This is a genomic window from Sulfitobacter sp. IGS-18 (assembly GCF_059628195.1).
Window position 1 is genome coordinate 114,745 of record NZ_JCAQIH010000003.1, and the last position, 115,084, is coordinate 229,828.

A 115,084-nucleotide genomic window follows, 5' to 3' on the forward strand; every position below is an offset into this window, starting at 1 on the left:
CGATTTCAACCGACTGAGCGGCCCCGATCTCCACTTTCTGATCCGCGCCGATGGTCCAACTGTCCCCGGCGCCGACCGTATGATCCTGACCGGCACCAACGGTGACACTGCGCGAGGCACCGATGGTATTGGTCTGGACCGCGCCAACGGTCCGGGTTTCCGCCGCACCCACAGTGTCAACGCGGGCGACAGCAACGGTAATCGCCTGGTTCATGCCCACGGTCTGGGTGTGATTGGCACCTATCGTCTCGGTCGAATTGGAACCGACGCTGATGGTCTCGTTCGACCCGACGGACAGCGACCTGTCCACCCCCACCGTTTCCGTGTCGTTGTTACCGATACTGACGGTCCGGTCGACGCCGACGGTGGTGGATTTGTTGTTGTCCACCATCTCGGTCCGGTCGTGACCGACCCACTGGGTCGCGTCATTGACAACTTCTTCACTGAAATCATTGCCGATGTGTCGCGCTTCGTTGTTCTTGACCAGTTCATTATGGTCCTTCTGCGCCTGGAAATAGACCTCTTCCGACCCGGCCTTGTCCTCGAAACGCAGCTCGTTCCAACCTCCGCCGCCGGGCGAAGAATTGGATTTCCACCCCGATTGCGTGGCATTTGCGGGCAGATCATAGGGCGGCATCTGTTCGGCGTTATAGACCCGCCCGGTGATGATCGGCTGATCCGGATCGCCTTCCAGAAAATCCACGATCACTTCCTGTCCGATCCGGGGGATCTGGATGAATCCCCATCCGGACCCTGCCCAGGCTGCACTGACCCGCACGAAACAGGATGAGCTTTCGTCGTCGCCGCCCAGCCTGTCCCAGTGGAACTGCACCTTCACGCGGGCATGTTGGTCGGTATGAATCTCTTCGCCTGCGGGGCCGACCACCACTGCCGTCTGCGGCCCGCGCATGCGCGGATGCGGTGTCACGTAGGGGGGATGGAAAGGGACTGACAGCGGGAAAAGGCTGTAGTGGGCGACAAACCCGGAGGTTTCCGTGCGGCTGTCGCCCGCCGAATAATTGGCATCGACGAATTCAAAAGTCATTGCCCGCACGAAGAACTTGTCGTTCTCGGCCTCGCGCGTGGCACCGACAATCTTGAACATCGCCCCTGCCATCGGCAGCGCCTCTGTCGACACGGCGTGAACATTGTGCGCCGGCACCTGACGGGCTGTAAGCCGGATATCCGCAAGATCCTTGCCGCGTCCGTGGTCGATGTAGGTGCCGGGATAGCTGTATTGCTCCGCATCGTCGAGGGCATGTTCCTTGAGCATTTCCGACAGCGCCATCAAATCGGACGAGGGGGCCTCGAAATCATAGTCGGTCTGCGCATAGGCACCGGTCACCACCTCGTCGCTGCGCCGCATTCCGGTCAGGATACCGACATTACGGTGAATCACCGACGCATCAGGTTCATAGGTGATCTCTGAGACATCCCCGACCGGTGCCAGATCGCTGCTGGCGTCGGCAATGACCATGCAATGTTTGCCGTCTTCGAATTCGAAATAGTAGAATATCCCCTCGTGTTCGAGCAGCCGTTGCACAAAAGCCAGGTTGGATTCGCCGTATTGCACGCAGTATTCGCGTTTGGGATAGCTGCCGGTCAGGTCCAGCCTGTAATCGGTGACGCCTGCCTCCCCCAGCACGTCCTCGACGATCTCGGGCACACTTTTGTGCTGAAAGATGCGGTTGTCGAATTGCCGGCCCAGAAACCAGACCGCCGGGCGCAACACCAGGCGATAGACATAGAACCCTTCGCTGACGCTGAGATCCTGAAACGAGAATTCGTCGACCAGACCGTGAAAATACCGGTAGGCATCGGTTGTACCCGCCCGCAGGACGCTCAGGCTGACGGGTTCCCCCAGCAGATCGTTGGCAACGATATCGGGGTCGGAGCTATGACAGATCAGCTCGAACCGGAAAGGCGCGGAAATTGCATCCTCGCCGCTCATTTTCGCGAACAGCAGCGCCGGTTCGCGGTCACGGTCGGGCAGCGGAGTTTTTAGAATCGTAAAGCGATCCGAAGACATCTTGGGTCTCCTTTGGTCAGTGCGTTGAATATATGAACGAAATGAAAAGGAACCTGGCCAGTATACAGCATTTTGCACCTTGTCCGAAATAGCAAGTATCCAGGGACTTGCGCGCCTGCCTGACCGGCGGTGCCATGGCGCAGGTTGAAAGGCAAAGGGCGGGAAATGTTCAAAGCGCCGGCGGGCAGGTGAAATCGTTCAGCAAGCGGCGGGCGGATATCAGATTCACCGGTTCCGTGAACGACATGTTCAGGAAGACGCGGCCCGAGGTAGTGCGCAGATCCAGCAACACCCGCGCGCCGTCGTCGCGCAGCCGCAATCGTACCCCGTCGACCAAGCGTAGCAAGCCCCATGGTCCCGGTTGCTGTATCCGCGCCGCATCGGCAGATTCGCGAAAACTGACCTCGACACCGGCCTGCGGCGCAGGGCCTGGCCAACTTAGCGTCGCAGTTTCGCCGCGGGCACGCACCGGGGCGGCCTCTCCGCCGATGGCAAACAGGGTCTGCCCGCGTTCTGCCAGCGCGCTCAGTGTGAAATCCTGCCGCATTTCTCCCGCCTCGTTGAACAGCCCCCGGGAGATCGCCGCGGCCCGTTCGAGAAACACCGCACTTTCAAGGTTCAGCCCTGCAAACCGAGCTTCCGGCTTCCAGCGCCAGGGGCTTTCGCCGGTTTCCAGAAACGGCCGCGCCGCGCTTTGAAGGAATGTCGTGATCGCGCCCTGTGGACCGAACAGCGCCGTGACGTCCGCCAGCGCTGCATCTGCCCCGGGGCCGAACGGATATCGGCCCATCACACCGTCGCGGCACAGCGGAAATACCTCGCGCTGCCAGACCCGCGTCAGCGGATCGTCACCGCTGTCTGCCTCGGGCAGGCTGGACTGGGCCAGCACATCCTCGGCAATCTGCACCACGATCCGGGGAGCCGCACCCAGCGCCGCGATCGACCGCGCCCGGTCCTGCACCGACATCAACCGTTCAGTGCCGCGCTTGCGGTTCACGTCGATTGCTCCAAGCGCCACGTTCAGCGTCGAAAACAGCCGCGCAATCTCGGCCATGCGTCCCTGATCAAGATACTGGATCGTCGGACCGAACACCGTCGCCAGCCGCAACTGCTGGGCGTGGCTGCGCGTGCGATCCTCGCCGCCGACCTGCACCCAGACCTCGCGCAGCAACCTGCTGATCGGGTCATTGTTCTGGGCCAGCGCGCCGGACACCAGCATTGCCGTCTCGCGCTGCGCGAAAGGACGCACGCGCAGGTCGGCCAGCCATGCCTGCCAGACAGCAACGGTTTCGTTCAACAGCCGATCGGCCAGCAGGTCGGGCGACCGATTTTCCGTTGGCAGGGTCTTTCCGGTGATGACAGGTGCCATTGCACGGGCCTTCTGTACGGCCCCGCCGATCCCGAAATTGCGTGCATGATCCCATCCCTTTGCAGTGAACAGACCAGGCAGGGGGGCGGTTACCTCCACCCCGGATCGCCGCACGAAAACCACTGCCATGCCGGGCACCGCCACATCCGGATACCACGACGCCAGCGCGGCTGTTTCCGGGGCGCGCTTCAGTTCCAGCCAGGCCCGTGCAGGCTCCGTCGGTTCCGCGGCAAAGGCGCGCGCCTGATCCATCACCACCTGATCCTGCGGCACCAGATTATCGGTCGGACCCTGCAATGCAGCCACATGACGCGCCAGCCCGTCCAGACCCAGCGCGCCGCCGTGATCGGTCAGCCACCCGGCAATCCAGGCCGGATGCCAGGTGTCGTCCCCCGAAAGCACCGCCCAGGCCCGTAAGGCATCGTAAAGGTTCAATCCGTCACCTTCGGTTGCGAGCACCGTTTCGATGGCGCCTGCGATGGCGGCCGGCACCTGCGCGTTCACGGCGGCATGATAGGTGCCGGTGGCGTGGGTTTCGCTGTCCAGTACCGGCAAACGCAGCGCCCGCTTCAGCGGCGCACGCGCCGCCGCGTCGGACACACGGTCTGCCGCGGCCTTCATCGCGTCAAGCCTGCGCACCAGTTCGGGGCCTTCCTGCGGCCGGTCCAGGCCGATTTCCAATGCCTCGACGTCAAAGGCCGTGCGCAGCGCTGCATGGAACCGATACTCCAGAAAGACCGCGTATCCGGCCAAACCAAGGGCCAGCAAGGTGACGAAAACGGCCACTTTCCAGCCCCAGCCACCGGATGCGAGGGCGCGGTGACCGTGGCGGCGGACCTCGGCACGGTCGATCATCCGACCCAGAAATGCAGCAAGGTCGGCGTATTCCGCACCGTTTTTCAATGCGGTTTCCCGAAAATCCCTGATCCGCGCCATCGTCATGTCGTGGCCTTCGAACAGCTGCCGGGTTGCCAGCACGGACCAGCCCCCCAACGGCAGCCCTCTGGTCGACCGCGCCTGCCCATCCATCAGAACGGCCAGTGCCAATCGCGCCGGTTTGATGGCATGGGCGGGTATACCCGCGCCGGTCAGAGCCCTTTCGAAAGTTTTCAACTCACGCGCTGCCTCATCGACGATCACGCGCACATCGTGCCGGGCATGGCGGTCAAACATGCCGATCCAGTCCAGTACGGGCTGCGCCGCTTGGTCGAATGCGTTTTCAGTCGGGGAGGATGCCGGGCCACGCGCCATCGGTCAGAGCTTGCCTTCCGCTTGCCAGCGGCTCAGCGTTTCGACACCCACTTCAAAATGCATCGAATCTTCGCGGTTGTAGGTCGCCCCCCAGTACCAGCCTTCCTCGTTGAACAATTCCGCCAGCAGGATCAGCCCGAACTGCGTGCCTCCGTCCCCGAATCCGTCCAGCCGCCCTTCGAGCTTGACGTCAATGGCCGTGCCCCAGGAATGGTTCGACACGGAGCTGCGCGACCCCCGGATCAGCCGCGCGCACATCGCACCCGCGGTCCCGAGGGCATCATGGATCTCGGGCTCGGATGCTTTCAGCTTGGCCAGAATGCGTTCCAGCGAATCCAGTGCGGGCCTGATCATCGTCACGCGAAGCGGCCCGACCTGGCGGGTTTCCAGCAAAGACTTGAGTTTGGGCTGGGTGACGGACTGGCAATCCGTGGAATAACTGCTGCGCGGGTGCCCCAGCAATTCCAGCATCACGCGGTTGCGTGGCTGGGTGATCCCTTTGTTGAACGCGGATTTGTCCAGGGTGCCAACTTCGGTCATCTGCTCGATGCCGGGGTGGTCATCCGCCTCGTCTTCGCCGGTGATTTCGGGCGCGGTCACGACCATCAACTGGCTGTCCGCCACAGGCGCGCGCGATACCGCCATCGCCTGTTCTTCCGCCAGACGCGCCAGCTCGGTCTGTGCGTCCGACAGCTCTGACCGCAGGCTTTGCACTTCACTGTCCAGTTCCGCGATCCGCGCCTCGTTGCGCGACAGGCGGATTTCGCTGGTCGCATCGGCGGTTTTCAGCACCGCCCCCACCACCGCAAAGGCAATTGCAGCCATGACAAGCCCGATGGCGACGATGATGGGTCCGACCAGCATACCCTCGCGCATGGCCTATGGCCCCCCGGCAAAGACGGCGACGACCGATACGTTGTCGGGTGCACCCTTTTCCAGTGCTGCCGTGACCAGCGATGTGCACAGCGTCTGCGGTCCGGTCGCATGGCGCATGTGGCTGGTGATGTCCTGATCGCTCAGGCATGTCGTCAGCCCGTCACTGCAAAGCAGCAGCCGGTCCCCCTGCACCAGCGGCACCGAGATATTGTCGATTTCCAGATCCCGCTCATAGCCGACCGCGCGGGTCACCACATGGCTTTCGGGATGGTGGTAGCCCTCTGCCGGGTCCAGCAGGCCGCGGTCCACCATGTCCTGCACGACCGTGTGATCATGGGTCAGCAGCCGCAACGCCTCGCCTCGCAACAGATAGGCACGGCAGTCGCCAACCCAGGCCACCGTGCCCACGGAGTTCTGTATCATCAGCGCGACCGCAGTTGCCCCCATGCTGCCAGCGCCGCGCGCCGCCGCCCGGCAGATGCTGTCGTTCGCCTCGCGCAGGCTGGCCTGCAAGGCGGCCCCCGGCAGCGCCTGCTCGGGCACCCGGGACAATGTCTCAATCACGATGTCGGATGCGACATCGCCATTGCCATAGCCACCCATCCCGTCGGCCACAGCCCAAAGGGTGCCGCCCGGATCGGTAAGGATCGCGTCCTCGTTGCGTTCCCGCACCAGACCGGCATGGGTCATCCCCGCGCCCGAAAAAGTGGGGGGCAGGGGCATGATCCGGGGAACCCGCGTGATCGGGGCAGTCACGTCAACCTCGAAGACGCGGCGCGGCCACAGACGAAAAGCTCGATGGCGAATATCATATGTCGCCTCTGTAAGAATGTCTGAATTGAATTCAGGCTCAGGATAGCCTACCATTGCGGGCATACAAAATCTTTTTTCCCTTGAGGCCTGCCATGTCATTTTCCATCGCAAGATTACTGATGCTCGCCCTGTTCACTGCTCTCTTCGCGTCACGTGCCGCCGCGCAGGAGGATCTGAGCGTTGAGGCACTGAAGAAATTGTTCGAACACCAGCGCGAAGTTTTCAGCGAGGCGCAGTCGAACGGTCTGGGCGCGACCCGTGGTCTGAAGCTGATCACTGTCGATGACGTCACCGCGGAAGCGACAACCACAGCCAGTGCGGAAGAAGCAACCACGGTCACAGCCGAAGAGGCAACCACGGTCGCAAACGAAGGGACAACAACGGTCGCAACCGAAAGCACGACACAAACGGATAGCACCACGACCAACACAACGACGGCTGAAACAAGCCCCAGCACCGATGACACCGTCGTGACGACCGCAGCAGTAAGCGATCCCAACAAGCCGCTTGTTTTTGGCCAGCTCGACCCCGAACTTCAGGTCAACCTGCGTATCAAGTTCGGCTTTGATTCCGCTGCGCTCTCAGCCGAGGAAACGCCGAAGCTCGCAAAGATGTGCACGGTTCTCAAGGAAAGCGACCTCAATCTGATCCGCATCGTCGGGCACACTGACACCTCCGGCAGCGACGCTTATAACGAACGTCTTTCAATCCTGCGCGCCAAGGAAGTGGCTCGCCACCTGATCGAGAACTGCGGCATTGACCCCAAGCGTCTGGAAACCGTCGGATTGGGAGAGCGCTTTCCTTTCAATGCTGCTGATCCCAAGGCAGAGGAAAACCGCCGCGTGGAGTTTCAGGCGCTTAGCTAACCTGCGGAACCGGCTGCCAGAGGGCCGCACAGGGTAGTGTCGCAAAGTTTTCGCCAGCCTGGGAAAGCTCTTCCGCTGGTCGCACTTATCCAGTGAGCGCCGCAAACTCTGCGAAGCCAGTTCTTCTGTCTGGTCAGAGTGACCTTTCCCGGGCATACGCGCGACTTCGGTCCCCGCAAGGGTTGCTGCTGCTGATATCAGCGATTTGAAGGTCTGTATCGGCCCCCTCCCGTACCTTGATCAAACTCCTGGATTGGAGGCGGCTTCGTCCGCGATCTGATCGCTGATAACATCGGCAGAGGGGGTATCATCGGGTGCGAAGTGGATGCGAATCCAATCCAGAAATTTCAGCAGCGGCGAAGAAGGCGGTTCGTCCTTTGGCCAGGTCAGATAATAACTCTCACCGGTCTGGCAGCTGTGGTCAAATGGGGTGACCAGCGTTCCGGCGTTCAACTGGGTCTGTACAAAATAGCGGTTCGCGATCGCGACGCCCAGATCCATGAGCGCCCCTTCGTAAGCGAGGGAGCTGTTCTCGAACAGCAGCCGGTTTTTGGGGGTGAGGGGCGCGCCAACTGAGGCGAGCCATGCCGGCCAGTCCTTGGGGCGCGCCATGGAATGAAGCAGTTTCACCTGAGAGAGATCCTCGATCCTGTTCAGCGGATGCGCCGCGAGAAAGCTGGGCGAGCAGACGGGGATCAGTTCCATATCCGCCAGTTTCTCGGCATGCAGACCGGGCCAGTTGCCGTCGCCCCCACGAATGGCTGCGTCGAGATTGTCGGTATCGAAATCCGCCGCTTCGGGCGAGGAGGAGAGACGCACTTCGATCCGCGGGTGGGCCGCGTGAAAATCGCCGAGCCTTGGCATCAGCCAACCGCGCGAAAAGGTCACGTATGATTGAATTGCGAGGATATTGCGTTGATCCCGGCGCGAGACATGTTTCGTCGTGTCCTCGATGTCCTGAAACGCCTTCGCTATGCCCTTGAACAACAGCACACCTTCGCGGGTCAGCTCAATTCCGCGATTGAGGCGGCGGAACAGGGTGACGCCCATATAGTCTTCCAACACGCGCACCTGCCGGCTGACGGCAACCTGACTGACGTTCAGCTCTTCGGCAGCAACCGTAAGGCTGTTGTGCCGTGCGGCGGCCTCAAAGGCCTTGAGCGGATTAAGCGGCGGGAGCGTCCTGTTCGGTGTGGGTGGCATTGCGGGATCCGATGTATGGCGCGAGAAACGAGTGCAGCACACTTGTGCTGAAATGCAGACAATAAGCATACATTTTCAGCGGTGGGAGAGTGTTCAAGAACTATGGCGGGGAAGCAGAGTGCGGTCAATGTCTGGCCCCAGCGTTCATCCCCGTGGCCGGAGCTTGCGTGTTTGGCTGGAGGTTCCAGCAGCAAAATTCGGCCGAAAAGAGAGCGAGAACGCCACAGTTTAAATGCAATGTCAGTAATGTATGTCATATTGATGCAGTCAAAAATGCGGGATCGGAGCCTGTCACGCGCCGACCCGATAAAAGACGGGTCCATGACGTCGAAGGTGGAAGCCACCAAGATGTCCCTCGGGATATGCGTACATCCCTCAACGGTATCTACACCGGAAATGCCCGTACTGCGGTGCCGGTACTCGTTGAATGTTTCCGCGACGACCCGCGCGTTATGACCTGCTCGCTGTTGGCTGTGTCGGTCGTCCTCCGCTGACATGGAATGATTCGTCAGGATTGAAGCGGATTGTATGGAAATCGCTGCGCCGTCGCGCCGCTTGTCGCGGCAGGGGGGTTCGCGGGATCAAAACTGCGCTGCAGAATGCAACAGGGCGCGGTGAAAATGCTCAAAAAATCACCAAATAGATGCATTATTGTATGTATAATTGATTCATAAATGACTGCAGTATTGCGAGGTATCGGGTATCGGGAACAGGGTAGCTGCATCCAAGGAACAGGAGATACAGGATGCCCGCAGTTACAAAAGAAGCCCATAAAGACGGCGATTTCTTTGTGGATTACGAAGAAAAGGTCTTTGAGGACGTCAAGGCCGATGAAGGTGAGAAGGCGCTTGTCACCTTCCATACAGTTGCCTTCGAAGGCTCCATCGGTCTGGTCAACATTCTGCAGGCGATCCGCCTGCAACGCAAAGGATTTGAGACTTCGATCCTGCTCTACGGCCCCGGCGTGACGCTGGGCATCCAGCGCGGTTTCCCGACGCTGGGCGATGAAGCCTTCCCCGGTCATCAGAACTTTGCCGCCAACCTCACGAAGTTCATGGGCGAGGGGGGCAAGATCTATTGCTGCCGCTTCGGCCTGCAGGCGCTTTACGGCCATGGCGAACCGGCGCTGCTGCCGGGCATCGTGCCGATTGCCCCGCAGGACGTGCTCGACTGCATCCTGCTGCACCGCAAGGACAACGCTTTCATCCTCGATACCTGGACGGTGTGATCCAGCCGGGCCGCGTCGCCTGTCGGCGCGGCCTCCGACAATGCGCAGCAGGGGAGCCAGATCATGAGAACCGACACCATTCGCGCCGCCGCCGTGCAGATCGCGCCGGACCTGACAGGCCGTGCGGGCACCATTGAGCGTGTTCTGAACGCGATTGCCGAAGCGGCCGAGAAGGGGGCGGACTTTATCGTCTTTCCCGAAACCTTCGTGCCCTATTATCCCTATTTCTCCTTCGTGTTGCCGCCGGTGCAGCAGGGTGCTGCGCATCTGGAACTGTACGATCAGGCGGTTGTCGTGCCCTCGCCCGAAACGCAGGCCGTGGCCGAAGCCGCACGCAAACGCGGCGTTGTTGTCGTGTTGGGGGTGAACGAACGCGATCACGGGTCGCTTTACAACACGCAACTTATTTTTGACGCCGACGGTACGCTGGCGCTGAAACGACGCAAGATCACGCCGACCTATCACGAGCGCATGGTCTGGGGTCAGGGTGATGGCGCCGGGCTGAAGGTGGTCGAGACCAAGGTGGGCCGGGTTGGCGCGCTGGCCTGTTGGGAGCATTACAACCCGCTGGCGCGCTATGCGCTGATGACCCAGCACGAGGAAATTCACGCAGCACATTTTCCTGGCAGTCTTGTAGGGCCGATCTTTGGCGAACAGATCGAGGTCACCATGCGCCATCATGCCTTGGAGGCGGGTTGTTTCGTGGTCAATGCCACCGGCTGGCTGACCGAGGAGCAGATCCAGTCATTGCACCCCGATCCGAAACTGCAAAAGGCGATGCGCGACGGCTGCATGACCTGCATCATCTCGCCTGAGGGTCGTCATCTGGCCGAGCCGCTGACCGAGGGCGAGGGCATTCTGATTGCCGATCTGGACATGAAGCTGATCACCAAGCGCAAGCGGATGATGGACAGTGTCGGCCATTACGCGCGCCCCGAACTGCTGCATCTGGTGCATGACACCCGCCCCGCCGAAACGCGCTTGGCCTTTGGTGCAGCACCCGCGCCGCAACCTCCCGTCTATTCGGACCTCGATGAAAAGGAGCCGAGCAATGTCTGACGCCGACCTGATTAACGATCTTCAATCCCACGGCATGCGGCTGGTCGATCCGCGCGCGGGTCACGAGGCGCGGCGCGGCGGGGCAGGGCCTTCGGACCACAAAGCTGTGACCATCGGGGACACCACCGTCATGGTGCCGGTACACACTGCGCCCGCCTTTGAATCGCCCTTCCTGGTGGAGCCGCCGGACGCCAAGGGTCAGTCCCGCGTCACCCGTGACGGTGCGGAAATTGCCAGGGTCCGCTTTCCCATGCGGCCGAAGTTCTATGACCTGAAAACCGCCGATGGCGTGCCCTACAGTCACATTGCCACGCTGCACTCGCGCGACGTGCTGGCCACAACCGTGCTGCAAACCTGCATCCGCTACGAAAGCCGCAAGAAGACCTGCCAGTTCTGCGCCATCGGCCAGAGCCTCGCCGCAGGCCGCACCATCGCGCACAAGACGCCCGCGCAACTGGCCGAGGTCGCCAAGGCGGCGGTGGAGCTGGACGGGATCAAACATATGGTGCTGACCACCGGCACCCCCAAGGGCAAGGATCGCGGCGCGGCGGTCATGGTGGAAAGCGCGCGGGCGATCAAGGCGGCTGTCGATCTGCCGCTCCAAGGCCAGTGCGAGCCGCCCGACGATGACATCTGGCATCAGCGCATGAAGGATGCGGGCATTGACGCGTTGGGCATGCATCTGGAAGCCGTCACGCAGGAAGTGCGCGAGCGTATCATGCCCGGCAAGGCCACCGTGCCGCTGGAAAAATACATGTCCAGTTTCGAGGCGGCGGTGAAGGTCTTTGGCCGCGCGCAGGTCTCCACCTATATCCTTGCCGGTCTCGGTGACAGCCGCGAAGCGATCCTTGAGATGGGGCAGAAGCTCTGTGACATGGGGGTTTACCCCTTTGTGGTGCCCTTCGTGCCGATCTCGGGCACGCCGCTGGAAAGCCACCCGGCGCCGAAGCCCGAATTCATGGCGTCGATCCTGCGCCCGCTGGGCGAGATGATCGTGCGGGCAGGCATTCGCTCCGAGGACATCAAGGCGGGCTGCGGCAAATGCGGTGCCTGCTCGGCGCTCTCAACCTATGAAAAGCTGAAGGTGCCGGCATGATCGAGCTTGAACACCGCCAGTTCCAGTGCCCCGGCTACTACATTCGCGCGGCCTCGAAACCCTTTGAGGCGCGCGGGGCCGAGGCGCTGCGCCGCCGGGTCTTTGTTGAGGAACAGCGGATTTTCCAGACCCATGACCGCGACGAGATTGACCTTGTCGCCACCCATCTTGTGGCGCTCTCGACCTATGCGCATGAAGCCGATCAGGTGGTGGGCACCGTGCGCATCCACGAGGAACGCCCCGGCCTGTGGTGGGGCTCGCGGCTGGCGGTGGATAGCGACTTCCGGCAGGTCGGGCGACTGGGGACCGAACTGATCCGGCTGGCGGTCTGCACCGCGAACGCGCGCGGCTGCGATGCCTTTCTGGCGCATGTGCAGATGCAGAACGTGCCATTGTTCCGCCGGTTGAAATGGACGGTTCTGGAGGAGGTCACGCTGCATGGGGTGCCCCATGCCAGGATGTCTGCCGATCTGTCCTTCTATCCGCCCTGCGAAGACCCGGCCGCGGGCTGGTTCATGAAGCCGGGTCGCCGGGCATGACTGACACGCTGGCAGATCTGGCCGAGGCCCTGCGCGCCCATCCCGCTATCCGCTCCAAGCTGGGCATTGCCCAGGCGACGGGCATGCTGGGGCTGACCGGCGATGCGGCTGGCGCACCGGGCGACGATGCCGCGATGATCGAAACGGCAGAGGGGTTTGATCTGCTGGCGGGCGAGGGGTTCATTCCGGGTTTTGTTCAGGCCGATCCGTGGTTTGCGGGCTGGTGCGGGGTGATGGTGAACCTCTCGGACATCGCTGCCATGGGCGGGCGGGCCACGGCGCTGATTGATCAGGTCTGGGCGCCAAATGCCGAGGCTGCCGCGCCCCTGATGAAGGGGCTGCGCGATGCTGCCGAGGTTTATGGCGTGCCACTGGTCGGCGGCCATACCAATTTTGCCGCCTCTGAACTGAACCTCGCTGTGTCGGTGCTGGGCAAGGCGCAAACCCCGGTGACCAGTTTTGATGCCCGCCCCGGCGATGTGCTGCTGGCGGCGATCGACCATCGGGGCCGTTACGTGAACTTCGACAATTTCTGCGCAGCACTCGACGCGCCGCATGATAGGCTGCGGGGCGATCTGGCGTTGTTGCCCGAGCTGGCCGAAAGGGGCCTGCTCAGGGCTGGCAAGGACATCAGCCAGGGCGGCATTGCCGGCACGGCGCTGATGCTGGCCGAGAGCTCTTCGGTGGGCATGGTGCTGGATCTGGATCGGATCGTACCGCCTGCCGATGTGCCGCTGCAACGCTGGCTGCACAGTTTCCCCAGTTTCGGTTTCCTGCTCTCGGTTGCGCCCGAGGTGGCCGCCGAGGTCTGCGTCACCTTCCGCAAGCGCGGCATCTGGGCGGACCCCATCGGCGGGGTCACGGAGGGCTCGCAACTCACCCTGCAACGGGGCGGCGAGACCTCGCTGTTCTGGGATCATGCCCAAACCCCCTATCTGTCGCTTTCCCGAAAGGAGCCCGCTTTTGCCTGAGATGCATTGGACCCTGCGCTGGCCCGATGGCAGCGAGGAGCGCTGCTATTCCCCCTCCAGCGTGATCACCGAGCTGTTCACACCGGGGCAAAGCTATCCCATGCCCGAATTCCTGCAACGCGCCCGCATCGCGATGGAACGTGCCTCGAACCGGGTGAGACGCAAATACGGCTTCGCCTGCACCTCGGCGATGGCGCAACTCGACAGGATCGAGCAGCGGGTCGCCGATTTTGAGGGCCAGACAGACGCGCAAGTCACCTGCCTGTCGATCACATGAGAAGGACCGAGAACATGAAAGATACGCCTATTCCGCATATCCCCGTCGCCATCGTGGGCGGTGGTCAGGCCGGATTGTCGGTGGCCTGTCAGCTGAAGACGAAAGGCATCGAAAGCGTTGTCTTTGAACGCCACGAGAAATTCCATTCCTGGCGCGTCAACCGGTGGGACAGCTTCTGCCTGGTCACGCCGAACTGGCAGTGCCGCCTTCCCGGCTTTCACTACGACAAGGAGTTCGGTGGCAAGGATCCCGACGGTTTCATGCTGCGCGCCGAGATCACCGATTATCTCGATGCCTTTGTGGCGACCTTCGAGCCGAACATCTATGAGCATGTCAACGTCACACGCATCGCCCATCATCCGCAGGGCGGCTATGTGGTGGAGACCAGCGTCGGCACCTGGACCTGCGATCAGGTGGTGATCGCCACGGGCGGCTACGACAAACCGATCGAGCCCGCCTATGCCGAGGCGCTGGACCCGACCATCGTGCAGATGCATTCGGTCGATTACCGCAACCCGTCGCAATTGCCCGACGGCGACGTTCTGATTGTCGGCACCGGTCAATCCGGCGTGCAGATCATGGAGGATTTCGTGCGTGCGGGCAGGGGGGTGCATCTGGCCGTCGGCCCCGCGCCGCGCAGTCCGCGCAAGTACCGGGGCCGCGATGCCATCGACTGGCTGCACGATGCCGGTCACTACAAGATCACCATCGACACCCATCCCGACCCGGTCAAGGCGCTGACCCAGACCAATCACTACATGTCGGGCCGCGATGGTGGTAAGGAAATCGACCTGCGCAGATGGCATGTCGACCATGGGGTGGAGCTTTATGGGTCGCTGGCGAATATGGCGGGTCACAAGCTGGAATTCCTGCCGGATCTGACCAAGAACCTCGACGATGCCGACCGCAGCTATGTCGGCATCCGTGATCAGATCGACGGCTATATCGCCCGCAATGGCATCGACGCGCCTGAGGAGCCGCCCTTTGTCAAGGTCTGGGAGCCGTCGCGCGAGCGCACGGAACTGGATCTCAAGGAGACAGGGATCACTTCGGTGCTCTGGGCAATCGGGTTCCGCCCGGATTATGGCTGGATCGAGGTTGATGTCTTTGACGCGCGCGGCAAGCCGAAATTCAATCGCGGCGTCACGGATGTGCCGGGTTTCCACTTTATCGGGCTGGGGTGGCTGAACACCTGGGGCTCGGGTCGCTTCCTCGGGATCGAAGAGGACAGCGCCCATCTGGCTGAGCAGATCGCCCTGCAATTGCAAAGCGCTGGCACGCGGGCCGTCGCCTGATGGCGGTTGTCGCCTTTGCCACGCGGCGGGCCCCGGTCGAGGACACTGTCAGCCTGCCTCTGGGCATGGCGCAGCTGTCCCCGACGGGCCTGTCCGAGCAATGGCTCCTGCGCTTTTGCGGCGATCAGCATTGGGTGCTGATTGCCAAGGCCCTTGGCCAGCGCGAAGCGGTGTTTCAGGCGGTGGACGGGCGGCCCGTCTATGCCGCCTTCTGCGCGACGTCGCTGCGGTTCCACGCGCAGTCCCAGCCGCTGCTGGGGAAGGATGCGCAGATCCTGTCGAGCCTGTTTGCCGTGTCGGACACGCGCACGGGATCCACGCATCAGGTTATGGTCGCGGGCAAAATCATCGCCGAACTGTCGATGATATCGAGTTTTGTCAGCCATGACGCGACCCGGTCGAACACGCGGATTTTCCGCAATAGCGTCCTTGGCGACATGCACTTGCCGCCTGCCGGGGACGGGCTGATGAGGCTCGACCGACAGGCGCGCGAAACGGCGCGCAGATTTCGCAAGGTGGCCGCGATTGATGCGCCCGCGCTCTATTCCGAACGTCCGGTGCCGGCGCTGGATTTCAACGCCGTTGGCCTGCTTTATTTCCCGACCTTCTCGCGCATCGCGGAAACCGCGGCCTATGCGCGCCCGGCGCGCCCTGACCCGGTGTTGGGCCGCGATGTGGTCTATCTGGGCAATATCAACCAGGGTGACACGGTGCATGTCTCGGGTGATGGCGCGACCTCCGTGATGACGCGGGGCGATGGCAGTCTGATTGCCGCGGTACAGACACTGTCGGTATCGGTCTGAACGCAAAGAGGGCAGTTAGACCGGCACGCCAAAGGGCAGCGCCACCGGGCTCTGGCCCCGGAACGGAATAGCACCGGTCAGGGCATCGACGACCGCCTGCTGGACCGGCCGAACCGCGCTATAGGCGTTCACGAAGGCCGGGCAATCCGGCATGTGAAAGGTCAGGAAGGGCGTGCCAAGCGAGACATAGAGCGTCGGCAGATGCTGCCACATGCGCTGCATCGTCAATGGAAAGGCCCCGTGCAGCCGTTCCCATTGCGGCCCGAGATGTTCTTTGCCGGACAGCCCTTCTTCGGCAATCAGATAGAGGCCAATGTCCTGATCGGTGGTGTCGATGGGCTGGCCCGGGACAACGCGGGTGATCTCGAAGCCGAGCTGTACCAGCATGGCGGGGATTTCGAGATCGGGCAGGGGGGCAGAGGGGCTGCGACGGTCGCGCAACTCGGCCAGCAGGATGCGGCGGTGGCGTTTGGGCGACAGGGGCAGCAGGTTCTGGCTGTCCTTGACCAGCGTCACGCAGCCCTCGGCCACGTCTTTCGCCCAAGCGCGATGTTCATCACTGCCCAGCAGCGCGGCGCGGCGGCTTTCAGGCGGGACGGCGGGCCGGTCCAGATGCAGCCCCATGGAGGCCTTGAGTGCCAGGATGCGCAGCACCGCCTGGTCCAGACGGGTTTGCGACAACGCGCCGCTGTCCAGACCGTCACGCAGAAACTGCATATCCTCGTCGATGTCGCGCGGGAACAGCAGGATGTCACAGCCGCTTTCGATGCAGAGCGGGACAATATCCTTGCGCTCCCCGCAAGAGGTGAAGCCCGCCATACCGGTCGCGTCCGAGACGATGACGCCGTTATATCCCAGCTTCCCGCGCAGCAGTCCGCCAAGCAGGTTCGCATTGAGCGAGGCCGGGAGGGTGGCCCCGCTCAATGCCGCGTCACCACTGTCCCGCCGATAGGCGGGAAGGGTGACGTGACCAGCCATGACAAGGCGGACGTTCTTGGCGATCGCGGCGGCGTAGATCCTGCCGAAACTGGCGTGCCAATCGTCCATTGTCATGGTGTTGTGGGTGGTGACGTAGTGTTGATCGCGCTCGTCCAGCCCCTCGCCGGGGAAATGTTTGACGCAGGCCACAAGGCCGTTGTCCTGCATCCCGTCGAGATAGGCCGAGACCAGGGCCAGAGTTTGATCGACCTTGTCGGAAAAGCTGCGGGTGTTCACCGCGTTGGAGCGGAAATTCAGCGTCAGATCGGCGACCGGAGTCCAGCTGATGCCAAATCCGAGATAACCTGCCTCGCGCGCGGCGATTGCGCCCATCCGGCGCGCGTTTTCGGGATCACCGGTGGCCGCCACCGCCATCTGGTTCGGAAAGGCCGTGCCCGCCTTGACGCTGGCCTTTTCAGACATCTCGATATCGGCGGTCAGCAGCGGCGGCACGGCACAGGTCTGCATCAGCCGCCGGGCGGAGCGGCGCAGCTCTTCTTCGGTATAGCTTGGGAACCGATGCACCCCGCCAAGCCCCCGCGCGGCCAATGCGTCGATACTGTCATCGGACAGGTCGCGGCACATGGGCAGAATGACTTGCGCAATCTTCGCCTCTGTTCCAAGCGCGTTGAATTGCGTCTTGACCCAGTCCAGCCCCCTTGCATCGAGGTGAAAGGGCGCAGCGCAGAGCGTCGCGTCCGAAAGGGGAAGGTTGTTCGTGGTCATGGGATGTCGCGTTCTGGAGGAGAGTGTTCGTCCGCACCATCATAGCCGAACACGCGCGAGGGCGGGGAACGCATAGGTCAGAGCTGCCCCAACATTTTGGAAACCAAACGGCGTTGATTGCCGCCCGCTGGGCGCCTTCAATAAGCACTGAGACCAGATTGCACCGCTTTGATCCAGGCCGCCAAACGGTATCGCCAGGATCAGAAAAGGGATGGAGTTGACCCAGATGAAGGCGTTTCAAAATTATAGGGTGATCGATACCACGCATGTGCTGGCGGGGCCGTTTGCGGCGTTTCAACTGGCCACGCTTGGTGCAGATGTCATCAAGGTGGAGGATCCGAATGACCCCGACCAGGCCCGCTCGCAAGGACCGGACCGCGCGATGAATGGTGTCGGAATGGGCACGGCCTTTCTGGGGCAGGCGGGCAACAAATCCTCCGTTGCGATTGATCTGAAGACGCCCGAGGGCAGGGAGGCGATGCTGCGCCTGATCGACACGGCGGATGTGTTTATCGAAAACTACCGGCCCGGTGCCTTCGAGGCGCTGGGGCTTGGCTATGAGGATCTCAGGGCGCGAAATCCGGGGTTGGTCTATTGCTCGCTTTCGGCCTTTGGCGCGACCGGGCCGCGCAGCGAACTGCGCGGTTATGACAATATCATCCAGGCGTTTTCCGGATATATGGCGATGACCGGAGATGATCCGGAGAAACCGTTCAAATGCGGTGCGCCGATCATGGATTATGCCGCCGGAACCACCACGGCCTATGCCATCACGGCGGCCCTGTTGCAGCGGGCGCGCAACGGCGGCATCGGAAATTTCGTCGATGTGTCGATGCTGGATGTGGCGATGATGTTCGCCACCTCTCATGTGGCCTCGTATTTCTGGAACGGCAAGGTGCCGGCGCCGAAAGGCAACACCTATGCGTTTGCGACCATCGGCATGTATCACGCCAGCGACGCGCCGATGATGGTCTCGGCCTCGAACCTCAAACAGCAGGCCAGGCTTTGGCGCCTGCTCGGGCGCGAGGACATGGTCAAGCAGGACAACAACCAGCGGCTCGATGCGCATGATGCAGAGAGCGCCGTTTTGCAAACCGCCTTCTTGGGAAACACGGCGGCCTATTGGGAAGATCGGCTTCAGGAACACGGTATCCCCTGCGCCCGCATCCGGGATCTGGGCGAAGCGTTGAGCGATGCGCAGACTCTGGCGCGGCCGGTGCTGCACAGGTTCGGCGGGGCCGATGGAACGCCTGAGGGGATGACCACCACGCTGGCCGGTTTTCGGATGCTTGAGCATGGCCCCTCACTGGAGCGCGCACCGCAAAAGCTGGGGGCACAGACGGATATGATCCTGTCCGAAATTGGCTACAGCAGCGACGAGATTGCGCATCTGCGCACCGGTGGGGTGATTGCCGGTTGATACGTGGTCGGCAAGCAATTGCCAGAACCCGGAAAGCGCCGCTGGCTGTGTCTGGCGGTTGCGAAAATCTCTTTTTATTTCAGGCGCTAATACAAATTGTTTTGGCGCGACAAATCTCCGGTCTGTTGACTGGATCACCGCTGGAACGGACATTTGAACACATAAAAGACCCGGCAAACTAACCTGCCGGACGCCACAGATTTCGCGCTTCTGCAATGCCGCAGCACCGTGGAATCACCACAGACCACAGGGTGAGAACTATGACAAAATTCAAGACATACGCATTGGGAATGCTGACGGCTGCCGCCGCGCAGCCGGCCTTGGCCACCGATCTGGAGGTTACCCATTGGTGGACCTCCGGGGCAGAGGCGGCCGCAATTGGCGTCATCGCCGATGGTTTCCAGAAGAGCGGCAACACCTGGGTTGATGGCGCCATCGCCGGTGCGGGCGGGGTTGCCCGGCCGCTGATCACCAGCCGGATCACCGGCGGCGATCCGATGGGGGCCACGCAGTTCACCCACGGCCAGGCCATGCGCGAGCTGATCGAAGCGGGCTTCATGCGCGACGTCACCGAAGTAGCCGAGGCGCAGGGCTGGAAAGATCAGATCTTCCCACAGTCGTTGCTGGACAGCTGCACTTTCGAAGGCAAACTCTATTGCGTGCCCTCCAACATCCACTCGCAACAATGGCTGTGGCTGAACAACGCCGTGTTTACCGACAGTGGCCTGACCGTGCCGCAGAACTGGGACGAGTTCGTCGCCGCTGCGCCGACACTGCGTGAAAAGGGCATCATCCCCTTGGCGCAGGGGCAGCAGCCCTGGCAGCAACAACTGATGTTCAGCGTGCTGATGGTCTCCATCGGAGGACCCGAGCTGTTCGAAAAGGTCTATGGCGAGCTTGATGCGGAGTATGCTGCTGGTCCGGATGTCGCTAAGGTGTTCACGGCTGCGGCAGAGGCGCGCGACCTGATGACAGGGTCCAACGTACAGGCCTGGAACGAGGCGGCGCGTCTGGTGATTGACGGCCGCGCCGCCGGTCAGATCATGGGCGACTGGATCCAGGGTGAGTTTACCCAATCGGGGATGAAGGCGGGCGAGGATTTCTCCTGCCTGCCCGGGCTGGGCGTGCATGAATACATCACCGCCGCGGGCGACGCCTTTTATTTCCCGAAAGTCGATGACCCTGAGATCATCGCCGCGCAAGACATACTGGCGGGCGTGATCGTCTCCCCGGAAACGCAGGTAGACTTTACCATGGCGAAAGGCGCGCTGCCGGTGCGCCGGGACGTGGAACTGCGGGATCCGACCCCCTGCATCGAAAAGGGCATGGAGATCCTGAAGGCCGGCCACATCGTGGAGAGCATCAACACGATGGTATCGCCGGATACCGTGGGCCGGGTGACCGATCTGATGGTCGAATTCTTTGCCGACCCCGGCTTTACCCCCGAGGCCGCGCAGGCCGAGTTCGCCGAGATCATCGCCACGGCTGACTGACAGCTTGCGGCGCGGATCATCTGAGAACGATCCGCGCCGCCTTTGCCACACCCTATCAAATCGGAGGATTCCCAATGTCGCAGAGCGGCAAACCGACAGGGCTGTTCAAGAACCTGAGCGCAAAGATCGCCGCCATTCCCATGGTGCTTACCGCACTTGTGGTTTTTGTCGGATGCTCTGTCTGGACAATCGTCTATTCCTTTTCGAACTCCCGTCTCCTGCCCAGCACCAAATGGGTTGGCCTTGATCAATATGAACGTCTTTGGGGCACCCGACGGTGGCTCATTTCAATCGAGAATCTCGCGATTTACGGCATCCTGATGCTGATCCTCGCGCTGGTGCTCGGGTTTCTTCTGGCCGCGCTGATCGACCAGAAAATCCGGTTCGAGGATGGGTTTCGCACCATTTTCCTCTACCCTTACGCGCTCAGCTTCATCGTGACGGGCCTGGTCTGGCAGTGGCTTTTGAACCCGGAATTCGGGATTCAGAACGCGGTACGCAGCCTTGGGTTTGAAAGTTTTACCTTCGATCCACTCTATAACACGAACACGGTGCTTTACGGCGTGCTGATCGCCGGTCTGTGGCACACCAGCGGCCTCGTGATGTGCCTGATGCTGGCGGGTCTGCGCGGCATTGATGAGGACGTGTGGAAGGCCACCAAGATTGACGGCATCCCGGCGTGGAAAACCTATCTGCTGGTGGTGATCCCGATGATGCGTCCGGTCTTCATCACCACTTTGGTGCTGATCACCTCTGCCATCATCAAGCTCTATGATCTGGTCATCGCGCAAACCGGCGGCGGTCCTGGCCTCGCGTCCGAGGTCCCGGCCAAGTTCGTATTCGACATGATGTTTGTTTCGCAAAACCTTGCCCAGGGCTTTGCCGCGTCCAGCATGATGCTGGTGGCCGTGATCGTTGTCATCATTCCCTGGGCTTACCTTGAATTCGGAGGCAAGAAACATGGCTGATGTTACCAACAACATGCAGCGTTCAAGTCCGGCGCATGCATCCGGCCCCAAGCCCCGCCGGATCTTTTCCCGAAACAACATCGTGATCTACGGCATTCTGGTGGTTCTGGCGGTTTATTACCTCCTTCCATTCTACGTGATGCTGATGACATCGCTGAAAGGGCTGCCGGAAATCCGCATGGGCAGCATCTTTGCCCCGCCGATGGAAGTCACGTTTGAGCCCTGGCACAAGGCGTGGTCGACGGTCTGTACCGGGCTCAACTGCGACGGCCTGTCGCGCGGCTTCTGGAACTCGATCAAGATCACGGTGCCCTCCGTCTTCTTCTCGATCGCGGTGGCCTCGGTCAATGGCTACGCGCTGTCGATGTGGCGGTTCAAAGGGGCCAATGTGTTCTTCACCATCCTGATCATCGGCGCCTTCATTCCCTATCAGGTGATGATCTATCCGATCGTGATCCTGCTGCGCGAAATCGGGCTTTATGGCGATCTGGGCGGGCTGGTGCTGGTGCATACGATCTTTGGCATGCCGATCCTGACACTGCTGTTCCGCAATTATTTCTCTTCGGTGCCCGAAGAATTGTTCAAGGCCGCCCGCGTCGATGGCGCCCGGTTCTGGACGATCTACTTCAAGATCATGCTGCCGATGGCGGTGCCGATCTTCGTGGTGGCGGTGATCTTGCAGACCACGGCGATCTGGAACGACTTCCTGTTCGGGGTCATCTTCACCCGGCCCGACAACTATCCGATGACGGTTCAGCTCAACAACATCGTCAATTCGGTCACGGGGGTGAAGGAATACAACGTCAACATGGCGGCAACGCTGCTCTCCGGCGTGGTCCCGCTCACCATCTACTTTCTCTCTGGCAAGCTCTTTGTGCGCGGCATCGCAGCCGGCGCCGTGAAAGGATAACGTCATGCAGCCAAGTGTTTCTATCCAGAACCTCAAGCTCGATTTCGGCCCTGTGTCGGTCCTGCGCGATCTGAACCTCGATATCGGGCAGGGCGAGTTTCTCGTGCTGCTGGGCAGTTCGGGCTGCGGCAAGTCCACCCTGCTCAATTGCATCGCCGGATTGCTGGAGCCGACCGAAGGGTCGATCCACATCAATGGCCACAACGTCACTTGGGCGGAGCCCTCGGATCGCGGCATCGGCATGGTGTTCCAATCCTACGCGCTTTATCCCCAGATGACGGTCGAGGGGAACCTGACCTTCGGTCTGAAAAACGCGAAAATGCCCAAGGAGGAGATCAAGCGTCGGGTGGCGCGTGCCGCCGAAGTGCTCCAGATCGAACCGCTGCTCAAGCGCAAGCCGGCCGCGCTATCCGGTGGCCAGCGTCAGCGGGTTGCCATCGGCCGGGCCCTCGTGCGCGACGTCGATGTCTTCCTCTTCGACGAGCCCTTGTCGAACCTCGATGCCAAGCTGCGCGCCGATCTGCGGGTGGAAATCAAGCGTCTGCACCAGACCCTTGAAAACACCATGATCTACGTGACGCATGATCAGGTCGAGGCGATGACCCTGGCCGACCGCATCGCGATCATGAAGGGCGGCGTTGTCATGCAGCTCGATACCCCGAGCGTCATCTACAACAAGCCGGCCAATAAATACGTCGCGGATTTCATCGGCTCGCCGTCGATGAACTTCTTTGACACCAGGCTGGAAGATCCGCAGCCACCCAAGGTGACAATTGCGGGCAATGACGTGTCCTTGTCGGGGTATGAGTTCACCCGCCCCGGCCTCAGCGGTGATGTGTGGTTCGGCATCCGCCCCGAGCATATCTTGACGGGTGAGGCGGCGGATATCGCGCCGGTCCAATTCGAGGTGCGCGCCGAACTGGTCGAGCCGATGGGAGCCGAAACGCTGGTATGGTCCTCGCTTGACGGCACGCCGCTGCGCTTCCGTGTCGATGGGCAGGTGCCGGTGGCGGATGGTGATCTGATCCGCATCGGTTTTGATCCGGCGCGGGCGTCGATCTTTGACAAGGTTGAAGAACTGCGGGTGTGACCGATTGAACAGCGACCGGCGCCTGAATCCGGCGCCGGTCTTTTTATGTGTTTCGAACGCGCACGCCAAGAAACACCTCGGCCTACGTGTCAAAAGCCTCGGCGCATTCCACATTGACCGAATGGCCTCCGGGAAGGTCGGCGATGGCGATCTCGGGATGTGACCGCTCAGGCGCTTTTGGCATCGGGCTTTGGCCACGGCCGGGCAGATCGACGCGGATCAGGCGTAAATGATGCGCCAGCGCGGCATTCGGCGTCCTGATGTTTCGGTTAACGCGAAGCCCATGCACCAAAAGCAAAGGCGGCACCCCGGTGCCGGGTGCCGCCCTGTTGTCAAAGGTCAGTGATGGACCTGTGTTCAAATCACCGATTTTTCTTGCAGCCAGTTGCGCACGGTTTCCGACACTGCCTGCGGCTGCTCGAACGGCAGCAGGTGCCCGGCGCCCGCCACAACGAGTGATGTGGCATCGGGAATTTTTGCAGCGACCGCGTCGTGAACGTCTTTGGTCGACAGGTGGTCCTGATCGCCGGTGATCAGCAGCACGGGGAAGGGGAACACGCCGATGTAGGTCGTCGCATCGGGACGATGCAGCAGTGCGAGGTTCTGACGTTCGTGTACCGCCGCGCCGCAATCCACGACCATCTGACGGATCTGCGCGACCAAAGCGTCATTCTGCGCGTTCTCCTTGGACAGGACCTTGGGTGCCCAGTTTGCCGCGTAGCTGGTCATATCTGCATTGGCCGCGTCGATGCGCGTCTGACGATGGTCAAGCTCGTTCGCACCGGGGCCTTCGGCACTGGTGCTCGACAGGATCATGGCCTTGATCCGCTCGGGCGCCTGACGGCCCATTTCCATCGCGACGCGCCCCCCCATGGAATGGGCAATGACGATCAGATCGCCTTTTGTGTCGTTCAGGGCGCGGGTGGCCATTGCTTCCAGGGTCGCGTCTTTCGTGGTATCTGCGACGTGAACCGCATCCACATTCGGTTCCAGATCTTGAGCTACAGGCGCCCAAGTGCGTGCGTCTGACATGATGCCGGGAATAGTAACGAGCGTTGCCATCGGATCTTCCTAATTGCTGACTGCCATAGGTGCGGCGTTTGTCCGGATTTTATCAGACCCGACCACTTTCAAAAACCTGATCAAAGGTTAGGGCCGTTCAAACGGTAGTGTCGCAAAGTTTTCGCCAGCCTGAGAAAACTCTTCTGCAGGATGTACTTATCCAGCGAGCGCCGCAAAATGTGCGAAGCCGGACTCCTCTGGCTGATTAACTCTGATCGCCTTCCCTGAACTTTGGCTGCCCGGTTATCCTTTCGGCCATGAAAGCCAGGAATGGAAGGACCAGCGTCTTGCGACCTATGTTGAAAATTCGCTGACTGTCGGATCGTCAGCCTGGCTGGGCCTCCATCGCGGTCAATCAGGCCGGTGCGCAGCATTTTGCAACCGTGTCCGGCGCGGTCACGATCATGCCCACCACAGTTGTTGATGAACGCACCTATGCCGATTTTCAGGCGTTCGAGGCCAGCAGCTGGGTCGGGAAAGGCGCCGGTGCCTCGGCGATCTTTGGCGGTGACGGACGTCGCCTGACGGAACCGTTGGACCAGCACGCGGAAGGTTTTGTCACCGCGGAAGTCGGTACTGCACAGTTCAAGGGGATCTCAAGCAATCCCGAGGGCTGGTATTCCTGGGGTGTTCTCAACGCGGTGACCGACACTTACAAGGGCGAGCAGGTCGCGGACCCCGAGCATGGTGAAGTCCATAAAGTGAAAATCGACATCTGATCCTGCGGCTTTCGCCTGTCGGTGCGTGAGCACTCCCGCCCGTTTCCCGGTGGCCGAAAATGCAATTTTTTTGACCCAAACTGCCATGTCACTCGACCGGGTCCGCCCGCATTCTGTTTCGGGAAACGTCAGCGGAAACCGCCCGACGCAAAAACAGGTTGCCGGTAGACAAGGCCACAGCCAGCTTGCCAATCGTGGCGGCTGTGCTGCGAGAAAGGACAAAGCAATGGATCGTAATATCGATGGCATCATCGACGGGGTTGCGGATCAGGTTGTTGCCTGGCGGCGGCACATGCATGCAAACCCGGAATTGTCCTTTGAGGAATTTGAGACGTCCAGGTTCATCACCTCGATCCTTGAAGGGCTCGACGGGATCGAGGTCAGCCATCCTTCCGGCACCAGCGTCGTCGGACGGCTTCGGGGCAAGCGGCCCGGACCGGTGATCGCCATCAGGGCCGATTTCGATGCCTTGCCGATTGCGGAGGAAACCGGGCTGCCGTTTGCCTCGAAGAACGAGGGGGTCATGCATGCCTGCGGGCATGACGGGCATACTTCGATCCTGCTTGGTGCGGCGCAGGTCCTGTCCGGGATGCGTGACGATCTGCAGGGAGAGATCCGTTTCCTGTTCCAGCACGGGGAAGAAACGCCGCCGGGCGGGGCGCGGGGCATGATCGAAGGCGGTGCCATGGAGGGGGTGGACCGGGTGATCGGGCTGCACCTGTGGTCGCCCATCGAGATTGGCACGGTGATGGTGAACCCGACACGCGTGATGGCGGCCTGCGACATCTTCCGGATCGAGGTTAAGGGCAAGGGGGGCCATATTGGCGTGCCCCATGAGGCGGTGGACCCGATTGCCATCGGCGGGCAGATCCTGAGCAACCTCCAGCATCTGGTGGCGCGCGAGATTGATCCGGTGGAATCGGCGGTTGTGGGTGTCACCGGGTTCAACTCCGGCATTTCGGTGGGGGTGATCCCGCCAACCGCGGTGCTGACCGGCGGCACCAACAGCTTTTCGCCGCAGGTGCGCGACCTGATCGAGCGGCGGATCGGCGAGATTGCTGCAGGGGTTTGCGCCGCGCATGGCGCGACCGGCGATTACGAATACACCCGGATCTATGACACGGTGCTGAATGACCCCGAGACTGCGGGCGTGGTGGACGAGGTCGCGGCGCGGCTGTTTGGGCGCGATGCGGTACGCGAACTGCCCCCGATCATGCCGGGAGAGGATTTTTCGTTTTTCGGACAGCAGGCGCCGTCCTGCTTTGTGCTGCTGGGGGCGGGCAACGCCGCCAAGGGCATCACCGCGCCACATCACGACGCGAAGTTTGACGTGGACGAGGATGCGCTGGCCATGGGCACGCGGTTGTTCGTGCACACCGCCTTGGAACTGCTGGAGCGGACCGAGGTGCGGGGCTGACCTTGCCCGTGACCCGGGTTAATGGGTTGGTGGCTTCCGCCTGACCTGCGAGGGCAGGATCCCGAAGGCGGCCTTGAATTCGTTGCTGAAGCGGCCGAGGTGATGGAAACCATAGGTCATGGCGACGCGGGTCACATGGGGGGCGTCCTCGGCCGCCTGTTCGAGCGCTGCCTTGGCTGCCTTGAGCCGCATCACCTTCAGCAGGGCCATCGGCGTGGTGCCGCGATGCCGGCGAAAGCCTGCATGCAGCGTGCGCCGGGTGGTGCCGGAATGGCGGATGATATCCTCAAGCAAGATGGTTTCGTCCAGATTGTCGGACATATAGGCCTCGGCCCGGAGGATGTAGCCGGGAACGTGTTCGGCCCCGGCCTCGCAACGGCCCGCGCGCTGGTATTCGGGAGAGAGGCCCAAAACGGCAGAGGTGATGAGCTCTTTCATATGCGTGGCGACGCCGGGGCTGTGCAAGGTGCGGTCGTTGCGCATCAGCCCGCCGATGAGGGTCGCCAGGATGCCGGAGAGCAGCATGCCGTCGGTGCCGACGTCATAGGCCCGGAGCGCGAAGCTGAGGTTGTGGGCCTGCACCGGCAGGTAGCGGCTGTTGAGGTAGCGGCCAAGCCAGTCTCCGTTGATGGCCAGGGTCAGGTGGCGGCATTCGCCGCGCATCATGGCGCGATAGGGCTGGCCCGGCGGCAGGACGGTGAACTGGTTGGGGCGCAGGCAGTATCGGGTGCGGCCGGTGTTGATCAGGGTGGTTTCTGCCAGCGGGAACTTGACCGTGATGCCCGCGCCCGGCTGGTCGATGACGACGTTGGCCATTTCGGCATCGCATTGGTAATCGACGTAGTGCAGCGAAATGCCGTCGAGGTCGATGGCGTGGTGCCAGAAATCCACGGACCGGGAGCGGATGCCGGTGAGGTCGAAGGCATGCGGTGCGATGACCCGGCTCATGTGGCGATGGATGTCTGTGGCATCGGTAACAGCCAGGTCCGCGCCGCGAAGATGCCTGCGCAGGGTGACGTCCGGCTCAATCAGTTCCTGGAACTGCTGGATCATGAAGACCTCCGCCGTGGCGCGGTGCGCGGGGCAGGGACGCCTAGTTCAAAGCCATTGCTTTCAGACGCGGCCTTTATTGCCATCGTCGATCTCCTGTTGGTTGTGCGGCGCTTTTATGGGCGGTTATCTGTCGCCCGCTCCTGCATCTATGAAACACTGATATCGAACCGGCCTGGGGCCCTTTGCCTGTTGGCTGAGCAGTGCGGCCGGGGTATGTAAACTTTGGACCCAAAACATTCGTTTAGGAATTGCATTTTCGGGCTCCGGATTTACAATTTCGGCCATGACCCAGTCGAATGGGCGAATGTCCCCAGTGACGAACGCCAATCCCAAGGTGCGCGCTTTCTTTCTGTCGGTCTTCATTGAGGCGGCTGAACAAAAAGGCTTGAACACCGCCAAGTTGCTGCGCGAGGCCGGGATTTCCCCATCGACGCTGGCGTCGCCTTACAAATGGGTGCCGCTGCCCCGTTACATCGACCTGACAAATCGCGTGGGTGACGCGCTTGGCAATCAGACTCTCGGCGGAGAACTCGGCTCCGCCTTCAGCCTGACGGATCTGGGGCCTTTCTATACCTTGGTCACAACCGCGCGCACCGTGGGGATGATGCTGGAGGCCTTCATGCGGTTTCAGCGTCATTGGCAGACCGACACCAACCTGTCGATCAAACCCGCGGAAGAGCGGGCCGAGATCTGCTATAACATCGGCGATCCCGCGCTTTGGCCGCGGCATCACGATACGGAATTCACGCTTTGCGCGCTGGTCTCGGCCATGCGTCAGACGGTGAGCGCCAACTGGCGTCCGGTCGAGATCCTGCTGGAACATGACATTGCAGGGCGTGAAGCGCGGCTGGCCGAGATTTTCCGCGCGCCGGTGCGGGGTGACCAGCAGTACAATGCCATCGTCATTCCGACATCGTCGCTGGACATGCCGCTGCTGTTGAACGCGCGGCTTGATTTCGAACGGCTGCAACCGATTGTAGAGCGTCATCTGCTGGACCTGATGGGGGAAGAGGCCAGCGATCCGGTGGATGTGGTGGAACAGACGCGGCGCCTGATCACCGAAGGTTTCGGCCAGGGGACAATCCACCTGCGCGCCATTGCGGCGGCACTTGGCAAACCGGAACGCACATTGCGCCGCCAGCTTGCACAGCAGGGGCACAGCTTTCGCGACCTGTTGCAGGACCAGCGGATGCTGCGCGCGCGTCAACTGCTGGAAAGCCGGGCCAACATTCCATTGGAAACACTGGCCGAGACGCTGGGCTATGCCGATGCGGCCTCATTCGCGCGGGCCTTCAAGGCATGGAACGGCGTGTCGCCGCGGCGGTTTGCCCGCGCGCGGCGCACTGTCAGGGGTGATAGTGGACCGAGGCCTTGACCCTGGTATGGGCCAGGACGGCTGCTTCGCTCAAATCGTTGCCGACGCCGCTTTCCTTCCAGCCGCCGAAGCGCAGCGCGACATCCAGCGCATTGTGCACGTTGATCCAGACCGATCCGGATTGCAGGCGCTGTGTCATCCGGTTGATGCGTTCGATGTCGCGGGAAAAGACGCTGGCACCCAGACCAAAGCGGCTGTCGTTGGCCAGCCCGAGCACTTCATCCTCGGTGTCGAAGGGGGCGGCGACCATGACCGGGCCAAAGATTTCGTCGGTGACTGCAGACATGCCGGGGTTCACACCGGTCAGCACGGTGGGGCGGATATAGGCGCCCTGGTGGTCGGGGGCGGTGCCGCCGGTTGCCAGTTTTGCACCATCCGCCACGCCCTGTTCCACATAGCCCATCACGCGCTGGCGGTGGCCCGTGCTGATCAGCGGTCCCATCATCGCAGCAGGTTCAAGCGGCGCGGCAAGCGTGATGCTTTCGGCCACTGAAACGACCTTTTCGATCACCGCATCATAGATTGATCTGTGCACATAAAGCCGCGCGCCGGCACAGCAGTTCTGGCCATGATTGGCGAAGATGCTCCAGGCGGCGGCTTCGCCCGCGCTGTCAATATCGGCATCTTCCATCACGATGACCGGCGATTTTCCACCCAGCTCAAGACTGTATTTCTTGAACTGGCCCGCTGCCTCGACCGCGATACGGCGGCCCACTTCGGTCGAGCCGGTAAATGAAATCATCGCGATACCGGGATGGGCGACCAGCATCTGACCCAATTCGGGCCTGCTGCCGGTGACGATGTTGATGACACCTTCGGGAATACCGGCTTCAAGTGCCAATTCGGCAAGGCGCAGGACAGAGAGCGGCGTCTGTGGCGCCGGTTTCAGCACGATGGTGCAGCCGGCGGCCAGGGCCGGGGCGATTTTCCAGATCGCAATGCCCAGAGCGACGTTCCAGGGCACGATGGCCCCGACCACGCCGATGGGTTCGCGAAAGGTGAAGCCCTGCAGGTCACCTGTCGGGATATAGGGGACGGAAAGCTGCATGGTCTGGCCTTCCAGCTTGGTGGTCCAGCCGGCCATGTAACGCAGCACATGGGCGGAATATTGAACATCCACGCCTGCGGTGTTTGCCAGCAACCGGCCAGAGCATAATGTCTCGATCTGGGAAATCTCGCGCTCGTGCGCTTCCAGCAGATCGGCGAGTTTGAGCAGGCAGCGTTCGCGTTGGTATGGGCGCATGCGCTTCCATGCGCCGTGCAGCGCATCGGTCGCGGCGGAAACTGCCGTATCGACATGCGCGGCATCGGCTTCGGCGGCGCGGGCGAATTCCAACCCCGACGAAGGGTCGATCAGCGCGTAGCTTTTGGTGGTCGGCACTGTCTTGCCGCCGATGTGCAATCCGTGGGTGCGGCCTGTGGCGGCCGTCGCGGCAGGACCAAGCCGGGTGAAATCGTTCTCTAGGCGTGACATGGTGTCCTTTCTCCGGCGGGTATGTCCGGTTCTTTGTTATGTAAGTTTGGCCTGGCGGCGGGATCGCAGCATGCCGCGCACACCCCCCAGCCAGACCGAGAAGATCAGGATTCCGCCGCTCAGCGTGCCCTGCCAGAAGGAGGATACGCCGGTGAGCGTGAGCCCGTTCTGCACCACTCCGAGGAACAGCATGCCGATCAGCGTACCCAGGACACCGCCTTCGCCGCCGGTCATTGCGGTGCCGCCGATCAGCACGGCGGCCAGCACGGTAAGCAGCAGGTTCAGGTCGACTTCGGGCGAGGCAACGGTCAACCGCCCCACTTGTACCACGCTGGCAAGCCCGGCGGTCATGCCCGAGATGACAAAGACCGTGAACAAAACGCGGCGCACGTTGATGCCGTTGAGGCGCGCGGCCTCGGGGTTGGCACCGATGGCATAGAGCGCGCGCCCGAAGGAGGTATAGCGCAGCACGCCGCCCGCGATCAGGAACAGGACCGCGTCAAAGATCAGGATGATCGGGACCGGGCCGAGATTGCCGTTCACGAAGGTGTTCAGCGCCTTGAAGGTCGGCTGCGAGAAGACCGAGTAGCTGCCGCCGTCATTCATGATCAGCGCGCCGCTTTGAAAGACGGACAATGTGCCAAGCGTCACCACGAAGAAGGAGATCTTTGCATAGGAAACAAGATAGCCGTTGAACGCGCCCAGAAGCCCGCCCGCCAGCAGCGCGCCGAAGATGGCAAGGGGCAGGGGGGTGCCGTTGATCAGCAGCAGTCCGAACACCATTGCTGCCGCTGTGGTGGCGGAACCGAAAGACAGATCCACCGTGCCCGAGATCACCACGAAGGTCGCGCCCAGGGCCAGGATGAAGGCGACGCTGTTCGATTTGACGATGTTCATCAGGTTTGGCCAGGTCAGAAAGACCGGCTGGTAGAGGTAGAGGAAGATCGAGATCACGATCAGGCTGACCAATGCACCGGCATAGCGGCTTTGCAGCAAGGTTGCGGCAGCGGACGGTTTGCGATGGCGGGGCGGGGTTTGGGTGATGTCTGTCATGATCATTCCTGCTTTGGGGGGCGCGCGCGGCGGTCGCCCGTGACGGCACAATGGGCGATCACCTCTTCGGTGAACTCGGCCCGATCGAATTCGGCTGCCAGGCGGCCTTCGAAGAACACGCCGATGCGGTCGGCGATGCCCAGGATTTCAGGCAGTTCGGAGGAGACGACAATGACAGCAGCACCCTGTTCGGCGGCGTCCTGAAGCATCCTGTAGATTTCGGATTTCGCGCCCACATCGACGCCACGGGTGGGTTCATTCAGCACGAGCACCTCTGGCGCACGCTCAAACGTGCGGCCCAGCACGATCTTTTGCTGATTGCCGCCCGACAGGGTCGAGATCAGCACATCGGGGCCGGATGTTGCCACGCCGTAGTCGCGGATTGCGGCGCTGACGTCCCTAGATTGTCGTCGCAGCGATACAAAGCCCCGGCGCGACAGCCGGTCCATCCAGGCCAGGGCGAAGTTTTCGGAAATGTTGCGCACCGGCAGGATTGCGGCCCCCTTGCGGTCGTCGGGGACATAGCCGATCCCGGCAGCAATCGCGCGGGCGGGATTGCCCAACACCACGGCACGGCCCGCGACCGTCACCCGGCCCGTCGCACCGACGGCCCCGCCGAGCGCCTGGGCGAATTCCGACTTGCCGGAACCGGCCAGCCCCGCGATGCCGAGGATTTCGCCCCGTTTCACGTTGATCGAGACCGGTGCAATCCCGGCATCGTTTGAGGCGAGATTTTCGATCTCGACCACGGTTTCGCCCGCTTCGATATGACGCTTGGCGTAGTAATCTTCGATCTCGCGGCCGACCATCAGCTCGACCAGCTTGTCTTCGGATGTGGTTGGGATCGGCACGGTCGAGATGAGCTTGCCGTCGCGCAGCACGGTTGAAACCGAGGATACTGCGTAGATCTCGGGCATGCGGTGGGTGATCATCAGCACCGACATGCCCTTGTCGCGCTCCTGCACAACCAGGTCGAGCAGACGGCGGGTTGCGGATTCCGACAGCGAGCTTGTCGCCTCGTCCAGGATCAGCACCCGCGCGTCCGCGGAAAGGGCGCGGGCGATTTCGACTTCCTGTTGCAGTTCCAGGCCCAGTTCCGACACCCGCGCATTTGGCGAGACATGGACGCCCAGCCGGTCCAGCGCTGCAACCGCGTCATGTTCGAGCCTTCGCCAGTCGATGGCGCCGAGGCGCGTCCTGGGGAGGCGGCCCATGAAGATGTTTTCGGCAACGCTCAGCGTGGGGGCCAGGGTCAGTTCCTGACTGATCATGACGATGCCGCGCCGGATCGCGTCGGCGGGATCGGCGAGCGCCACCTCTTTTCCGTCGATGAACAACTGCCCCGCGTCGGGCTGAAGCAATCCGGCGACGACCCGCGAGAGGGTCGATTTGCCCGAACCGTTTTCGCCGGTCAATGCGTGGACCTCGCCTGCGCGCAGGGTCAGATCCACGCTGTCGAGCGCCTTCACGCCGGGGAAGGATTTGCTGATGTTGCGGGCCTCAAGCACCACGGGTCCGGGCGATGGTGAATTCATGCTGCGTCTTCCTTGATCATATCCGCTCCCTTTTCGGCGATCATGATGGTGGGGGCATTGGTATTGCCGGAAATCAGCGTGGGCATGACCGAGGCGTCGACCACGCGCAGGGCGTCCAGGCCCCGCACCCGCAACGTCGGGTCCACCACTGCCATCGGGTCGGTGCCCATCTTGCAGGTGCCGACCTGATGGGCGATGGACAGCCCGGTGCGGCGGGCATAATCAAGCAGCTCGGCGTCGCTCGCGGTATGTCTGCCGGGGGCGTATTCTTCAGTGATATGGGCGGCGATCTGGGGTTGTTGGGCCACCTTGCGCGCGATCTTCAGCGCCTCGACCAGCAGTGTCCGGTCGGCCTGGGCAGAGAGATAATTGGGTTGCATCAGGGGGGCCGCATGCGGGTCGGAGGACCGCAGCGACAGCCTGCCCCGGCTTTCGGGGCGCAGCGGGCAGACCACATTGGCGAAGCCCGAGAAATTATGCAGCCCCTCGTCATATTCGTCGTGGCTGAAGGTCTGGAACAGGAACTGGATGTCCGGCGCATCCACATGGGGGGAGGACCGGACAAAGGCGCCGGCCTGGGCCGCAGATATGGTCAGCGGCCCGCGCCGCATCAGCGCATATTTCAGACCTGCCTTCACCTGTCGCCAGCGGCTGGTCATCAGGTCGTTGATCGTAAGCGGCAGCTTGCTGCGGTAGGTCAGGATCGCACCATAATGGTCTTGCAGGTTCTCGCCCACGCCGGGCAGGTCATGGACCACGGGAATGCCGTTCTGAGTCAGTTGTACGGCAGGGCCGACACCTGACAGAAGCAGCAGATGGGGGGATTTGATGGAACCGGCACAGAGGATCACCTCGCGGCTGGCGCGGATGCGGATCAGCCTGCCGCCACGGCGGAATTCTGCGCCGATGGCGCGTTTGCCGTCGAACAGAATGCGTTCGACCATGGCTTCGGTTTCCACCCGCAGATTGGGGCGGGCGCGGGCCGGGCGCAGATAGGCCACAGCGGCGGAACAACGCCGGGCCTTGCGGGTGGTCAGCTGGTAATATCCGATACCTTCCTGACCGGCACCGTTGAAATCGTCGTTGCGCGGGATGCCTGCAGCGACGCCGCTGGCAATAAAGGCCTCGCAAAGCGGATTGCGTTCGACCAGGTTCGACACGCGGAGCGGGCCGCCGCTGCCGTGATAGGTGTCGGCGCCGTTCTCCTGATCCTCTGCCTTGCGGAAATAGGGCAGGACATCTTCATAGGACCAGCCGGTGTTGCCCATCTGCCGCCACTGGTCGTAATCAGCGGCCTGGCCCCGGATGTAGAGCAATCCGTTGATCGACGACGATCCGCCCAGGACGCGGCCGCGCGCCCAGTACATCGGCCGGTCGGCGATCTCGGGCCCTTTCTCGGTCTCAAAGCGCCAGTTGACGTCCGGGTTCACGATGGTCTTGCCATAGCCGATGGGGATGTGAATCCAGGGATTCGTGTCGCGCTTGCCCGCTTCGAGCAGCGTGACCTTGGAATGGCCGTTCTCTGACAGGCGCGCCGCCACGACACAGCCGGCGGAACCGGCCCCGATGACAAGGTAGTCAGTGCTGAGTGTGGCGTCATGTTCGGTCATGATGTTCCGGGGATGCTTGCAGGGCAGGGATGGCCCCACACCGGGGGGAGGTGCAGCGGTGTAGGGCCAGCTTTCACTTGATCAGCGGCACGGTGTCGACGGTATAGCCGCGCTCCAGCGTCGGGACGTAATCGCCAATGTTCTCGTAGGTCAGGAACTGCGAGGCGACGATCAGATCGTCGGGCTGGGTGCCCGGATTGTCGAGCAGCTGCTTGAAGCCCAGGATGATCGCGGCGGCCATGCCGTAAACGTCCGGGTCCCAGCTGCCGGTCAGGCGGCCTTCGCGCAGGGCGGCGATGGCCTCGTCGTCGCCGTTCATGCCAAAGACCATGACGCCGTCAGAGCCGTCCGCGGCATAGATCGTTTTGCCGCTGGCAAGGGCAGAGGCGGAGATGCCTAATGCGCTGGCGTCGTTATAGGCCCAGAATACATTGGCGTCCGGGTGGCGCACAAGCAGGTCGGCGGCCATTGTCGCGGCGCTGGCGGTTGAATCCTTGGTGTTGTCGACCCGCGCCACGACATCGAGGCCCCCGGCCCTGGCGGCCGCTTCGAAACAGGCGGTGTTCTGCTGGATCGACGGCACCGGCGGGCCGCCCATCACCACAACCCTGGCTTCAGGGCGGCGTTCCTTGATCCAGGCGACCTGACGTTCGTAGGTCCCGCCCTGCTGGCACAGGCTGATTTCCCACCAGACCGTCATGGTCACGCCCGGGCCTGTTGAGTTGACACCGACCACTGGCACCCCCTGTTCGTTGGCACGGGTATAGGCGGCGGCAACGGCGTTCGGGTCCAGCGACCAGGAGCCGATGGCCTTTGCGCCAAGGGTCACAAGCGTGTCGACATGGGACACCTGCCGGTTTGGTGACAGGTTGGCGTCGAGCATTCTGTACTGCCAGCCAAGATCGCCTGCCATCTTCTCCATGATGTCGCTGGCCAGCGCCTGACCGGGCTGGCTGGCGATGGGCGACACGAAGCCGACCATTGTTTCCTGGGCCCCGACCGTCGCGGCCGAAGCCGCCAGGCAAAGCGCCGCAATCGGGGCAACATGTTTCATTTTCATCGTTTCTTCTCCTGTTGGTTTTGTTGTTTTTCGGACCGGGTCGTCATTCCAGCCCGGTTGGGTCGAGCCGCATGCAGACCGCTTTCGGCTCGGTAAAGGCGTTGATGGCCTCGGTGCCGAATTCGCGCCCGATGCCGGACATCTTGACCCCGCCAAAGGGCATGGCGGTGTCGAGGACGTTGTGTGTGTTGATCCAGACCGTGCCGGAGTCGATTTGCCCGGCCAGCACATGCGCCTTGTTCAGGTCGCGGGTCCAGATGCTGGCGCCCAGCCCGTATTCGGTGTCATTCGCTGCTGCCTTCAGGTCGGAGATGGCGTCGAGCCGATTGGCGATCACGACGGGGCCGAAGATTTCTTCGCGCATGACTTTGGCATCGCGGCCCACGTTCCGCAGAAGGGTCGGTTCGTAGAAATAACCCTGCGTGCCCGTCCTGCGCCCGCCGGTCACAACCTCGGCCCCGCTGTCAATGCCGCCCTGGACCATCTCGCTGACTTTTTTCAGCTGCCGCGCCGAGACCAGCGGTCCGAGCGCGACATTCTGTTCAAAGGCATGTCCGATGGGGAGGTTTGCCGCGAATTCGGCGATGCCTTCGACCACGCGGTCATAGACCGGGGCCTCCACAAAAAGGCGTGAACCGGCGGTGCAGATCTGGCCGGAGTTCGCGAAGATCGCCATGGCGGCACCGGGGATCGCCTGTTCCATGTCGGCATCGGCCAGCACGACGGTCGGGGATTTGCCGCCCAGTTCCAGCGTCACACGTTTCATCTGAGGCGCGGCGGCTTGCAAGATGCGCTGTCCCGTCAGGGTCGATCCGGTAAAGGCGACCTTGCGCACCAGCGGATGATCCACCAGCGAGCTGCCGACCGGGTCGCCATAGCCCGTCACGATGTTGACCGCGCCGGGGGGGAATCCGGCCTTCTGGATCAACTCGCCCAGCCGCAGCGTGGTAAGCGAGGTTTCCTCCGAAGGTTTCAGCACGATGGTGCAGCCAAAGGCGATGGCGGGGGCGATTTTCTGGATCGCCTGACCCAGCGGGAAGTTCCAGGGCGTGATCCCGGCCACCACGCCCACGGGCCTGCGTTCGGTATAGGCGCGGTATGTGCCGCCGTCGTTGATGAAGGGCGACAGCGTGATGTATTCGCCCGCCATCTTTGACGACCAGCCCGCATAATAGCGCAGCGCATCCATGGTAAAGGCAAGGTCGATATGGCGTGACACCGCGTAGGGTTTGCCGTTGTCCCAGCTTTCAAGGGTGGCCAGCGCGTCGGCTTCCTGCTCGACGAGAAGGGCCAGCCGTTCCAGCAGCCGGCCCCTGTCCAGCGGGCGCATCTTCTGCCAGGCGGCGCTTTCGAAACAGCGATGTGCGTCTTTCACTGCACGGTCCACATCTTCGGCATTGCCTGCCGCGATATGGGCGAAAGTCTGCTCTGTTGCCGGATTGATCACGGGGATCGTCCGGCCCGAAGCTGCCTCGACCCATTCGCCGCCGATCAGAAGCCTGGCGGGTGGCAGGGTGGTATCGGGAAAGGGGGTGGCTGCTGTGTTCATTCTGTGCTTTCCGGGGAGCTGTCCAATAGGGCTTTCGAGAGAAGCCTAGGGAGCGCAGAGTGCAGTCGCTATCCGCTGAGGGCAGCGATGGCAGGTATATTTGCGAATTTCGGGTAGAGTCGAATGCCCCGCAAAAGTGAGGCGATGGGCGCGGGTCGTTGCACCTTATCTGCAGGGTGTGGTTTGCGCAGTGAACCCGACGGCCGGGTATTTCCGATCTGGACCGGGGTGCGACCAGGGCTTTCACTGAGCCAATATGACAGCAGCCGCGCCTGCCGAGCCTAACGCAATGGCCCGCCGATGGCGGCAGCACGATAGGCGCGCGGGCTTTGTCCCATCACCGCTTGGAACGCGCGGGTGAAGCTGGCGGTTTCAACATATCCCGCACGCTCCGCCACTTCGAGGATGCTCAGCCGGGTTTCCAGCAACATCCGCGCCGCGCGGTCGATACGATGCCGCCGTGCCAACTCGCGGAATGTCGTGCCCTCCGCCCGCAACCGCCGTCCCAGGGTCGAGGCGCTGATACCGAGCCGGGCCGTGACCCTGTCCAGACCGGGTTCAGGGCCTTCGGAGAGGGCCGAGAGGGTCTGGCGCACGTCTTCGGTGAATGTCGTGATGGCGTGGCTGCGTTGATCCAGAAGCTGAATGTAATGCTGCATGAGGGCGACGAGGTTCGGGTCGGCCTGTGCCGCACGGCGGTCCATGTCTTCGGGCCGGAACCACAATGCGTTGACCTCCTGATCGAAGAAAACGGGGCACCCGAACACTGCCTCGTGCCGTCCCAGCCGCGCGGGGCGTGCATGTTCGAACCAGACCTCGGCAGGGGCATAGCGCGGCCCCAGCAGCAGCCGGATCAGCCGGTCGACATAACCCAGTGAAAATTCAACGTCCTGCCTGCGCGGGGTCAGGTCGTTGTCGGTGATGCGATAACGGACATGCGGCGTGGGGCCGGTCTGAACCTCGAAAGTGGTGGCGTCCTGAATGGTGAACACGCTGGAGGCCAGTGCGCGCACAGCCTGGGTGAGATCGGAAGAGGCGACAAAGATATATCCCGCCGGACCCACCAGTTCCGGCCCCATGCGCGATGACAGGTCCAGCCCGAAGGTGTCGCGCCCGATTGCCTGGGCAATATTGTCGAACAGGCGCAGATAGGCGGCAAAAGGCAATGTGGCATCCACATGGTCCAGGTCCCCCGGGCGCATCCCTTCGGCCCCGAGCAGGGCCTCGACAGTCGATTCGGGCAACGGGGCACCATTCAGGATACCGCGCAGAATCTTGGCCTGAATGCGCGGGACGCGCTGCGGTTCTGTGGGGTCTGACGTCATTCTGATCTAAACTATCAATTTTGTGACTGAATAGATCAAGCATGATCGACGGCAGGCCTTATCGTCAAGGCCAGATGACGCGCCCGGTCAACGGGCCAGAGACACAGGGAATGTTCCAATGAGTGAAACGCACAGCCGTTTTGCAACCATCGCCATCGTCGATACGAATGGTTTGCTTCGGGGTCAGAAGGTGCGGGGCGCGGATGTGGCGGGGTTGTTAGACGTCGGGCCGGGCATGTCGCCGGTCCAGCTGGCGCTGGACCCGACTGACGAGATTTTGGACATGCCCGGTGTCACCGATGACAGCGCCGATTTTCACGACGATGTTCTGGCGGTGGATCAGGACAGTCTGCGGCATATCCCCTTCGAACGGGCGGAAGACAGCCCGCTCTATCTTGCGGAATTCACCGGGGAAGCCGCGGCCTTTTGCCCGCGCTCGCTGCTGCGGCGGGTGCTTGCGCGGGCCGAGGCGGCGGGGATCTGTGCCAGGGTCGGCGTGGAGCTGGAGTTCACGCTGTTTGACGAAACCCCGGCAAGTCTGGCGGCCAAGGGGTATGACGGGCTGACCACGGCCACGGCGCACCCGAGCCATGATCTGATCATCTATCAGGCGGCGCAGGCCGATTTTTATGCGGCGGTCGCCGACATGTGTGGCCCCCTGGGCATCGGGCTGGGCAAGATGCACGAAGAAATCGGCGGCGGTTTCATGGAGGCCTGCATTGCCGCGACCACCGCCATGGAGGCGGCGGATCAGGCGGTGTTGTTGAAGAATTTCCTGCGCGTGCTGGCGATGCAACGTGGCCAGACCGTGTGCTTCATGCCGCGCTGGTCGGAACAGGTGGACAGCCAGTCCAGCCACCTGCATGTGTCGCTGACGGACCGGGAGGGCAGGCCGCTGTTCTGGGACGGCGATGCACCGGACCGGATGAGCCAGAGGTTCCGCCATTTCATCGGCGGGATGCAGTCCTATCTGCCCGCGCTGATGCTGGTCTTTGCCCCGACGGTGAATGCTTGGCGGCGCTTTGCCGAAGGGACCTTTGCGCCACCCGCCTTCAGCTGGGGTGTCGAAAACCGAACCACGGCCTTTCGCGTGGTGGGCCATGGCGCGGGATCGCTGCGGGTGGAAAACCGTCTGCCCTGTTCCGATGCAAACCCACATCTGGTGCTGGCCGCGACGCTGGCGGCAGGGCTGGCCGGGATCGAAGAGCAGCTTGAGCCGACCGGGGCGACAATTGGCAACGGCTATGTGCCGGGCGCGGCGAAAGGTCCACCGCTGCCTGACGGTATGGCGGCGGCGATTGCGGCGCTTGAAGGATCATCCCTTGCCAGGGATTGGCTGTCGCCGCGATTTGTCGAAACCTTTACGGCGACACGTTCCCATCAGCTGCGCCAGTTTGAGGGCAAGACGCTGATCGACGAACGTCGGCGTTTCTTCGAGTTGGGATAGGGCATGAAGATCGGAATTCTGGAATGTGGCACCAATCGTCCTGAATGGGCCGAATACGGCCGGTTCGCCGATTGGTTTCCGCCGCTGCTGGCCCAGGCCGGTGTTGCCTTTGACGTGCAATCCTGGTTGGCGTCAGAGGGCGAATTACCGGACAGTGCAGATGTCTGCGACGCCTGGCTCCTGACCGGCAGCCCGGCCAGTGCGGCGGATGATGCGCCATGGCAGCAGGCGCTGAGCGCCTTTCTGGCCCCGCTGATCGACCGCCAGCCGGTGATCGGTATCTGCTATGGCCACCAGCATCTGCACCGGATGCTGGGGGGCAGGGTTGGGGAATGTTCCGACTGGGGTGTGGGCGTGCAGTCCTATGCGGTCAGTGCCGCCCCCGACTGGCTGACGCCTGAGGCCGCGGGCAAGGGATTTGACCTGATCGCGCTGCACCATGATCAGGTGACGCAGCCCGCGCCTGACACGCTTGTGCTGGCCGGGTCGGCATTCTGCCCCTATGGCGTGACCCGGATCGGCACGCGAACGCTGACCTTTCAAGCCCATCCCGAGATGGACCCGGCCTTTGCCGCGCTGGTCTATGAATTTGAGCGTCACCGGATCGGAGATGCCGCAACCGAGGCGGCGCTGGCCACATTGGACCGCCCCCGCGACACCGCGCGCGCGGCGCGCTGGATCATGGGATTTCTGGCGCATCACCTGGAGGAACGCACATGACCACAACGCTGAACGCTCCCGAGACCCGGATTGACCTGTCGGATGCCGGCATGTGGCAAGGCGGCCCGCCGCATGCCGAATTCGCCCGCTTGCGCGCCGAGGCCCCGATTGCCTGGAACGCGCGCAGCGACGGGCACCGGGGGTTCTGGGCGGTGTCGCTGTTTGACGACATCGCAGCCATTTCGCGCGATACGGCGCTGTTTTCGTCGCGCAACGGGGTGATTTCGCTGGACGATTTCGACGATGCCCAGAACGACAAGCGGCGCACGCTGTTGGAAATGGACCCGCCGCAACATGGCAAGATGCGTATGCTGACCATGCCGGGCTTTTCCCGACGTGGCGTGGGGGGGCTGGAAGAGGACGTGCGCGCAAGGATTGCTGCGTTGCTGGACAATCTGGTGGGCGCAGGATCGTTCGAGGCTGTGTCGACGCTGACCAAACAGGTGCCGATCATCACGCTTTGTGCGTTGCTGGGCATACCGGTCGAGCGGACCGAAGATCTGATCCGCTGGTCCGATATGCTGATCGGGTCGGACGATCCCGATTTTGTCGATCCCATCTTTGACGCCTATTCCGAGGCTGAACGCCGGATGATGCCCTTTGGCCATCCCGCCGCCTTGCAGGCCTTTGAGATGGGCCGCGAATTGGCGGCGGACCGGCGCGCCAACCCGCGTGACGATGTGATCACCATGCTGGTGCAGGCACAGGTCGACGGGCGGCCGCTGACCGAAGACGAATTCCTGAATTATTTCCTGATGCTGGTGGTGGCTGGCAACGAAACAACCCGTCACACCATGTCACATGGTCTGCGCGCATTGGCCGATCACCCGCGCGAATGGGACCGTTTCCGTCAGGGCGGGATCAAAAGCCAGACCGCCACGGATGAGATCCTGCGTTGGGCCACCCCAGTGCATTTCGTGCGCCGGATCGCGACGCAGGACACCACGTTGAACGGCGTGCCCATCGCCAAAGGTGACAAGGTGGCGATGTATTATGCCTCGGGCAATCGCGACGAAACACGGTTTGAAGCACCCGAAATCTTCGACATCGGCCGCGAGAAAAATCCGCATATGGCCTTTGGCAAGGGCGGGCCGCATTTTTGCCTGGGCAATTTCGTGGCGCAGCTTCAGGTGCGGGTGCTGATCGAGGAACTGGCGACCCGGGTATCCCGGATCGAGGCCAGCGGCCGGTTTGACATTCTGCGGTCGAACCACATTCACGGGGTCAAGGCGCTGGATATTATCCTGCATCCGGCGGGCTAGCCTGGGTGAACCGGTATCAAGGGCCTGCAGATTAAGCAGACCCTTGATGACGACCGCAGTCGCCCGCTTTGCGAAAGCTCTAGCCCAGGACCGCCCTGACCGCCTTCACTGTCTTGCCGACCACCTCGTCCGCTTCTTCGCGGGTCAGGCAGAAGGGCGGTGCAAAACCGAGAATGTCGCCCTGGGGCATGGCGCGGGCAATCACACCCTCGGCCAGAAGGGCCGCCGCGATGGAGGGACCGACCTTGTCGGAGACGTCGAAATAGATCCGGCCGTCGTGCTGTTTCACAAACTCCAGCGCACAGAGCATGCCCGCGCCGCGCACCTCGCCGACATTGGCGTGCGTGCCGAATGCATCCGCCATCGCGGCGTTGAGGTAGGTGCCCACTTCACCGGCATTATTGATCAGGCCCAATTCGTCGATCAGCCTGAGGTTCGCAACACCTGCCGCTGCGCCGATGGGGTGTGCTGAATAGGTCCAGCCGTGGCCGATGGGGCCGTTTTCATCCGTGCCCTGTTCCAGAACCTTCCACATCTTGTCGCTGACAATGGACCCCGAAAGCGGCGCATAGGCCGAGGTCAGCCCCTTGGCGATGGTGATGAGATCCGGCTTCATGCCGTAGTGATCCGAGCCGAACATCGTGCCGAGCCGTCCGAAACCTGTCACAACTTCATCGGCCACAAGCAGGATGTCATGTTTGTCCAGAACCGTCTGGATCGCGGCCCAATAGCCTTCGGGCGGCGGCACGATGCCCCCGGTTCCCAGCACGGGTTCACCGATAAATGCGGCAATTGTATCCGCCCCTTCACGGTCAATCAGGGCCTCCAGTTCTGCCACGCAATGGGCGACGAATTCGGCCTCGGATTGTTCAAGGTTTTCGCGGCGGTAGTAATAGGGGGCTTCGGTATGGATCACCTGTGCCAGCGGCAGATCGAACTTCTTGTGGAACAGCTCAAGCCCGGTGAGTGAACCGGTGACAAGGCCGGAACCGTGATAGCCGCGCCAGCGAGAGATGATCTTTTTCTTCTCGGGGCGGCCCAGGATGTTGTTGTAATACCAGATCAGCTTGACGTTGGTCTCATTGGCGTCGGAGCCGCCAAGGCCGAAGTAGACCTTGGACATGTTGTCCGGCGCGCGGTCGAGGATCATCTTGGCCAGGGTGATGCTCGCCTCGGTGCCATGACCGACATAGGAATGGTAATAGGCCAGTTCCTTTGCCTGTGCTGCGATGGCGTCGGCGATGTCGCTGCGGCCATAGCCGACGTTGACGCAGTAGAGCCCTGCGAATGCATCCAGCAGGCGGTTGCCGTCGCGGTCCTCGATGTGGCAGCCTTGGCCGCCGGTCACGATCCGCTGGGGGACATTGCCCCGTGCAAAATCAGCCAGATGGGTCGAGGGGTGAAAGAAATTCTCACGGTCCCATTGTTCGAGGTGGTCGTTTTTCAGCATTTCTTTCTCCTCATGCCCAATCGCGGCATATGTATTTGATTTCAGTATATTCTTCCATGCCACGCCGCGCTCCTTCGCGGCCAAGGCCGGATTGCTTGGTGCCCCCGAAGGGGATCGGCGCGCCGGTGACCTTGGTCCGGTTCACCGCCACCATGCCGAATTGCAGCGCCCGCGAGACGCGGTAGATGCGCCGTGGGTCATTGCTGTGCAGATAGGCGACCAGCCCGTATTCCGTGTCATTGGCCAGCGCGATGACCTCATCCTCGCTGTCGAAGGGGGCAATGGCCGCTACCGGACCGAAGGTTTCTTCGGACATGATGGCCGCATCGCGCGGCACGTCGGTCAGGACGGTGGGCTGATAGAACAGCGGGCCAAGGGGATCGCGTGCGCCGCCGCAGGCAAGTTTCGCACCCTTCGCAAGGGCGTCCGCGACATGTTCTTCCTGCTTTTGAACCGCCTTTTCGTTCATCAGCGGCCCGATGTCTGGATCATCCATGCCGACGCCGAGCGAGAGCGCGCGTGTTGCCGCCGTGAAACGCGTGCAGAAGTCGTCATAGATCGCGCGTTCGATGAAAATCCGGTTGGCGCCAAGGCAATCCTGCCCCGTGGTGGCAAACTTGGCCTTTATCGTTTCGGCGACCGCAACATCGAGATCGGCACCTTTGAACACGATCACCGGCGCGTGACCGCCCAGTTCCATGACAAGCTTTTTCACGGTGTCGGCGGATTGCCGGTATAGAAGCCGTCCGATCTCGGTCGAGCCGGTGAAGGAGAGCGCCCGCACGCGGGAGTCTTTTGTCCAGGGTTCGACCACCTTTGCCGCCTTGCCGGTGACGACATTGAACACGCCCGCCGGAACCCCGGCCTTTTCCGCCAGCTCGGCCAGTGCCAGGGCTGAAAAAGGTGTTTCGCCGGAAGGGTGGGCCACAACCGTACATCCGACGGCCAGGGCGGCAGCGGCCTTGCGGGTCAGCATGGCGGCGGGGAAGTTCCAGGGTGTGATCAGGGCCACGACGCCCACCGGCTCCAGCCAGACCTCGACTTCGGCGTCGGGCAGGTGGCTTGTGACCCCTTCGATATTCGGGCGTTTGGCCTCTTCGGCGTAGAATTCCACAAAGGACGCGGCATAGTCGATTTCGCCCCGTGCCTCTGACAGGGGTTTGCCCTGTTCCAGCACCATGATCCGCGCGAGGTCTTCCTTGTGCTTCAGGATCAGGTCGAACCAGCGGCGCAGGATGGCGGACCTGTCCTGCGGAAGAAGTCCGGACCAGCCGGGAAATGCCGATTGCGCCGCGTCGACGGCGGCAAGGCTTTCCTGTGCGGTCAGGCTGGCAACGTCGCCGACGATATCCCCGGTGGCCGGGTCGGTGACGCGGATGGTCTCCCCCGTGGCCGCCGCAGTCCATTTGCCCCCGATATAGGAGAAACTGCGCACCAGAGACTTGTCGGAAATCTCGTTGCGGGCGGAAAGTGCCGTGTTGGTCATGAGCGGGTCTCCCTTCTGGCCGGATCATCGGCCGGTTTCGAAGGAGGGAGAGACCATATTTCGGGGCTTTGGCAGAGGAATCTCCTGCCCTTTGCCGGTTTGCTGGCGGTTTAGTCCAGGCTGCCCGCGATCAGCGCCAGCGGCGGAATGCCCTGGCCCTTGACCGGTTTGGTCACAACATAGGTGAAATACTTTGACAGCCCGATCCGCGCGTTGAGCATTTCGTCGATCAGGCGTTGGTAGGTGTCGATGTCGCGGGTCAGGATCTGCAAAAGGTAGTCGAACCCGCCACCCAGCGCCCAGCAGGCCAGAACCTCGTCATAACGCTGCATGGCAGCCTCGAAGGCCTGGAAGCTGGCCGCCGTATGGTCGGACAGTTCGGCCGCGACAAAGACCGTCAGATGCGGCCCCAGTTTGCGCAGATTGATCTCGGCGCGGTAGCCTTCGATCAATCCGGCCTTTTCCAGTTTCTTCAACCGTTCCCAGCAGGGCGTCGGCGACAGGTTGACCCGTTCCGCCAACGCGGCCTTGGTGATGCGGCCTTCCTTTGACAGCACCCGCAGGATTTCCAGATCGCGGGCATCAAGCCGCATGGCGCCACCTCCTGTTATGGGGTTACAGCGTTTCGGGAAAATGTTGAATCGCAAATACCTTGCCACGCATCGCGTTCTCAGAACATTTGCGATCCTAGGTCGTGTTGACATTCATTGTCGCCCACCCGTTTCAGTCCAAAATTGCTCAGTTCCAGGCAAGAGAGCGCAGGAATAGCCAGCTATTTCAAGCTCTCTTAACGCAGAAATGGGCAATTTTGGCGAAACCCCTGCGGGGCGCGGCGGATTTTGCCTCTGCCATCCCGGATGTTCGCTTCCAATGATCACATTGCTGCGCTCACATCAGGGCGCCAGCGGCAAAATCCGTCTCGCGCGGGTGGGCGACAATAAATGTCAACACGACCTAGTGCTTCGACCATTCCCCGAAACTTTAGTTGACAGTCAGACCGATCACCGCTGCGCAATCGCCGGCCTTGACCAGCCCGGGAAAGTGACGGCTGATCAGAATGCCGGACCGCTTGGCCCTGAGTTCGGTCGGGGCGACACCCGTGCGGTCGACGGGCCAGACCCGCGCCACAAGATCGCCTTTGGCAACCTCGTCGCCCAAGTCGACGATGGGCTCGCACAGCCCATCCTCCTCGGAGAAGGTGAAACAATCGCCATCGGGCATATCAAGCTGAACCGTGGGATCAATCTGCATTTCGCCTCGTAATATTCCCGCGTGGATCAGCACGTTGCGCAGCCCTTTCTTGGCGATGCCGATGGTCCTGGCCGTCGCGGTGCCGCCCCCGCCGAGTTCGGTTGTGACCAGCACCTTTCCCATCGCCTCCACAGCGGTATCATACATGCCGACATTGTCGATCTCGAAAAGCTGCACCGAGAAGGGGGCGTTGAAGGCCTGCATTGCGGCCAGGCAGGCGGCCTGCTGGGTCTTGTCTTCGAGGATATGCGCCGCTGCGAAAGGCACGAAATCGAGCGTCTTTCCCCCGGAATGAAAATCCACCACCAGATCGGCCATCGGCAGCAAGCTGCGCTGAAAATAATCGGCGATCTTTTGTGTCGGCGTCCCGTCGGGACGACCCGGAAAGGCCCGGTTCATATTGCCCATGTCGAGGGGCGAGGTGCGCCGACCTGCGCGAAAGGCCGGATAGTTGAACGCCGGCACAATGATCACCCGGCCCGTGATGTCTTCGGGTTTCAGGGTGACCGTCATCTCTTGCAGGGCGACAGGGCCTTCATATTCGTCACCATGGTTGCCGCCGGTCAGCAGCGCGGTCGGGCCATCGCCATTCCTGATCACGGTGATCGGGATCATGATGGACCCCCATGCGCTGTCATCACAGCTGTAAGGCAGCCGCAGAAAGCCGTGGTGAATACCGTCGCGATCAAACGGTATTGTCGGCGCAATCGGGTTTTTCTTCATCGCCTAATCCTTCACGACCATTTTGCGCGGCACATCGGCGAGGCATTCATGGCCTGTCTTTGTGATGCGAATGCTTTCGGTGATTTCAAAGCCCCAGTCTTCCATCCAGAGGCCGGTCATGAAATGCATTGTCATGTTTTCCTGCAGCACCGTCTTGTCGCCCGGACGCAGCGAAAAGGTCCGTTCGCCCCAATCGGGGGGATAGCTGACGCCGATGGGATATCCGGTGCGGTTGTCCTTCTCGATCCCGTATTTCCTGAGCACCTTGAAAAACGCATGGGCGATATCTTCGCAGAGATTGCCTTCCTTGGCCGCCTCCAGCCCTGCTTCCATGCCTTCGAGCACCGCTTTCTCCGCATCCAGGAAAGTCTGTGTCGGCTTGCCCAGAAAGACCGTGCGTGACAGCGGGCAATGGTAGCGGCGGTAGGCGCCTGCAATCTCAAAAAAGGTGCCTTCGCCGGATTTCATCGGCGCGTCATCCCATGTCAGATGCGGTGCGGCGGCATCCGAGCCGGAGGGCAGGAGCGGCACAATCGCCGGATAATCGCCACCGCCGCCGATTTCGGGGTCAAAACGCAGGCCCGCGTCATAGATATCTGCCACCAGGTCGCATTTGCGGATGCCCGGTTCGACCTTGTCAAAGATGCGCTCATGCATGCGACCCACGATGCGCCCGGCGATGCGCATGTAGTCAAGCTCGGTCTCGGATTTCACGGCGCGCTGCCAGTTGACCAGCGCTGTGGCATCGGCAAAGCGTGCGTCGGGCAGGTGGCTCTGAAGCGACGCAAAGGCCGCTGCCGAGAACCAGTAATTGTCCATCTCGACACCGATTGTGCCCTTTGCCAGCTTGCGGTCGGCCAATTGCGCCGAGAGATAATCCATCGGGTGCCGCTCTGTCGATTGGACGTATTGGTCGGGGTAGCCGATGATGTTGGCGGGATCCATGAAACAGGTTCTGAGCGCGCCATTGGCATCCTGCCCGCGCCCATACCAGATCGGTTCTCCCTCCAGCCCCAGTACCACGCATTGATGCACGTAAAAGGACCAGCCATCATAGCCGGTCAGCCAGTTCATGTTGCTGGGGTCGGAGATAATCAGCAGGTCAAGGCCACGCTGTTGCATGGCCTGGCGTGTCTTGACGATGCGCGCGTTGAATTCATCGCGGGAGAAATGGAGTTTTGGCGTTGGCATGATTGTACCCCGTCTAGCTGCTGAAGGTGGCACCCTTGCCAGCGGCCTGAGCACGTTGGCGGGCAAGAGTGGCAATGGCGGTGTCCTGAACGCCAGTGCCGGTGAGATCGGCGATGATGATATCGGCATCGGAGCGGCGACCCGGCGCCTTGCCCGCTGTGATATCGCCCAGTTCCGAAAATCTGCGATCGGCGGGTATCACGCCCGCCTCGATGGCGGCGCGCAGCTCGCCCTTGACCGCGCATTGCGCCTGAGAGTCAGGGACGTAGAGCGTCGCCCTGGACAGACAGGCCGGCGCCAGTTCGGATTTGTGCTCCTGGTCCGAGCCCATCGCGATGATCAATTGTCCCGGTTGCAGCCAGTCCGCCATGATCAGTGGCTCAGATGACGGCGTGGTGGTCACCACGATATCGGCGGCCTTTACCGCGCATGCGATGTCCGCCTCGGCGGTGACATCGATCCCCAGCTCGTCTGACAGGCGCGTGGCCATTGCCTTTGCCTTGGCAATGTCGCGGGCCCAGATCACCGCGCTTTTGACCTCGCGCACCAGCAGCAGCGCCTTGAGCTGCAGGGCGGCCTGCACCCCCGCACCCAGGATGCAGGCGTGCGTCGCACCCTTTCGCGCAAGATGTCGGGCAGCGACGGCCCCGGCTGCCGCTGTGCGCACATCCGTGAGATAGCCATTGTCCAGAAGCAGCGCCTCAAGCATCCCGGTCCGGCTGGAGAACAGGACCATGAGCCCGGTGGTGCTGGGAAGGCCCAGTTTGGGGTTGTCGAAGAACCCCGGGCTCATCTTCATGGCAAAGCTGTCGACACCGGGGACATAGGCGGATTTGACACAGACCTCGCCGTTATGGTCGGGGACCATCAGGGTCATGATCGGCGGCATGACAACCTTGCCCCCGGCCAATGTCGTGAAACCCTCCTCGACACAGGTCACCGCATCGTCATCCAGCGGCACCAGTTCGCGCAGTTCGGCTTCGGTCAGGATCTTGATCTCAGGCATTTTTCACCCCTGCCGCAACATCCACATCTTCGCCGGAGATGATCCGGTGATGCAGGCTCATGTCGATGTTCTGACCGGAGATCAGGGAGACACAGCGCCCCGGCTTGTCGATCTTGCCCGCCAGCAAGGCGGCGATGCCGACGCTGCCTGACCCTTCGATGACCTGGCGTTCCTGCCAATAGGCGTGGCGAATGGCGGCGGCGATTTCGGTTTCCGTGACCAGCACGATCTGATCCACCAGATCGCGGGTCATGGCAAAGGTATGGGCGTTGTCCATCCCGATGCCGCCGCCCAGGGAATCCGCCAATGTTGCGACTTCTTCCACCATCACCGGTTTCCCGGCGTTCAACGACGCGTGCATCGCCGCACCGCGTTCCATCGAGATGCCGATCACACGGATTGCCGGGTTGGCCGCCTTCATCACCATGGCCACGCCCGAGATCAGCCCGCCCCCGGACAGGGGCACCAGTACGCTCTGCAGGTCGGGGGCCTGTTCCAGGATCTCCAGCGCCACGGTGCCTTGCCCTGCGATGATATCGGGGTGGTCAAAGGGGGGCAGCATGACCATGCCTTCACCCACCAGCCTGTCGACCTCGACCTGCGCATCGTCCTGGCTGCGCCCGACGATGCGCACCTCGGCGCCCTGCGCCTTGATCCCGTCCACCTTGTTCTGCGGCACCAGTTCGGACATGCAGATGATGCAGCGTACCCCGGTCTGGGCAGCGGCATAGGCAAGGCCGCGCCCGTGATTGCCGGTCGATACTCCGACAACACCCCGGGCGCGCTGCGCCTCGCTGAGAGACAGGACCGCATTGGTGGCCCCGCGCAGTTTGAAGCTGCCGGTGACCTGTGTGTTTTCAAGCTTCAGGCGAATGTCGCCGCCTGTTGCAATGCTCAGCGTTTCCGACGCCACGGTCGGCGTCCGCCGTATCGTGCCTGCGATCCGTGCGCGCGCAGCGTAACTTGTCTGAAGTGTTATTCCAGAGCCCATCTTTCCGTCCTGTCTATGATCTACCTGGTGAACAGCGTACCGCCTGAAGGCACGTTATCCGCAATCGCAAGATGCCGCATGCAGCGCCAGATCATCGCCTGATTGGAGGTGATCACCGGCTTGCCCAGGCGGGCTTCGATTTGAGCCACACAATCCAGCGCACGCAGCGCCGTACAAGAGATAAAGACCGCATCAGAGTCCGCGTCGCAGGCGGCGACTGCGGCTTCGATGATGCTGCCCTTTGACAGCCGCGCCATCTCGCGGTCATCCGACAGGCCAAGACAGGTCGCATTGATCACCTCCGGCCCGTGATCGGAGAAATAGCGCACAAGCGTATCGGTCACATCCTGCGTATAGGGTGTAAGCACGCTGATTTCCCTGACCCCCAGGGCAGCAAAGGCATCGAAGGCGGCCGAGCTGGGCGTCACGCAGGGCGTGCCCGGTTTCGCGCTGTTCATCGCCGCCGCAACCTGATCGTTCCCCAGAACCACGGAGGCTGCGGTGCACCCATAGACCAGCACGTCCAGCGGTTCATCCGGCAGGATATCTGCCGCCGCCGCCGCCAGAAGCGGACCGGTTCGCTGCAGGCTTTCATGGGTCGTCGGGTTCTCATAGGGGATGCGGTTGACGTAAACCCCGACATCCCGCCCCTGCATCAGGCGCGCGAAATCCGCTTCTGTCGTGTGGTCCGTGGCCAGCACCACCAGCCCGATCCGTTTTGCAATCGCACGGGCATCCAGCCGGGCCACCACGGAAGACATCGAAGCCTGGACCCCCGGCGTCACGGGACCGCTCACACAACCAGAACCGGGCATTGCGAGAGACTTGTCACCTTGTGAGAGACACTCCCCAGCAAAAACCCTTCGATTGAGCCCATGCCACGGCTGCCCATGACGATCAGGTCATTTTCGTGTTCCTGTGAAAAGCTGACGATGGTCCGTGCGGTGGGGCCGCCTTTGACGAAGGCCCTGATCTTTGTGCAGCCGCTTTCGCGCGCGATGGCGGCGCCACGCTCGGCGATTTCCTTGGCATGAGCCTTCATGATTTCGTCGACATTGTCGGGCTTTTCGGCATCGGTCACATACATGGAACCCTCCAGCACGGAATGGTGCCGGTGAAGTGTCAGAACTGTCAATTCGGCACCGCAGAGTTTTGCGAGTTCCGCGCCCTTGCGCAACGCAGATTCCGATCCGTCAGACCCGTCGAAGGCAATCAGTATTGATTTGAACATATCCGTGCTCCGTTTACTTGGCGAAGGCGACGTCGCGCAGGAACAGCGCGATCTGAGGGAAGAAGATCATCAAGACCGAGACGCTCAGCAACATGGCCACGAAAGGCGGGGTGCCGCGGATCACGTCCAGATAGGGACGTTTGAAGACCGCAACTGCCGTGAAGATATCGCATCCGAAGGGCGGGGTGGCCGAACCGATGGCGGCCTGCAATGTGATCAGCGTGCCGACAAGGATCGGATCAAGGCCCGTCTTTTCCACCACCGGGGCAAAGATCGGCACAAAGATCAGGATGACCACGATCGGATCGACAAACATGCAGCCGATGAAGAAGGCGATGGCAATGGTGAAAAGCACACCGATCTGCCCCATCTCATCCACCCCGATTGCACCCAGGATCTGTTGCGGGATCTGCGCAAAAGAGAGGACCCAGGCAAAGGCCGCCCCAGCGCCCACGAGGATAAAGACCACGGCGGTGACCATCCCGGTGGACAGGGCCACATGATACAGGTCGGTGACCTTCATCGTGCGGAAGATAAAAGTCTCAAGGACAAAGGCATAGGCCACGCTGATTGCGGCGGCTTCTGTCGGGCTGAAGATGCCGAAAAAGATGCCGCCAATGATCAGAACCGGGAACCCGAGTGGCCATAATGCGCGTCTGACCGATGTGATCCTTTCGCTCCAGCTGGCCTTTGGTTCTGTCGGCACGTTGTTAATCTTTGCATAGATCATGCTGTAGATCGAAAACATGAACAGGATCAGCAGGCCGGGGCCAAGTCCGGCGATGAACAATTCGGGAATCGACGCCTTGGCCACGACGCCATAGATGATCATCCCGATGCTGGGCGGGATCAGAAAGGCGATGTCGCTAGAGTTGACGATCAGGGCGAGCACGAAGGAATCCTTGTAGCCGCCTTTCAGCATCCGGGGTCGGAGGGGGGTGCCGACGGCCACAACCGTGGCCTGGGTGGAGCCCGACACGGCCCCGAACAAGGCACAGGCCGAGGCGGTGCTGACGGCCAGACCACCCCGGATGTGCCGGATGAAGGCCATCACCATGTCGATCAGCCGCCCGGCCGATTCCCCCCGCGTCATGATGTCGGCGGCGAGGATGAACATCGGCACGGCGATCAGGGAGGAGGGGCGGATGCCGCCCAGCATCTGCTGGATCATGAATTCGGTCTTGTCGATTGTGCCGAAGAGTTCGATCACGCCGATAAACGCCCCGGCGATCAGCGGAACCATCATCGGAAAGCCCAGAAGCAGAAGCACGATCATCACGGAAAACATCACGAGTGCCATTGTCAGACCTCCAATTCCAGTTCCTGCGCATCCGCCTCACGCAGGTCGGTTGCCAGGTAGATTTCAGGTTCCTGAAGATTGCGCAGAAAGGTCAGCGCGTATTGAACGCCCGTCACGAACAAGCCAATCGGCACCCATAGGTAGCTGATATAAATCGGTATCCCGAGCGCCGGATAGACCCGGCCCTTGGCCTGAAGGCTGATGATATATTGCACCGCATACCAGGCGAGCACCAGCAACAGAACCGCCGTTACCGCGGTGATGATGATGATCAGGATTTTCCTGGCCCGCTCCGGCAGCGCATCGGAGATTGCGGACATCCGGATGTGCCGCCCATGGCGTGCCGCGTAGCCGATCCCGGCAAAGGTCACCAACAGGATGAAGATACTGTTCAGCTCTTCGGCAAAGATGATGGAGTGGTTGAATACGAACCGGCTGATCACATTCGCGATGGTGTTGATTGCCATCAGGATCACACCGGCCGCCATGATGACCCGTTCGAGCGCGGCAATGCCGCCGTCGATGGCATCAATGATACCGGCCAGTCCCGCCCGTTTTTGCGTTGTATCGTTCATTGTTGCTCCCCGTTGGCAGGTGCCGCCTTGGTGGCCCGCGTCGTTCTTGCTTGTCGGGCCTGTCGGCACAGAGGTTGCGGGCCCGGACATCCGGTCTGGGCCCGCAATTGGCCGGTATCCGGCGCGTGATGCGCCAGGTTTGGCAAATTACTGCTGCGCCGCGGCCAGGTCTTTTTTCATTTGCTCAAGGATCTCTGCGCCGCGCTCACCGGCACGTTCCACAAATGCCGCCTCGACCGCTTTTGCGCGTTCCTTGAAGGCGGCGCGTTCTTCCTCGGTCAGCCGGACAATGGTGTAATCGGGGTTGGTTTCCTTGATCTTGGCCAGACCTTTGGCATCCAGCTCGACCGCGACATCCAGGATATAGTCATGCGCCGCCTGGGAGGCGTTCTGGACAAGCTGTTTGTCCTCATCGCTCAACCCGTCATAAAAATCGGCATTGGCCATGACCGCCGTGGTGTACTGACCGTGGCCGGTATAGGTCATCACCTTGGTCAGATTGTCGAGCCCATAGGCCTCGATCCAGATCGCCGGGTTTTCCTGCCCGTCCACCATGTTGGTTTTCAAGGCGCCGATCAGTTCACCCCATGCCATGGCAATCGGCGATGCGCCGAAGGCGGTATAGGTTTCCAGCAGCAGCGGCGAGGTCATGGTGCGGATCTTCATCCCTTCCAGATCCTCGGGCGTGCGGAATTCTTCCATCGTTGTGACCACCTGTTCGCCCTCGGGGAAAACCGCCAGCAGCTCCAGACCCTGTTCACGATAGATGCCGTGGAACATCTCGTTGATGGCGACGCTTTCCTTGAAGAATTTGCGCACCACTTGAGGGTCGGTTGGCTGGATATAGGGCACCAGAAAGGCTTCGGCCTCGGGGATCAGGGCACCGGTGAAGCCCGGTGACTGGTCGATGAACTGAAGCAGACCGGCCTGGGCCTGTTCCATGGCATCGGCGGATTCACCAAGCGAGCCGACCGGATAGATCTGCACCGTGTGGTCGGAATTGGCTTCGATTTCTTCCTTGAATTTGGTGGCATACAATCCCTGCGGATCTGTCAGCCCTTCTTCCATGGCATAGCGCCAGTTGTCAGCATGCGCCGTGCCCGCCATCAGTGCCGCCGCCATCAGCGGCGCGCAGAGGCGCAACGTTTTCCCTGCGAATCCAGTCATACTATTCTCCCAGTTGTTTTATGTTCAGTTTGCGATATCGCATCACTTTCCGAACATTGAACTGTGAGTCAATTTATTTATTGTTGTGGGACAATTTCAGTAGGCGAACTGAGGAAGCGGCTCTCGCGGGCGCGACAGCAGGGAGGCCAGCAGTCTGAGGGCCTGCCGGAAGCGCTCCGTGTCACGAATGCTGCCCAGGGAAACGCGCACGGCGTTTCTGGGTGAGGACCTGGGCGCGAGGAACGGAGATTCCGGTGACACAGCCACATTCAGCTGCCGGGCATGGGAGCTGAAGGAGCTCGAATCCCAGTCCGACGGCAGTTGCAACCACAGATGCAGCCCCGAGGGGTGACCCTTCCAGTTGAACCTGGAAAGCTCCTGTGATGCGATGCTGTACCGCTTGCCGATTTCCACCCGCTGCCAATCCGCCATCGCCTGCGCCGTGCCGTCCTCTACCCAGCGCGATGCCAGTTCGCAGATCAATGGGGTTGCCATCCAGCCAAAGACCATCAGCCGGGCCGTCAACGCCGGTAACAGGTGGTCCGGCCCGACAACGTAACCTGCGCGCAATCCGCTGACCGCGCATTTGGTGAAACTTGTCAGATAGATCGAAAGCTCGGGCGCGAATTGTGAAACCGGCGTCTGGCGATCCGAGGCGACCGGGCCGAACACATCGTTTTCAATGATGTACAGCCCGTGCTGGCGGGCAATATCCGCGATCTGTCTGCGCCGTTCGTCGGGCATCATATGCACATTCGGATTGGCCAGGGATGGCAGCAAATACAAGGCCTTGGGCGAAAATTCAGCGCAGGCTTTCGCCAGTTGATCCGGCAGGATGCCATGTTCATCGGTTTCCAGCCCAATATGGCGATAACCGAAGTAGGCCGCGCTTGAAACCAGCAGGTGATGGGTCACCGTGTCCGACAGGATGACATCGCCGGGATGCAGGACAGCCGACAGCGCGGCCGACAGGCCATGGGTCACCCCATTTGTCATCAGAACCGACTCCGCGCGGGTTTCGAGCCCGCATGTCGCCAGCCATTTGACACCGGTCTTCCGGTGTTTTTCATGGCCGATATTGGGGCGGGTCGAAAGGTAAAGCGCCGGATCGAGGTTGGTGTGCATTGTCTGCAGGGTCGACCGCATTGCGTCGACATGCATGCGATTGAACAATGGGCGCGATATCGACATGTCGAACAGGTTTTCCGGCTCGGATTCCAGTTTGAAGGGCTGTTCCTCGGATGTTGCTGAATCCATGACATAGCTGCCACGCCCGATCTGACCGTCAATCAGGTTCTGGCGGCGCAGGATGTCATAGGCCTTGCTGACGGTATTGACGCTCAGCTTCAGGTCGTCGGCCAGCTGTCGATGGGTTGGCAGTTTCCGTCCATGCGACAACCTTCCGTCATGGATTGCATCCGCAATGGTTTGGGCAAGGCTGACATGCAGCGGCGATTTGAGCGATTCTCGGGAAGGCAACCAATTTGTCATGCGACAATATTGTTCAATCCCCCCGCGCATACAAGCAGATCATTCGACAGCAACAGGCCCCGGCAGGGTGGATTTGAAACGCGGGGCGGAACACCGGACGCGCGCAAGGAACGCGCCGCGCGTTTTCAGATGGGCCCTGGCACTTGCTTTGTTTCAGGGCGTTCAGCGCCGGTTAACTGCCCTGTGCGAAGTTCACGCTGAAAAAACAGCGGCTGTGCCATGCCAGATTATGATCTTAATTTCTTCGACCTATCTCAGATGCATACCTCGAACTGGGGTGCTGTTCATTCCCCCGATGGCGGCAGCTGGAATGTGGGAACGGATACGATCTACCTCTATCCGTGGGCGATAATCGACACCGTTTCGGTCACGGATGACGACGGCAGCTTTGCCGATGATGATTTCACGCAATCGCTGACCTACGATTATTTTCCCTTTTGGGCCGGGACGAATGTTCAGAACGAATACATGCTGACGGTCGAGGATGCCCTCGGCAACCAGTATGAGCTGGCTGCCGTCACCGCCGATCACAACAATTTTTTTGTCGAATGGTTTGCCTTTGTAGGTGCCGCGCCGCCCACGGGGGAAAACCTGCTTATCGTGGGGGTTCAGGACAGTGCCAGCATGTCTTACAGCCCGGCCTGTTTTACACCCGGCGCGATGGTCCGGACGGAGCGGGGCGAGGTGCCGGTTGAGCATTTGCGAGAAAGCGAGATGGTCTGGACGCTCGACCACGGGGCGCAGCCGCTGCGCATGGTGGCAGGTCGTCAACTGAGGTTTTCTGCCGGCCCGCATCCACACAAGCCGATCCTGATCCCGGCGGGAACCATAGGCAGCGGCGGGCGGCTGGTGGTGTCGCCGCAGCACCGGCTGTTGCTGCGCTGTGACCGGCGCGGAGAGGTTCTGGTGCCCGCCAAGTCGCTGCTTGCGCTGCGCGGGGTGCGTGTAATGCAGGGGAAGCGGGCGGTCCAATATCTGCACCTCGCCTTTGAACGTCATGAAATCATCATGGTCGACGGCGTTCTGACGGAGAGCCTGCATGCGGGACCGATGGCACTGCGCGGTCTTGCCCCCGCCGCGCAACATAGACTTCGGCGGATTATTGGCTCCCCCGGTGCAAGCCCGCCGGCGCGCCCGATGCTGACTGTCCGCGATGGGCGCGCACTCGCAGCGCGCCATGCCGACAGGGGGTTGCCAACCCCGGTCCCCGTGCTGGACCGAAAGGGGGTTCGGGCCTGATGCGACACTGCTTGCGGCGCTTTTTCTACTGTCTGGCAGCATGCAATGTTGAGGTGCAAGCCGGACAGATGCGCATGGCCCGGGATCGGCATGATTGCCATCAGCGCCCCGGCTAGCCCTGGAGATCCGGCACCAGACGCGCGCTTTCGCGCCGGAGCAGCAGATCATCACCGTCATACTCTCGGCGCGGGGATCCTGTCCGGCAAGGCCCGACAGGTTGACGATGCCGATTCAACAACGCCCTTCATTCAAGTGACGCATCAGGGATTGCCCTTAGCACGTTGACAGTGGCACCGAATGTGGTTGCAGCTGGCAACACGCTCTCGCTGAAACGTGCAATGACCAGGCCCTGTGACGGGACCACCAGTACGACCTGGCCGAAGTTCCCGCTTGCGAAATAGGACCCCGCCGGGGCGCCCATCTTGCGTCGCTGCCGGGCGCCGTGGCTCGGCCCGTCATTCACCCAGAAGCCCGCGCCATAACCGCCGTCGGCCAAGGGCGTCGATGTGGTCGAATAGGTCACCCAGCCGTCGGGCAGGATTCTGCGGGAATCGACGGTTCCGTTATCCAGGAAAAGCTGCCCGAACCGCGCCCAGTCCCGCGCTGTCGCATAGATGAAGGCGGCCCCCATCGGCGCGCCGGCCTGATCGAATTCCATCACTGCGGAATGCATCCCAACCGGACCAAAAAGCTCGTCTTTTGCAAAGGCGGTGATGTCCCCCGGCCGGCCGCCGATGACGTCGCGAAGGATGCCCGAGAGGATGGCATAGTTGCCGTCGGTGTAGGACCAGCGCGTGCCGGGCTCGGCGAATGTAGCAATTGCGGAACGTGCTGCGGTGTCAGCTGACAGGAACAGCATCTGCGAAGCGGGATCGAAGCCTGTGTTCGCAGCGCCAAAGGGCTGACCGCTGGTCTGACGCAGGAGTTGGTCGATGGATACATTGTGCCGTGGGTCTTTGGGATCGGCCCAGAGCCTGACAGGGGCAGGGGTGTGGAGTGCGACCTTGCCGTCCCGGACCAGGATCCCGATCAGGGCGTTCACGACAGATTTGGCGACGGACCAGCTTAACATCGGTGTTTGCTCCGACATTCCAGCCGCATAGCGTTCGGACAGGATCTTGCCATCCTGCAGGATGACAATCGCTTTGACGGCCTGGTCGGTGTCTTGCATCAGGTCATCCAGTGCGCGTTCCAGCATTGGCAGGCCTGAGTGCTGAGGCGTGATTTCCGGCTGCGGATCCTGAAGGGCGGCTTCATTCGGCCGGGGCCGGGTGCTGTCGTTCAGAACCGTGCATCCGCGACCGGATGCATGGGCGGCGACAGACGCCGATCCTCCGAACAGCCGCACCTCAACCTCTTTGGCCTCCTGATCCAAGGCATATTTCAGCCCCGGCGAGACCTGTCGGAGACCACCGATACGCCGGATGTAGTGCTGAAAAACCTCTTCCGTTTCACGCTCGGCGACAAAGGTCTCACTGCACAGCAGATGAGCCGTCATCGATGTGGCCACCTTCGGCGCCTTGGAGCACCCCACGATCAACACAGAGGCGATCAGCACCAGTGCGGGCAGGGAAATTATGTAACGGGTGGTTTTCATGTCTTGAGAATACGAGGATTGCTCGTATTCTCAACTCGGGTTTCAAACTGACGGGGACGTCCGCGTGAATTGAGGAATTAGCATGCCGGATCAAAGACGTAGACCAACCCAGGCCCGTTCGCAGGCGACAGTTGCCGCCATTCTTGACGCGGCCACTCGCATTTTGCGAAGGGGTGGCACACAGGAGTTGACCACGAATCGGGTGGCCGAACTGGCGGGCGTGGGCATCGGGTCTCTCTATGGCTATTTCCAGAACAAGGCCGACATCCTTGATGCATTGGCGGAAGGCATCCTCCAAGCCGACGAATTGGCGGTACATGAACTGCTCAATGCCGCCGAACCTGACATCGTTGGGCGGCTTGTCCAGCTTCTGGTGAGACGCCATCGCACCGATCGCGTCGTCCGGCGCATCGTTCTGAGCCATCATGCGGCGCGGGGGCAGCTTCCGGCACATCAGGACCGGGCAATGCAGATGATCCGCCTGGTGTCCGAGCATCCTGCGGTTCGGTCGCAGCTGAGCGGGCTTGATCCCGCCACGACCTTCGTGGCTGCCCATTCGATCCTGGGCGTGTGCCGGGCCCTGACGACTCTCGAAGCGGACGCGAGCGATGTTAAGGAGATTGAGGTGCGACTGGCGGATCAGATCAGGCTGACGTTGCAGGGAGGTGGCCAGCTTCGACCCGCTGAAATGCAACCCCGGACGAAAGCGGAATAACCACCATTTGTCTTAATGTTGGTGCTGCCCGATCAAACCAGCACAGGACGCCCGGCTGGCACTGCGACGCGTCAGGACTTTCACCGGATCGGGGTCGTGCTGCAGTTGTTACCACTCAATACCATGCCAAATAAGCATACAATATTGTGACAATATGCCGTAAATTTGCATTACGTTTTCGCGGCTTTCGCGCGCAACGCCATATTTTTCGCCGATTTTTTAAGAGCCGCAGGCAGCGCAATTGTAACAAATTTGTTCGCGAGGGTGAAAATACATACAATGTCACTTCAATTTGTCGATCCAATTCGATAGGCACAATTCAGTAGGAGAGCGATAATCAATGCCCTGGACGACTGACATTCTGAAAAGCGGCAAGCCGCGCTATATCGCGATTGCAGATGCCATCGCCCAGAAAATAGCTGATGGAACCCTTGCGATGGGCGACCGGCTGCCGCCGCAGCGCAAGCTGGCAGAGACCTTGGGCATCGATTTTACCACCGTATCGCGTGCATATGCAGAGGCGCAGACCCGCGGGCTGGTCGATAGCCATGTAGGGCGCGGCACCTTCATTTCCGGGCAAATCGCGCATTCCGGCCCCGATCCGATGCGGCTGCGTGATGAAGATCTGTCGATGAACATGCCGCCGGAACCGACAGACCCCGATCTGCAGGCGCGCATGAAGCAGGGTTTGGATTATGTGTCGGCCAATTTGATCGGTCTGTTGCGTTATCAATCCCCCATCGGTGCCGAAAAGGACCGTCTGGCAGCGTCAAGCTGGCTCAGCATGCGCGGCATGGTCCCGAACCTTGAACGTGTTGCGGTGACGCCGGGGGCACATGCCACCATGGCTGCGATATTTTCAATCATCGCAAAGCCCGGTGACCGCGTGTTATGCGAACAGATCACCTATCCCGGTCTGCGCAATATTGCAGGGCGTTTCGGCCTGACATTGGTCGGAGTCGCGCGGGACGCGGATGGGATGTTGCCCCATGCGCTTGAGCGGGCAATCGAAGAGCACGGACCCAAGGCGCTGTACCTGAACCCGACACTGCAGAACCCGACCACCCATACAATCCCCGAGACCCGGCGGCTTGAACTGGCCGAAGTTTTGCGCCGCCACGCGCTGACGCTGATCGAAGATGATGCCTATGGATTCATCCCGGCCAAGGCACCGGCGCCAATTGCCCTGTCCGCACCGGAGCTGACCTGGCACATTGGCGGCCTGGCAAAGTGTATCGGTGCCGGGCTGAGACTGGCTTACACTGTGGCGCCGACCGCGAAATGCGCCTTCCGGCTGGCACAGGCCATCCGGGCGCTGGCGGTTATGCCCTCTCCCCTTTCGACGGCGCTTGTGACCCAGTGGATCGAAGATGGCACCGCCGACCGGATCCGCCGGTTCATCCGCGCGGAGAGTGCGGCGCGTCAGGCGATTGCGCGGGATGCGCTGGATGGCTTTGAATTTCAGTCGGCTGAAAATGCATTCAATATCTGGCTGGCGTTGCCCAAGGGTATGGGGCGTGCAGATATTGTCGCCCGGCTGGCGGGGAGACAGCTTGGCGTCATGCCTGCGGATGCATTTACCGTGTCAGGGGCACCGCAGGAACGCCTGCGGATCAGCCTGGGCGGATCGGTCACCCGCGAAACCCTGCGCGAGAACCTTTATTTTCTGGGAAATACGCTTAGCCCGAACGCATATATGGGCTAGGTCGCGTCACGGGCGTCGGCGTTTTTCATATCGGTCGATTGCCGCGATGACCCAGGGAATGTTTGGCATGAAGATAAAGATGCGGGTGAGCTGAAAGGCGGTGACCAGCGCCAGGTCCACGCCCAGGAATTTGGCGGTCAGGGCCATTTCCGTCACGCCGCCAGGAGCAACGCCAAGCACGAGGATCTCCCAATCCAGATCGAACAGGGCTGCCAGTCCGACGCCAACTGCCGACACGATCCCCAGCAACAATAACGTGCTGATTGCCGAGGTGACCACAAGGCGGCCGCCCTTGAGAAGCAGCTCACGCCGAAAGACACTGCCCAACCAGGTGCCAAGCACGATCTGTGCGGCAGACAGGATCAGCGGCGGAAAGGCCGTCGGTTCCAGACCTGTCGCCGCAGCCGCAGCCGAGAAGGCCAGCGGACCCAGGAAATAGGGGTTGGACAGCCGAAGCTTCTTGAACAGGAGCGCCCCGCTGATCGCCAGAAGTGCCAGAAACCCGTTTCCGATCAGATCGAAACTGCCGCCCCGGATCAGGCCGCTGCGGTCGGGCCAGCCATCGACCGAATAGATGGTAAGCGGGACCAGAATGACAACGGCCGCAATGCGCATGGTCTGCGACAGCACGATGGGGCCCGAGTCGATGTTCAGCTTTTCGGCCATCACGGCGGCTTCGACCGGGCTGGTCGGAAAGGTGGCCAGAAACGACTGCGCCAGACGCATGTTGCCCATGCGGGCTGTCAGTACCGCGACAATGCTGGCGATCACTGCGGTGATCAGCGCCGCGCCGATCAGCAGCGGGGCGAGGGCCAGAAGCGCGGTCAGGGCCGCCGGGGTAAAGGCCAGCCCGACCTGTGCGGCGATGGTCATCTGCCCGAAGGGGCGCGTTTTGACGGGAACTTTCACGGTGATCACACCGCTGATATATGCGGTTGCAGACAGTACAAGTGGCCCGATCATCCAGGGCAGCGGCACACCCAGATTTGAAAACACCCACCCCGCGCAGGTTGCCAGACCGTATAATGCCGCCAGAGCAAGAACAGTGTTCAGACGTGTTGACATGGATTGGGTCCTTTCCGGCAAAGTCGCCGTGTCGACCGGCCTGTGTCGGGCCTGTTTGTTGCTCCCGGCCTAGCGCGGCGGTAAGGCATTGCAAAGACCGCGGAGGCGTTTGACGGCATCAGATATCTGAGAAATAGTCATGATTTCAACAGGTTGTCACTTTTGATCCGAAGCCTGCCTTTTGCTTTGGGTAGGCTGACAAAAAGTTCTGCTTCACAGCGGCACCTTGCCGAGGAAATCACACACGGCGCTGTCAAATGCGGCGCTGCAATCGACGTTGACCGAATGCCCGCCTTCCAGATCGGTGATGCCGATGGAGGGATGCATGCGCGACAGCCAGTTCCGAATGGGTTGAAACTTGCTCTCCTTCACGCCGTTGATCAGCATGGCAGGCACGCGCAGTTCTTGCAGTCGGTGCTGGACGGATAGTCGCGGCAACCCTTCGCCCAGTAGCAGGGCCAAACCGTCGGGATCGGTGCCATCTGCGTCCCTGGTCAGCGCGGCGCGCAGGTCGGCGGGGAAGCGGCGCGCGTGGACCGGATGATAGGGCAGGCCGCGCAGCGCATCGGCGCCATTGGTTTTCAGCGCGTTGATGCGATTGGCATTCGCTTCTTTCAGCTCATCCGGCCAGTCATGCCTGAGCGCGGCATTGGCGTTGGTGAACACCAGCGCGCCACTGTGCTGCGGCAGGTCAAGCGCATAGCGTAACACAAGCCCGGCACCAAAACTCTGACCGCAAAGGTGCCACCGTTCTATCCCCAACTCCTGCCGCAAGGCGTCCAACTGGCGCACCAGATATTCTGGATCGGCCTCAGCGGCAGACTTGGGGCTGCTGCTGTCGCCATGCGCGGGCAGATCGACACGGATTCGGCGAAAGCTCAGCGCCAGGCTTTCGTTCGGTTCCCACAGGCGGCGGCTGACAAGCAGACCATGTACCATCAGTAGCGGGGGAAGCCCCATGTCGGGATCGGCGGAACAGGCGAGCGGCATGGATCAGGGGTTTTCCGAAGTTACCGGCACGGCGCGGCCTTCATCATCCAGGGCCACGAAGGTAAAGTTGGCTTCGGTCACCATTTCGCTTTTGTCCGACTGTCGCGGGCGCCGCCACGCGTCCACATGGATCACCATCGACGTGCGCCCGACCTTGATCAGGGAAGCATAAAGCGACACCTCGTCCCCGACCTTGACCGGGCGATGAAATATCATCGCGTCCACTGCAATTGTCGCGCTGCGCCCGCCCGAGGTCAGGGCGGCAACATTTCCGGCGGCAAGGTCCATCTGGCTCATCAGCCAGCCGCCAAAGATATCTCCGGCTGGGTTGGTGTCTGCCGGCATCGCGACTGTGCGAATGGTCGGGTTGCCCTGCGGCGGCGGGTCTTCGCGGCCCATCAGGTCAGGCTTCCGAGGTTGGTGCCTGTGGCGATCTCTGTGGAGATGGAATGTGTCATTCAGGGGCTCCCTTTCTGGAATCACTGGCGGTGCAATCAGCCTGTTGGCAGGACCAGCCTAACCTTAGGAAGGCTGGCCTGAACCCAACGAATTGTTTGATCACGCCCAACATCGATCTGTCTATACCTGCCCGCAAGAGACGTCCGAAGGGGCGTCGCCAATGGGAGGAGGCCTGAACAATGTCGGTTGTAACCTGTGAGATCCATGGCGCGGTGGCGCATGTGGTTATAGACAACCCACCGGTAAATGCCCTGTCGCAGCAGGTGCGGGCCGGACTGGCAACCGCCTGTTCCGACATTGCCCGGCAAAAAGATGTGCGGGCCGTTGTTCTGTCATGCGCCGGGCGCAGTTTTGTTGCGGGCGCGGATATCCGCGAATTGGGTCAGACACCGCAGGAGCCGTTTCTGCCGGATGTTCTGGCCCTGATTGAAAACGCGGCGGTGCCTTGGGTCGCGGCGGTGCATGGGACGGCCCTTGGCGGCGGGCTGGAGCTGGCGATGGCCTGTCACGGGCGGGTTGCATCGACATCTGCAAAGCTCGGGCTGCCCGAAGTGTCGCTGGGGATCATTCCCGGGTCAGGCGGGACGGTACGGCTGCCGCGTTTGGTGTCGATGGCTGATGCGGTTCAACTGGTGACAACTGGTAAGCCGGTGGCGGCGCAGGCGGCAAAAACCATGGGGCTGGTCGATCGGCTGTGTGCCGAGGATGTGGTGAAAGAGGCAGAGAGCCTTGCGCTTGAACTGGCGGGGCAGGGTGTGCCGCAAGCGACACGCGCCCGCCCGCTTGTGGCAGGACCGGCGGTCGACTGGGCGGCCAGGGAAGCAGAGTTGCGCAAACGGTCACGCGGTGCTGTGGCGCCGCTTGAGGCATTGGGTGCCCTGCGGGATGCTCAGAGCCTGGGCGTGGTCGAAGCCCTGTCGGCAGAACGCGGGCGTTTCCTGCGTCTTGCCGCCTCCGGGGAGGCTGCTGCCCTGCGTCACATCTTCTTTGCGGAACGCGGTGCGGGCCAAGGCCTGAAAACCGCGCAGGCCGAACCGGCGGACCTGTCGCGTGTCGGTGTCATCGGCGGCGGTACGATGGGGGCTGGGATTGCCACGGCGCTGTTGCTGGCCGGATCACAGGTGCATCTGGTCGAACGGGATGCGTCAGCGGCCGAAACGGCGGGTGCGCGTGTTGCGGATACCATCGCGGGCAGTCTCAAACGCGGCGTGATCTCGCAGGACAAGGCGGATGCGGCGCTGGCGGCACTTGGCACCGGGCAGGATTACGCCGCGCTGGCCGGTTGCCCGCTGGTGATCGAAGCGGTGTTCGAGGATCTGGACGTGAAGCGCGAAGTATTTAACAAGCTGGACGCCGTGATGCCCGACGACGCGGTGCTGGCAACCAACACATCCTATCTGGATGTGAACCGGCTGGCCGAAACAACCCGTGACCCATCGCGCATTCTTGGGCTGCATTTCTTCTCACCGGCTCACGTGATGAAACTGCTGGAAGTGGTACGGGGCGACGCCACCGGCGCACGCGCCCTTGCGACCGGCGCGGCCTTGGCCAAACACCTGCGCAAAGTGCCGGTGGTTGCCGGGGTTTGCGACGGGTTCATCGGCAACCGGATCATGGCGGCCTATCGGCGTGATTGCGAATTCATGCTGGAAGAAGGCGCGCTGCCACAGCAGATCGACGCAGCGATGGAAGGCTTTGGTTTTGCGATGGGGCTCTACAAGGTCCAGGACATGAGCGGGCTCGACATTGCCTGGGCGCAACGCAAGGCCCGTGCCGCGACACGGCCCGCCGATGAACGCTATGCCCGGATCGCAGATATCCTTTGCGAAGCGGGGCGGTTGGGGCGCAAGGCCGGCAAAGGCTGGTATGATTACGCCAGCGGCACAGCGTTGCCTGACCCTGAAGTGGAGAAAATCATCCTCGCAGAAAGCGCGCGTGCGAGCTGGACCCGCCGCGACTTTACGCCAGAAGAGATCATGCAGCGCATATTGAGCGTCATGCAGGCCGAGGGACAGGCGATCCTGAACGAGGGGATTGCAGAAAGCGCGGCGGATATCGACGTTGTGATGGTGCTGGGCTACGGCTTTCCGCGTCACAAGGGTGGGCCGATGTTTATGGCCCGTGGTTGAACGCTAGGCAGATTTCTGCGGGTTCTGCGGGAAGCGGCGCTCAAAGATGCCCTCGGCAATGCGGTTCTTGAGGATTTCGACAGAGCCGCCGGCGATCATCCATCCCCGGGTACGGCGCAGGCAATATTGCGCCGTACTTTCCTCTGAAAAGCCGGCGCCGCCCATGATCTGAAGCGCCTCATTGGCGGCGAAATGTCCCGCTTCGTTACATGCCAGTTTGGCCAAGGCCGTGTCCCGGGCATCCGGCAGGCCGTCTCGCGCATTGACGGCGGCGCGCATCAGCAAAAGCTGTGCGGATTCCAGTTTGAGCGACATCTCTGCGAATTTCCATTGCAGGCCCTGAAACTCGCAGAGCGCACGACCGAATTGTTTGCGCTCTGTGGCGTGATCGCGGGCAAGGTTGAAGGCATGGCGCCCGGCTGCCACGGCGCGGGCGGCGTTGCCCAGCCGTTCGATGTTGAAACCCGCCATCTGCTTGCGAAAGCCGCCGGGGCCCAGCACCAGGTTTTCGGCCGGAATCCGGACGTTGTCGAAATAAAGCTGTGACCATTCCTCGCCGTTCATGAAGGTCGAGGGTTGTCCCACGACGAAACCCGGCGTTCCCTTTTCGATCAGCACGGACCCGATGCCATCCGGACCCGGACCAAAGCGGACATAAACGAGAAAGACTTCGGCTTCACTGCTGTGCGTGCCGAAGATCTTGGTGCCGTTGATCAGGTATCCGTTGCCATCTGGTGTGGCGGAGGTTGTCATCTCGGTCGCGGCGGAACCCGCCTGGGGTTCGGTCATCGCCAGGGACATCACGGCACGGCCCTGGAGGATCGGCACCAGATAGCGGGCCTTCTGATCTGCGGTGCCGTATTCGGCAAGGGTACGCATGGGACCGAAGTTGCCGGCTTGTATCACGTCGCCGCTGCGCGGGCAGGCCTCGGCGACGGTCTGCAAGGCAATCAGCGCATCCACAAGCGTGCCGCCGATGCCGCCATCGGTTTCGGGCAGGGGGATGCCCATCAGGTCAAGTTCTGCCATGCGCTTTGCAATTTCCCAGGGATAGCCGGACGCGCGGGCGCGTCTGGCCGCCTCCGGCGCCAGTTCGCTGCGTGCAAACCGGGCAACATTGTCCCGGAACATCTGTTGATCTTCCGTGAGGTCAAAATGCATGTTGCAACCTTCCTTGTGCCTGTTTGGCTTGCAAAGTACCCTGATAAAAAGTCTGTTGAACTTGCTATTTATCACATGAGGCAAATCTGAGGTTATGGAACGAGGATTGTCGCGGTTGCCTTTGAATCCGATGCGTGCCTTTGCGGTGGCATCACGGCACCGCACATTTACCGCAGCCGCCCAGGAGCTGGGGGTGACGCAGGTGGCGATCAGTCGCCAGATTGCGTTGTTGGAGGATTACCTCGGCGTCCCGCTTTTCGACCGTGATGGCCGGTCGGCGAAACTGACCGATATCGGTCGTGCTTACGGGCAAGAGATTGCCACGCATTTCGAGGGGCTGGAAACGGCAACGGCCCGTTTGCTGAACATAGAAACCGCGAATACGATCCAGTTGCGGATTTATCCCAGCGTCGCGCATTACTGGCTGTTGCCGCGTTTGTCCCGTTTTACGGATCAATATCCGGGCCTGCGGGTGCGGATGGATACGCAGGTGGCGCCGCTGGATTTTAGGGGCACGCAGCTTGACGTGGCAATCCAGCTGGGAACAAGCCCCTGGCGCGATGCCCGCTCACGCAAGCTGTTCGACGAGCGGGTGGATGTGGTTTGCGCACCGGACTATGCCACGCGGATGGGGCCATTCGTTGACCCACAGGCGGTGGCGGGTGGCGATCTGCTGCATTCGCATTATCGGCGGCGGGCATGGGACGATTGGGCGCGGGCCTGCGATGTGGCGCTTGATCAGGCATCGGGGATCGAATTTGACAGCTCGCTTTTGACGTATAGTGCCGCCGCACAGGGCTTTGGACTGGCGATTGGTCAGGTGGATCTGCTTGCCGGAGAACTGGCCGCAGGGAGGTTGGTTGCGCCGCTGAACCAGCCGGTTCTGACGGGACAGGCCTTTCATGTCGTGTGGCCCACGACATTGTCGGTCAGCACAAAAACCCGCCGATTCATTGATTGGTTGCTGAAGGAAGCGGGTGAAATGCCGGAGTTCTTCAAGCGGGGGGCCTGAATTGCCGCTTAAGTAATTGATTCATAACTATTAAATCTTGACTAACTGAATGGGTGCTGTCGGCTAACCAATGCTCAGTTCAACTATCGTCCGCTTTGCGGTCTGTATGCTGCCGGAGGAGACGCAGGTCTGAACGAAAGTTCGGGGCTGCGAAGGGAGGAATACATGGACGATATTTTGAAGAACGACAAAGGCTGGCGGTTTCAGCTGGGCCTTCTGCGGGGTGCATCACCGGTTATCGACTTGATAGGTTCTGTGGTGTTGTTCGGCATCTTCTGGGTTTATCTCCGGTCGTCGATGGCACTGCCACCGCCGCTGAACGATATTGATATCGGCGCGGGCGGGTTCCCGCGGTTGTTGGCGCTGGCGACGCTGGTTGCCATTGTCGCCATGGCGATCAGCGCAATTTACCGCCTGCTTGACCGCGTGCCGGTCAGCTGGGTCTCGGTGCGCCGTCCGGTATCTGTGGCGCTGACAACCGGACTTTTGATCCTTCAATCCGTTTACTTTGAACAGTTGGGTGCGCTGCCCTGCGTGTTGCTGTTCGGCCTGCTGACCATGCTCGCCTGCGGCGAACGGCGCGTGCTCCATCTGATCGGTGTGCCGATTGCGCTGGCTGCTTTCATTTATGTGGTCTTCGTGCTTGCGCTGCACGTCAACCTGCCCTGAGGAGTGATGAATATGCTGGCTAATCTCGCACTTGGCTTTTCCGCTTTTGGTGATCCGATGGTTTGGGGCGCGCTCGTTTTCGGAGCGCTTGTGGGCTACCTGATCGGGGCCATCCCCGGCCTCGGGCCAAGCCTTGGGGTGGCCTTGCTGATCCCTTTTACCTATGGCGTCGATCCGGTGGTTTCCATCGTCGGCCTTGTCGCGCTCTATGCGGCGGCAGAATATGGCGGTGCGATTACCGCCGTGCTGATCAACTCGCCCGGGACCGCAGCCGCAGTTGCCACGGCCTGGGACGGCTATCCCTTGACCCAACAGGGACGCGCTGGCGAGGCGCTGACCGTCTCGATCATCTCGTCCGGCGTTGGCATCTTCGTTTCCACCGGTCTGCTGATCCTAACTGCGGTGCCGTTGTCGGAATTCGCGCTGAACTTCGGACCGGGAGAATACTTTGGTCTTGCTCTGGTGGGTCTCAGTCTGGTTGCCGGTCTGTCGGACGGGTCACCGATCAAGGGTATGGTTGCCATGGGCATCGGTCTTGCGATGGCGACAATCGGTCTGGATGTGCAAATCGGCGTGCCGCGTTTTACCGGCGGGAACTACGAATTGTTCGAGGGCCTGCCCTTGGTGCCGGTTCTGCTGGGGCTCTATGCGCTGTCCGAAGTGCTGTTCATGATCGAAGAAGGTGCATCCGCCAAGATCAAGAGCGCGGCAGTCGGCGGGTTGGCGTCCATCCCCTACAACGCCGTAAAAGGGCTGAAGGTAGTGATCGTGCGCAGCTCTCTTCTGGGGTATGTGATCGGGGTCATTCCGGGGGCCGGGGCGTCCATCGCATCTTTCGTGTCCTATGCGGTAACCAAACGCTTTTCGAAGAAGCCGGAGCTTTTCGGAAAGGGATCGCTCGAAGGTGTCGCCGCTTCCGAGGCTGCGAATAACTCGGCCGTTGCGGGGGCCATGGCACCGCTGCTTGCCCTGGGCATTCCCGGTTCGGCCACCACCGCCGTGATGATCGGTGCACTGATGGTCCAGGGCATTCAGCCCGGCCCGTTGCTGTTCACCCGCACCCCCGAGATTCCCTACACGGTGTTTGCATCGCTGTGGATTGGTGTGCCGGTCATGATCTTTATCGGCCTGGCGGGTGCGCGGATCTGGGCGAAAGTGGCCAATATTCCGCGTCCGGCGATTGCGGCCATTGTGGCGGGCATCTGTTACGTCGGCGCTTATTCGTCCGAAACCACCATGTTCCCGGTTCACGTCATGACCGCCTGCGGCATCATGGGATATGTTCTGCGCAAGCTGGGCGTGCCGCTGGCACCGATCATTCTGGCGATGGTGCTGGGCGAAATGATGGAGACCAACTTCCGCCGTGCGCTGATTTCGAACCAGGGCGAATGGGACATTTTCTATACCTCGCCGATGACCGTCATCCTGCTGCTGATCGCTCTGCTGGCCTTTGCCGTACCGGGCATTGCAGCGCTGCGCGCCAGACGCGCAAGAGCCGAGAAGGCTTGATGTAGAACCCAGGCGATTTGCCCAAGAAAAAGGTACGGATCGCCTGACCAACCCTCAGTTCACACCGGGGATCAAACATTCGAAACTAAAGACACGGCTCGAAAAAGCCACGCTAGAAAGTTCAGGGAGGAACCAAGCATGTCAGTCTTCAATTTCAAGTCCGCGGCCATCGGCCTTGTCGGCGCTGCCGCCTTCGCCATTGGTATGTCAGGGGAAGTAAAGGCCCAGGACGGATGGCAACCCGAAGGCCCGGTGAACGTCGTTCTTCACACAAAGCCCGGGGGCGGTGTGGATGTTTTCGCCCGTACCCTCGCCAAGGAACTGGAGCCGCTCATCAACCAGACAATCGTCGTGGTTAACACACCTGGCGGCGGCGGGGCTTCGCAAATGGCCAAGGTCAGGGCCGCCAAGCCCGACGGGCTGACATTGGGTGTGAACACGGTAACGCATTTCACCGGCATGCTGACCAACCTGCGTGGCACGTTCACCTCGGAAGATTTCGAATGGATCGCCCTGGCACAAGAAGATCCGATCATGTTCTTCGTTGCCAAGGATTCACAATTGAACGACCTGAAGGACCTGGTGGCGCTGGCCAAGGAAAACGGCGGCGAGGTCAATATTGGCGGCTTTGGCCCGGTGGGCTCGATGCAGAATATCGGGATGACCATGCTGGAAGAATCCGCAGGCGTGAAATTCAACTGGGTTGCGTTTGAATCCACCCCCGACATCATTGCTGCCGTTCTGGGCGGGCATGTGGATGTGGGCGTTTCGAACCTTGGCCCGGCCCTTACCTTCTTCGAGGCCGACCGTCTGAAAGGATTGGGTGTTCTGGGCGAGAAACGTCTGAAGACGCTGCCCGACATGCAAACCTTTGGCGAGCAGGGTTTTGACGTCGATACAAGCTGGATCCAGGTGCGCGGCGTCTTTGGCCCGAAAGGGATGCCGCTGGAACTGCAGCAGCAGATAGCGGATGCAATTCACAAGGCGATGGCCACCGACAGCTATCAGACCTACGCCCGTGCATCAGGTGTCGAAGACAGCGACTATGGTCCGGAGGAATACGCAGCTTTTGTCAAGAATCTGACCGCAGTGGCCGAAGCGCAGCTGACTGCCGCCGGGTTGCTCAACAACTGATACGGCGTCGCCCGTCGGGCAGTGGCCTGGCGGGCGGCACATGCAGAATTTTCCAAAGGTGCGATGGGTCAGATGAACGGTGCATTTACAGGATTGCGGGTGGTTGACACGACCCATGTGCTCGCAGGGCCGCTTTATCAGCTCACCTACAAAAAATGGGTGGACGCCATCAATGAAGAGGCGGCTGGCGAACTGACCATCACCAATTTTCCGCCGCCGTTTGCGGATGCGACAAACACCTGGGAACGCGTTGTTCAGGGCGTTGCCGACATGGGGGTCGCAGGGCTTCCGATCTCGGGTATTCCGCTGAAACGGACGCTGGTGACCACGCTGCCCTCGACGGATGTGACCGACATGAAAGCCGCCTCGATCGCGCTGGCGGAAACCTACGAGAAAGGCCTGCTCGACCCCTCTCTGGATGAGGTCAAGATCCTGGCGCTTTATACGGTTCTGCCGACACGTTTCTTCAGCCGTGAACCAATCTCGGATGTCGAACAGCTCAAAGGCATGAAGGTTCGCGCCCAGGACGCCAACATGGTGATGGCGATGGACAAGCTCGGTGCAGCGGCAGTCTCGATCCCCTTCTCCGAAGGCTACCAGGCGATTTCACGCGGTGTGGTTGAGGCCTCTTCCGGCAATGAGATCACCCAATACACCTACAAGTGGTCCGACTACCTCAAGCATGGGATCGAAGACATCACCTTTGGCATGACGCCCTTTGCGATCATCATGAACAAGGAAAAATACGAGGGCCTGTCTCCGGAGATGAAAGCCATCGTCGACAAGCATTCCGGCATGGCGCTGACCGAAATGCTGGCGATTGGACAGACCGGTATCCAGAAAAAGTTCTCGGACGAAATGGTGGCTGACGGTCGGCTGACCTGGCACAAACTGTCGCCCGAGCAATACAAGATCTGGAAGGATGCAATTGCCCCGGTTGTCGAGGAATGGCTCAAGAAGGGTGACGGCGTGCAGGAAACCTATGACGCCTTCATGGCAAGCTACAAGGCAGCCGCGAAGTGAGCGAGGCGACCATGACAATTCCGACCAATGTGCGCGACCGTCATGTCGAACTGTACGGATCGGAACATCATGGTCGCCAGATCGACGGGCTGCTGGCCCGCATTGACACCAGATTGGCCGGGTTCAACCGGCTGATCGCTCTGGTCGGGGTTGTCGCCATTCTGGTCACGGCGCTGATCCAGACACTTGATGTGATCGTGATGCGGGCAATCTTCAGCTCTCCGCTCACCGGCATCAACGAGATCTTTTCCACGGTCTTTCCCGTTTCCATCGCCGCTGTGCTGGCGGCTGGCCTGTCACAGCGCGCGACGCTGGAAGTGGACATGATGGCGGGCATCCTGTCGCCCCGGGCAGTGCGCTACCTGCGCGGGATCGGTGCGGTGCTGTATCTGGGTGCGCTCGTCCTGATTTTCTGGGGCGTGACGCTGCAGGCGCAATCGACCTTGAACAGGGGAACCTACACGATCCTGAATGAAGTTCCGGTCGGTCCCTTCTATGCTGCTGTTGCCCTGTTGTTTCTGCTGACCATCCCGACCCAGCTGGTTGTCGCCCTGCGCCTCGCGCTTGAAACACATGCGCGCTGGCCGGTTGCGATTGCACTGGTCTTTGTGCCCGGCGTGCTGATCCTGGCCTTCTTCACCTGGATCGCGCTGAGCTTTGGGGCCTATTTCATGGGCAACATGGTTGCCTCGATGCTGGCCATCGTTGCCCTGATCTGGGTGCTGATCTTTACCTTTGTACCGGTTGCCGCCACGCTGACGCTTTGTTCGATCCTGGGGGTCGCACTGATCTTTGGCGTCAAAGGTGCCGTTGCCACGCTTGGCAGTGAAACCATGACCCTGCTGTCGAGCTATGACATCGCCGTGGTGCCGTTCTTTCTGATCATGGGCGGTCTTGCTGTCCGGTCCGGCATGGCGGCCGACATCTACAACTTCGCCTCCGCGCTTTCCGCGCCGTTCCGCGGCGGGCTCGCCCTGGGCACCATCGGGGGATGCGCGGGCTTTGGCGCGTTGACCGGATCCTCGGTCGCCACCGTCGCCACCATTGGCAAGGCCGCCTTCCCGGAAATGAAGAGCCGTGGTTATTCACCCCTTTTGTCGAGCGGTGTTATCGCCGCCGGTGGCACACTTGGCCAGCTTGTGCCGCCCTCCACCGTCGTGGTCATCTATGCGATGATGACCGAGCAGTCGATCGGGCTGATGTATGCGGCAATCTTCGTGCCCGCCCTGATCACGATCATGCTCTATATCATCGCCGTTTTTCTGTTCCTTGCCATTTCGCCCAACAGCGCGCCTAGCGAGGCCAGCTGGGACGCCCGCGAGATCCTGCGCTGCGGATGGCGGGCGCAGCCGGCTGTCATCATGTTCGTGGTCATTTTTGGCGGCATGTTCGCCGGTATCTTCACGGCAAGCGAAGCCGCCGCCGTCGGCGCTGTCTTTGCGGCCCTCGTGCTGGTGCTGCGCAAATCCTACCGGTTGCGCGACACGCCCGAGATCGTGGCCGAAGTGACATCAACCACCTCGATGATCTACATGCTGATGATCGGTGGTTTCGCCTCGACCTTCTTCTTTTCGGCCACCGGCCTGCCGGAGCTTGCCGCGCGTTCCATTGGCGGTCTGCCGGTGCCGGGCTGGGTGGTCGTATCGCTGATCTGCCTCGCCTTTCTGGTGATCGGAACGATCATGGATTCGATTGCGGTGATGATGGTGACGGCATCGGTCACCGCCTCCATCGTGTCGTCGCTTGGATACGATGTCATCTGGTGGGGTGTGGTCATGGTGGTGATCGTGGAACTGGGGGTCATCACGCCGCCCTTCGGCCTGAACCTCTTTGCCCTCAAGAGCGTCGCACCCGAGATCACGATCCGGCAGATCTATGGCGGGGTCCTGCCCTTCGTGGCGGCTGATATTCTCAAGCTCGTGCTGCTGATCGCCTTCCCGGCGCTGGCGCTCTGGCTTCCCTCTCTGATGTGAGGATGCGGTGCCCCCCGCATCACGACCAGGAAAATCGAAAGGTCTGGAATGAAAGAGTCTGTAATCATCGTTGGCGGCGGGCCCGTCGGTCTTCTGACAGCGCTTGGCCTGGGTCAGAAAGGCATCGACGTGACCGTGCTCGAAGCGGAAGACCGACCCAGCGACAGCCCGCGCGCCCTGGCATATCCGGCCCCGATCCTTGAGCATTTCGACAACCTGGGCATCCTTGAGACCTGCAAGACTCTCGGCATTGTCAAAACGGCGGTGGACTGGCTGGTCCATGACACCGGCGAGATGCTGCACATGAGCATGGACAGCTTGAAGGAGGTTTCGGATTATCCGATGAGCCTTCACCTGGGACAGGACAAGATCGCCCTGGTCGTTCTGGAAAAACTGGCGGAGTTGCCGAATGTCAGCGTCCGTTTCTCGGCCAAAGTGAAAGACATCGTTCAGGATCAGGCCGGGGTGCGGGTGACGCTGGATGACGGCGCCGACGAAGAAGTTGTCGAGGGCAGCTGGCTGGTCGGCTGCGACGGTGCGTCGAGCCTGGTGCGTGAGCGCGTGCTGAAGACCAACTTTTTCGGCATCACCTGGCCCGAACGGTTTGTCGCGACAAACATCTACTTTGATTTCGAAGCCGAGGGCTACACGGCGACGACATTCCAGGTCGATCATGACAACGGTGCGGTGATCGTCAAGATCGACCCGGAAGGGCTGTGGCGCTGCACCTATATGGAAAGCGAAGCGCTTCCGGTCGAGACAGTGGGCGAGCGGATTGCCGACAAGTTCAAGACGCTGCTGCCGGGTAACGGGGCCTGGACGCTGAAACAGCATTCGCCCTACCGGATGCACCAGCGCTGTGCCGATACGATGCGGGAAGGGCGCATCCTTCTTGCCGGGGACGCGGCGCATATCACCAATCCGACCGGCGGGCTGGGGCTGACCAGCGGTGTTCTGGACAGCATGGCGCTGGTCGAGGCTCTGGGGCAGGTGATTACCGAGGGTCGCGACAGCGCCATCCTGACCGAATATTCGGATGACCGCCGGCGCAAGTTCCTTGAAATTGCGTCGCCGCGGGCATCGCTGAACAAGCAGATTGTCTTTCACATGGGCCCCGGACATCAGCGCGACGAATGGCTCGGTTACATGCGCCACGCGGCCCAAAACCCGGATATGCTGCGGCAGATGTTCTCCTTCTCCGAACAATTGGTAAGCCGCTTCTGATGCGGTCCGGTGGCGTTATATCCATTGTGACGGCGGGCGGTCTGACCACAGGATGCTTGCCATGAGCTTGGGCATTGCATACGAAAAAGCGAACAGTCGGAAGGAAAAGGCCAGCGTGGACGACAGCGGACGACGGGTTTTGGATATCAAGCGCAAGCCAACCGTGCATCTGGTTGCGGACCGCCTTCGCGAAGCCATCATCGAAGGTCATTTCGCGATTGGCGAGCCGTTGAACGAAGCGCAGCTGGCGCAGGAGTTCAACGTCAGCCGCACGCCGCTGCGCGAAGTCTTCCGTATTCTTGAGACCGAACGCCTTCTGAGTGCCGAACCCTATCGCGGGGTGCGTGTGTTCACCATGGATGACGAAGAGACCGAGGAAATCACCGCCTTTCGTATCCATATTGAGACCGTCGCCCTGCGCGAGGCCGCACGGCTGGCCAAAGAACCGCTGCTTGCCGATCTGCGCGAGGTGACGGGGAGGATCGAAAAGGTTGTATCTGCCGGGCAGCGGGATCTTTTTGCGGCACTCGATACCGAATTTCACGATGTCTTTGTGGCCCATGCGGGCAACCGTTATATCGGGCGGGCATTCAACCTCTTCCGCTGGCGGTTTGCGGCGCTGCGCCATCTGCTCAAGCAAGATGAGCAGGTTCTGGAACGCTCGTGCAATGGCCACCGGCAGATCATCGAGATGGTTGCGCAGGACCGCATCGACGATGCCTGCGAAATCCTGCGGGATCATATTCAGAACGGCAAGAAGCGGTTCATGCAAAGCCTGAAAGAGGCGCATCCACAGAAATAATCGCCGGCACGTCATGGGCCGGTTCTCCCGCCGCGACACATCCGGTGATCCCGGCTTTCTATGACCGCTTCCAGACCGGGTCGTGCCGGAAGGAATTGGAGAGAAACCCCATCAGCAAGGAGATCCGTCGCACCGCCCGCAGGTCAGGATGTGTCAGTATCCAAAGGCAGTTTGGTGGCGCTGATGAAAAGGTAAAACACCGCATCAGATCGGGCCGCCGCATGTCGTCGGGCAAGAGGGCCACGCCGTGGCCGCCTGCCGCAAGGCTTGCAATGGTGGTCAGATCGTCGCAGCGAATTGTCGTCAAGGGCTGTCCGCCGGACAGGATGCCCGCATAGGCCTGATGATGGGCCAACATGCCCGCGGGCGCCACCAACCTGTGCCGCGTCAGATCCTTCTCGTCCTCAAGAGAGCCATGCGCCTCCAGATAGGAAGGTGCCGCGTAAACAGCCCAATCAATGTTCAAGACCCGCCGCCCCCAGAGATGATCCGGCGGCGCATGGGCCACGCGCAGGGCAACGTCCGCGCTGCGGTTGGACATGTTCATTTCCTGATTGGAGACCAGCAGTTCGATCATGATCTTGGGATGCGCTTTCGCGAATTCGGCCAGATACCGCTCAAGCACCGTGTCGGAAAAGCTGCGCGGCGCCGTCAGACGGACAGTGCCTTCGGCGCTTTCATCCCGACCCGCGATCCGCCTGTCGATCTCTTCGAAAGACCGGGAGATGCCACCGCTGATCTCCAGCATTTCGGCACCAGCATCGGTCAGCACATAGCGGCCCTTGACGCGGTCGAACAGACGGGTGCCGATCTGATCTTCCAGGGCAGACATATGCCGGAACACCGTCGCGTGGCTGACACCGATATGCTCTGCCGCCCTGACAAGGGAACCGGTCTCGCAAACAGCGCGGAAAACCTTGATCGCGTTCCAGTCCATAGGTTCATTTCAAATTTGCAATGTTTGATGGCAATCATGGCTATCGAATGAAAATTTGCAACATTCTATCTGTGAGGCTTCCAATAGACGATACATATGGAGGTTCAAAATGATTGGATATACGTCCCTTGGTACTGCTGATCTGGCACGCGCGACCGCGTTTTATGATCCGTTGCTGGCCGAACTGGCGGCAAAACAAATCATGGCATTCGACGATTTCATCGTCTGGGCCAACGCGGATGGCGGCCCCGCGTTCTCGATCCATGTCCCCGAAAACGGACAGCCCTATTCTGTCGGCAATGGCGTGATGGTCGCCCTTGTGGCAAAGGACAGTGCTCAGGTCGATGCGATCCATGCAAAGGCGCTGGAACTGGGGGGCGCCGATGAAGGCAAGCCGGGGTATCGTGCGGAGGGGTTCTATGCGGCCTATTTCCGCGATCCTGACGGCAACAAGCTCAACATCCACCATATGGCGGGCTGAGCGATGCCGGAACAACGCTACAAGATCGTGGGGCACAGATTGTGCCCCTACGTTCAGCGGGTCGTCATCACGATGCTTGAAAAAGATATCGCCTTTGACCGTCTGGACATCGACCTGGACAACAAGCCGGACTGGCTGCAGGAGATTTCGCCTTTTGGTCAGGTGCCGGTCTTCCGGGCCGGTCCTGACGACTGGTTGTTCGAGTCCGGCGTGATCGCCGCGTTCCTGGACGGCAGTTCGGGCGGCGGTCTGCTGCCCGGTGACCCGCTTGCACGGGCGCGGCATGAGGCCTGGATGTCTTATGCGGATGGCATGCTGAATATCGTCGCCCGCATCATCTATCGCGATGCTGACGCCACGGCGGTCAGACGTTCAATGGCTGACCTGAAAGAGCGTCTGGACATCGTCAATGCACGCTTTGCACCGAAGGATTACTTTGCAGGCTCTGAGTTCGGGCTGGTCGATGCGGTCTTTGCAACGCTGTTTCGCTACTTTTCCGTGCTCGACATGCTGTCGGAAGTGGCTGTGGGCGACAGGCTGCCCGGCACCCTGGTGACCTGGTGGGAAACCGTGCGCGCGCGCCCGTCTGTGTCCGCTGCCGTGCCCCGCGACTATGAAGCCGAACTCGGGCGATTTATCGCCGGAAAGCAAAGCCATGCCGGACGTGTACTGGCGCAGCTTTGAACGCGACCCCGGGGTGTTTTTCTGACGTAATCAAACGCGGCGAGCCCTGCGCGAAGGCAAGTCCTGCCGGTCATGCCTTCGCCATTCCAATCCCGTGACGGTCATCATCTGACAATTCCCTTCTGAGGATGACCGGCAACATAGGTCTGCACGATGGCGCGATCATCGCCCATCATCTGCAACACAAACAATTCTTCGGACAGCGTTTCCGCCCGGCCCATGCGCAGTGCCATGGCAGGCGTTGCCCGGGCATTCAGGACAACGATGTCCGCCTCTGTTCCGGCATCGAGTGTTCCGATCTTGTCGGACATGCCCAGCACCTCGGCATTGCCGCGTGTGATCCAGTGGAATGCACGCAATGCATGCAGCTTCTGGTGCCGCAGTTGCAGGATCTTGTAGCCTTCATTCAGGGTCTGAAGCATCGAATAGCTGGTGCCCGCCCCGATGTCCGTTGCGATACCGTTTGAAATGCCATGGGCGCGCAATCCGGCATCGTCGAAAAGCCCGCTGCCCAGGAACAGATTTGAGGTGGGGCAGAAAACCGGATGCGCCCCGGCCTCGGCAATGGCGACGATTTCACGTTCCTTCAGGTGGATCGCGTGGCCCAGCAAGGTCTTTTGACCCATGAGACCGTGGGTTTCGTAAACATCGAGATAATCGCGCGCCTCGGGATAAAGTTCTGCGGTAAAGGTTATTTCTGCGTGGTTCTCGGACAGGTGGGTCTGGACGTAGCAGTCGGGATGTTCCCCCGCCAGCGCGCCCGCCATCTCCATCTGCTGCGGGGTTGAGGTGATCGCGAAGCGTGGGGTGATTGCATAGGAGGCGCGGCCCTTGCCATGCCAGTTGGCGATCAACTCCTTGCTGTCGTCATAGCTTGACCGGGGCGTGTCCAGGACAGATCCGGGCGCATTGCGATCCATCATGGTCTTGCCCGCGATGATCCGCATGTTCCTGTCTGCTGCCGCCGAAAACAATGCCTCGGCTGACGCCTTGTGGACGGAACAGAAGGCAACGGCAGTTGTGGTGCCGTGATCGGTCAGCAAATCGCAGAACTGGCCCGCCATCGCGGTTGCATGTTGCGCATTGGCATAATCCGCCTCTGCCGGGAAGGTATAGTCGTTCAGCCAATCAAGCAGCTGGCTGCCCCAGCTGGCCACGATCTGAACCTGCGGAAAGTGGATATGTGCGTCGATAAATCCGGCCATCAGAAGGTGTGGGCGGTGATCCACGACCCTGGCATCAGGCGCGCGTGCAGCGCTGTCACGGTACTCTCCCGACGCGACAATCCTGCCGTCGCGCACAAGGATCGCGCCATCTTCAACATAGCTGTATGCCTCACTGTCATCGGCATCTTTCGGTTCCTGGTGAAACGTCAGAAGCCGTCCGCGCAGCAATATGTCGGTCATGGAATCATTTCCTTTGAGAGAGGTGTCGGGGCGCGGCGCCAGATGGCCGCCGCGCCCGTTTTGTTCAAGCCCGTTCGAAGGCCGGGGTGTTGTCGTCCAGAAAGTCCGGCTCGTCCGGTACGATGATCCGGCGTTCCAGATCTTCACGGGGTGCCACCATCGGATAAAAGATCAGGAAGGCACCGATGATCAGGTAGCCGGTGGTGATGCCATCGAACTGCGGAAACTGGAGCGTATAGCTGTGGATGATCCCGACCGATGACATGATGGCCGCAACGATGGCAAACCCGCCCGCATGGCGGTGCCGCCCGTCGATGACGTCGGCAACGATTGCCCCCCAGACTAGGCCGGTGATGATGGCCCCCTGTGACAGGGCCAGATGCCCCTCGTAATGCGCGCCTTCCCTGAGCAGGGCCGCGGTGAGCGCATTGTCGCCAAGCGGAGGCAGACCTTCGACGCCTGATGTGCGCAGGGCATTCATCAATGACCCCCATTTGACCATCAGGAACTCGGAGATATGCGGCAGGATCGCAAAGGCGACTGCCGCCATATGGGCGGGTCTGACGGCAAATGCCGTGTTGGTGATCAGGCTGACGGAGACAAAGACCAGCACCGGGGCAGCCGCCGCGATTGGGATCAGCCCGGCCAGGAACGACAGAAAGCCAAGGAATGCCGCCGCGGCAATGACAAATGCCACGCCGATGATGTAGCCCGCCCGCGCATCCATGCGCTTGTAGGCCGGGTGGCCGATATAGACCGTGGTCGGGAAGGGCGAACCGAACAGCGCGCCGATCATTGTGCCGGCCCCATCGGTCACCTGGCACAGGGCGACGGGATAGGTGTCGCCCGCAGCCTCTGCCGATTCTACGTTATTCATGGTTTCGATAAAGTTGTAGATCTGGACGGGGATCAGGACGAGGAACAGTTCAGGATTGGCAAACAGATATTGAATGCCTGCAATCATATCGCCGAAATAGGGGACCGGCGGGTAGAAACCAACGCCCTCGGTGCTGAACGACGATTGCCCCAGAAAGATTGCAATGATTGTACCAACGGCAATGGCAACCAGGCCGGCAGGCACATTCCCGGGCAGCCGGAAGCGGCCAATCAGACCCCAGAGGATGAACAGCAGCGACGTGAAACCGATCAGCGGATGTTCGAAAATCTCTGCCAGTGGGACGGAGCCGATGAAGACCAGCGCGATGCCGCACAGGGTGCCCAACATGCCGGCCCGGGGTGTGATCCGCTTGAGAAACGGGCCGATGATGGCCCCGAAAGCCGCGACGATACCGCCCATGAAGCCTGCGCCGATGCCAACCTGCCAGGCCAGAAGCGGATCGTTTGTTGCCCAGAATATCGGGCCGATCACCCCGAAGAGATAGACAAACATCACAGGGGTCGAGATGCCGTAGGGCAGCGCGGTCACGTCCTTGCCCTGCCGATTGGCGACCCGTTTGGCCAGCAGCGCATAGACCACGACGCCCGCAAGGATGGCGACGGCCGCGCCGGGGACAATCCGACCGAATACAATGTCGGCAGGCATCTGAAAGACAAACTGACAGACACCCGACAGGATCAGCAGGTTGACGAGGTTATCGGTGAATAGCGCCCAGAAAGCGTTGAAATCGCTCCTGTTGAATAGCTTGTAGGTGTAAGTGGTGTCCGACATTTTGGGTCTCCTCCCGTAAAGTGTCTGGCCCCGTCGGCGCAATTGGCTGTGCCGCGCAGGCGTCTTTCAGATTGTCAGTTTGACGTCCTCGCTCTGGGCGGTGGTCAGCACGCTCATGACCTGCGCCGTGACGGAGGCCGCAATCACCTCGGGGCGCTTGTCAGGGCTGCTGGCGTCTCCGATCGGGCAAATCAGCCTGGTGCAATCGCTCTGCGCGGCGTGGCTTTGGTGAAAGCGTGCGAATTTCATCCGTTTGGTCGCAGAGCCGATCAGGCCGACGTAAGCAGCATCGCGCCGGTCCAGTGCTTCGGAGGTCAAGAGAAAGTCGAGCGCGTGGTCATGGGTTAGAACGATGAAGGCGCTGCCGGGCGGGGCGGCCCGGATCTCGGCCTCCGCCATGGGTGTGAGGCGCGTTTCAACCTTTGCATCCACAAGCGCCAGCTCCTCCGGGCGGCTGTCGATGAGGATGCAGCGCACGGGCAGGAACTGGAAAAACCGGGCAAGCGCGCGCCCGATATGGCCTGCACCCAGGACATAGACATGCGGCCGCGCCGCCTGTCGTTCTGCATCGGCGGCCAGGGCCTGCGCACGATCGGCCTGGGTCATCCGCTGCAGGGCAAGTTCGACGCGCCCGCCGCAGCATTGCCCGATCTCCGGCCCAAGCGGCACGTCCATCCGGTCAAAATCGCGTCCGCTGCCCAGCATTTTCCGGGCCTGATCAATGGCCATGTATTCGAGCTGTCCGCCACCGATAGTTCCGTGCAGCCCGTTGGGCGTCACGAACATCTCTGCCCCGGCTTCGCGCGGGGACGACCCGCGCACGCGGCACAGGGAAACCCGGACAATGTCCGCATTGGTGTCAAGGAACTGAGACAGGCGCATTGGATCAGCCCCGCAACCGCTCAATCGCCATCAGCACACGCTCGGGCGTCGCGGGCGCGTCAAGGCGCGGGCAGGTCTTGTAATCCGCCACGCTTGCGACCGCATGTGACAGGGCCTCGAACACCGATATGCCCAGCATGAAGGGCGGCTCGCCCACGGCCTTGGACCGTTTGATCGTGTTCTCGCGGTTCTCGGACCAAGCTGCCAGTTCAACGTTGAAGACGCGCGGACGGTCGGAAGCCAAGGGAATCTTGTAGGTCGAGGGCGCATGGGTGCGAAGCTGCCCCTTGTCATCCCACCACAACTCCTCGGTGGTCAGCCAACCCATGCCCTGGATGAACGCGCCTTCGACCTGGCCTTTGTCGATGATCGGGTTCAGGGATCTGCCGACATCATGCAGGATATCCGTCCGCTCGACGCGGTACTCCCCCGTCAGCGTGTCAACCGTCACTTCCGAACAGGCAGCGCCATAGGCATAATAATAGAACGGTCGACCGGTGCCTGTGTCGCGGTCCCAATGGATTTTAGGCGTCTTGTAGAAGCCCGCAGCCGACAGATGCACCCGCGCCATATAGGCCATGCGGATGAAATCGGCGAAGGGGATCGTCTCCTCGCCGATCTGCACCGCATTGGCAATGAAACGCACGTTGCCGGCGTCTGTTTGCCAGCGTTCGGCGGCAAATTCGACCAGCCGCGCCTTGATCTGGTCTGCGGCGTCCTGCGCGGCCATCCCATTGAGGTCTGATCCCGAGGAGGCCGCGGTTGCGGAGGTGTTCGGCACCTTTTCCGTCGTGGTTCTGGTGATCTTGATCCGGTCGAAGTCCACCTGAAAGGCATCTGCGACGACCTGGGCAATCTTGGTGTTCAGCCCCTGACCCATTTCGGTGCCGCCATGGTTCAGGTGGATTGATCCGTCCGAATACACATGCAGCAGCGCCCCGGCCTGATTGTACCAGGTCGCCGTGAATGAAATGCCGAACTTCACCGGGGTGAGCGCGATGCCTTTCCGGATCGTGTCTCCTTTGGCGTTCCAGTCAAGCACGGCCTGGCGGCGCGCCTGATAATCGGCGCTTTCCTCAAGCTCCCGCACGATCTGCGGTGCGATATTGTCTTCGACGGTCTGATGATAGGGCGTCACATCTCGCCCCTTCTCGCCGTAAAAATTGCGCTTGCGGATTTCCAGGCTGTCGACACCACGATGATAGGCGATCTCTTCCATGATCCGCTCTGCGACGATGACACCCTGCGGGCCGCCAAAGCCACGAAACGCGGTGTTGGAGACTGTGTTGGTCTTCAACGGGTGCGAACTCAGCAAAACGTTGGGGTAATAATAGGCGTTGTCCGCATGAAACAGCGCCCGGTCCGTCACCGGCCCCGAGAGGTCTGAAGAAAACCCGCAGCGTGCCGCGAAATCGCCCGCGACCGCCTCGATCCTGCCCGCATCGTCAAAGCCGACCTCGTAGTCGACGACAAAATCGTGCCGCTTGCCGGTCGCTGACATGTCGTCGTCCCGGTCGGGCCGGATCTTGACCGCACGGTTCCACTTCTTTGCTGCCACTGCCGCGACGGCGCAGAACAGGTTCATCTGGGTTTCCTTGCCGCCAAACCCGCCGCCCATCCGGCGCACATTGATCGTCACGGCGTTGGAGGGCACGCCAAGGACATGGGCGACCATATGCTGCGCCTCTGTCGGGTGCTGGGTGGATGAATGGACCGTCACATCCTCATCCTCGCCCGGGATGGCAAAGGCGATATGCCCTTCCAGATACATGTGATCCTGACCTCCGATGCGGAACTTGCCCTTGATGCGATGCGCCGCCCTGGCCATGGCATCGCGGGCCGCGCCCCGCTTCAGCGTGAGTGGCGGTGTGACATACTCCATGCCCGCTTGCCGTGCCGCTTCGGGATCAAGCACATGGGGCAGATCCTCGTAATCGACCCGGGCAAGCCGAGCCGCGCGCCGGGCGGCATCACGCGTGTCTGCGATGACCGCAAACATCGGTTGCCCCCAGAATTCGACCTTTTCGGTGGCAAAGATCGGCTCGTCATGGCGCCCGGTGGGGGAGACGTCGTTGACGCCGGGAATATCCTTTGCCGTCAGGACACCGACGACACCGGGTGCCGCACGTACCGCTGTCAGGTCCAGCGCGCGGATCACCGCATGGGCGCGGGTGGACAGGCCCAGATAGGCATGCAGCGTGCCGACCGGTTCGGGAATGTCATCGCAATAATCCGCGCGCCCGGTGACATGTTTGATCGCGCTTTCATGGCGCAGGTCGGTATGGACCCCGCCGCGGATGGTGGTGCGACCCTGATCGCCGCGCATCAGATGCTGCGCGACAGGCGGGTCCTTGCGTTTGTCCGTGTCAATGACGGATTCAATTGTGTCCTTGATGCTCATTTTCGGATCCTCCCTCACGCGGTCAGTTGAACGGCTACGTCGCTGTCCTGCTGATCGCGCCAGAATTTGCGGAACAGGTTTTTGGACACCAGCAGCCGGTATTCCGCCGAGGCGCGCCAATCCGTGAAAGGTGCAAAGTCATCCCCAAGCGCTGCGGCGGCCTTGAGCAGCGCGGCCTCGCTCCATTCGGCACCGACCAGCGCGGTTTCGGCGTGCGTGGCCCGTTTCGGCGTTGCCGCCATGCCGCCGAAAGCGATGCGGGCGGAAGTGATCATGCCGTCCTCGACGGTGACGTTGAACGCGGCGCAGACGGATGAAATATCCTCGTCCCGGCGTTTGGAAATCTTGTAGGCCGCATGGCGCGCATCCGCCTTGGGGCGGGGCACGGAAATGCTTTCCAGAAACTCTCCCTCGCCCCTGTCCTGCTTGCCATAGTCGATAAAGAACGCCTCGATCGGAAGGCTGCGGCGCGCCGCGCCTTTGCGCAAAGTGATGGTTGCGCCAAGGGCGATCAGGACCGGCGGCGTGTCCCCGATGGGCGACCCATTGGCGATATTGCCGCCGATGGTGCCCATGCTGCGGATCTGCCAGCCGGCGATGCGATCCCAGAACGGGCCAAGGTGCGGATAATCCGCGACCATCACGGCCCGGCTGTCCGTATAGCTGACGCCGGCACCGATATGGATCGTGTCGTCGCGCCGCTCGACCTTTTTGAGCGCATCGAGATGGCCCAGAAAGACCACCGGAGAAATATCGCGCAGGAACTTCGTGACCCAGAGGCCCACATCCGTGGCCCCGGCAATGATCGTGGCGTTCGGCATTTCCTGCAGGACTTCCGCCAGGTCGTCGACGGAGGCAGGCAGGATACAGCGGCTGCCGTCCTTGGAAGTGTCGACGCGCAGACCGTCACGCAAGTGGGACAGCCTTGCGGTCATCGCGTCGCGTTCAAGGGTCAGCGCATCGTCGGCCGGGCTGCCATGCGCCGTCACAGCCCTGGCAGCCTTGATGATGGGCTCGTAACCGGTGCAGCGGCACAGATTGCCTTGCAGGGCTGTTTCGATTTCGGTTTCTGACGGGTCCGGGTTCCCCATCCAGAGCGCATAGAGCGACATGACGAAGCCCGGCGTGCAAAAGCCGCACTGGCTGCCATGATGTTCGACCATCGCTTGCTGGACCGGGTGCAATTTACCGTCCGGACCCGAGAGATGTTCAACGGATACGACGTGACAGGCATCCAGCGAGGCAAGCAACCGGATACAGGCGTTGACCGGCTCATAACGCAAGACACCGTCCTGAAGGCGACCGACCAGGACGGTGCAAGCCCCGCAATCCCCCTCGGCGCAGCCTTCCTTGGTGCCGGTCAGGCGGCGGTCGATGCGCAGGAAATCCAGCAAGGTATCGCTTGCACCGACGCTGTCGAGCGTGATGTCGCGGTCATTGAGGACAAAGCGTATGTTTGATCTGGTGGTCATGAATCCTCCCATGGCGCAGCTGTGACTCTGCGGGCGCCGTCAGTATCCTTCATTTTTGATGCCTGAAATACGGCGGAGTCGCGTATGCTCTTTCAACGAATCGTATATAATCGGAGAAGGTCATGCCCTATCTCGAAAGTCTGAAGGTCTTTGTCAGGGTTGTGGAACTGGGCAGTATCACCGCAGGCGGGCGTGACCTGCGCCTCACGCCTGCCGTGGCCAGCAACCGGATCAAGGAGTTGGAACGCCGTCTGGATGTGCGGCTGTTCAACCGCACAACACGCAAGCTGTCGCCCACCGAAGTGGGCCATGCCTTTTACGATCACGCCCGACAGGTCGTGCAATCGCTGGAAGACGCCGAGGCTGCTGTCTCTGACTTTTCGCAAAATCCGCATGGCACCATTCAGGTGACGGCACCGCTGGGTGTCGGTAAGCGCCTGATCGCCCCCCTGATCCCCGATTTCGTGGATGAATATCCGGAAGTATCGGTCCGGCTGCGGTTGTCGGACCGGAAGGTGGACCTGTTGGAAGATGGTTTGGACGTGGCCTTCTTTATCGGCCGCCCACCGGATTCGAACTTGAAGCTGCGCAAGATCCTGGACACGCCGCGCCTTTTGTGTGCCGCGCCTGCCTACCTTGAGCGGCGTGGTGTGCCGCAAACTCCCCAGGACCTTCGCAACCACAATTGCCTGCTGCTGCGCTACCCCAGATCGCCTGAATGGTTCTGGACCCTGGCGACAGCGGAAGGGCCCATGAGAATGGATGTGTCCGGCAGTTACGATTCAGATGACGGCGACGTCCTGACCGATTGGGCGCTTGCCGGGCGCGGGATCGTCAACAAGCCCTTGTTCGAAGTCCGCGAACATCTGAAGCGCGGCGATCTTGTTGAAATCCTGCCCGATACGCCGCCGGAACCCGCCATGTTCGGATGCCTCTATCCGCACCGGCGGTTGCAGGACAGCAAAGTGCGCCTTTTCATAGATTACTTGATCAAGCGGTGCCGGGAACATCTCTCGGCGGTTTGAAAAGACGAAGCAGGGGGTTTCGGTTTTCCAAGGCATTCTCGCGCATTATCAAAAAAAACCGAATACATCTGTCGGCACCGGTGCAATGGTTTTCTGCGGCGCGTCATCTAGACTTGATCTGAATTTAGATCAGCCAAGGAGTCGTCATGACGGCCAGCTATTATGCCCCAAAGGGCGGTCATCCCGGTCAGGATCAGCTCCTCACGGATCGCGCGATCTTTACCGATGCCTATGCGGTCATTCCCCGGGGAACGATGCGCGATATCGTGACCAGTTTCCTGCCGTTTTGGGACAAGACCCGGCTCTGGGTTCTGTCGCGCCCGCTCAGCGGCTTCGCCGAGACCTTTTCGCAATATATCATGGAGGTTTCACCCGGCGGCGGATCGGACAAAGCGGAAAGCGACCCCTGCGCCGAGGGCGTGTTGTTCGTGGTCGAGGGTGCCGCAACACTTACCGTTGATGGAAAGACACACAGCCTTGCACCCGGCGGCTATGCCTATCTGCCGCCTGAATGTGGCTGGACCCTGCACAACCGGGGTGACGACATGCTGCGGTTCCACTGGATCAGAAAGGCCTATGAAGCGGTTGAAGGGCTGGATATGCCCGATGTCGTCATTGCCAATGAACAGGACATCACACCAACCGTCATGCCCGATACCGATGGCCGATGGGCAACGACACGGTTTGTCGATCCGGCCGACATGCGCCATGACATGCATGTCACCATCGTGACCTTTGAACCCGGTGGGGTGATCCCGTTTCTGGAGACCCATGTCATGGAACACGGGCTTTACGTGCTGGAAGGCAAGGCCGCCTACCGGCTGAACAGTGACTGGGTCGAAGTGGAGGCGGGCGATTACATGTGGCTGCGCGCGTTTTGCCCGCAGGCCTGTTACGCGGGGGGGCCGGGGCGGTTCCGCTATCTGCTGTACAAGGATGTGAACCGCCAGATGGCGCTGCGCCCGGCGACAGGGGTGCCACAGGCACGCGGCTGATCAACCTAGGCTCTGGACCCATTGATCTTACATGCTCAGCGGCGATTTCACGAAATTTCAATGGTTTGGGGCGTGCAGCCAATCCCCTCTCGTGACATTTGCCTTGCAAATGCACCGCCGGGCAGTGGTAGGCTCTATTTGCAAGCGACCCAAGACATTGAAATGAAGTGAAATCGCCGCCCGTCGCTCCGAAGGAGCGCCGAGTCATGTTGGCACGCCTTCGGCGTGACGGGTTTGACGGATTTTCCCGCAGCCCATTGCCCGGCAGGGCATCGCGCAGCAATGTCCCGAGAGGAGGCGTCACATCTGCTTGAAATAGAACCACTATTCTTGCGCAGATTTTCCTAGTCTGCGAAAAAATCTGTCAAACTGAGCGTGTAAGATCAATGGGTCCAGAGCCTGGGCGCTGGCTCGGCTCTCCGCCAATGGCCGCCGTCAGTTCACGGGCCGCAGCGGCAACCGCAACGCCCAAATTTTCGATGGTTTCCAGCCCGATCCTCGAGGTCGGGCCGGAAACCGAAATGCCGGCAACTGCTTCGCTGTTCATGTCGAACACCGGCGCAGCGATGCAGCGCATGCCAAGATTGCGTTCTTCACCATCTATCGCAAAACCCCGCGCCCGGGTTTCGGCCAGATCCGCCAACAGGCTGTCGCGGTCCGTCAATGTGTTTTCCGTGAACCGTTCCAGCGGTCCGCTCGACAATATGTTGTCGATGCGTGTCGCGTCCATCTGCGCCATCAGCGCCTTGCCGATGCCGGAAGCGTGCAGCCGCGACAGGGTACCGGGCGGAAAGAATGCACGGATGCTGGCATTGGTCTCGACCTGGCTGACAAACAGGACATGGCGGTTCTGTTCGATCCCGAGGTTCGCGGTCTCTCCGGTTTCGTTCATCAGCTGCCGCAGGAAGGGGCGGGCGCGTTCAACCAGGCTGGTGCGTTTGAGAAACCGGGCGCCGATCACGAAGGCGCGGGGGCCGATGTGCCAGACCTGATCGGCCTGATCGAATTCGACCAGGCCGCGACCTTCCAGAGTGACAAGAATGCGGTAAACAGTGGCGGGCGACTGCCCAAGATCGGTGGCCAGCCCGGAGAGCGTCTTGCCCTGGGCCTCGCTCAGGAATTCAAAGACCTCCATCGCGCGATCCAGCGATTTGATGGTGTTCTGTTCCGTCTTATCATCCCAGTCGCGCGGGCGGCCCCGGGTTTTCCGCGCGCCCGGGCTGTCGTTCTTTTGCAAAACCATAAACTGCATTCCCAAATATCTGAAAAACCCCTTCACGTTATGAAAAATGCAAGTCACTGACAATGAACAATTATTCGACATCACAAGAAAATGAAAAACGATTTCAAAAAAGTATCATAGGCGCGCGGCCTTTGCTAATTTGGCGTTAATCTCAGAAAAGGAGACCATCATGAGCTTCCAGAACCCTGTTTTCATTCCGGGCCCGACCAACATGCCCGAAGCCCTCCGTCAGGCCTGCTACATGCCGACGATCGACCACCGTTCTCCGGTCTTCGGCAAGATCCTGCATCCCTGCCTCGAAGGCGTCCGCAAGGTTCTGAAGTCGGACAGCGCGAGGATCTTCATCTTCCCCTCGACCGGGACCGGCGGCTGGGAAACCGCGCTCAGCAATTGCCTGAACGCGGGTGACAAGGTGCTTGCCGCGCGCAACGGGATGTTCAGCCATCGCTGGATCGACATGTGCCAGCGCCACGGGCTGGATGTTCAGGTGGTAGAAACACCTTGGGGGCAAGGCATTCCTGCCGGGACATATGAGGCGATCCTGAAAGCGGACAAGAACCACGACATCAAGGTTGTGCTGGCGACGCATAACGAAACCGCAACCGGTGTGAAATCCGACATCGGTGCAATCCGCAAGGCGATGGATGCGGCGGGGCACCCGGCATTGTTGTTCGTGGACGGGGTCAGTTCCATCGCGTCGATGGATTTCCGCTTTGACGAATGGGGCGTCGATGTTGCCGTGACCGGCAGCCAGAAAGGCTTCATGCTGCCTGCGGGTCTTGCGATCCTGGGTTTTTCGGACAAGGCGATCAGGGCAAGCGACAAGGCCACACTGCCGCGCACCTTCTTTGACATCAAGGACATGCAGAAGGGATACGACAACAACGCCTTCCCCTATACGCCGCCGGTTGGCCTGATGAACGGTCTGAAACTGTCGCTGGACATGCTGCTGGATGAAGGGCTGGAGAACGTCTTTGCCCGCCACCACCGGATTGCCGAAGGCGTGCGCAAGGCGGTTGATGCCTGGGGGCTGGAGCTGTGTGCCGCATCGCCGGAATTCTATTCCGACACGGTTTCCGCCATCCGCACCCCGGAAGGGTTCAACGCCACCGATATCGTGACTGTCGCCGCCAAGACCTATGGCATGGCATTCGGCGTTGGATTGGGTGAGGTTGCAGGCAAGGTGTTCCGCATTGGCCATCTGGGCAGTCTGACAGATGCGATGATGCTGTCGGGTCTGGCCACCGCCGAGATGGTGATGGTGGACCTGGGTCTGGACATCAAACTGGGCTCCGGCGTCGCCGCGGCGCAGGCGTTCTATCGCCACGGTCAGGCATCGGCCAGGAAAGCGGCAGCATGAAGGACAACACGATGTATATCCCGACGCTCAAGGACATGGAGGACGCGCATGAGCGGATCAAACCGCACATCCGGCGCACTCCTGTGCGCACATCGGCCTATCTGAACGAGCTGACGGGAGCGGAACTGTTCTTCAAATGCGAGAACTTTCAGGAACCCGGCGCGTTCAAGGTGCGTGGCGCGTCCAACGCCGTCTTCGGGCTGAGCGATGAACAGGCCCGCCTGGGCGTGGCCACCCATTCGTCGGGGAACCATGCCTCCTGCCTGAGCTATGCGGCGATGCGGCGGGGAATCCCCTGCAACGTCGTCATGCCGCGCACGGCACCGCAAGCCAAAAAGGACACGGTCGCGCGCTATGGCGGCAGGATCACCGAATGCGCGCCCTCCACCTCCTCGCGCGAGGAAACATTCGCCAGGGTGCAGGCTGAAACCGGCGGTGATTTCGTGCATCCCTACAACGATCCGCGCGTGATCGCGGGGCAGGGGACCTGTGCAAAGGAGTTCCTTGAACAGACCGACGGGCTTGACATGATGGTGGCACCGATTGGTGGCGGCGGCATGATCTCGGGCACCTGCCTGACCCTGTCCAACCTCGCCCCCGAAACGCAGATCATCGCGGCAGAGCCGGAACAGGCTGACGACGCCTACCGCAGCTTCAAGGCGGGTCACATCATCGCGGACGATGCCCCCCAGACCGTCGCGGACGGGTTGCTGGTGCCGCTGAAGGACCTGACCTGGCATTTCGTTTCCAACCACGTCACCGATATTCTGACTGCCTCCGAAGAGGAAATCATCGCTGCGATGAAGCTGAGCTGGAAACATCTGCGCGTTGTGATGGAGGCGAGCTCTTCCGTGCCGCTGGCGACGATTTTGAAGAACAAGGAAAGGTTTGCCGGCAAACGTGTCGGCATCATCATCACCGGCGGCAATGTTGACCTCGACCTGCTGCCCTGGCTCAAGTGAAGGACCCCAAGTTATGAACACGCATGTTAAACTGGACGAATACGAAGTCGGCTATGACATTCCGGCCTTGCCCGGCATGGACGAGGCAGAGATTCAGACACCCTGTCTGATCCTGGATCTTGACGCGCTTGAGCGTAACATCAGGAAAATGGGCGATTACGCGCGCGACCACGGCATGCGCCACCGCGCCCATGGCAAGATGCACAAATCCGTCGACGTGCTGAAACTGCAGCAGGACCTCGGCCATGCGGTCGGTGTGTGCTGCCAGAAAGTGTCGGAGGCCGAAGTCTTCGTACGTGGCGGCATCAAGGATGTGATGGTGTCGAACCAGGTCACCGATCCGGCCAAGATCGACCGCCTGGCGCGTTTGCCGAAATCGGGCGCGCGCATTCTGGTCTGCGTGGACGATCCCGGTAACGTAAAGGAATTGTCCGACGCCGCTGTCAGACATGGCACCCAGATCGAGGCCCTGGTTGAAATCGATTGCGGCGCGGGCCGCTGTGGTGTCAGCACCACGCAGGACGTGGTGCACATCGCCAAATTGATCGACGCGGCGGAGGGATTGAAATTTGCCGGCATCCAGGCCTACCAGGGCGCGATGCAGCACCTCGATCTTTACGCTGACCGCAAAGAAAAACTGGACGCGGCAATCGTTCAGGTGGCGGATGCGGTGAATGGCCTCAAGAGCAACGGTCTGGAATGTGATATCGTTGGCGGCGGCGGCACCGGATCCTACTACTTTGAAAGCGCATCGAATGTTTACAACGAGCTGCAATGCGGCTCCTACGCCTTCATGGATGCCGATTACGGGCGGATCCTCGACAAGAACGGCAACCGCATCGACAAGGGCGAATGGGAAAACGCTTTGTTCATCCTGACCACCGTGATGAGCCACGCAAAGGCCGACAGGGCGATCGTGGATGCCGGGCTGAAGGCGCAATCCGTCGACAGCGGCCTGCCGTTCGTCTATGGCCGCGACGATGTGGAATACCTGAAATGTTCCGACGAACATGGCGTTGTTGGTGATCCCAACGGCGCGCTCAAGGTCAATGACAAGCTGAAGCTGGTGCCGGGGCACTGCGACCCGACCTGCAATGTGCACGACTGGTATGTCGGCGTGCGCGGCGGCAAGGTTGAAACCGTCTGGCCGGTATCGGCGCGCGGCAAAGCCTATTGATCCCTCTCTTCCGGCGGCAACGCGCTGCAGGAGACCAAAATTAGCGCGCGCCCGATCTTTGTCGCGGCGCGCGCATGTACATGAATTCCAATGGAGAAACCGATGCTGATCGTTCCTGAACGCGAAATTGCCGACCTGATGACCCGTGATGCTGCATTTGATGCGGTCGAGGGTGTATTTGCCGCCATGGCCGCGAAAGACGCCTATAATTTCCCGGTGATCCGCGAGGCCATCGGCCATGAGGATGCGCTTTACGGCTTCAAGGGCGGCTTTGACAAAGCGGGCATGGCCCTGGGTCTGAAGGCGGGCGGTTACTGGCCCAACAACCTTGAAAAGCACGGCCTGATCAACCACCAATCGACGGTTTTCCTGTTCGACCCGGACACCGGCAAGGTCAGGGCGATGGTCGGCGGCAACCTGTTGACTGCCCTGCGCACGGCGGCGGCTTCCTCCGTGTCGATCAAACATCTGGCACGCAAGGACGCGAAGGTCATGGGCATGGTGGGTGCCGGCCATCAGGCCACGTTCCAGCTGCGCGCCGCCCTTGAACAACGACAGTTCGAGAAGGTGATCGGCTGGAACTATCACCCTGAAATGCTACCCAACATCGAAAAGATCGCACAAGAGGCTGGCCTGCCTTTCGAGGCGGTCCCGCTTGAAGGCATGGCAGAGGCGGATGTGGTGATCTCAATCACATCGACATTTGCGCCCAGCATCATGGCCGATCACATATCCGAAGGCACGCATATCGCCTGCATGGGGACGGACACCAAGGGAAAACAGGAGGTCGAGGCGGCGCTGCTTGCAAAATCCACGGTGTTCACCGATGAGGTCGAACAATCCATCAGCATCGGCGAGGCCCAACATGCGGTTGCCCAGGGCCTGATCCGGGAAAGCGACGTTCACCAGATCGGTGCTGTCATAAACGGCACCGACAAGGGGCGGACCTCGGAGAGCGAGATCACCCTGTTTGATGGCACCGGCGTGGGCTTGCAGGATCTTGCAGTGGCGGCAAGCGTTGTGGAGCTTGCCGTGAAAAAGGGTGTCGCCATCGAGGTTGATTTTTAAGGACAGGTGGTTTCAACGGTGTCGAACGGTCAGCCCATTGCGCTGGCCGTCCGCACCGGACCTGCAATCATCGAGACGAAGGGCAATCTGCCATGTCCCGACACCCGGGCTGACTTGGCAGCATTGCAGTATCTGATTATTTCTCAACGCGCGCGTTGCGCACCCATGCAATGATCTTTTCCCGGTTTTCGGGGGTCATTGTCGCGATGGCATTTGGCGGTGGCATGGCGTGGCTGACACCGGCGTGAAGGTAGATCTGATCTGCATGACGCGCCACATCGCCCTGGGTTTCAAGGAACACGCCTTTCGGTGCCCATCTGATCCCGTCCCAGAACGGCTCGCGTGCGTGGCACATCGAACAATTGCCCAGAACGATGTCGTAAGCGTCATCGAACCCTTCGGCCGCCACGAACCTCTGCTCGTAGGATGTCAGATCACGCGCTTCTGCGTCCTCCACCGTTATGGTGGGCCGGACGGAGGACAGCCAGGCGATGACGATCATCAGAATGACCGTGACAGCCCAGGTCCAATGGGGGCCCGTTCCGGTCTTGTGCATCGTGTTGAAGTAGTGCCGGATTGTCACGCCTGTGAGAAAGATCAGGCTGGCGATGATCCATGCATACTGGGTCCCGAAGGCCAGCGGATAATGGTTGCTGAGCATCAGGAACACGACCGGCAGCGTGAGGTAATTGTTGTGCGTCGACCGCACCTTGGCAATCTTGCCGTATTTGGCATCAGGGGTGCGCCCTGCCTTGAGGTCTTCGACCACGATGCGCTGGTTTGGCATGATCTGGAAGAAAACATTGGCGGTCATGATGGTCGCCGTGAAAGCGCCCAGATGCAGCAGGGCGGCGCGGCCCGTGAAAATCTGGTTATAGCCCCAGGACATCACCACGAGGATCACAAACAAAAGCAGCATGAGGATTGTCGGCTTTTCACTCAGCTTCGATTTGCACATGAAATCATAGGCCAGCCAGCCGAGGGTCAGGGAACCACCCGAGATCAGGATACCTTGCCAGAGGGCGAGGTCGGCCTTGGTCGGGTCGAGCAGGAACAGCTCTCCGCCCACCCAGTAGATGATCATCAAAAGCCCCGCACCGGAGAGCCAGGTCGTATAGCTTTGCCATTTATGCCAGGTCAGGTGCTCTGGCATGCGCGCAGGTGCGACCAGGTATTTCGTGGTATGGTAAAAACCGCCGCCATGGACTTCCCACTCTTCGCCATAGGCACCCTCGGGCATGTCCTCTGCGGGTTTGAGCATCAGGTCGAGGGCGATGAAATAGAACGACGCGCCGATCCAGGCCATCGCCGTGATGACGTGCAGCCATCGCATCGAAAAAGCGAACCAGTCCCACATGATTGCGAAGTCGTACATTTCCACCTCCCTGGAATCGAAACTGACAACAGACTAGGCGAGAAAGAATTGTTCTGGTATTGCTGTGAATGCCCAAGCTGTATCAAAAAAAGCAGAACAATGTCCTATTTTGAGAACATCCGCACTTTTGTCCGGGTCTACGAGCTTGGCAGCATGTCGGCTGCCGGTCGCGATCTGCGGGTTTCGCCTGCGGTCACCTCGTCACGGATATCTCAGTTGGAAGACCACCTAGGCGTCAGGCTGTTTCAACGGACCACAAGGAACCTGAGCGTGACCGAGCAGGGCCAGGCCTTTTATCGCGGTGCCTGCGAGATCCTGGAATCCATCGAAGCGGCAGAGGCGGAAGTCACCGCGATCACGGACAGCCCGCGCGGGTCGCTCTATGTGGCTGCCCCCCTGGGTGTCGGCAGACGGCTGATTGCGCCGCAGATGCCGGCATTTCTGGCGGAATATCCCGATGTCAGCGTGCGGCTGCGGTTGTCGGACCGAAAGGTCGACCTCACCACCGAAGGGTTGGATCTTGCCTATTTCCTCGGCCAGCCCGAGGACAGCAATCTCAAGATCAAGAAAATTGCAGATGTACAAAGAGTGCTTTGCGCATCCCCGGCCTATATCGCGCAGCGTGGGCATCCGCGTTCCGGCCATGAGATTGTCAGGGACAAGCACGAGTGCCTCAACCTGCGCTTTCCCGGTGCGACGGAATTCCAATGGCCGCTGATCACCACGTCAGGGCCAAAGCGTTTCCGCGTCGCCGGACGCTATGAATGCGACGACGGTGACGTTCTGGTGGATTGGGCGCTGGCGGGTCACGGCATCGCCCTGAAACCCGTTTTCGAAGTGGCCCGGCATCTCGAATCCGGTGCGCTTGTCGTCGTCGGAGAGGAGACCCCCCCGGAACCCATCCAGATGGCCTGCCTGTTCACGCACCGCAGGCATCAGGACCCGAAATCCCGGCTGTTCATGGATTTCGTCTCGGATCGGATCGCCGGCGTCATCAAGGACACCAGGCTGCCGGATCAGCTTCCGCGATAGGTTGAATAGCCGAAGGGGGAAAGCAGCAGCGGCACATGGTAATGCTGTGCCTGCGACATCCCGAACCGAAGGGGAATGACATCAAGAAACCTGGGTTGTTCCGGGGGCACTCCTGTGCGGTCAAGATATGCACCGGCATGAAAAACCAGTTCATAAACGCCCACTTCAAACGCCTCGGCTGGCAGGATCTGCGAATCCGTGCGCCCGTCATCGTTTGTCACCACCGACTTCAGCTTGGTGCGGCGCTCTCCATCAATGCGGAACAATTCGATCTTCAGCCCTTCGGCCGGGCAGCCCCTGGCTGTGTCGAGGACGTGGGTGGTCAAATAGCCGGACATGGCATGCTCCTTTGGTTTCGCACAGTCTGTCAACTGGCGTCATGATTCACAAACCCGGAGCTGGTTGAGGCTCCTTCCTGATTTTTTTGAAAATCCTTGTTATTGTTTTGAATTACAAGCGGTCCAACCAGGAGGAAGAGAATGACCCGATACCCGCGCGACATGACCGGATATGGTGCCACACCGCCAGCTGCAAATTGGCCAAATGGCGCAAAAATCGCTGTTCAGATTGTCCTGAACTATGAAGAAGGCGGCGAGAACAACATCCTGCATGGGGATCCCGCGTCGGAGGCCTTTCTTTCTGAGATTACAGGCGCACAACCCTGGCCGGGGCAGCGGCATTGGAACATGGAATCGATCTATGAATATGGATCGCGCGCCGGTTTCTGGCGGCTTCACCGGATGCTCAGGGATATACCGGTCACGGTCTACGGCGTGGCAACCGCCCTTGCGCGCGCCCCGGAACAGGTTGCCGCCATGAAGGCCTCGGATTGGGAGATTGCCAGCCACGGTCTAAAATGGGTCGAACACAAGGACATGCCGGAAGAAGAAGAGCGCGCGCAGATTGCCGAAGCGATCCGGGTGCATACACTGGCCGTGGGCGAAGCGCCGCGGGGTTGGTACACCGGGCGGTGTTCAAACAATACGGTGCGTCTGGCCGCTGAAACGGGGCAGTTCGACTATGTTGCCGACAGCTATGCCGACGATCTGCCCTACTGGATGACCTTTGCGGGCCGGCACCAGCTGATTGTCCCCTATACGATGGACTGCAACGACATGCGGTTTGCCATTCAGGCCGGTTTCACCAACGGGGATCAGTTTGAATCCTATCTGAAGGACAGTTTTGACTTCCTCTACGAGGAAGGCGAGGGCGGTGCGCCAAAGATGCTGTCCATCGGCCTGCACTGCCGGTTGATCGGACGGCCCGGCCGCGCCGCAGCCCTGCGCCGAGTGATTGAATACATGAAGTCACATGAAGGCGTCTGGTTTGCGACACGCCATCAAATCGCACAGCATTGGATCAGTCAGAACCCGCCTGTGACTTTCAACAGACCGTCAGAGATGGACCGCGCCACCTTTGTCTCTGAATTCGGGGGGATATTCGAGCATTCTGCATGGATCGCCGAAGCTGCCTTTGACGGTGAACTGGGACTGACCCATGACACGGCGCAGGGTGTGCATCAGGCCCTTTCCAGCGTGTTTCGGGGCGCGTCAGAGCAGCAGCGTCTGAGCGTGCTTACCGCGCACCCTGATCTGGCCGGGAAACTTGCAGCAGCAGGGCGGCTGACCCGTGAAAGCACCGCCGAACAGGCGGGCGCGGGTCTGGACAAGCTCACGGATCAGGAGCGTGCCGACTTCACCGAACTGAACGAAACCTACACCGCCAAATTCGGCTTTCCCTTCATCATCGCGGTCAAGGACAATACCAAGGCCAGCATCGGGGCGGCTTTCAAACGACGCATCGGCAACGACAGGGATACGGAATTTGCCGAAGCCTGCCGACAGGTTGAACGCATCGCGGAACTGCGGCTTTTGGAGAAATTCGGATCATGACCATTCACCTCAAGCTGGAAAAACTGACGGCCAAGTCCTTTGAACCCTATGGTGACCTTCTGGACGCTTCCGGCACAGCCGACAAGCTCATCAATCAGGGCAAATGTGGCCGATACCACGACAGGGCGCGTCTCGATTTTTCTGACGGGCGCGCGGGGATCAGCATTTTCAAGGGCGAAATGGAAACCCTGCCGCTGAAATTGAAGATGGTCGAACGGCACCCGGAAGGCAGTCAGGCCTTCGTGCCGATGACAGCCGATCCCTTTCTCGTCGTGGTCTGCCGGGACGACAATGGCACTCCGGTAGACCCTAAGGCCTTTCTGACGGCACCGGGTCAGGCCATCAATTTTCACCGGGGGACATGGCATGGCGTCCTGACCCCGCTTTCGGAGCCTGGTCTTTTTGCCGTCGTTGACCGTATCGGTGAGGGCGCGAACCTGGAAGAACACTGGTTCAAAGAGGACTATCTGATCGAATAACAGCCGACTCCGCCTGCCGCTGCCGCGTCTCAACAGTTGCGCAGCGCAGGCTCGGAGTTTCTTCACGCGAAAGAGATTGCTACATCCCCGAAATCACCGAAATCGGCGGTGATCACGCTGCCCGGCGGGCATTCGACGGGGCGGATGAAACTGCCTGACAGGATCACCTGACCGGGTTCAATACTTTGCCCGTATTGCGCCATGCGGCGGGCCAGCCAGACCACGCTTTCCACCGGATCGTTCAGCACGCCGGCGCCCAGGCCGGTTTCTTCGACCGCGCCGTCGCGCGTGGTGATCGCACCGACCCAGCGCAAGTCAAAGGCATCAACCGCGTGGCGTTGCGGACCCAGCACGATACCCGCGTTGGCCGCATTGTCGCTGATTGTGTCAAAGACGCTGCGGGATTTGCCCGTCTCGGCATCGACACGCACAATCCGGGTGTCGAGAATCTCGATGGCCGGGGCGACATAATCGGTGGCCGCGATCACCTCGTCGCGGGTCACATCTGCACCGCCAATGGCGGATTTCAGGACAAAGGCAATCTCGGCCTCGATACGCGGCTGAATGAACCGGCCCGCGGGCACAGTGGCGCCGTGATCGAAGGCCATATCGTCGAACAGGATGCCGCTGTCGGGGATGTCGATCCCCAGCGCATATTGCATCGCCTTGGAAGTCAGGCCGATCTTCCAGCCGATCACCCTGCGACCCCGGGCCAGCTTGGCCGTGCAAATCGCATTCTGCACGGCATAGGCGTCATCCATCCCGATCTCCGGATGGCGCAGGCTGAGCAGGCCGATCTGGCCGCCGCTTTCCTCTGCCGCCAGCAGGTCGGCGGCGGCGCGGGCGTGATCCTGGGGGGTCATAGCACTTCATCCTCGACGGTGTTGCGCAGGGTGCCGATGCCCTCGACCTCAACCTCGACCACGTCGCCGGGTTTCAGGTATTGCGGCGGGTCCAGCCGCGCCCCGGACCCGGTGGGCGTGCCGGTGACGATGATGTCGCCCGGTTCCAGCGTCATGAAGGTCGAGATATATTCGATCTCGCGGCGGACCGGATGCATCATGCGCGACAGCACATCGTCCTGCCGGACCTCGCCATTCACGCGCGTGATGATGCGCGCCTCGTCCAGCTGGGCGGCCTCGGTGAAGGGCACCAGCCACGGGCCGATCGCGCCCGACTTGTCCCAGTTCTTGCCCTGCGTCACGTTGAACTTGGCGTGGCGCACCCAATCGCGGATGGTGCCTTCGTTGCACAGCGTCAGGGCGGCAATGTGGTCGTAAGCGTTGGCCTGCGGGATGCGCCGCCCGCCCTTGCCGATGACAATGGCAACCTCGCCCTCGTAGTCGAGCTGGTGGCTTTCCGGCGGGCGGATCAGAGGGCGGTCGTGGCCGGTAAAGCCACTGGCAAAACGTGGAAACAGCGACATGTACTTCGGCTGTTCGCTGCCATCCTTGTATTCGGCGTTGCGGTCGGGAAAGTTCACGCCGACGCAGAGGATGCGGCGGGCGTTGGGCATGACCATCTCATATTGCACGCCTGTATGCGTGACCGGTTTGCCCTCGGCGGCCTGTGCCAGCGTGGCCAGACCATCGGCCTGCACCGCGTCAAACAGCGTCGGCCATTCGGGAAAAGCGTCGTTCAGGGCAATCATGCCCGTGTCGGTGACCGCACCGTAAAAGGTCTTACCGCCGGATGTGAAAGTTGCAAATTTCATGGGGACACTCATGGCGCGATGATCGGGCTGGCTTTGATCGTGGACTCTGCGGTCTCGACCCCGACAAAACTGGTTCCGTGCCTGAACCAGCTTTCCGGCGCGGGTGCGCCCCAAAGCGTCTGGCGTTGCGGATCCTTGAGGTCCCACTTGATCGGCTCAAGATCCGGGTCAACCGTCTGGTAATCCGAGCAATAGATTTCGATCCGGTGGCCATCGGGGTCAAGAATATAGAGGAAGAAGGCGTTCGAGATGCCGTGACGGCCCGGTCCGCGTTCGATATTGCCGACATAGCCCGAAGTTGCCATCAGATCGAGCAGATCAATGATGTTCAGCGGGGTTGGCACCCAGAAGGCGAGATGGTGCATGCGCGGACCGGTGCCATTGGTGAACGCCATATCATGCACGCCGCCCTTGCGGTGCATCCAGGCTGCCCAGAGCTTCTTGCTGTCTTCGTCCTCGGTGAATTCCGTCACCCGGAAGCCGAAGTCGGAATAGAAGGCGACGGAGGCATCGACGTCATGACTGAAACAGTTGAAATGGTCGATGCGCAGGGGTTTCACCCCCCGATAGAGCGCGTATTTCTGGTGGATCGGCGCCAGCCGGTCCATCTTGTGATAAAACTCAAGCGGGATGCCCATGTTGTCGGAGGTCAGCAGGGTGCGGCCCTGATAAGGGCGCTCGACCCAGGATGTCGGGCGGCCCTTGCCTTTGAAATAGGCTTCGGCCTTGTCCAGATCAGCCTCGTCGAAAGTCTTGAAACCCATCACTTCGACCGTGCCGGGCAGGTCCGATTTCTGCAGGATCACGCAGTGATGCCCGCGCTCTTCCATCGCACGCAGATAGACGTGGCTGTCGCTTTCGTCGGTGACCTGAAGGCCCAGGATCTCGGCGTAGAACTTTTTTGATGCGGTCAGATCAGACACGTTCAGGCACACATGGCTCAACCGGATGATGTTGAACGCGGGGTAAAGATTGGGTGTGGGAATGGGCATGAAATTCTCCTGCTGCGCGAAGCTGTCGCGCAATTGTCCAAAGCGGCATCAGATACCCAGGCGGGCGATCTTGTGCTGGCCGGTGGCAAAACCGATGTGTTTCTGTTCCATATAGAACTCGAATGACCAGTCGCCGCCGTCACGACCGATGCCGCTGGCCTTGACCCCGCCGAAAGGGGTTGGCAGGTGACGGACGTTTTCGGAATTGACCCAGATCATGCCTGCTTCCAGCTTGTCGGTAAAGCGCAGCGCGCGGGTCAGGTCGTTGGTCCAGACATAGCCGGTGAGCCCGTAGGGGATGTCATTCGCAATCTGCAAGGCTTCCTCTTCGGTCGAAAAGGGGATCGAGGTGAGCACCGGGCCAAAGATTTCCTCCTGTGCGATGCGCATCTGGTTGTTCGCACCGGTGAACAGGGTCGGGCGCACGAAATAGCCTTCGTCACCCAGTTTTTCGCCACCGGCAGCGACGGTTGCACCGTCCTCAACGGCGATGTCGAAATAGCGGGTGACCTTGTTGTAATGTTCCTCGGTGACCAGCGGACCGATCTCGGTTGCCGGATCCAGCGGATGGCCGACCTTGATGTTGTTCACGCGCGCGACCAGCCTGGCTTCGAATTCTTCGCGGATGCTGTCCTGGATCAACAGGCGCGAGGAAGAGGTGCAGCGTTCGCCGTTGATCGAGTAGATCATGAAAATCACCGCATCCAGCGCACGTTCCAGATCGGCGTCGTCAAAGACGATGACGGGGTTCTTGCCGCCCAGTTCCAGATGGTTGCGTTTCAGCGTGTCGGCGCCCTGTTTGGTGATCAGGCTGCCGGTGCGGCTTTCCCCGACAAAGGCGATGGCCTTGATTTTCGGATGTTCGCACAGCGCCTTGCCCGCGCCCTCGCCAAAGCCGTTGACGGTGTTCAACACGCCCGGCGGCAGGCCTGCTTCCTCTGCAATCTCGACCAGCAGTCGTGCGGTCAGGGGCGAGGCTTCGGCAGGTTTGTGCACCACGGTGCAGCCGGCGGCCAGCGCGGGGGCGATCTTCCATGTGGACAGCATGAAGGGCGTGTTCCATGGGGTGATCACGCCTACAGGGCCGATGGGCACGCGGGTGGTGATGTTCATCAACGTCGGTGATTTCAGGTGCTGGCCATCACGGGCCTGCACCACCTGATCGGCAAAATAGCGGAAATTCTCGGCACCGCGCAGCGCCGCCTTGGACATGAAGCGATAGGCCTGGCCAGTGTCCCAGCATTCGCAGAGTGCGATTTCCTCGGCCCGTGCCTCGATGCCTTCGGCCACCCGGATCAGGATTTTCCTGCGCTCAAGCGCTGGCAGGTCGCGCCAGGCCGGGAAAGCGTCATGTGCGGCACTTGCCGCGGCGTCGATGTCTTCCGCGGTGCCATGTGCCACGTCGCAAATCACGCTTTTGTCGACCGGAGAGGTTGTCTGGAAAACACCCCCGCTGCCCGCAACATCCTGCCCGGCAATGCGGTTCAGGATGCCGGTGTCGCGAAAGCGGGCCAGGAAGCCGTCGAGCATTTTCAGATTGTTGTCTAGAACGGTCATGGAAGTCCTCGTGTATCTGGGTGGCCGGACGTCAAAGACATCCTCAGGAATGGCCGGTAAGGCGGGCGTGAATTGGCGTGTCTTTCCAGCTGAGATCCGGGTTGATGATCCTGATTTCGAGCGAAAGCGCAAAATGGGGGGTCGCCAGTGGATTTTTCAGGACCTCTTGCGCGGCAGAGAACAATGCATCGCCTGCCGCCTTCAGCTGGTCCGTGCCACGCCCGGCCCCGACGCTGAGCGTCATGGCCAGAAAGTCATTTTCCCCATGTCCATCTGCGACGATGAAATGATCCGCCTTGTGGGCACGGATACGGATTCCGGCAGTCGGGAAGACGTTCGAACGCACCATGACCTTATGCAGCGCAGTGCAAAGGGCAGGAATGTCCGCGCGCGCTTCAAGAGATGGAGAATAGTCGATGGTGAGATGCGGCATGATTCCTCCCGAATTAAATATAACATGTTAAATAAATAAGTTCCTGTCAACAGATAACGCGTTAACAATCAGCACGCGATATGGGCTGTTCGATCTGGAAGTTCCGGAAAGCGATGCAGCACGATCTGACGCGCCAGACAGGAGCTTGGAGCAAGGTGACGAAGCGCCTATGATATGTGAGATGACGTCATTCTTTGCCTCTGCACTTTTGACCGGCCTGCTGGCCTGTTCCGCCGTCGCTGCCGCGCCGCGCCCGGATTGCACGGATTTCAACAACAATGACCGGCTGAGCCCTCATGATCGGCAATGGTGCCAGGCCCTTGCCTTTAAAGAGAAATATCTGGAAAGCGGATTTGTTGAGGCTGTCCCCGGCGACAATGGCCGTGCGCAAGGCGTCAGATCACACCTTGCCACCCGCTTTTCCAGCGGCGGGTCATCCAGTGTCAGCGGCTCAGTCTTGATCGAGGAACTCACGGGTCGGTTTCGCCTGAAACTGGCCCGGACCGACAACACTCTGTACTATGGCAGAAAGATACAGATCAGCGGCACCGCCCGTTCAGGTGAGGGTGCATTGCAGGTCTACAGCCATGTTGATGTCGATCTGTGGCAGCTTGCCGCCGTCTTTGTTGACAAGCCGGTGCGCAATCAGGAACCACCCGAAGAGGGGCTGATCCTCAAAGGGTATCTGCGCACAGATGTCGCGCCGGGCACGGAACAGAAGTTTACAGCGCAGCTGATCGCGATTGGTGGTGATTTCTATCTGCTGATTGCCGCGCCGGATGGGGTTGCGCGCGATATTTCACTCACCATCGACGCACCGTAAGGCGCGCCCGGCAGGTCAATCGACCCAGCTGTCAAAAGTCATCCCACGTCGCCGCGTGCGATTGGCAAGGCGGACAATATCGCGCAGCATCTGCGCGTGTGACGTGTTTGGCATCGGTTCCGGTATCAGGGCCGGGTTGCTCTCATCCGGTGTCAGCGGGGCGGCCTCAAGAACGGCTTTTGCCAAGGTTTCAAGAAACGCCAGAAAATCGGCTTCTGCCCCGGGCGCGAGCATGGTTCCGTCAAGTAAGGAGGCATGCGCCAGCAACTCCGCGCCCGCCGGATCAAGACGGCGCGCAAAACCCATGATCGCCTCCCAATGCTCCATCGGAATGCGCACCTGCGCCGGAAAGCTCCAGGGAGAGCGGTGACCGTCGTCCGGCAAGGCTTCCAATGCTTCGGGGCCGGAAAACACCTGCCACAGGCGGCTTGGGGGTTTTGCTGTCACTTGCCGGTGCCTGTTAATCTGCGGGGCAATGCGCAGGATGGACCAGAAAAAGCGTATCATCCGGCTCGGCCGGGAGGTAAAAAGGCGTATCGTCGCCGCAATCTGTCAAGGTCATGCCGACCGATGTCAGCTCCAGCAACAGCGATCCTTCGGTCCGGGCGTTGCGGATCGTCAGGACGCCACTGTCGCAATCGCCGCCGCAGATCACCTGGCCCTGATCATCCTGATGACACAGCCCGCCGGCCCCGCCCTTGCGCTCACGGGTGGTGAAATCGACCGAGAAGGAATAATTGCCCTTGCCCGCCTCGTGATGCTCCATTTCGTAATAGCTGAGGTGAAAGAAGACCTCGGTGACCTTTTGCAGGGGGTGTTCGACAAGATGATCCGCCGAATAGCTGCGCTGCCAGCAGGCGTAGGTATCCGGGCGCGGTGCAAGTATTTCTGCAAGGGTCTGGGCCGTGACAGGGGTGGAGGTCAGTGCAGTCAAGGTTGCGACAACAAGTGTCATCCTGGGGGTTTGCATGTCTCTTGGCCTCCGCGATCATCGGGATCGGTATGAAACGGCTGCAGCATAGAGCTGCGGACCGACGTGAACCAGATCAGGGACACTCTATCGCCTGTTGCGGTCTCAATAAAGAACAGCGTTGCAACCAGGGTCGGATGCGCGCGCACTTCGGGCTGTTCAGACCCTGCGCGCGCTCTTAGGTTCAGCGGAACCAAAGGAGATACGCCAGATGAAGGCCGATGAAGTAAAGCAATTCCTGGAAGGCCACAGCGTATTTGCGCTGGACCCCGAAACGCGGCAGGTCGCGGCCTGCATAGACTATGAGGTTGGCGGCACCTGCATCGCCCGCTTTGTGAACGGGGAGACGGACAAGGGCGTCTATGGCTTCGAAGGCGACACCTATTGGACGCGCTACGAGACGTTCAGAGACGGCAAGCGCCATGTGTTCCGGCTGGTGGCGAAAGGCCCGGGTGTGGCCCAGGCCTATTTCGAGGATGGCACCATCGCCTTCCTGCAGTCGCACGAGGAAACACCTGTCGTGTCTGACGTCAGCGTCCCGCCTTTAACCTGATACACGCCGTATCGCCGATGTCCCGAGAGCGCGAAGCGCGGCAGGGTATCGGCAATGCAAGTTTAAGGGGCGCGCTTCAGGGACGGCTTGTGACCGGAAGGTATCGGGGCAGCAGGCAAGCTGCCGCCCCGGTTTGGTTCATTCGATGGTCATGCCCAGCGTCTGGCCGATGGTCTCGTTCCAGGTCGCGACGCAATCGGCACCGCAACGGTCCGCGAACTCGGGCAGGATGGCCGCCTTGACGGCTTCCGCGCGCAGCGCATCGTCAGCCTCGGTCATCGGCACCAGCGTCATCCCGGCAGTGTCCCCTTCGGAACAGGGGCCGGAGGTATTGCAGGCCAGACCGGTTGCAGTCTCCGTCGCGGCCAGTTCGAAGATGGAAGTTTCCAGGCCGCGCAGGCTGGTGGTCAGATAGTCCTGCACGCTGGCGTCAAGGCCATTCCACCAGTCGAGGTTTGCCAGCTGTGCCGCCAGCCCGAAATTGACCGGCATCGGAGAAATGAACCGCGCCGATTCATTCCACTTTGCCTTGTAACCCGACAGCGCCCCGGTGATGGCGCAATCGACGACGCCGCTGGCCAGTGCCGGTTGCACCTCGGCAAAGGCGATGGACAGGGGCGAGCCGCCCAGGTGGTTGACAAATGCCTGTTGCGAGGCACCCGATGCGCGCACCTTGCGACCTTTCAGATCGGCAAGCGAGGTGAATTCATCGCGGCAATAAATCACCTGCGCCTGATAGGTGCCGAAGCCCAGCAGCTTGATGTTGTGCTCTGTCTCCAGGAATTCGGCATAGGATGACCGCCAGCTTTCGACAGCCGCCGCCAGTTCCTCGACACTGCCGATCACGCCAACAAGGTCGACCGATTCATTCATCGGCACTTCGCCGGAGTTGTAGGCCAGCACGGTGGTGGCCATCTGCAATGTGCCGTTGCTGACCAGGCGGAAGATCTCACCGCCCTTGAAGCCCAGCTCGGTGAAAGGTTTCACATTCGCGGTGATCTTGCCGCCGGTGTCGGCGGGCACCTGTTCGGTCCAGAACGGCAGTTCCTTGTCGGTGTACATCGACAGCCCGCCGATGGAGCCGACGACATTGAACTCGGTCTCGGGCATGTCCTGCGCAAGTGCTGGCAGGGCCATGAGGCCCGCCAGAGTGGTCGCAATCAGTGTTTTCATGATAGTCTCCCTTGGTTTGGAAGGGCGTTAACCGCCCGGTTTTGGATTGACGATGGTGGGCAGCCAGAGCGCGAGCTGCGGAAACAGGAGGAGCAGGCCGATCATCGCGAGCATGGCGGCCAGGAAGGGGGCTGACCCCTTGAACAGATCACTGAAATCGCCTGCGCCCTTGCGCACGGCCTGCACCACATAAAGGTTCATGCCGACCGGCGGGGTGATCAGCGCCGCTTCGATCAGGATGACAAAGACGACGCCCCACCAGACCGGGGAATAACCCAGCCCCACCACAACGGGAACGATGATGGGCGTGGTGGCGATCATCATGGAAAGCGTCTCCATGAAGCAGCCCAGCAGCAGGTAGAAACAGATGATGGCGAGCAGCATCCCAAGCGGCGGCCAGCCCAGGTTCAGCACCGCGTCGGTGATCGCCTGCACCAATCCGATGCTGACCATGACGAAGTTGAGAAAGAAGGCGGCGATGACGATCAGCATGATCATGCAGGTGGTGCGCACAGTGCCCTCGAAAGCGGCGAGCAGGACCGGCACGCTCAGCCTGCCGTTCAGCGCGACCAGCCCCACGGTGGCGATCAGGCCAAGTGCCGCCGCTTCCGTGGGTGTGGCGACACCGGCATAGATGCTGCCGACAACGATGGCGAACAGCGCCAGGGGCGGCACCAGTTGCGGCAGGCCACGCAGCCGCGCAGGCCAGAGTGAACCGCCCTCCAGCCGGTGACCGCCCCAATGCGGCCGCCACAGGACCAGCGCCAGGACGATCCCGGAAAAGAGCATCGCCAGGACAAAGCCGGGGATGAACCCTGCGGCATATAGGTCGGCGACCGAGGTATCTGTCAGCACCGCATAGATGATCATGTTGATCGACGGCGGGATCAGGATGCCCAGGGTGCCGCCCGCAGCGATAGACCCCAGGAACAGGGGCCGGTTGTAGCCGCCGGCATCCATGTTGGGGATGGCCACCGTGCCGATTGTCGCCGCTGTCGCGATGGAGGACCCGGATGTTGCGGCAAATACCGCGCTTGCCGCGATGTTGGTGTGCATCAACCGTCCCGGCAGGCGCGAGAACCAGGGTGTCAGCGCATCGAACAGGCGGCCCGACACGCCTGAGCGGTGCATGAGCTCTCCCATCATGATGAACATGGGGGCCGCGATCAGGATGAAATCGGCAGAGGAATTCCAGGCCAGCTCACCCGCCGCGCCGGTCATCGGGAAGAAGGCGTAGTTTTCCGACAGGATGTAGCCGGTCATCGCCAGCACAACGGCCACCGGCAGCGACAGCACCAGCATGACGACAAGCAAGAGAAACGCGGTGAGGATCATGGCGCGCCATCCGATGCATGCACAGCTTCTGCGATCTCTGCGTCCAGATCGGCTGACCCGACCACAGCGTCGAACCCGGCCCTGTCACCGCGGATCAGGCGCAGCACGGCCTGCACCGGCGCCAGGACCGCCATACAGGCAAACCAGAACAGGCCGATCCACCAAAGCCCCTGCGGCAGCACCAGCGGCACGCGCATCTGCGACATGGACCGCGCGCCCATTGACCAGGATTGTTCCAGGGTGCCCCAGGCGAACCATGCCAGCGCCGCCGCGACCAGCGCCAGCGCAAGGGCCGCCAGCAAATCGCAGGCCGCGCGCAGCGGGAAGGGCAGGCGGGCGGCCAGGAAATCGACCCTGATATGCGCCTTGGTCGTGACCGTGAAAGCCATGCCGAGGCCGATGCAGATCGCCAGCCCGTAGGAGGAGATCTCGAAACTGTCGACCGCGCTCTGGTTGAAGAAATACCGCATGGCCACGTCGATGGTGATGGGGACGGCGCAGCCGAACAGGATGACGGCCCCCGCCACCCATGCCAGCCATCGCGAAAGACGTTGCGGCAGCGGCTCTGTCATCGTGATTGTTCCATGCAAATCAGCCGATCACACCCTTGGAGGCAAGTCCAGTGTGTCGCGCCATCACGCCTCTGCCGGTCCGCACAATTGGTGACAGGCGCGTTTATCGCGGGCATCTTCCGGGTCATTCTGAAACCCCCTTCGTGACATATCCGTCAGCCAGGTCGGCGGCCTGAGCCGTGCTGTCGCGCAGGGCAGGGTCGCCGTGGCCGCCGCCGCCCGGGGTCTCCATCCGCACGATATCGCCGGGACGCAGGGCATGGCCGATTGTCTTGGCGGCAAGGGGGGTGGTGATGCCGTCGCGAGTGACGCTCAGGGTTCCGCCACGCCCCGGCGCACCGCCGTCCAGCCCGTAGGGCAGCGAGGTGAAAGCGTCGAAAGAGGCGTTGAGCAGCCCGCTCTCGGCAAGGAATTCCCATTCCCGCACGATCCCCAGACCGCCGCGCATGCGACCTGCACCGCCCGAATCCGGCACCAGTCCATAGCGTGTAAACCGCATGGGAAAGAGCGCCTCGATCATCTCGACCGGTGTGTTCTGGCCATTGTGGAACCCGGCCGCCAGACCATTCGGCCCGTCACGCTCGGGATGCGCGCCCCAGCCGCCGAGTTCGCTGTCGAAATAGACCTGACGGCGCCCGTCCGCGTGGCGGATATTGACCGCGTGGTTGAATGTGGTGCCGTAGTAGGAGGCCGGGATCCGGTCGGGCAGCACCTGGGCAAAGGCCCGCAGCACGGCGGTTGCGATCTTGTGGCCAGGCAGCATCCGCATCGACACCGGTGCGGGGAAGGCCGCGTTCACAAGGCTGCCTTCGGGGGCCGTCACCGTGATCGGGCGGTAGCAACCCGCGTTCACCGTTCCGGTCACGCCGCAGGCCGCGATGACGGCGTAATAGACGGCAGAAGTGGTTGTCGCCAGGGTCGCGTTGATCGGCCCTCGCGCCTGATCCGCCGTGCCTGCAAAATCCAGCGCGATGGTGTCGCCCGCAATGGTCAGGGTGACCGCGATACGCTTGTTGCCCTCTTCCAGCCCGTCGCCGTCGACAAAATCCTCGGCCTCGTAGGTGCCGTCGGGCAGGGCCCGCAGCGCCGCGCGCATCTCGTGTTCCGCATGGTCCAGCAGCGCGGCCCCGATCTCGGTCAGGGCCTGCACGCCATAGCGGTCCGCGAGCCGCAGCATGGCGCGCGCGCCCACATCCAGCGCCGCGATCTGGCTCAGGAAATCGCCGCGAAAGGTTTCCGGTTCGCGGACATTCTGCAGGATGGTGGCAAAGAGGTCTTCCTGCATCCTGCCATCGCGGACGATCCGCACCGGCGGCAGGCGCAGACCTTCCTGAAAGACTTCCACCGCCTGCGCGTTATAGCCGCCCGCAGCACCGCCGCCGACATCAACGTGATGGATCAGCACGCAGGTGATCGCGATCCGCTCGCCGTCGCGGAACACCGGCTTGAAGGCGATGAAATCCGGCAGGTGCTGGCCGCCGCAATAGGGATCGTTGGTCACGATCACATCGCCATCGCGCCAGTCATCGAGCGGGATGTGATGCTCCGCGATATGTTGCAGGCAAAGCTCCATCGAATTGAGGTGCACGGGCATCCGCGCCGCCTGCGCGACATTGCGGCCCTGGCCATCGAAGACGGCAGTGGAGTAATCCAGCAGTTCGCGCACCGTGGTCGAGCGTGATGTGCGCCAGACGGTGACCGACATTTCCTCTGCCACCGACACAAGCGCGGCAGAGACGATTTCGAGCAGGACGGGATCGGGGCGGCTCATGGCTGTTTCCTTGCGGTCATGTCACCCGTTTCGGTCATTGTCAGGGACCAGTGCCCGGGGATCAAAAGGGTGGTGTATTCCTGTTCGATGATGGCGGGGCCGTCGATGACCTCACCCGCTGCCAGCGACAATTGGCGGTGCACCGGAACCTCGGCCCAGGCGCCGTTCACATGGACGGGGCGGGTGCCGGTCGCGCGGTCTTCTGTCGGGCTGTGGCGCGCCGCGGTCCGGCCTTCGTCGCCCAGCCTGCCGATGGCAACCAGCCGCATTGTCACAAGCTCGACCGCCTCGTCCGGATCATCAAAGGAGAAGCGCTGGCGATGCTGTTCCTCGAACCTTTCGCGCAGGGTCGCAAGTGTCTGTTCCGTGCAGGGGCCATCGGGCATGTCCGTCATCAGCTCAAAAGCCTGCCCGCGATACCGCAGGTCGGCAGTGAGCCGCAGCACCCGCCGATCAGGCGCGATTGCATCCGCGTCAAGCAATGCCGTGCCGCGTGCGCGCAGGTCCTCCGCCATCGCCGCGAGCGCCGCCAGGCTTGCGGGCGCAAGCGGCAGAATCTCGGTGCGGGACAGGTCGTGCTGAATGTCAGAGGACAGAATGCCATGCGCCGAAAAGGTCGATGGATCGCGGGGGAAAATCACCCGTGTGATCCCCAGTTCCTCGGCCACCTCGATGGCGTGGACACCGCCCGCGCCGCCAAAGCTCATCAATGCGAAATCGCGCGGGTCGAGCCCCTTGGCAAAGAGGGAGAACTTGATGGAGGCGGCCAGTTTGGCGTTGACCACACTGAGGATACCAGATGCCGCATGATCGGTATCAAGGTTCAGCGGCACTTCCATCCGGTCGCGCAGGGCAGCGCGCGCGCCATCGAGGTCCAGCGCAAACCGGCCTCCGAGGAAGGTCGAAGGGTCGAGCCGCCCCAGGATCAGGTTGATGTCGGTGACGGTCGGCTCCTGCCCCCCGCGCCCGTAACAGACCGGCCCCGGCACGGCACCCGCGCTGCGCGGTCCGACCTGCAGACGGCCCGAGGCATCTACAAAGGCGATGGACCCGCCGCCCGCGCCGATCGTATGCATCTCGACCATCGGAACACGGACGGGCAGGCCGTCGATCTCTCCCTGGGTCACAACTGTGCGCTGACCGCCGGATATGACCGCAACGTCATAGCTCGTGCCGCCCATGTCGACACCCACGACATCCGGCGTGTTCAGCGACCGCGCCAGTTTCTGCGCCGCCAGCACGCCGCCCGAAGGGCCGGAAAGCAGCAATTTGACCGGGGCCTGCACGGCGGCATCCAGGCTGATGGCACCGCCGTTCGACTGGATCAGATAGACCGGCGCGGTCACGCCCGCGTCTGACAGGCGTTTGCGCACGGCGGTGACATAGCGGTGGATCACCGGAACCAGCTGTGCGTTCAGGACCGTGGTCGCGGTGCGTTCGAATTCGCGGATCTCGGGAGAGACTTCGTGGCTGCAGGAAACCGCCATTCCGGGGCAACGCGCCAGCAATGCCTTGCGGATCGCGATTTCATGTGCGGGGTTGGCAAAGGCATTCAGCAGGCAGATCGCCGTGGCCTCTACGCCGCTGTCGGCAACGCGGCTGATCACGCTGTCGAGTACGGCGACATCGAGTGGCCGCACCACCTCTCCGGCAGCGCCGATCCGGCCGGGGGCCCCGAACCTGCGCCTGCGGGGGATCAGCACGCTGCGGTCGGGTCCGCGCAGGGCATAGATGTCGCGCCGCGCGTGGCGCCCGATTTCCAGCACATCCTCGAAACCTTCGGTGGTGATCAGCGCGCCATCGGGCAGATCGCGGGTCAGCACCGCATTGGTAGCAATCGTGGTGCCGTGCAGGATCAGGCCGATGTCCGACAGGGCAAAGCCGAACCGTTCCGCGGCCAGCAGCAGGGCATCGGCCAGACCGCGGGCCGGATCATCGGGCGTGGTCGGGGACTTCAGGCTGTGAGCCAGGCCCGTGGTATCGTCCCGCAATTCCAGGTCGGTGAAGGTTCCGCCGATATCGACGGCAACGGTGATGCGGTTCTGCGACATGTTCGGTCTGGCTCTCGGCGGTTATTGCCGGATCAGCGTCGCAGGCATTTGCAATCAAATCAAATCGAATGATTTTGGCACTTGTGATAGATTATTTTGATCGGCGTGGCGCCGGGCCGTCGTCCGGGCCAGCCGCGCTGCGGTCATGACCACATGGCTTTTGGGATCCCCGAGGTAGGACGCGGTGAATTGAAGCGGCGAGGGACACCACCCCGGATCGAAGCAGCGCAGCTGCCCACGCGCAACCCATTCACGCCCGAGGATTTCGGGCAGGGCCGCCACGCCCAGACCCGCTTCGACTAGCCGGAAACAGGCCGACAGGGAAGAAGAGGAGAATATCTGCGTCCCCGGCCCGACCCTTTCGTAGAGCTCCCGCCGCATCTCGCGGTAAGGTCGGGTGTTGCGGGCATAGGTGATCACCGGGTTCCGCGCGATCAGCCCCGCCTGATCCTGCGGTGCCCATTCCGCCTGCGCGGACACATACCAGGCAAGGTCGAAGCCCGGCAGGGCGATGTTGCTGACAGAAGCCTCTGACACCGGGCCGAGCAGGATAGCAATGTCGATCTCGCGGTCGAGCAGACGTTCGCGCAGATTGGTCGACACATCCACGTCGATTTCGATCTCGACCTTGTTGAACTGGTGGTGCAGGTCCGCGACGAAATCGGGCAGCCAGGACTGGGCGACCGTTTCGGCAACGCCAAGCCGCAGCTGCCGCTCGATCCCGTCGGGGTCCATGACATTGGCGGTCACCTGTTCTGACAGGATCTCGAATTGTTCGGCATATTGCACCAGCATGTCGCCCCGCTTGGTCAGGGTCAGACCACCTTCGCGGCGGTCGAACAGGGCCACGGCAAGCGTGTCTTCAAGCGATTTCACCCGCGCGCTGACCGCTGGCTGGGTGAGGTTCAGGCTCTGCGCCGCCTTGCGCATGCCGCCAAGGCGCACGACCTCAAGGAAGGTGCGAAGCTGTTCGATGTTGAGCCGGGTCATGTCGGTGTCTCTTTGCGCCTGTCCCTATGCTGCGAGTGTGACCGATCCCCGAGGCAAAGCGCAAGAAGTGCCTTGGGGTTGGTGGCATGCGCCGACGGGCCTGATCGGTCACGGCGGACTGTCACCGCGCAGATGGGGTTATCCCCTTTCGGACCGCAGCAAAGCCTGAAGCGCATCCTTGTGTCGCATTCCCGGCCGGATTCCGCAGTGGGTGGCGGTCTGGTTCACGGCAGAGATGATACCGCTCTCCAGCATGGAGACGGCGTTGCCGATCTCGCAACTCATGCAGTCCAGGGTGGCGGCAGCGATCTTGCGGGCGTCCAATGCGGGGAGGCGACCGATGCCGACATCGTTCTTGCCGCGCCCCGCATCCGAAAAGGCGACATAGCGGGCGTCGGCCTTGCAGGCGCGGGCAGGATCGCCACCGATCAGCCCGCCATGTGAGCCGGTGATGATGATCCGCCCCGCATCCTGCGGGGTGATCAACGAGGCCGAATCGACGCAAAGCACCTGTTGCCCGCCGAGGGTTCTGTCCTGGCGGGTCTCGGGGACCTTTGCCATCAGGCGGTCAGGTTGCGGTGCAGCCGCGAGGAGGTCGAGGGCATCGCCCGCCGTCATGCCGGGCGCGATGCCAAGACCCGCTGCAATGGCGTTGGCAAAGGAGATGACCCCATGGCTTGCCGCATCGCGTGCCGATCCGATTTCCGCGCTCATGCAATCGACGGTGCAGGCCGCCATGCCCACATCGGCCAGCGCCCGGACGCCCGCGATCCCGGCTTCGTTCATGCCGCGGCCCGCGTCGTTGAGGATGACGGCGCGCAGCCCCGACAGGGAGGCAACGGCAGCCGCAAACAGCCCGCCATGCGAGCCTGACACCGCCACCGCGCCCGCCGCTTCAGGGCCTGCGTCGGTGATCGAGTCAAAGAGGCGAACATCCGTTGTCATGGCAAAAGCGATAATTTGTTTGACAGCGCAAGGCAATCTGTTCCACCAATCAAAACAATTATTCCGATAAACGGAAGTAGAGGGGGAATGGTCTTGAGTGCAGAGACGCCGGTCGGCTCCATTGCGCGTGCTCAGAACGTTCTTGCGGCCCTCGCGCGGATGCCGCTGGGCGCGAGTTTCACCGAGATTCAGGCCTGCACCGATTTCACCCGAACCACGACCCACCGGGTGCTCGCCTCTTTGATGGAGGTGCATTACGTCTATCAGGATCCGGGCAGCCGGAAGTATCACCTGGGCCATGCCCTGGCCGCATTGGCGCGGGTCGCCAACCGCTCCGACCTTGCCGCATTGGCAAGGCGCAGCATGCGCCGGGTTGCGGAAGGGACAAAGGACACGGTGTTCCTCTCTGCACCGGAGGGCGCGGTTTCGATCTGTGTCTGCCGCGAGCTGGGTGAATTTCCGATCCGCACGCTGAC

At 61.3% G+C, this 115,084-nt stretch carries 102 protein-coding genes (2 of these 102 running past the window's edge); 46 read left to right on the forward strand and 56 right to left on the reverse strand.

Going from position 1 to position 115,084, the window contains the following annotated elements:
* From ACWNZ3_RS21255 to ACWNZ3_RS21270, 4 genes are all read right to left on the reverse strand, one after another.
* Positions 1–2,029: the 5' portion of a type VI secretion system Vgr family protein gene (locus ACWNZ3_RS21255; RefSeq protein WP_496902538.1), read on the reverse strand. Its footprint begins 284 nt before the window's first position; the window shows 2,029 of its 2,313 coding nt (coding positions 1–2,029); the start codon lies at positions 2,027–2,029; the stop codon falls past the left edge of the window.
* A 169-nt stretch (positions 2,030–2,198) separates the two neighbouring features.
* Positions 2,199–4,649, reverse strand: a complete 2,451-nt coding sequence (locus ACWNZ3_RS21260) for an ImcF-related family protein (RefSeq protein ID WP_496902539.1) — start codon at positions 4,647–4,649, stop codon at positions 2,199–2,201.
* 3 nt (positions 4,650–4,652) lie between these two features.
* Positions 4,653–5,525 carry a M15 family metallopeptidase gene (locus tag ACWNZ3_RS21265; RefSeq protein WP_269362998.1) on the reverse strand — a complete coding sequence of 291 codons (873 nt, stop codon included), beginning with the start codon at positions 5,523–5,525 and terminating at the stop codon, positions 4,653–4,655.
* Positions 5,526–5,528: 3 nt separating this feature from the next.
* On the reverse strand, positions 5,529–6,401 hold the full coding sequence (locus ACWNZ3_RS21270) for a PP2C family protein-serine/threonine phosphatase (RefSeq protein WP_496902540.1): 873 nt from the start codon (positions 6,399–6,401) through the stop codon (positions 5,529–5,531).
* Between the two features lie 29 nt (positions 6,402–6,430).
* On the opposite strand from ACWNZ3_RS21270, the gene ACWNZ3_RS21275 reads away from it, so the two are divergent.
* Positions 6,431–7,204 carry an OmpA family protein gene (locus tag ACWNZ3_RS21275; protein WP_496902541.1) on the forward strand — a complete coding sequence of 258 codons (774 nt, stop codon included), beginning with the start codon at positions 6,431–6,433 and terminating at the stop codon, positions 7,202–7,204.
* A gap of 240 nt (positions 7,205–7,444) precedes the next feature.
* Here ACWNZ3_RS21275 and gcvA read toward each other — a convergent pair whose 3' ends face one another.
* A complete protein-coding gene (gene gcvA, locus ACWNZ3_RS21280; RefSeq protein WP_496902542.1) occupies positions 7,445–8,476 on the reverse strand; it encodes a transcriptional regulator GcvA in 1,032 nt (343 codons plus the stop codon).
* Between the two features lie 676 nt (positions 8,477–9,152).
* On the opposite strand from gcvA, the gene ACWNZ3_RS21285 reads away from it, so the two are divergent.
* The 8 genes from ACWNZ3_RS21285 (at position 9,153) to ACWNZ3_RS21320 (ending at position 15,675) form a co-directional block, all read left to right on the forward strand.
* A complete protein-coding gene (locus ACWNZ3_RS21285; protein ID WP_496902543.1) occupies positions 9,153–9,635 on the forward strand; it encodes an MSMEG_0572/Sll0783 family nitrogen starvation response protein in 483 nt (160 codons plus the stop codon).
* Positions 9,636–9,698: 63 nt separating this feature from the next.
* Positions 9,699–10,694 (forward strand): Nit6803 family nitrilase, encoded by a 996-nt coding sequence (locus ACWNZ3_RS21290; protein WP_496902544.1) that lies wholly within the window; start codon positions 9,699–9,701, stop codon positions 10,692–10,694.
* Positions 10,687–11,790, forward strand: a complete 1,104-nt coding sequence (locus tag ACWNZ3_RS21295) for an MSMEG_0568 family radical SAM protein (protein ID WP_496902545.1) — start codon at positions 10,687–10,689, stop codon at positions 11,788–11,790. The genes ACWNZ3_RS21290 and ACWNZ3_RS21295 overlap by 8 nt, the downstream gene beginning before the upstream one ends.
* A complete protein-coding gene (locus tag ACWNZ3_RS21300; RefSeq protein ID WP_269363008.1) occupies positions 11,787–12,329 on the forward strand; it encodes an MSMEG_0567/Sll0786 family nitrogen starvation N-acetyltransferase in 543 nt (180 codons plus the stop codon). The genes ACWNZ3_RS21295 and ACWNZ3_RS21300 overlap by 4 nt, the downstream gene beginning before the upstream one ends.
* On the forward strand, positions 12,326–13,300 hold the full coding sequence (locus ACWNZ3_RS21305) for a sll0787 family AIR synthase-like protein (RefSeq protein ID WP_496902546.1): 975 nt from the start codon (positions 12,326–12,328) through the stop codon (positions 13,298–13,300). The genes ACWNZ3_RS21300 and ACWNZ3_RS21305 overlap by 4 nt, the downstream gene beginning before the upstream one ends.
* Complete coding sequence (locus ACWNZ3_RS21310; protein ID WP_496902547.1) at positions 13,293–13,577, forward strand: MSMEG_0570 family nitrogen starvation response protein; 285 nt, start codon at positions 13,293–13,295, stop codon at positions 13,575–13,577. Before ACWNZ3_RS21305 ends, ACWNZ3_RS21310 begins: the two co-directional genes overlap by 8 nt.
* Before the next feature lie 14 nt (positions 13,578–13,591).
* A complete protein-coding gene (locus tag ACWNZ3_RS21315; RefSeq protein WP_496902548.1) occupies positions 13,592–14,872 on the forward strand; it encodes an MSMEG_0569 family flavin-dependent oxidoreductase in 1,281 nt (426 codons plus the stop codon).
* Positions 14,872–15,675, forward strand: a complete 804-nt coding sequence (locus ACWNZ3_RS21320) for a Pnap_2097 family protein (RefSeq protein WP_496902549.1) — start codon at positions 14,872–14,874, stop codon at positions 15,673–15,675. The genes ACWNZ3_RS21315 and ACWNZ3_RS21320 overlap by 1 nt, the downstream gene beginning before the upstream one ends.
* A 15-nt stretch (positions 15,676–15,690) precedes the next feature.
* On the opposite strand, the gene ACWNZ3_RS21325 is transcribed toward ACWNZ3_RS21320, so the two are convergent.
* Positions 15,691–17,379: a glycoside hydrolase family 3 protein gene (locus tag ACWNZ3_RS21325; protein ID WP_496902550.1), complete on the reverse strand. Its 1,689-nt coding sequence runs from the start codon at positions 17,377–17,379 to the stop codon at positions 15,691–15,693.
* Positions 17,380–17,629: 250 nt separating this feature from the next.
* Between ACWNZ3_RS21325 and ACWNZ3_RS21330 the strand changes: the two genes are divergently transcribed.
* The 5 genes from ACWNZ3_RS21330 to ACWNZ3_RS21350 all read left to right on the forward strand — a co-directional run bounded on the left by ACWNZ3_RS21330 (position 17,630) and on the right by ACWNZ3_RS21350 (position 23,260).
* Entirely contained in the window at positions 17,630–18,799 is a 1,170-nt protein-coding gene (locus ACWNZ3_RS21330) for a CaiB/BaiF CoA transferase family protein (RefSeq protein ID WP_496902551.1), read from the forward strand.
* A gap of 260 nt (positions 18,800–19,059) precedes the next feature.
* Positions 19,060–20,292 (forward strand): ABC transporter substrate-binding protein, encoded by a 1,233-nt coding sequence (locus ACWNZ3_RS21335; protein ID WP_496902552.1) that lies wholly within the window; start codon positions 19,060–19,062, stop codon positions 20,290–20,292.
* A gap of 74 nt (positions 20,293–20,366) precedes the next feature.
* A complete protein-coding gene (locus ACWNZ3_RS21340) occupies positions 20,367–21,260 on the forward strand; it encodes a carbohydrate ABC transporter permease (RefSeq protein WP_496902553.1) in 894 nt (297 codons plus the stop codon).
* On the forward strand, positions 21,253–22,170 hold the full coding sequence (locus ACWNZ3_RS21345) for a carbohydrate ABC transporter permease (RefSeq protein WP_496902554.1): 918 nt from the start codon (positions 21,253–21,255) through the stop codon (positions 22,168–22,170). Before ACWNZ3_RS21340 ends, ACWNZ3_RS21345 begins: the two co-directional genes overlap by 8 nt.
* A 4-nt stretch (positions 22,171–22,174) precedes the next feature.
* Positions 22,175–23,260, forward strand: coding sequence for an ABC transporter ATP-binding protein (locus ACWNZ3_RS21350; RefSeq protein ID WP_496902555.1), 1,086 nt, complete (start codon positions 22,175–22,177; stop codon positions 23,258–23,260).
* 357 nt (positions 23,261–23,617) lie between these two features.
* On the opposite strand, the gene ACWNZ3_RS21355 is transcribed toward ACWNZ3_RS21350, so the two are convergent.
* Positions 23,618–24,322, reverse strand: a complete 705-nt coding sequence (locus ACWNZ3_RS21355) for an alpha/beta fold hydrolase (protein WP_496902556.1) — start codon at positions 24,320–24,322, stop codon at positions 23,618–23,620.
* A gap of 404 nt (positions 24,323–24,726) precedes the next feature.
* On the opposite strand from ACWNZ3_RS21355, the gene ACWNZ3_RS21360 reads away from it, so the two are divergent.
* Entirely contained in the window at positions 24,727–25,041 is a 315-nt protein-coding gene (locus ACWNZ3_RS21360) for a hypothetical protein (protein ID WP_496902557.1), read from the forward strand.
* Between the two features lie 226 nt (positions 25,042–25,267).
* The gene (locus tag ACWNZ3_RS21365) at positions 25,268–26,458 is read left to right on the forward strand and encodes an amidohydrolase (protein WP_496902558.1); all 1,191 of its coding nucleotides are present in this window, start codon (positions 25,268–25,270) and stop codon (positions 26,456–26,458) included.
* Between the two features lie 18 nt (positions 26,459–26,476).
* On the opposite strand, the gene ACWNZ3_RS21370 is transcribed toward ACWNZ3_RS21365, so the two are convergent.
* A complete protein-coding gene (locus tag ACWNZ3_RS21370; RefSeq protein WP_496902559.1) occupies positions 26,477–27,511 on the reverse strand; it encodes an AraC family transcriptional regulator in 1,035 nt (344 codons plus the stop codon).
* 304 nt (positions 27,512–27,815) lie between these two features.
* On the opposite strand from ACWNZ3_RS21370, the gene ACWNZ3_RS21375 reads away from it, so the two are divergent.
* Positions 27,816–28,886, forward strand: coding sequence for an AraC family transcriptional regulator (locus ACWNZ3_RS21375; RefSeq protein ID WP_496902560.1), 1,071 nt, complete (start codon positions 27,816–27,818; stop codon positions 28,884–28,886).
* On the opposite strand, the gene ACWNZ3_RS21380 is transcribed toward ACWNZ3_RS21375, so the two are convergent.
* From ACWNZ3_RS21380 to ACWNZ3_RS21410, 7 genes are all read right to left on the reverse strand, one after another.
* Entirely contained in the window at positions 28,858–30,360 is a 1,503-nt protein-coding gene (locus tag ACWNZ3_RS21380) for an aldehyde dehydrogenase family protein (RefSeq protein ID WP_496902561.1), read from the reverse strand. The genes ACWNZ3_RS21375 and ACWNZ3_RS21380 overlap by 29 nt on opposite strands.
* Before the next feature lie 36 nt (positions 30,361–30,396).
* Positions 30,397–31,413 carry an ABC transporter permease gene (locus tag ACWNZ3_RS21385; protein ID WP_496902562.1) on the reverse strand — a complete coding sequence of 339 codons (1,017 nt, stop codon included), beginning with the start codon at positions 31,411–31,413 and terminating at the stop codon, positions 30,397–30,399.
* A gap of 2 nt (positions 31,414–31,415) precedes the next feature.
* Positions 31,416–32,948: a sugar ABC transporter ATP-binding protein gene (locus ACWNZ3_RS21390; protein WP_496902563.1), complete on the reverse strand. Its 1,533-nt coding sequence runs from the start codon at positions 32,946–32,948 to the stop codon at positions 31,416–31,418.
* A complete protein-coding gene (locus tag ACWNZ3_RS21395; RefSeq protein WP_496902564.1) occupies positions 32,945–34,558 on the reverse strand; it encodes a GMC family oxidoreductase in 1,614 nt (537 codons plus the stop codon). The genes ACWNZ3_RS21390 and ACWNZ3_RS21395 overlap by 4 nt, the downstream gene beginning before the upstream one ends.
* Before the next feature lie 73 nt (positions 34,559–34,631).
* Positions 34,632–35,618 carry a sugar ABC transporter substrate-binding protein gene (locus ACWNZ3_RS21400; RefSeq protein WP_496902565.1) on the reverse strand — a complete coding sequence of 329 codons (987 nt, stop codon included), beginning with the start codon at positions 35,616–35,618 and terminating at the stop codon, positions 34,632–34,634.
* A 43-nt stretch (positions 35,619–35,661) separates the two neighbouring features.
* The gene (locus tag ACWNZ3_RS21405) at positions 35,662–37,167 is read right to left on the reverse strand and encodes an aldehyde dehydrogenase family protein (RefSeq protein WP_496902566.1); all 1,506 of its coding nucleotides are present in this window, start codon (positions 37,165–37,167) and stop codon (positions 35,662–35,664) included.
* Between the two features lie 281 nt (positions 37,168–37,448).
* Complete coding sequence (locus tag ACWNZ3_RS21410) at positions 37,449–38,492, reverse strand: AraC family transcriptional regulator (RefSeq protein ID WP_496902567.1); 1,044 nt, start codon at positions 38,490–38,492, stop codon at positions 37,449–37,451.
* 118 nt (positions 38,493–38,610) lie between these two features.
* Between ACWNZ3_RS21410 and ACWNZ3_RS21415 the strand changes: the two genes are divergently transcribed.
* The 3 genes from ACWNZ3_RS21415 to ACWNZ3_RS21425 are packed head-to-tail and all read left to right on the forward strand — an operon-like array spanning position 38,611 to position 41,921.
* Entirely contained in the window at positions 38,611–39,939 is a 1,329-nt protein-coding gene (locus tag ACWNZ3_RS21415; protein ID WP_496902568.1) for a glutamine synthetase family protein, read from the forward strand.
* A gap of 3 nt (positions 39,940–39,942) precedes the next feature.
* The gene (locus ACWNZ3_RS21420) at positions 39,943–40,659 is read left to right on the forward strand and encodes a glutamine amidotransferase-related protein (RefSeq protein WP_496902569.1); all 717 of its coding nucleotides are present in this window, start codon (positions 39,943–39,945) and stop codon (positions 40,657–40,659) included.
* Positions 40,656–41,921, forward strand: coding sequence for a cytochrome P450 (locus ACWNZ3_RS21425; protein WP_496902570.1), 1,266 nt, complete (start codon positions 40,656–40,658; stop codon positions 41,919–41,921). The genes ACWNZ3_RS21420 and ACWNZ3_RS21425 overlap by 4 nt, the downstream gene beginning before the upstream one ends.
* Positions 41,922–42,000: 79 nt before the next feature.
* On the opposite strand, the gene ACWNZ3_RS21430 is transcribed toward ACWNZ3_RS21425, so the two are convergent.
* The 13 genes from ACWNZ3_RS21430 to ehuR form a co-directional block, all read right to left on the reverse strand.
* A complete protein-coding gene (locus ACWNZ3_RS21430; RefSeq protein WP_496902571.1) occupies positions 42,001–43,371 on the reverse strand; it encodes an aspartate aminotransferase family protein in 1,371 nt (456 codons plus the stop codon).
* Between the two features lie 10 nt (positions 43,372–43,381).
* A complete protein-coding gene (locus ACWNZ3_RS21435; protein WP_496902572.1) occupies positions 43,382–44,857 on the reverse strand; it encodes an NAD-dependent succinate-semialdehyde dehydrogenase in 1,476 nt (491 codons plus the stop codon).
* Between the two features lie 110 nt (positions 44,858–44,967).
* Positions 44,968–45,450, reverse strand: coding sequence for an Lrp/AsnC family transcriptional regulator (locus ACWNZ3_RS21440; RefSeq protein WP_114277076.1), 483 nt, complete (start codon positions 45,448–45,450; stop codon positions 44,968–44,970).
* A gap of 388 nt (positions 45,451–45,838) precedes the next feature.
* Positions 45,839–46,831 (reverse strand): N(2)-acetyl-L-2,4-diaminobutanoate deacetylase DoeB, encoded by a 993-nt coding sequence (gene doeB / locus ACWNZ3_RS21445; protein WP_269367834.1) that lies wholly within the window; start codon positions 46,829–46,831, stop codon positions 45,839–45,841.
* Positions 46,832–46,834: 3 nt separating this feature from the next.
* Entirely contained in the window at positions 46,835–48,022 is a 1,188-nt protein-coding gene (gene doeA, locus ACWNZ3_RS21450; RefSeq protein WP_496902573.1) for an ectoine hydrolase DoeA, read from the reverse strand.
* 13 nt (positions 48,023–48,035) lie between these two features.
* Positions 48,036–49,028, reverse strand: coding sequence for an ectoine utilization protein EutC (gene eutC / locus ACWNZ3_RS21455; RefSeq protein ID WP_496902574.1), 993 nt, complete (start codon positions 49,026–49,028; stop codon positions 48,036–48,038).
* Entirely contained in the window at positions 49,021–50,019 is a 999-nt protein-coding gene (gene eutB, locus ACWNZ3_RS21460; protein WP_496902575.1) for a hydroxyectoine utilization dehydratase EutB, read from the reverse strand. The genes eutC and eutB overlap by 8 nt, the downstream gene beginning before the upstream one ends.
* 20 nt (positions 50,020–50,039) lie before the next feature.
* Positions 50,040–50,780, reverse strand: a complete 741-nt coding sequence (gene eutA / locus ACWNZ3_RS21465; RefSeq protein WP_496902604.1) for an ectoine utilization protein EutA — start codon at positions 50,778–50,780, stop codon at positions 50,040–50,042.
* Between the two features lie 32 nt (positions 50,781–50,812).
* A complete protein-coding gene (locus ACWNZ3_RS21470) occupies positions 50,813–51,250 on the reverse strand; it encodes a universal stress protein (RefSeq protein ID WP_269367839.1) in 438 nt (145 codons plus the stop codon).
* Positions 51,251–51,263: 13 nt separating this feature from the next.
* Positions 51,264–52,550 (reverse strand): TRAP transporter large permease, encoded by a 1,287-nt coding sequence (locus tag ACWNZ3_RS21475; protein WP_269367840.1) that lies wholly within the window; start codon positions 52,548–52,550, stop codon positions 51,264–51,266.
* A 2-nt stretch (positions 52,551–52,552) separates the two neighbouring features.
* A complete protein-coding gene (locus ACWNZ3_RS21480; protein ID WP_269367841.1) occupies positions 52,553–53,125 on the reverse strand; it encodes a TRAP transporter small permease in 573 nt (190 codons plus the stop codon).
* Between the two features lie 147 nt (positions 53,126–53,272).
* Positions 53,273–54,292 (reverse strand): TRAP transporter substrate-binding protein, encoded by a 1,020-nt coding sequence (locus tag ACWNZ3_RS21485; RefSeq protein WP_240313199.1) that lies wholly within the window; start codon positions 54,290–54,292, stop codon positions 53,273–53,275.
* Positions 54,293–54,388: 96 nt separating this feature from the next.
* On the reverse strand, positions 54,389–55,783 hold the full coding sequence (ehuR, locus tag ACWNZ3_RS21490; protein WP_496902576.1) for a MocR-like ectoine utilization transcription factor EhuR: 1,395 nt from the start codon (positions 55,781–55,783) through the stop codon (positions 54,389–54,391).
* 219 nt (positions 55,784–56,002) lie between these two features.
* Here ehuR and ACWNZ3_RS21495 point away from each other — a divergent pair, with 219 nt between their 5' ends.
* Positions 56,003–57,022: a Hint domain-containing protein gene (locus tag ACWNZ3_RS21495; protein WP_496902577.1), complete on the forward strand. Its 1,020-nt coding sequence runs from the start codon at positions 56,003–56,005 to the stop codon at positions 57,020–57,022.
* A 244-nt stretch (positions 57,023–57,266) separates the two neighbouring features.
* On the opposite strand, the gene ACWNZ3_RS21500 is transcribed toward ACWNZ3_RS21495, so the two are convergent.
* Positions 57,267–58,619, reverse strand: a complete 1,353-nt coding sequence (locus ACWNZ3_RS21500) for a serine hydrolase domain-containing protein (RefSeq protein ID WP_496902578.1) — start codon at positions 58,617–58,619, stop codon at positions 57,267–57,269.
* Positions 58,620–58,701: 82 nt separating this feature from the next.
* Here ACWNZ3_RS21500 and ACWNZ3_RS21505 point away from each other — a divergent pair, with 82 nt between their 5' ends.
* Both ACWNZ3_RS21505 and ACWNZ3_RS21510 read left to right on the forward strand, forming a co-directional pair.
* Positions 58,702–59,334 carry a TetR/AcrR family transcriptional regulator gene (locus ACWNZ3_RS21505; protein ID WP_496902579.1) on the forward strand — a complete coding sequence of 211 codons (633 nt, stop codon included), beginning with the start codon at positions 58,702–58,704 and terminating at the stop codon, positions 59,332–59,334.
* A gap of 340 nt (positions 59,335–59,674) precedes the next feature.
* A complete protein-coding gene (locus ACWNZ3_RS21510) occupies positions 59,675–61,039 on the forward strand; it encodes an aminotransferase-like domain-containing protein (RefSeq protein ID WP_496902580.1) in 1,365 nt (454 codons plus the stop codon).
* A 6-nt stretch (positions 61,040–61,045) separates the two neighbouring features.
* Here ACWNZ3_RS21510 and ACWNZ3_RS21515 read toward each other — a convergent pair whose 3' ends face one another.
* The 3 genes from ACWNZ3_RS21515 to ACWNZ3_RS21525 form a co-directional block, all read right to left on the reverse strand.
* Complete coding sequence (locus tag ACWNZ3_RS21515; RefSeq protein WP_269367847.1) at positions 61,046–62,104, reverse strand: AbrB family transcriptional regulator; 1,059 nt, start codon at positions 62,102–62,104, stop codon at positions 61,046–61,048.
* 213 nt (positions 62,105–62,317) lie between these two features.
* Positions 62,318–63,094, reverse strand: coding sequence for an alpha/beta fold hydrolase (locus tag ACWNZ3_RS21520; RefSeq protein ID WP_496902581.1), 777 nt, complete (start codon positions 63,092–63,094; stop codon positions 62,318–62,320).
* A 3-nt stretch (positions 63,095–63,097) separates the two neighbouring features.
* Entirely contained in the window at positions 63,098–63,493 is a 396-nt protein-coding gene (locus ACWNZ3_RS21525) for an acyl-CoA thioesterase (RefSeq protein ID WP_269367849.1), read from the reverse strand.
* Positions 63,494–63,732: 239 nt separating this feature from the next.
* On the opposite strand from ACWNZ3_RS21525, the gene ACWNZ3_RS21530 reads away from it, so the two are divergent.
* A complete protein-coding gene (locus tag ACWNZ3_RS21530) occupies positions 63,733–65,682 on the forward strand; it encodes a 3-hydroxyacyl-CoA dehydrogenase NAD-binding domain-containing protein (RefSeq protein WP_496902582.1) in 1,950 nt (649 codons plus the stop codon).
* Positions 65,683–65,685: 3 nt separating this feature from the next.
* On the opposite strand, the gene ACWNZ3_RS21535 is transcribed toward ACWNZ3_RS21530, so the two are convergent.
* A complete protein-coding gene (locus ACWNZ3_RS21535; protein ID WP_496902583.1) occupies positions 65,686–66,843 on the reverse strand; it encodes an acyl-CoA dehydrogenase family protein in 1,158 nt (385 codons plus the stop codon).
* A 115-nt stretch (positions 66,844–66,958) separates the two neighbouring features.
* On the opposite strand from ACWNZ3_RS21535, the gene ACWNZ3_RS21540 reads away from it, so the two are divergent.
* The 8 genes from ACWNZ3_RS21540 (at position 66,959) to ACWNZ3_RS21575 (ending at position 76,189) form a co-directional block, all read left to right on the forward strand.
* Positions 66,959–67,855 (forward strand): LysR substrate-binding domain-containing protein, encoded by an 897-nt coding sequence (locus ACWNZ3_RS21540; RefSeq protein WP_496902584.1) that lies wholly within the window; start codon positions 66,959–66,961, stop codon positions 67,853–67,855.
* Positions 67,856–68,020: 165 nt separating this feature from the next.
* On the forward strand, positions 68,021–68,524 hold the full coding sequence (locus ACWNZ3_RS21545) for a tripartite tricarboxylate transporter TctB family protein (protein WP_496902585.1): 504 nt from the start codon (positions 68,021–68,023) through the stop codon (positions 68,522–68,524).
* Positions 68,525–68,536: 12 nt separating this feature from the next.
* Complete coding sequence (locus ACWNZ3_RS21550; protein WP_496902586.1) at positions 68,537–70,033, forward strand: tripartite tricarboxylate transporter permease; 1,497 nt, start codon at positions 68,537–68,539, stop codon at positions 70,031–70,033.
* 138 nt (positions 70,034–70,171) lie between these two features.
* Positions 70,172–71,167, forward strand: a complete 996-nt coding sequence (locus ACWNZ3_RS21555) for a Bug family tripartite tricarboxylate transporter substrate binding protein (protein WP_496902587.1) — start codon at positions 70,172–70,174, stop codon at positions 71,165–71,167.
* 99 nt (positions 71,168–71,266) lie between these two features.
* Positions 71,267–72,190 (forward strand): TRAP transporter substrate-binding protein DctP, encoded by a 924-nt coding sequence (dctP, locus tag ACWNZ3_RS21560; RefSeq protein WP_496902588.1) that lies wholly within the window; start codon positions 71,267–71,269, stop codon positions 72,188–72,190.
* Positions 72,187–74,163 carry a TRAP transporter large permease gene (locus ACWNZ3_RS21565; RefSeq protein WP_496902589.1) on the forward strand — a complete coding sequence of 659 codons (1,977 nt, stop codon included), beginning with the start codon at positions 72,187–72,189 and terminating at the stop codon, positions 74,161–74,163. The genes dctP and ACWNZ3_RS21565 overlap by 4 nt, the downstream gene beginning before the upstream one ends.
* A 48-nt stretch (positions 74,164–74,211) precedes the next feature.
* A complete protein-coding gene (locus tag ACWNZ3_RS21570) occupies positions 74,212–75,387 on the forward strand; it encodes an FAD-dependent oxidoreductase (protein ID WP_496902590.1) in 1,176 nt (391 codons plus the stop codon).
* Between the two features lie 61 nt (positions 75,388–75,448).
* Complete coding sequence (locus ACWNZ3_RS21575; RefSeq protein ID WP_496902591.1) at positions 75,449–76,189, forward strand: GntR family transcriptional regulator; 741 nt, start codon at positions 75,449–75,451, stop codon at positions 76,187–76,189.
* 58 nt (positions 76,190–76,247) lie between these two features.
* Here ACWNZ3_RS21575 and ACWNZ3_RS21580 read toward each other — a convergent pair whose 3' ends face one another.
* Positions 76,248–77,126, reverse strand: coding sequence for a LysR family transcriptional regulator (locus ACWNZ3_RS21580; protein ID WP_496902592.1), 879 nt, complete (start codon positions 77,124–77,126; stop codon positions 76,248–76,250).
* Between the two features lie 109 nt (positions 77,127–77,235).
* Here ACWNZ3_RS21580 and ACWNZ3_RS21585 point away from each other — a divergent pair, with 109 nt between their 5' ends.
* Positions 77,236–77,607, forward strand: coding sequence for a VOC family protein (locus tag ACWNZ3_RS21585; protein WP_496902593.1), 372 nt, complete (start codon positions 77,236–77,238; stop codon positions 77,605–77,607).
* 3 nt (positions 77,608–77,610) lie between these two features.
* Positions 77,611–78,291 carry a glutathione S-transferase family protein gene (locus ACWNZ3_RS21590; protein ID WP_496902594.1) on the forward strand — a complete coding sequence of 227 codons (681 nt, stop codon included), beginning with the start codon at positions 77,611–77,613 and terminating at the stop codon, positions 78,289–78,291.
* A 104-nt stretch (positions 78,292–78,395) separates the two neighbouring features.
* Here ACWNZ3_RS21590 and guaD read toward each other — a convergent pair whose 3' ends face one another.
* The 5 genes from guaD to xdhA all read right to left on the reverse strand — a co-directional run bounded on the left by guaD (position 78,396) and on the right by xdhA (position 86,121).
* On the reverse strand, positions 78,396–79,697 hold the full coding sequence (gene guaD, locus ACWNZ3_RS21595) for a guanine deaminase (RefSeq protein WP_496902595.1): 1,302 nt from the start codon (positions 79,695–79,697) through the stop codon (positions 78,396–78,398).
* Positions 79,698–79,761: 64 nt separating this feature from the next.
* Positions 79,762–81,366, reverse strand: a complete 1,605-nt coding sequence (locus ACWNZ3_RS21600; RefSeq protein WP_496902596.1) for a xanthine/uracil/vitamin C permease — start codon at positions 81,364–81,366, stop codon at positions 79,762–79,764.
* 66 nt (positions 81,367–81,432) lie between these two features.
* A complete protein-coding gene (gene xdhC / locus ACWNZ3_RS21605) occupies positions 81,433–82,248 on the reverse strand; it encodes a xanthine dehydrogenase accessory protein XdhC (protein WP_496902315.1) in 816 nt (271 codons plus the stop codon).
* A 4-nt stretch (positions 82,249–82,252) separates the two neighbouring features.
* Positions 82,253–84,574, reverse strand: a complete 2,322-nt coding sequence (xdhB, locus tag ACWNZ3_RS21610) for a xanthine dehydrogenase molybdopterin binding subunit (protein ID WP_496902605.1) — start codon at positions 84,572–84,574, stop codon at positions 82,253–82,255.
* A gap of 89 nt (positions 84,575–84,663) precedes the next feature.
* On the reverse strand, positions 84,664–86,121 hold the full coding sequence (xdhA, locus tag ACWNZ3_RS21615) for a xanthine dehydrogenase small subunit (RefSeq protein WP_496902316.1): 1,458 nt from the start codon (positions 86,119–86,121) through the stop codon (positions 84,664–84,666).
* A 122-nt stretch (positions 86,122–86,243) separates the two neighbouring features.
* Between xdhA and ACWNZ3_RS21620 the strand changes: the two genes are divergently transcribed.
* Both ACWNZ3_RS21620 and ACWNZ3_RS21625 read left to right on the forward strand, forming a co-directional pair.
* Positions 86,244–87,146, forward strand: coding sequence for a LysR family transcriptional regulator (locus ACWNZ3_RS21620; protein ID WP_274574856.1), 903 nt, complete (start codon positions 86,244–86,246; stop codon positions 87,144–87,146).
* A 146-nt stretch (positions 87,147–87,292) separates the two neighbouring features.
* Positions 87,293–88,141 carry a bifunctional allantoicase/(S)-ureidoglycine aminohydrolase gene (locus tag ACWNZ3_RS21625; protein ID WP_496902317.1) on the forward strand — a complete coding sequence of 283 codons (849 nt, stop codon included), beginning with the start codon at positions 87,293–87,295 and terminating at the stop codon, positions 88,139–88,141.
* Between the two features lie 364 nt (positions 88,142–88,505).
* Here ACWNZ3_RS21625 and bhcR read toward each other — a convergent pair whose 3' ends face one another.
* Positions 88,506–89,384: an HTH-type transcriptional regulator BhcR gene (gene bhcR, locus ACWNZ3_RS21630; protein WP_496902606.1), complete on the reverse strand. Its 879-nt coding sequence runs from the start codon at positions 89,382–89,384 to the stop codon at positions 88,506–88,508.
* Positions 89,385–89,553: 169 nt separating this feature from the next.
* On the opposite strand from bhcR, the gene bhcA reads away from it, so the two are divergent.
* The 4 genes from bhcA (at position 89,554) to bhcD (ending at position 93,951) form a co-directional block, all read left to right on the forward strand.
* Positions 89,554–90,744 (forward strand): L-aspartate--glyoxylate aminotransferase BhcA, encoded by a 1,191-nt coding sequence (gene bhcA, locus ACWNZ3_RS21635; RefSeq protein WP_496902318.1) that lies wholly within the window; start codon positions 89,554–89,556, stop codon positions 90,742–90,744.
* On the forward strand, positions 90,741–91,706 hold the full coding sequence (bhcB, locus tag ACWNZ3_RS21640) for a beta-hydroxyaspartate dehydratase BhcB (protein ID WP_496902319.1): 966 nt from the start codon (positions 90,741–90,743) through the stop codon (positions 91,704–91,706). The genes bhcA and bhcB overlap by 4 nt, the downstream gene beginning before the upstream one ends.
* A 13-nt stretch (positions 91,707–91,719) precedes the next feature.
* Entirely contained in the window at positions 91,720–92,883 is a 1,164-nt protein-coding gene (bhcC, locus tag ACWNZ3_RS21645; protein ID WP_496902320.1) for a 3-hydroxy-D-aspartate aldolase BhcC, read from the forward strand.
* 102 nt (positions 92,884–92,985) lie between these two features.
* Complete coding sequence (bhcD, locus tag ACWNZ3_RS21650) at positions 92,986–93,951, forward strand: iminosuccinate reductase BhcD (protein WP_496902321.1); 966 nt, start codon at positions 92,986–92,988, stop codon at positions 93,949–93,951.
* Positions 93,952–94,087: 136 nt separating this feature from the next.
* On the opposite strand, the gene ACWNZ3_RS21655 is transcribed toward bhcD, so the two are convergent.
* Positions 94,088–95,326, reverse strand: a complete 1,239-nt coding sequence (locus ACWNZ3_RS21655) for a urate hydroxylase PuuD (protein ID WP_496902322.1) — start codon at positions 95,324–95,326, stop codon at positions 94,088–94,090.
* A gap of 99 nt (positions 95,327–95,425) precedes the next feature.
* Between ACWNZ3_RS21655 and ACWNZ3_RS21660 the strand changes: the two genes are divergently transcribed.
* Positions 95,426–96,358, forward strand: a complete 933-nt coding sequence (locus tag ACWNZ3_RS21660; protein WP_269364686.1) for a LysR family transcriptional regulator — start codon at positions 95,426–95,428, stop codon at positions 96,356–96,358.
* Here the strand turns inward: ACWNZ3_RS21660 and uraH are convergent.
* Entirely contained in the window at positions 96,343–96,696 is a 354-nt protein-coding gene (gene uraH, locus ACWNZ3_RS21665; protein ID WP_269364687.1) for a hydroxyisourate hydrolase, read from the reverse strand. The two genes, ACWNZ3_RS21660 and uraH, sit on opposite strands and share 16 nt — an antisense overlap.
* A gap of 141 nt (positions 96,697–96,837) precedes the next feature.
* Between uraH and puuE the strand changes: the two genes are divergently transcribed.
* Positions 96,838–98,250: an allantoinase PuuE gene (gene puuE / locus ACWNZ3_RS21670; RefSeq protein WP_496902323.1), complete on the forward strand. Its 1,413-nt coding sequence runs from the start codon at positions 96,838–96,840 to the stop codon at positions 98,248–98,250.
* Positions 98,247–98,729, forward strand: coding sequence for an ureidoglycolate lyase (locus ACWNZ3_RS21675; protein ID WP_496902324.1), 483 nt, complete (start codon positions 98,247–98,249; stop codon positions 98,727–98,729). Before puuE ends, ACWNZ3_RS21675 begins: the two co-directional genes overlap by 4 nt.
* Positions 98,730–98,791: 62 nt before the next feature.
* Here ACWNZ3_RS21675 and hpaH read toward each other — a convergent pair whose 3' ends face one another.
* Genes hpaH through ACWNZ3_RS21700 form a run of 5 tightly spaced genes read right to left on the reverse strand, consistent with a single transcriptional unit; the run spans position 98,792 to position 103,425 of the window.
* Positions 98,792–99,592 (reverse strand): 2-oxo-hept-4-ene-1,7-dioate hydratase, encoded by an 801-nt coding sequence (gene hpaH, locus ACWNZ3_RS21680; protein ID WP_496902325.1) that lies wholly within the window; start codon positions 99,590–99,592, stop codon positions 98,792–98,794.
* Complete coding sequence (locus tag ACWNZ3_RS21685) at positions 99,589–100,443, reverse strand: fumarylacetoacetate hydrolase family protein (protein WP_496902326.1); 855 nt, start codon at positions 100,441–100,443, stop codon at positions 99,589–99,591. The genes hpaH and ACWNZ3_RS21685 overlap by 4 nt, the downstream gene beginning before the upstream one ends.
* A gap of 8 nt (positions 100,444–100,451) precedes the next feature.
* Positions 100,452–101,435 (reverse strand): 3,4-dihydroxyphenylacetate 2,3-dioxygenase, encoded by a 984-nt coding sequence (gene hpaD / locus ACWNZ3_RS21690; RefSeq protein ID WP_496902327.1) that lies wholly within the window; start codon positions 101,433–101,435, stop codon positions 100,452–100,454.
* 48 nt (positions 101,436–101,483) lie between these two features.
* Complete coding sequence (gene hpaE / locus ACWNZ3_RS21695) at positions 101,484–102,992, reverse strand: 5-carboxymethyl-2-hydroxymuconate semialdehyde dehydrogenase (protein WP_496902328.1); 1,509 nt, start codon at positions 102,990–102,992, stop codon at positions 101,484–101,486.
* A gap of 43 nt (positions 102,993–103,035) precedes the next feature.
* The gene (locus ACWNZ3_RS21700; protein WP_496902329.1) at positions 103,036–103,425 is read right to left on the reverse strand and encodes a 5-carboxymethyl-2-hydroxymuconate Delta-isomerase; all 390 of its coding nucleotides are present in this window, start codon (positions 103,423–103,425) and stop codon (positions 103,036–103,038) included.
* A 181-nt stretch (positions 103,426–103,606) separates the two neighbouring features.
* Here ACWNZ3_RS21700 and ACWNZ3_RS21705 point away from each other — a divergent pair, with 181 nt between their 5' ends.
* A complete protein-coding gene (locus tag ACWNZ3_RS21705) occupies positions 103,607–104,248 on the forward strand; it encodes a hypothetical protein (protein ID WP_496902330.1) in 642 nt (213 codons plus the stop codon).
* Between the two features lie 15 nt (positions 104,249–104,263).
* Here ACWNZ3_RS21705 and ACWNZ3_RS21710 read toward each other — a convergent pair whose 3' ends face one another.
* On the reverse strand, positions 104,264–104,695 hold the full coding sequence (locus ACWNZ3_RS21710) for a hypothetical protein (RefSeq protein WP_496902331.1): 432 nt from the start codon (positions 104,693–104,695) through the stop codon (positions 104,264–104,266).
* A gap of 13 nt (positions 104,696–104,708) precedes the next feature.
* Positions 104,709–105,218 carry a hypothetical protein gene (locus ACWNZ3_RS21715; protein ID WP_496902332.1) on the reverse strand — a complete coding sequence of 170 codons (510 nt, stop codon included), beginning with the start codon at positions 105,216–105,218 and terminating at the stop codon, positions 104,709–104,711.
* A gap of 211 nt (positions 105,219–105,429) precedes the next feature.
* On the opposite strand from ACWNZ3_RS21715, the gene ACWNZ3_RS21720 reads away from it, so the two are divergent.
* Positions 105,430–105,771 (forward strand): hypothetical protein, encoded by a 342-nt coding sequence (locus ACWNZ3_RS21720; protein WP_269367227.1) that lies wholly within the window; start codon positions 105,430–105,432, stop codon positions 105,769–105,771.
* A 138-nt stretch (positions 105,772–105,909) separates the two neighbouring features.
* Here ACWNZ3_RS21720 and ACWNZ3_RS21725 read toward each other — a convergent pair whose 3' ends face one another.
* The 7 genes from ACWNZ3_RS21725 to ACWNZ3_RS21755 all read right to left on the reverse strand — a co-directional run bounded on the left by ACWNZ3_RS21725 (position 105,910) and on the right by ACWNZ3_RS21755 (position 114,608).
* Complete coding sequence (locus ACWNZ3_RS21725) at positions 105,910–106,944, reverse strand: TRAP transporter substrate-binding protein (RefSeq protein WP_274574877.1); 1,035 nt, start codon at positions 106,942–106,944, stop codon at positions 105,910–105,912.
* Positions 106,945–106,971: 27 nt separating this feature from the next.
* Positions 106,972–108,279 carry a TRAP transporter large permease gene (locus ACWNZ3_RS21730; RefSeq protein WP_269367225.1) on the reverse strand — a complete coding sequence of 436 codons (1,308 nt, stop codon included), beginning with the start codon at positions 108,277–108,279 and terminating at the stop codon, positions 106,972–106,974.
* The gene (locus tag ACWNZ3_RS21735) at positions 108,276–108,851 is read right to left on the reverse strand and encodes a TRAP transporter small permease subunit (RefSeq protein WP_496902333.1); all 576 of its coding nucleotides are present in this window, start codon (positions 108,849–108,851) and stop codon (positions 108,276–108,278) included. The genes ACWNZ3_RS21730 and ACWNZ3_RS21735 overlap by 4 nt, the downstream gene beginning before the upstream one ends.
* Positions 108,852–108,975: 124 nt before the next feature.
* Positions 108,976–110,622, reverse strand: a complete 1,647-nt coding sequence (locus tag ACWNZ3_RS21740) for a hydantoinase B/oxoprolinase family protein (RefSeq protein WP_496902334.1) — start codon at positions 110,620–110,622, stop codon at positions 108,976–108,978.
* The gene (locus ACWNZ3_RS21745; RefSeq protein ID WP_496902335.1) at positions 110,619–112,673 is read right to left on the reverse strand and encodes a hydantoinase/oxoprolinase family protein; all 2,055 of its coding nucleotides are present in this window, start codon (positions 112,671–112,673) and stop codon (positions 110,619–110,621) included. Before ACWNZ3_RS21745 ends, ACWNZ3_RS21740 begins: the two co-directional genes overlap by 4 nt.
* 54 nt (positions 112,674–112,727) lie before the next feature.
* Positions 112,728–113,663 (reverse strand): LysR family transcriptional regulator, encoded by a 936-nt coding sequence (locus tag ACWNZ3_RS21750; protein ID WP_496902336.1) that lies wholly within the window; start codon positions 113,661–113,663, stop codon positions 112,728–112,730.
* A 138-nt stretch (positions 113,664–113,801) separates the two neighbouring features.
* Positions 113,802–114,608, reverse strand: coding sequence for a hypothetical protein (locus ACWNZ3_RS21755; protein WP_496902337.1), 807 nt, complete (start codon positions 114,606–114,608; stop codon positions 113,802–113,804).
* Positions 114,609–114,701: 93 nt separating this feature from the next.
* On the opposite strand from ACWNZ3_RS21755, the gene ACWNZ3_RS21760 reads away from it, so the two are divergent.
* Positions 114,702–115,084: the 5' end (the start) of an IclR family transcriptional regulator gene (locus tag ACWNZ3_RS21760; RefSeq protein ID WP_496902338.1), read on the forward strand. Its footprint extends 397 nt past the window's final position; the window shows 383 of its 780 coding nt (coding positions 1–383); it begins with the start codon at positions 114,702–114,704; its stop codon lies off the right edge, out of view.

Coding starts and splice junctions, on each gene's coding strand:
- ACWNZ3_RS21585 (WP_496902593.1), top strand. CDS start 77,236: ATGATTGGATATACGTCCCTTGGTACTGCTGATCTGGCACGCGCGACC.
- ACWNZ3_RS21260 (WP_496902539.1), bottom strand. CDS start 4,649: ATGGCGCGTGGCCCGGCATCCTCCCCGACTGAAAACGCATTCGACCAA.
- ACWNZ3_RS21300 (WP_269363008.1), top strand. CDS start 11,787: ATGATCGAGCTTGAACACCGCCAGTTCCAGTGCCCCGGCTACTACATT.
- ACWNZ3_RS21390 (WP_496902563.1), bottom strand. CDS start 32,948: ATGAATTCACCATCGCCCGGACCCGTGGTGCTTGAGGCCCGCAACATC.
- ACWNZ3_RS21750 (WP_496902336.1), bottom strand. CDS start 113,663: ATGACCCGGCTCAACATCGAACAGCTTCGCACCTTCCTTGAGGTCGTG.
- ACWNZ3_RS21730 (WP_269367225.1), bottom strand. CDS start 108,279: ATGATCCTCACCGCGTTTCTCTTGCTTGTCGTCATGCTGGTGCTGTCG.
- ACWNZ3_RS21480 (WP_269367841.1), bottom strand. CDS start 53,125: ATGAACGATACAACGCAAAAACGGGCGGGACTGGCCGGTATCATTGAT.
- guaD (WP_496902595.1), bottom strand. CDS start 79,697: ATGACCGACATATTGCTGCGCGGACGGCTTCTGACGTTTCACCAGGAA.
- ACWNZ3_RS21720 (WP_269367227.1), top strand. CDS start 105,430: ATGAAGGCCGATGAAGTAAAGCAATTCCTGGAAGGCCACAGCGTATTT.
- ACWNZ3_RS21590 (WP_496902594.1), top strand. CDS start 77,611: ATGCCGGAACAACGCTACAAGATCGTGGGGCACAGATTGTGCCCCTAC.
- ACWNZ3_RS21475 (WP_269367840.1), bottom strand. CDS start 52,550: ATGGCACTCGTGATGTTTTCCGTGATGATCGTGCTTCTGCTTCTGGGC.
- hpaE (WP_496902328.1), bottom strand. CDS start 102,992: ATGACCGTTCTAGACAACAATCTGAAAATGCTCGACGGCTTCCTGGCC.
- uraH (WP_269364687.1), bottom strand. CDS start 96,696: ATGTCCGGCTATTTGACCACCCACGTCCTCGACACAGCCAGGGGCTGC.
- ACWNZ3_RS21745 (WP_496902335.1), bottom strand. CDS start 112,673: ATGTCGCAGAACCGCATCACCGTTGCCGTCGATATCGGCGGAACCTTC.
- ACWNZ3_RS21340 (WP_496902553.1), top strand. CDS start 20,367: ATGTCGCAGAGCGGCAAACCGACAGGGCTGTTCAAGAACCTGAGCGCA.
- hpaH (WP_496902325.1), bottom strand. CDS start 99,592: ATGACCCCCCAGGATCACGCCCGCGCCGCCGCCGACCTGCTGGCGGCA.
- ACWNZ3_RS21350 (WP_496902555.1), top strand. CDS start 22,175: ATGCAGCCAAGTGTTTCTATCCAGAACCTCAAGCTCGATTTCGGCCCT.
- ACWNZ3_RS21410 (WP_496902567.1), bottom strand. CDS start 38,492: ATGACGTCAGACCCCACAGAACCGCAGCGCGTCCCGCGCATTCAGGCC.
- ACWNZ3_RS21355 (WP_496902556.1), bottom strand. CDS start 24,322: ATGGCAACGCTCGTTACTATTCCCGGCATCATGTCAGACGCACGCACT.
- ACWNZ3_RS21420 (WP_496902569.1), top strand. CDS start 39,943: ATGAAGATCGGAATTCTGGAATGTGGCACCAATCGTCCTGAATGGGCC.
- ACWNZ3_RS21270 (WP_496902540.1), bottom strand. CDS start 6,401: ATGCCCGCAATGGTAGGCTATCCTGAGCCTGAATTCAATTCAGACATT.
- ACWNZ3_RS21600 (WP_496902596.1), bottom strand. CDS start 81,366: ATGTCGGACACCACTTACACCTACAAGCTATTCAACAGGAGCGATTTC.
- puuE (WP_496902323.1), top strand. CDS start 96,838: ATGACCCGATACCCGCGCGACATGACCGGATATGGTGCCACACCGCCA.
- ACWNZ3_RS21290 (WP_496902544.1), top strand. CDS start 9,699: ATGAGAACCGACACCATTCGCGCCGCCGCCGTGCAGATCGCGCCGGAC.
- ACWNZ3_RS21325 (WP_496902550.1), bottom strand. CDS start 17,379: ATGACCACGAACAACCTTCCCCTTTCGGACGCGACGCTCTGCGCTGCG.
- ACWNZ3_RS21365 (WP_496902558.1), top strand. CDS start 25,268: ATGGATCGTAATATCGATGGCATCATCGACGGGGTTGCGGATCAGGTT.
- ACWNZ3_RS21380 (WP_496902561.1), bottom strand. CDS start 30,360: ATGTCACGCCTAGAGAACGATTTCACCCGGCTTGGTCCTGCCGCGACG.
- hpaD (WP_496902327.1), bottom strand. CDS start 101,435: ATGCCCATTCCCACACCCAATCTTTACCCCGCGTTCAACATCATCCGG.
- ACWNZ3_RS21395 (WP_496902564.1), bottom strand. CDS start 34,558: ATGACCGAACATGACGCCACACTCAGCACTGACTACCTTGTCATCGGG.
- ACWNZ3_RS21575 (WP_496902591.1), top strand. CDS start 75,449: ATGAGCTTGGGCATTGCATACGAAAAAGCGAACAGTCGGAAGGAAAAG.
- doeA (WP_496902573.1), bottom strand. CDS start 48,022: ATGCCAACGCCAAAACTCCATTTCTCCCGCGATGAATTCAACGCGCGC.
- ACWNZ3_RS21440 (WP_114277076.1), bottom strand. CDS start 45,450: ATGCGGCTTGATGCCCGCGATCTGGAAATCCTGCGGGTGCTGTCAAAG.
- ACWNZ3_RS21495 (WP_496902577.1), top strand. CDS start 56,003: ATGCCAGATTATGATCTTAATTTCTTCGACCTATCTCAGATGCATACC.
- ACWNZ3_RS21425 (WP_496902570.1), top strand. CDS start 40,656: ATGACCACAACGCTGAACGCTCCCGAGACCCGGATTGACCTGTCGGAT.
- bhcC (WP_496902320.1), top strand. CDS start 91,720: ATGAACACGCATGTTAAACTGGACGAATACGAAGTCGGCTATGACATT.
- ACWNZ3_RS21685 (WP_496902326.1), bottom strand. CDS start 100,443: ATGAAATTTGCAACTTTCACATCCGGCGGTAAGACCTTTTACGGTGCG.
- ACWNZ3_RS21505 (WP_496902579.1), top strand. CDS start 58,702: ATGCCGGATCAAAGACGTAGACCAACCCAGGCCCGTTCGCAGGCGACA.
- ACWNZ3_RS21580 (WP_496902592.1), bottom strand. CDS start 77,126: ATGGACTGGAACGCGATCAAGGTTTTCCGCGCTGTTTGCGAGACCGGT.
- ACWNZ3_RS21705 (WP_496902330.1), top strand. CDS start 103,607: ATGACGTCATTCTTTGCCTCTGCACTTTTGACCGGCCTGCTGGCCTGT.
- ACWNZ3_RS21265 (WP_269362998.1), bottom strand. CDS start 5,525: ATGCGCGAGGGTATGCTGGTCGGACCCATCATCGTCGCCATCGGGCTT.
- ACWNZ3_RS21345 (WP_496902554.1), top strand. CDS start 21,253: ATGGCTGATGTTACCAACAACATGCAGCGTTCAAGTCCGGCGCATGCA.
- ACWNZ3_RS21400 (WP_496902565.1), bottom strand. CDS start 35,618: ATGAAAATGAAACATGTTGCCCCGATTGCGGCGCTTTGCCTGGCGGCT.
- xdhB (WP_496902605.1), bottom strand. CDS start 84,574: ATGCGCGGCGATCAGGGTCGCACCACCATCCGCGGCGGGGTCCATACC.
- ACWNZ3_RS21660 (WP_269364686.1), top strand. CDS start 95,426: ATGTCCTATTTTGAGAACATCCGCACTTTTGTCCGGGTCTACGAGCTT.
- ACWNZ3_RS21470 (WP_269367839.1), bottom strand. CDS start 51,250: ATGTTCAAATCAATACTGATTGCCTTCGACGGGTCTGACGGATCGGAA.
- ACWNZ3_RS21550 (WP_496902586.1), top strand. CDS start 68,537: ATGCTGGCTAATCTCGCACTTGGCTTTTCCGCTTTTGGTGATCCGATG.
- ACWNZ3_RS21305 (WP_496902546.1), top strand. CDS start 12,326: ATGACTGACACGCTGGCAGATCTGGCCGAGGCCCTGCGCGCCCATCCC.
- ACWNZ3_RS21700 (WP_496902329.1), bottom strand. CDS start 103,425: ATGCCGCATCTCACCATCGACTATTCTCCATCTCTTGAAGCGCGCGCG.
- ACWNZ3_RS21430 (WP_496902571.1), bottom strand. CDS start 43,371: ATGCTGAAAAACGACCACCTCGAACAATGGGACCGTGAGAATTTCTTT.
- bhcB (WP_496902319.1), top strand. CDS start 90,741: ATGAAGGACAACACGATGTATATCCCGACGCTCAAGGACATGGAGGAC.
- ACWNZ3_RS21405 (WP_496902566.1), bottom strand. CDS start 37,167: ATGAACACAGCAGCCACCCCCTTTCCCGATACCACCCTGCCACCCGCC.
- ACWNZ3_RS21725 (WP_274574877.1), bottom strand. CDS start 106,944: ATGAAAACACTGATTGCGACCACTCTGGCGGGCCTCATGGCCCTGCCA.
- doeB (WP_269367834.1), bottom strand. CDS start 46,831: ATGAAGAAAAACCCGATTGCGCCGACAATACCGTTTGATCGCGACGGT.
- ACWNZ3_RS21655 (WP_496902322.1), bottom strand. CDS start 95,326: ATGTACGACTTCGCAATCATGTGGGACTGGTTCGCTTTTTCGATGCGA.
- ACWNZ3_RS21435 (WP_496902572.1), bottom strand. CDS start 44,857: ATGACCAACACGGCACTTTCCGCCCGCAACGAGATTTCCGACAAGTCT.
- ACWNZ3_RS21275 (WP_496902541.1), top strand. CDS start 6,431: ATGTCATTTTCCATCGCAAGATTACTGATGCTCGCCCTGTTCACTGCT.
- ACWNZ3_RS21570 (WP_496902590.1), top strand. CDS start 74,212: ATGAAAGAGTCTGTAATCATCGTTGGCGGCGGGCCCGTCGGTCTTCTG.
- ACWNZ3_RS21295 (WP_496902545.1), top strand. CDS start 10,687: ATGTCTGACGCCGACCTGATTAACGATCTTCAATCCCACGGCATGCGG.
- ACWNZ3_RS21485 (WP_240313199.1), bottom strand. CDS start 54,292: ATGACTGGATTCGCAGGGAAAACGTTGCGCCTCTGCGCGCCGCTGATG.
- bhcA (WP_496902318.1), top strand. CDS start 89,554: ATGAGCTTCCAGAACCCTGTTTTCATTCCGGGCCCGACCAACATGCCC.
- ACWNZ3_RS21625 (WP_496902317.1), top strand. CDS start 87,293: ATGACGGCCAGCTATTATGCCCCAAAGGGCGGTCATCCCGGTCAGGAT.
- ACWNZ3_RS21375 (WP_496902560.1), top strand. CDS start 27,816: ATGTCCCCAGTGACGAACGCCAATCCCAAGGTGCGCGCTTTCTTTCTG.
- ACWNZ3_RS21535 (WP_496902583.1), bottom strand. CDS start 66,843: ATGCATTTTGACCTCACGGAAGATCAACAGATGTTCCGGGACAATGTT.
- eutB (WP_496902575.1), bottom strand. CDS start 50,019: ATGGGCTCTGGAATAACACTTCAGACAAGTTACGCTGCGCGCGCACGG.
- ACWNZ3_RS21510 (WP_496902580.1), top strand. CDS start 59,675: ATGCCCTGGACGACTGACATTCTGAAAAGCGGCAAGCCGCGCTATATC.
- ACWNZ3_RS21520 (WP_496902581.1), bottom strand. CDS start 63,094: ATGCCGCTCGCCTGTTCCGCCGATCCCGACATGGGGCTTCCCCCGCTA.
- ACWNZ3_RS21370 (WP_496902559.1), bottom strand. CDS start 27,511: ATGATCCAGCAGTTCCAGGAACTGATTGAGCCGGACGTCACCCTGCGC.
- ACWNZ3_RS21740 (WP_496902334.1), bottom strand. CDS start 110,622: ATGAGCCGCCCCGATCCCGTCCTGCTCGAAATCGTCTCTGCCGCGCTT.
- ACWNZ3_RS21555 (WP_496902587.1), top strand. CDS start 70,172: ATGTCAGTCTTCAATTTCAAGTCCGCGGCCATCGGCCTTGTCGGCGCT.
- ACWNZ3_RS21415 (WP_496902568.1), top strand. CDS start 38,611: ATGAGTGAAACGCACAGCCGTTTTGCAACCATCGCCATCGTCGATACG.
- ACWNZ3_RS21315 (WP_496902548.1), top strand. CDS start 13,592: ATGAAAGATACGCCTATTCCGCATATCCCCGTCGCCATCGTGGGCGGT.
- xdhA (WP_496902316.1), bottom strand. CDS start 86,121: ATGACCACCAGATCAAACATACGCTTTGTCCTCAATGACCGCGACATC.
- xdhC (WP_496902315.1), bottom strand. CDS start 82,248: ATGCGCCTGTCTCAGTTCCTTGACACCAATGCGGACATTGTCCGGGTT.
- bhcD (WP_496902321.1), top strand. CDS start 92,986: ATGCTGATCGTTCCTGAACGCGAAATTGCCGACCTGATGACCCGTGAT.
- ACWNZ3_RS21320 (WP_496902549.1), top strand. CDS start 14,872: ATGGCGGTTGTCGCCTTTGCCACGCGGCGGGCCCCGGTCGAGGACACT.
- ACWNZ3_RS21675 (WP_496902324.1), top strand. CDS start 98,247: ATGACCATTCACCTCAAGCTGGAAAAACTGACGGCCAAGTCCTTTGAA.
- ACWNZ3_RS21385 (WP_496902562.1), bottom strand. CDS start 31,413: ATGACAGACATCACCCAAACCCCGCCCCGCCATCGCAAACCGTCCGCT.
- ACWNZ3_RS21515 (WP_269367847.1), bottom strand. CDS start 62,104: ATGTCAACACGTCTGAACACTGTTCTTGCTCTGGCGGCATTATACGGT.
- ACWNZ3_RS21525 (WP_269367849.1), bottom strand. CDS start 63,493: ATGGGCCGCGAAGACCCGCCGCCGCAGGGCAACCCGACCATTCGCACA.
- ACWNZ3_RS21755 (WP_496902337.1), bottom strand. CDS start 114,608: ATGACAACGGATGTTCGCCTCTTTGACTCGATCACCGACGCAGGCCCT.
- ACWNZ3_RS21500 (WP_496902578.1), bottom strand. CDS start 58,619: ATGAAAACCACCCGTTACATAATTTCCCTGCCCGCACTGGTGCTGATC.
- eutA (WP_496902604.1), bottom strand. CDS start 50,780: ATGTCTTCCGTGGTGGCCCGGCTGGATGCCCGTGCGATTGCAAAACGG.
- ACWNZ3_RS21360 (WP_496902557.1), top strand. CDS start 24,727: ATGCCCACCACAGTTGTTGATGAACGCACCTATGCCGATTTTCAGGCG.
- ACWNZ3_RS21715 (WP_496902332.1), bottom strand. CDS start 105,218: ATGCAAACCCCCAGGATGACACTTGTTGTCGCAACCTTGACTGCACTG.
- ACWNZ3_RS21735 (WP_496902333.1), bottom strand. CDS start 108,851: ATGACAGAGCCGCTGCCGCAACGTCTTTCGCGATGGCTGGCATGGGTG.
- gcvA (WP_496902542.1), bottom strand. CDS start 8,476: ATGCTTATTGTCTGCATTTCAGCACAAGTGTGCTGCACTCGTTTCTCG.
- bhcR (WP_496902606.1), bottom strand. CDS start 89,384: ATGGTTTTGCAAAAGAACGACAGCCCGGGCGCGCGGAAAACCCGGGGC.
- ACWNZ3_RS21620 (WP_274574856.1), top strand. CDS start 86,244: ATGCCCTATCTCGAAAGTCTGAAGGTCTTTGTCAGGGTTGTGGAACTG.
- ehuR (WP_496902576.1), bottom strand. CDS start 55,783: ATGACAAATTGGTTGCCTTCCCGAGAATCGCTCAAATCGCCGCTGCAT.
- ACWNZ3_RS21335 (WP_496902552.1), top strand. CDS start 19,060: ATGACAAAATTCAAGACATACGCATTGGGAATGCTGACGGCTGCCGCC.
- ACWNZ3_RS21545 (WP_496902585.1), top strand. CDS start 68,021: ATGGACGATATTTTGAAGAACGACAAAGGCTGGCGGTTTCAGCTGGGC.
- eutC (WP_496902574.1), bottom strand. CDS start 49,028: ATGCCTGAGATCAAGATCCTGACCGAAGCCGAACTGCGCGAACTGGTG.
- ACWNZ3_RS21530 (WP_496902582.1), top strand. CDS start 63,733: ATGTCGGTTGTAACCTGTGAGATCCATGGCGCGGTGGCGCATGTGGTT.
- ACWNZ3_RS21285 (WP_496902543.1), top strand. CDS start 9,153: ATGCCCGCAGTTACAAAAGAAGCCCATAAAGACGGCGATTTCTTTGTG.